Below are 113470 nucleotides of genomic sequence, written 5' to 3'. Positions count from 1 at the left end.
ATGAAGGCGTACGCCCCGCCGAGGCCGTAGAGGACGGCGCGCACCACCTGCTCGACCCGGCTGACCACGCCTTCGGCCGTGTCCAGCTGCCGCGCGAGCACGAGGGCGGCCCAGGTGACCAGCACGACCACGAGCCCGGCGACGGCGAGCGCGCGCCAGCCCGGCGGCCACCAGAGGATCAGGCTGACCACACCGGCCGCGAGCACGACGGTCGCCAGCGACGAGAGCAAGACGCTCCGCTCCGGGTAGGCGGCCTGCAGCAGCGCGACCAGTCCGAACACGCTCACCGAGATCGAGCTGAGCCGCGCCGTCCACTGGACCGGGCCGAGCCGGTGCAGCGGGGGCCCGGCGAGCAGGAACGCGACCCCCGAGACGGCCAGCAGCACGCGGAAGACCGGCGGGCCGGTCAGCAGCGCCTCGACCGGGTCGTGCACCGGGGAGACGCCCGTCGGGAGGAAGAACTCCAGGAGCCATCCCGAATACGCGAGGACGGCCAGTCCCATGAGGAGGGCCGAGGCGATCCGAGCCGTGCGCACGTGGCACACATTAAGCGACCCCGGCCACCTCGGCCGCACCACAGTGATCAGATCGATCGAAGCGTTATGCCTGCGGACGGACGAAGGGGAACAGGACCGTCTGGCGGATCGAGGCCCCGGTGAGCATCATCAGCAGCCGGTCGACGCCCAGGCCGAGCCCGCCGGTGGGTGGCATGCCGTGCTCCAGGGCCAGCAAAAAGTCGTCGTCCAGCTCCATCGCTTCGACGTCGCCGCTCGCCGCGCGCAGCGACTGCGCCTCCAGCCGCCGCCGCTGCTCGATCGGGTCGGTGAGCTCGGTGTAGGCGGTGCCGACCTCGGAGCCGAACGCGATGAGGTCCCAGCGCTCGGCCAGCCGCGGGTCCTCGCGGTGCTGGCGGGTGAGCGGCGAGACGTCGGTCGGGTAGTCCGTGTAGAAGGTCGGCAGCACAGTCGCGCCCTCGACGAGGTGCTCGAACGCCTTGAGCACGAGGTCGCCGTGGCTCGGGTCCTCCCCCACCGGCACGCCCGCGGCGAGGCACAGCCGGCGCAGGTCGGCGACGGACGTGCCCGCGTCGATCCGCTCCCCGAAGGCCGCCGAAACGGCGTCGTGCACGGTGATCACCGGCCAGTCGCCGGAGATGTCGTGCTCGACGACCTTGCCGTCCGCGCCGGGCCGGCGCACGACCTGGGCGCCGTACGCCGCTTCGGCCGCGTGCTGGACCAGCTCGCGCGTCAGGGTCCGCATCGTGTCGTAGTCCGCGTACGCCTGGTACGCCTCGAGCATCGTGAACTCGGGGTTGTGCGTCGCGTCGACGCCTTCGTTGCGGAAGTTCCGGTTCAGCTCGAAGACGCGCTCGACGCCGGCGACGCACAGCCGCTTCAGGTACAGCTCGGGCGCGATCCGCAGGTACATCCGCATGTCGTAGGCGTTGATGTGCGTGACGAACGGGCGGGCGTTGGCGCCGCCGTGGACCGTCTGCAGCATCGGCGTCTCGACTTCGAGGTAGTCGGCGTGGTGCAGCCGCTCGCGGACCGCGCGGACCACTGTGGACCGCAGGCGCAGCATGTTCGTCGAGTCCGGGTTGACCGCGAGGTCGAGGTAGCGCTGCCGCACCCGCGTCTCCGGGTCGGTCAGGCCCTTCCGCTTGTCCGGCAACGGGTGCAGGCACTTCGCGGTGACCGTCCACTCGTCGACGAGCACCGAGAGCTCGCCCCGCTTCGACGTCACGACCTGGCCGCTGACCCCGACGTGGTCGCCGAGGTCGACGCCGGTCCGCCAGCCCGTGAGGTCGAGCCCGCCGGCCTCCAGCATCAGCTGGATCTCGCCGCTGAAGTCCTTGACGCGCGCGAAGCACAGCCCGCCGAGCGTGCGCATCGCCAGCACGCGCCCGGCGATCCGGACGCGGTGGCCGGTGGCGCTGTCCGGCCGCAGGTCGCCGAACTTCCCGACGACGTCGCCGATGCGGTCGTCCCGGCGGAACCCGACCGGGTACGGGTCGATGCCGGCCTCGCGCAGCTTGGCGAGCTTGGCCATGCGGACGCGGACCTGCTCGGGCCGCCGCGCCGGCTTCGCCGCCGGGACCGCCGCGGACTCCTCGATCTCCCGGACGCGCGCGACGAACTCGTCGCCGACCGTCTCCAGCCGCAGCGCCCGCGACCGTCCGGTCGGGACGAACCCTTCGAGCGCGCCCGCGACGATGCCGACCCGCGGGAGCCGCCGCGCCGAGGAGTAGCAGAGGAACCGCGGCTCCCAGTCCGGCCCGTACTTGGCGTTGGACCGGTACAGCGACTCCAGCTGGAAGAACCGCGACGCGACGCTGAGGACGCCGCGCCACGCCCGCAGCACCGGACCGGCGCCGATCCGCTCGCCCTCGGAGAAGACCGCGCGGAACATCGCGAAGTTGAGCGAGATCCGCTGCGCGCCCAGGTGCTGCCCGGCCGCGACGACCTCGGCGATCATGTACTCGTTGAGGCCGTTCTCGGCGTCGCGGTCGCGGCGCATCAGGTCCAGCGAAAGCCCGCGCCGTCCCCACGGGACGAACGACAGCAGGCCGCGCAGGTCGCCGCGGGCGTCGTAGGCCTCGACCATGACGCTGCGGCCGTCGCTCGGGTCGCCGAGCCTGCCCAGCGCCATCGAGAACCCGCGTTCGGTCTCCGCGCCGCGCCAAGCCTGGGCGCGGGCGAGCAGCTCGGACATTTCGTCGTCGGGGATCTCGCCGTGCCGGCGGACGCGCGAGGTGTAGCCGGCGCGCTCGATGCGCTTCACGGCCTGGCGCACCGAGCGCCGCTCGGGCCCGGCGAGGCTGAACTCGCGGATGTCGAGCACGGCTTCGTCGCCGATTTCCAGGGCACGCAGGCCGGCGTCGGTGTACACCTTCGCGCCGCGCTCGCTCGCCCCGAGCACGCCCGGCGTCCAGCCGTAGGTGCGCGTCTCGTCGAGCCACGCGCGGACGGCGTCCGGCCACGCCTCGGGGTCGCCGACCGGGTCGGCGCTGGCGACGCTGGTGCCGCCGAGCACGCGGTAGGTCACCGCCGCGCGGCCGTTCGGCGCGAAGACGACGCTCTTGTCGCGCCGGGTGGCGAAGTAGCCGAGGGAGTCGTCTTCGCCGTGCTGGGCGAGCAGCTTGCGCACGCGAAGCTCTTCTTCGTCCGTCCGCAGGCGACGGCTGCGGACGCCGCGGAAGAGCATGTACAGCGCGGCGGTGGCGACGGCGGTCGCGCTCAGGTCGATGAAGACGTCCAGCCAGGGCGGCCCCTCGCCGACGCCGATCCGGCGCAGCTGCAGGTTCTCACCCGTGGCGTGGTTGACGACCCAGGCGAAGCGCTCCCACGAGTCGCCGAGGTGGCCGGGGAACGCTTCCGCCAGTCCCCAGCCGACCAGGACGACCGCCGCCAGCCCGCCGAGGAGCATGGTCAGGCCGTCGCGCCAGGCGCTCGGCGCGAGCCGGGCGGGGAACGCCTTGCGCAGCGCGAGCAGGAAGAAGATCAGCGCCACCGACAGCACGTCGGCCGCGGTGAGGGCCCACAGCTGGACGGGGATGTGCCGGACCTGCTTCGACCCCAGCGAGAGCAGCTCGGGCGACCACAGCAGCGTCGCCTGCAGGGCCAGGGTCAGGACCAGCCCGACGACCTGGAACAGCACGAGCGTGTAGAGCGCGGCCTTCTTGCGGCGGCGCAGCGCGGACCCCAGCACCACCAGCAGCAGCACCATCACGAGGCTCGCGCTGGTCGGCACGCTCAGGCTCGAGAACGCCATGTCGATGCCGTTGAGCAGGCGCCCGTGCGGGCCGTTGGTGAACAGGAGGAGCACCGAGAAGACCGCGGCCAGCTGGACCACGGTCGCGACGATGCCGCCCGCTTTCGCCTTCCAGGCGGGGAGGCGCGGGCGTGTGCTCGCGAGGGTTCCCATCGTTGCTTTCGTCGCCTTTCGCGGCCGATCGGTCGTCATGCCCTCTTCTTGACGTAAGTGAACCCGGGTTGGTTGTCCACGGACATCAACCTGAAGGCTGACGGCGAGTGGTCCCCGAGGGTGTGAAGCTTGTCGCACGCGGTTGGGAGGCGTCCGGGAGCGTGTCACGCTTTGGGACACCTCTGCTCCACGACCCGGGGACCTCACCGAGGCCTCGAGGGAAGGACGGTCGACGACGATGTCTGCTGCCACCGCGAACGGGCCCGAAGAACCGGCCCCCTACGGCACCGGATCCGCACCCAAGCCGGCTCCGGGCCGGAAGGTCCGCGTCCACCACCTGCGGGAACTCAAGGAACGCGGCGAGCCGTGGCCCATGCTCACCGCGTACGACATGTACACCGCCGCGCTGTTCGACGAGGCCGGGATCCCCGTGCTGCTCGTCGGCGACTCCGCGGCCAACAACGTCTTCGGCTACGACACGTCGCTGCCGGTGACGGTCGACGAGCTGCTGCCGCTGGTGCGGGCCGTCGCCGGCGCGGTCAAGAAGGCCCTCGTGGTCGCCGACCTGCCGTTCGGCTCCTACCAGCTCTCGCCGGAGCAAGCGCTTGCGACGTCCGTGCGGTTCATGAAGGAGGGCCGCGCGCACGCCGTGAAGCTCGAAGGCGGCCGGCGGTTCGCCGCGCACGTCGAGGCGCTGACGTCGGCCGGCGTGCCGGTGATGGGCCACATCGGGTTCACCCCGCAGAGTGAGCACAACCTCGGCGGCTACCGGGTGCAGGGGCGCGGCGAAGCGGCGGACGTGCTGCTCGCCGACGCGCTGGCGCTGCAGGAGGCCGGGGCGTTCGCGGTGGTGATGGAGATGGTGCCCGCCGAAGCCGCCAAGCGCGTCACGGCGGAGCTGAAGATCCCGACGGTCGGCATCGGCGCCGGCCCGGACTGCGACGCGCAGGTGCTCGTCTGGCAGGACATGGCCGGGCTGCGGCGCGGGAAGGCACCGCGGTTCGTCAAGCGCTACGCCGACGTCGCGACGGTGCTGCAGAACGCGGCGACGGCGTTCGCGGAGGACGTCCGCCGCGGCGAGTTCCCGGCACCGGAACACGCTTTCCACGACTAACCCCGCTCCCTGAACCGCTCGGCGAGCGCCGGGTCGTTCTCCCACCAGAGTCCCGATGTCGATGCGGCGCCCGAAGCGGCTTCTTCGTCCAGCTGGACGTCGATCTGCTTCGCGCGCCGCTCGTCGTCACGGGCCCAGCGGACGAACAGCGCCACCACGAACGGCAGGCCGGCGACGTCGCCGCCGATCCACAGCACGCCCGCGCCGATGATCTGGTCCGTGCGCGGGTCCGGCCCCCGGCCGGGGTGCGCGGCCGCGTAGTGCGCCGGCGCCAGCAGCGGGCCGAGCCACAGCACCAGGCCGAGCGCGCCGTCGAAGATCACCTCGGTGAACGCGATCCACACCGAGACCAGGTGCGGGTCGTTCCGCGGCGTCGGGTCGAGCCCGAGGCGCGTCCAGAAGTACGTGAACCCCGCGAGCACCAGCGCGAGCCGGACCAGGCCGTCGGCGACCGGGGAACGCAGGGTGAGGTCGTAGAGCGGGGTCAGGTAGAGCACCAGCACCGGCACGACCAGGGCGAGCGTGACGACCGGCGGGAACGTCAGCGCCCGCGCCACCTTGCCGCGGCCGTGCTGGCGCAGCCACCGCGCTCCGACGGTGTCGAGCAGCAGCCGGATCGGCGAGCCCAGCGCGAGCAGCAGGGGCGTGACCATGAGCAGCGTGGTGGTCTGGACCGCGCGGACCCAGAAGAACGTCGTGTCGTAGACGGCCAGCGGCGAGCAGGTGACGAGCACGATCGTCACTAGTCCGGCGAGGAACGCCACCGTGCGGCCGGGCGGCCAGTCACGGCGGCGGGCGGCACGCACGTAGAGCGTGCCGAGGACGAGCACGGCGAGGACCGCCGGGGCGTCGAACGTCAGCGGCACGTCACACCGCGAAGAAAATCAGGCTGCCGATTCCGGCGACCACGCAGTAAATGGCGAACGGGGTCAGCGTGCGCGTTTCGAAGTATCCGGTGAGGAACCGGACAGAAATGTACGAAGCGACCCCGGCGACGACACTGCCGACGAGCGCCGGCCCGAGCGAAGCGTGGTTCTCCGGGGCGAACAGCGTCGGCATCTTCAGCACGCCGGCGGCGAGGATCACCGGCGTGGCAAGGAGGAACGCGAAGCGGGCGGCGTCTTCGTGGCCGAGCCCGCGGCGCAGCCCGGCGACCATCGTGATGCCCGAGCGGCTGATGCCCGGCAGCAGCGCGAAGATCTGCGCGGCACCGATCAGGACCGCCTCGCCGACCCGCAGCTTCGCCAGCCGGACGTCGGTCCGCTCGTCGACCGAGACCGCCCGCATGACCAGGGTCTCCTCGGTGGAGAAGTCCACAGTGTCCGCTTCTTCCGGGGGCTTCTTGCGGGAGAACTTCTCGGCGGCGTAAAGGACTCCGCCGTTGAGCGCGAGGAAGATCGCCGACGGCACCGGCTTGCCGAGGAAGTCGCGCAGCAGGCCTTCGAGCAGCAGGCCGGCCAGCCCGACCGGGATCGTGGCGAGCACGAGCAGCCACGCGAGGCGCTGGTCGGGCGTGCGGACCTCGCGGTGGCGCAGCGACGTCCACAGCCCGCCGATGATCCGCACCCAGTCCTTCCGGAAGAACAGCACGAGCGCCAGCGCGGTGGCTACGTGCATCGCGACGAGCACCGCGAGGTACGGCGAATCCTTGCCGATGCTCAGGTCCTGCTGCCACTGCCCGCCGAGCCAGGCGGGCAGCAGGATGCTGTGGCCGAGACTGGACACCGGAAACAATTCCGACACCCCCTGCAAGGCGCCGACGACAATCGCCTCGAGATAGGTCACCGCGGACATTCCGAGCCTTTCCGTACCACTTTTCGAAACCTCGACACCGGAACGTACCGGCCCGTTCGTTAACCACCGGCAAGGGGCACGGCCGCGCTCAGCGTCCTCTCAGCGGGTGTTCACGTACATGAACTTCAATCATGTCCTTGACTGACGTTCGGACCTTGGCTTAGCGTTTAGCCCGTCGCCGCCACGACGAAGCTTCGAACCTCGACGAGGAGGACGGATATGCGTGTGCGGACCACCGGCCGTTGTGACCACACCGACGGCGTCGCCCCTCCTCGTCCGGACGTCAGCCCCGGCTGACCCGCGGACTGGGAGCCCGCTCAGCCCGGCGGCGGGGGCGGGCTCCCACCTTTCTTGGCCGTCGTCCCGGCCCCTGGCGGCGGGGTGTTGGGACGACGGCCAGGACCCTCCGGCACAGTGAGTGCCATGGACGAGCTCTACCCGCCGATTCCCCCGCGTGCCGAAGGGTTCCTGGACGTCGGCGACGGCCACCGGATCCGGTGCCAGGAGGCGGGCAACCCGGCCGGGAAGCCGGTCGTGGTGCTGCACGGCGGGCCCGGCAGCGGGATCGCGCCGATGGCGCGGCGGCACTTCGACCCCGCGGCCTACCGGATCGTCCTGTTCGACCAGCGCGGCTCCGGGCAGTCGACGCCGGGCGCCGACGACCTGCGCGCGAACACCCTGTGGCACCTGGTTTCCGACATGGAGAAGCTGCGCGAGCGGCTCGGCATCGAGCGCTGGCAGCTCTTCGGCGGTTCGTGGGGCGCGACCCTCGCGCTCGCCTACGCCCAGACGCACCCTTCGCGCGTCAGCGAAATCATCCTGCGCGGCGTCTTCACCGTGCGGCGGAGCGAACTGGACTGGATCTACCGGGGCGGGGCCGCGAACCTGTACCCGCGCGAATGGGAGGCCTTTCTGGCGCCCATCCCGGCTTCACTGCGGGACGACCCCCTCGCCGCGTACGCCACGCTGCTCGAAGATCCGGCCGAGGAGGTCCGGCACCGCGCGGCGGTCGCGTGGAGCACCTGGGAGGGCGCGACGGTTTCCGTGCAGCCGCAGGAGTCCTTCGTCCGCCAGTACGCGGAACCGGCGTTCGCGCTGACGTTCGCGCGGCTCGCCGTCCACTACTTCCGCCACGGCGCGTGGCTCGAGGACGGGCAGCTGATCCGCGACGCGGGCAAGCTCGCCGGCATCCCCGGCGTGATCGTGCAGGGGCGGTACGACACGGTGTGCCCGCCGACGACGGCGTACGAGCTGCACCAGGCGTGGCCGGGTTCGGAGCTGAAGCTGCTCGAAGGCGCCGGGCACGCCGTGACGGACCCGGGCGTGCTGGCCGCCCTGCGCGCGGCGACGGACTCATTCCGCCAGTAGCACCGCGAACACCTTCTCGAGCTTCCTCGCGAGGACAGCTTCGTCGGCGCGGTTCAGTTCGGTGCTGCCGATGAGCGTGCGCATCACCCAGAACCCGGCGATCACCGCGAGCACCAGCGCCGGACCCTCGGTGTTGGTCTTCACCGGGAGAACGTCGGTCAGGTGCTTCTCGACGTGCCGTTCGATGCCCGCGCGCAGGATCTCGGCGGCCCGCGGGTTGGGGGCCGACCGCAGCATCAGGAGGAACGGGTCGAGCTGCCCGGCGCCGGGGGCGGTGCGGCGCACGAGCGCGGCCGCGATGTCCGCGGCGAGCGTCGCGGGGTCGTCGGTGAGCACCGTCCGCTCGGCCATCGCCGCCTCGACGACCTCGGCGAAGAGGCCTTCCTTCGAGCCGAAGTAGCGGTTGACGAGCATCGCGGTGACCCCGGCGGCCTCGGCGATCTCGCGCACGCCGACGGCGTCGTACCCGGCCCGGGTGAAGGCTTCGAGCGCCGAGTTCAGGATCGCTTCCCGGGTCGCGGCGGCGTTGCGGGGTCTCATGTATACGAGTGTAGACTTGAGCTAAGTCTACAGGTGTATACCTCTTGGGAAGGTGCTTCATGGATCTCGAAATCGCTGGTAAACGCGCTCTTGTCACTGGCTCCAGCGCCGGTCTCGGTGCCGCGATCGCCCGGTTGCTGGCGGCGGAAGGCGCTTCGGTGGTGGTGCACGGCCGGGACGCCGCCCGTGCTTCGCGGGTCGCGTCGTCGATCGGCGCGGCCGGGGTGGCGATCGGCGACTTGTCGACCGACGCGGGCGCGGACACCGTGGCGTCGGCGGCCGGGGACGTCGACATCCTGGTGAACAACGCCGGCTCGTACGACCACCTGGGGTGGACGGACGCGACGCCGGCGGTCTGGGCGTCGACGTACGAGGCCAACGTCGTGTCGGCGGTCCGGATGATCCACCGGTGCGTCCCGGGCATGCGGGAGCGCGGCTGGGGCCGGGTGATCCAGATCGGCGGCGGGCTGGCGATCCAGCCGATGGCGATGCAACCGCACTACACGGCGACGCTGGCGGCGCGGCACAACCTGGCGGTGTCCCTGGCGCGGGAGCTGGCGGGGACGGGCGTGACGTCGAACGTGGTGTCCCCGGGGGCGATCCTGGTGGACTCGGTGCGCGAGCTGCTGACGTCGATCGCGCCGTCGCAGGGGTGGGGCACGTCGTGGGAGGAGATCGAACGCGGGGCGGCCGAGGAACTGGTCCCGAACGACGTGGGCAGGCTGGGCCGCCCGGAGGAGATCGCAGCGGCGGTGGGGTATTTGGCGAGCCCGGCGGCGGCTTACGTGAGCGGCGCGACGATCCGGGTGGACGGTGGCACGATCCGGTCAGTGGCCTAGAGCCGGCCGCCCGATGCCGTGTCGCCGGACAGGCGCTGGGCCAAGTACACCGGGACCGTCGACACCACGATCAGCACCGCCGCCACCACGTTCACGATCGGGGCCTGGTTCGGGCGGAACAGGTTGTTGTAGATCCAGATCGGCAGCGTCTCCATGCCCGTGCCCAGGGTGAACGTCGTCACGATGATCTCGTCGAACGACAGCGCGAACGCCAGCAGCCCGCCCGCCAGCAACGCCGACCGCAGCATCGGGAACGTCACCAGGCGGAACGTCGTGAAGCCCGTCGCGCCGAGGTCCATCGATGCTTCCTCCAGGCTGCCGCCCATCCGCCTCAGCCGCGCGACGACGTTGTTGAACACCACCACGATGCAGAACGTCGCGTGCGCGATGATCGCCGTCAGCAGGCCGAGGTTGATGCCCAAAATGGTTCTGAACGCGTTGTTCAGCGCGATGCCCGTCACGATCCCCGGGAGTGCGATCGGCAAGATGATCAGCAGCGACACCGGGTTCCGGCCGAAGAACCGGTAGCGCTGCAACGCGAACGCCGCCATCGTGCCCAGCACCAGCGCGATCGCCGTCGCCGCCAGACCCGCCTCGACGCTCGTCCACAGCGCGTTCAACGCACCCTCGTTCGACGTCGCCCGGCTCCACCACTCCAGCGTGAACCGGGTCGGCGGGAAACCGAACGTCGTATCCGCGTTGAACGAGTTGAGCAGCACCACCAGCAGCGGGAAGTAGATCACCGCCAAGCCGAGCCCCAGCGCCGTCCACAGCACCACCCGGGAGGTCCGCATGCCAGGCTCCTAGAGGTTGTCGAGCGCACCGGTGCGGCGCACCGCGGCCAAGTACACGAGCATGATCACGACCGGCACCGTCGCCACCGTCGCCGCGAACGGCAGGTTGTTCGCCGCGCCGATGTTGTCGTAGACGACGTTGCCGAGCATCTGCGACGTGCCGCCGACGATCTTCACCGCGATGTAGTCGCCCAGCGACAACGAAAACGTGAAGATCGAGCCCGCGACGATCGCCGGGAACGTCAGCGGCAGGATCACCGAGCGGAACGTCCGGAAGGAGCGAGCGCCCAGGTCACCCGACGCGTCCACCAGGGAGTCCGGCAGCCGGTCGAGACCCGCGTAGATCGGCAGGATCATGTACGGCAGCCACAGGTAGGACAGCGTGATGATCGTGGCGGTGACGCCGTAACCGGGCGAAAGCCAGCTCAGCGCGCCGTTGCCGGACAGCATCGACCGCCACGCGTACGCCTTCACCAGGTAGCTGGCCCACAACGGCGTCATCACCGCGATCACCAGGATCCGCTGCGCCCGCGGGGAAGCCAGCTTGGCCATCGCGAACGCCATCGGGAACGCGATGACCGCGTCGATCACCGTCACCAGCGCCGCGATCCCGACCGTGCGGAAGGTGATCGTGCGGTAGACCGCGTCGCTGAACAACGTCGTGAAGTTGTCCAGCGACCACTCGATGACGACCTGGCCGGTGAACGCGTCGGTGTGCCAGAACGCCGTGACGAACAACGCGGCCAGCGCGCCCAGGTAGGCCAGGCCCAGCCAGAGCAGCGGGGCCGAGAGCAGGAAACCCAGGCGCAGCCGCGGTTTCCGGTAGAAGAACGCCGAGAGCGCGGTCATGTCAGCCCTTGATCTCGGTCCAGGCCTTCGTCCACTCGCCGTAGTCCTTGCACTTGACGTCCGTGCGGCCGTCGAGGCACTGCGGGATCGGCGTGGTCCAGTAAGCGATCTTCGACGCGTACGCCGCATCGCTGGCGTGGTAGGTGTCGCAGAGGGTCTTGTCGGTCATCTCCGCGCACGCCTTCGTGTTCGCCGGCGCCTCGCCGAAGTACTCGGCGACCTGGGCGTTGACCTTCGGGCTGATGATGTAGTCGAGCCACTTGTACGCGCACGTCTTGTGCGCCGACTTCGCCGCCACCATCCAGGTGTCCGACCACCCGGTCGCGCCTTCGCTCGGCACGGCCGACTCCAGCGGCGCGCCCTCGCCCTTGGTCAGGTTGACCGTGACCTGCCAGGCGGTGCCGACGACGGCGTCGGCGTTCTTCAGCGCCTGCGACTCCTTGAGGTAGTCGGACCAGTACTCGCTCACCAGCGGACGCTGCTGCTTGAGCAGGTTGACCGCGGCGGTGAACTGCTTGTCGTCGAGGGCGTACGGGTTCTTGATGCCCAGGTCCGGCTGGTGCGTCATCAGGTACAGCGCGGCGTCGGCGATGTAGATCGGCGAGTCGTACGCGATCACCTTGCCCTTGTAGGGCGAGTTCGCGTCGAACATCACCGACCACGACGTCGGCGCCGGCGTCACCTTGTCGGTGCGCCAGGTCAGCAGGTTCGCGCCCCAGCCGTGCGGGATGCCGTAGGAGACGCCGCCGACGCTGTTCCACGACTTGTCCTTGAGGAACGGCTGGACGTCGGCGTAGTTCGGCACCAGCGCGGTGTTCACCGGCTCGGCGTCCCCGGAGGCGACCAGCCGCAGCGACGCGTCACCGGAGGCGGACACGACGTCGTACTGCCCGGTCTTCATCAGCGTCACGGCCTCGTCGGAGGTCCCGAACGGCTTGACGTTCACCTTGCAGCCGGTCTGCTGCTCGAACGGCGTGACCCAGTTGACCTTCGGGTCGTTCGAGCCGTTCTCCGCGTACCCCGGCCAGGCCAGCACGTTCAGCTGTCCTTCCGGCTGCCCGAGCGCCTTCAGCGCCTCGAGCTTCGGCGGGGTGAACCCCTGCGCGCCGGGCGGCGCGGCGGAGTTCGAACCCGACGTGCCACATGCAGCCAACAGCAGGCTAGCGCCGAGGAGCCCGGCAAGCCGCGTCTTCCTGTTCTTCATGGCAAACCCTTCACTGACCCGGAACCTGGAAACTGTGTTCTTGGCGCCAGCTGAGCCGGACGCGGCCGTCCGCCAAAGCGCCGTCCGTGTTCTGCCGGACGACCGAAAGCTGTCCCCCGGCGTCGAGCGCGACGGCGTACCGCACGGTCGCGCCCGCGTAGACGACGTCGGTGATCGTGCCGGTCGCGCTGGTGTCCCCCACGGCGGCGGGCTCGGACAGCTCGCCGTCGATGCGGATCTTCTCCGGCCGGATGCTGAACAGCCCCGGCCGGCCGATCACGGACTCGGCGCCGCGCCCGCCCAGCAGGTTGGACGTGCCGACGAATCCGGCGACGAACGCGCTGGCCGGCCGCTCGTAGACCTCTTCCGGCGGCCCGACCTGCTCGATCTTGCCGTCGTTGAACACGGCGATGCGGTCGCTCATGGTGAGCGCTTCGTCCTGGTCGTGAGTGACGAAGACGAACGTGATGCCGACGTCGCGCTGGATCTGCTTGAGCTCCAGCTGCATGGCCTGCCGCAGCTTGAGGTCCAGCGCGCCGAGCGGTTCGTCGAGCAGCAGCACCTTGGGCCGGTTGACCAGGGCGCGGGCGAGCGCGACGCGCTGGCGCTGACCGCCGGAGAGCTGCGACGGCTTGCGGGAGCCGTAGTCGTCCAGCCGCACGGTCTTCAGCGCTTCGATCGCGCGCTCCCGGCGTTGCTGCTTCGGGACGCGCTTCACGCGCAGGCCGTACTCGACGTTCTGCTGCACGGTCATGTGCGGGAACAGCGCGTAGTCCTGGAACACCGTGTTGACGTCGCGTTCGAACGGCGCCAGGGCGCTGACGTCGCGGCCGTCGAGCTCGATCGTGCCCTCGGTGGGCAGCTCGAAGCCGGCGATCATGCGCAGCACGGTCGTCTTGCCGGAGCCGGACGGGCCGAGCATCGAGAAGAACTCGCCGGGCGGGATGTCGAGGTCGACGCCGTCGACCGCGTGGACGTCACCGAAGTGCTTGCGCAGCCCGGAAAGCCGGATCGCGGGTCCGGCGGTTTCGTTCGGCGGCGCGGGGTCCTCCCGCGTCTCGGCAGGTGCTTGGTTCGGCATCGCCAGCCTCACAGAGCGCTCATGACGTGCTTGACGCGGGTGTAGTCCTCGAGCCCGTACAGCGAGAGGTCCTTGCCGTAGCCGGACTTCTTGAACCCGCCGTGCGGCATCTCGGCGACCAGCGGGATGTGGGCGTTGATCCAGACGCAGCCGAAGTCGAGCTTCGCAGCGAGACGCATCGCGCGCTGGTGGTCGCGGGTCCAGACCGAGGACGCGAGGGCGTACTGGACGCCGTTCGCCGACTTCAGTGCTTCAGCTTCGTCGGTGAACCGCTGGACGGTGATGACCGGGCCGAAGATCTCGTTCTGGCTCATCTCGTCGTCCTGCTTGAGCCCGGAGACGACGGTGGCCTCGTAGAAGTAACCCTCGTCGCCGGCGCGATGTCCTCCACAGTGGACGGTCGCGTGCTCCGGCAGCCGGTCGATGAACCCGGACACCTTGTCCAGCTGGGCCGCGTTGTTGAGCGGGCCGTACGCGACGTCTTCGTCGTCCGGCTTGCCGGTCTTGGTGGCCTCGGCCTGCCGGGTGAGCGCGGCGACGAAGGTGTCGTGCACCTCGTCGGCGACCAGCACGCGGGTGGCGGCCGTGCAGTCCTGGCCGGCGTTGAAGTAGCCCGCGACGGCGATGGCCTCGGCGGCCGCTTCGAGATCGGCGTCGGCGAAGACGATGACCGGCGCCTTTCCGCCCAGCTCCAGGTGCACGCGCTTGACGTCGTTGGCCGCGGACTTCGCGACCTCGATACCGGCCCGGACCGAGCCGGTGATCGACACCATCGCCGGGATGTCGTGCTCGACCAGCGCGCGGCCGGTGTCGCGGTCACCGCAGACGACGTTGAACACGCCCGGCGGCAGGAACTCGCCGGCGATCTCGGCCAGCAGCAGCGTCGACGCCGGGGTCGTGTCGGACGGCTTCAGCACGATCGTGTTGCCGGCGGCGAGCGCGGGCGCGATCTTCCAGATGGCCATCAGCAGCGGGTAGTTCCACGGCGTGACCTGCGCGCAGACGCCGACGGGCTCGCGGCGGACGAACGACGTGTGGCCTTCCATGTACTCGCCGGCCGAACGGCCTTCGAGCACGCGCGCGGCCCCGGCGAAGAAGCGGACCTGGTCCAGGACCATCGGCATTTCTTCGGCCAGGGTCAGCGCGATCGGCTTGCCGGTGTTCGCCGACTCGACGCGGACGACCTCGTCGGCGCGGGCTTCGAGCGCGTCGGCGATCTTCAGCAGCGCGAGCTGACGCTGGGCCGGCGTCGTCGCGCGCCAGGTCTCGAACGCGGTCGCGGCGACCTGCAGCGCATTGTCGACGTCCTCGGGCCCGGCGATCGGCGCGGTGCAGTAGGCGCGCCCGGTGACCGGGTCGATGATCTCCGCCGTCCGGCCCGACTTGGACTCGACGTACGCGCCGCCGACGTAGTGCTTCAGCTCCTGCACGGTGGACTCCTCCAGGTGACGGAGGCTAAAACATATAAGTCCATATGTAATAGGACAAGAGGATCAGGCAAGATTGGTGCGAACGGGTACTCGGGCGGCTGAAGGGGCACGATGCGCAAGGGCATGTCGCACAGCGCGCGGTCCGCCATGTTCGCGCCGCTCGGCCAGGTCGGCCGGGCGGAAGCGGTGGCGGCGCGGCTGGTCGACGCCATCACGCTCGGCCTGCTCGCCGACGAGGAGCAGCTGCCCAGCGAAGCCGACCTGGCCGCGCAGTTCGGCGTCTCGACCGTGACGGTCCGGGAAGCGCTCGTGGCGTTGCGGCAGCAGGGGCTCGTCGAGACGCGGCGGGGGCGCAGCGGCGGCAGCTTCGTCCGCGCGCCGACCAACCCGCCGCCGGACGAGTGGCGCTCGCGGCTGCGCGAAGTGTCGCTGTCCGACCTGCGCGACGTCGGCGACCACTACCTGGCGATCGCCGGGGCCGCCGCCAAGCTCGCTGCCGAACGCAGCTCACCCGAGGACGTCGCCCGGCTGCGACTGGCGACCGACGACCTCCGTACGGCACACGGCATCGACTTCACGCGGGCGGAGCGGCAGTTCCACCTGGAGGTCGCGGCGGCCGCGCAGTCGCCGCGGCTGACGCACGAGGAGCTCCAGCTGCAGAGCGAGCGCGGCGGGCTGCTGTGGCTGCCGCTCGGGGCGCACCCGCACGAGGAGCACGCGGCGATCACCGCGGCGATCGCGTCCGCGGACGGCGAGCTGGCCCGCAAGCTCACCGAGGAACACATCCTCGGGGCGCTCGACCGGCTCGCGGACGTGCACCTCGACCTGCTTGGCCCGTAAACTTCGCCCCACTCCGCGTATCGAGGTGAGCACTGTGAACGACACCCGCACGCTGACCGGCGACGAGGTCGTCGAGCAGGTCTCGGCGTTGGTGGAAGGGGTCTTCGAACGGCTGAAGCCCCTGCTGGCGGCGGCCGAGTCGGTGCTGGCGGACACGCCGTCCGCGGTGGCGTTGCACCGGATCCGGCCGCAGGTCACCGAGGCACTGGGCGGCCTGGTCGTCGGCGCGGGCTTCGTCAGCGCACCCCACGTGCTGTCGGACTCGGAGTTCGGCTTCGAGTGGTGGACCGAGGGTTCCCCGCCCGCGCAGCTGTTCATCAGCTTGGACCCGGGCGCCGAGAACTTCTTGGACTACACGCGCCAGTCGTGGTTCACGGTCCCCCGCGACACCGGGCGGCGCCACATCAACGGCCCGTACGTGGATTACCTGTGCACCGACGAGTACACGCTGACGTTCACGATTCCGGTGTTCTTGGGCGGCGCCTTCGCGGGAGTGGTGGGAGCGGACGTGTACGTGCGCGAGTTCGAGCGTGCGGTCCGTCCCCGACTGAGGTCCTTGGGGCGCGGGGCGGCATTGCTGAACGCACAGGGTCGGGTGATCGTGTCCAACAGCGTCCGCCAGCCGACGGGGTCTTTGGTGCGCGAGGCGGACGTCCCAGCGTGGTGGTCGGCTGGCGCGGAGCCGAGCCCGGTACTGCGCCGCTGCGGCGACTCACCGATCGTGCTGGTCACCGGCGGCTAAGCCTGCAACGCGACCCACAACTCCGCCCGCACCCCGGGTGAGTCGAGGTCCCGCCCCAGCAGCTCCTCGACCTTCCTGATCCGGTTCCGCAGCGTGTGCCGGTGGACGCCCAACCGCGCGGCCGCGACGTCCCAATGACCGTGGTGCTCCAGCCAGCACCTCAGCGACGTCTCCAAATCCCCCCGGCCCGTCGCATCGTGGTCGCGCACCGGTGCCAGCAACCCGCGCGCAAACGCTTGCGCCACCGTCGGCTCGATCAGGGACAACAACCCACGGCCCGTGTGTTCCGCCGCCGACACCAGGGCCTTGTCCTCCGCCAATGCCGCCTGGGCGGCCAGCTCCGCCTGCTCCAAGCCCGCCGCGAAGTCCGTTGTGGACACCGGACCCGCCAGGCCGCCGTGCAGGCCGCCGATCCGGGCCGCCGCCTCCGCCGCCGGGTCGGCCGGGCCGATCGCGACCACCGATGACCCGCGTCGCGCCGCGAAGACCGCTTCGCCCTCCAGCGCGTCGAGGAGCTTGCGGCGGGCGGCGGGCGCGCCGGCGAACGCCACCACCGACCACGGTGCGCGCGGTGGCTCGCCGCCGGTCTCGGCCAGCACCCGCAGCGCCAGCTCGGCCTGGCCGCCCACCAGCAGCTCCAGCAACCCGGACCGCAGCGCCTGCCGCGCCGCCGCCTGGGCGCGATCCTGCTCCAGCGCCAGGGAAAGCACCGAGACCGCGGTGTTCACGATGTGCCGCCCCGCCGAGTCGAGCGACGCGCCGACCGCGAGCACCCGGCGCGCGCCCGTGTCCAGGGTCTGCAGCACGACTTCCTGGCCGTCGAGCGCCACCACGCGCGTACCCGTGCGAAGGCGCTCCAGCTCTTCGCGCAGCGAAGCGCCGTACGCACGCGCGCTCGCCGGAGCCGCTTCGGTGACGGTGGTGCGGTCGAAGAGCAGCACCCAGCCGTCCACCAGCTTCGCCAGCTTCCGCAGCACCCCCGCCGGCCCGCCCTTGCCGACCGCCGTCCGGGTCAGTTCCTGCTGCGCGCGACCGATCCGGACCGTCGTCGCGTACTCGTCGGCCGCCACCGCCCGCGAAACCGCGCGGGTGATCGCGATGAACGGCGTCTCGCGCGGCACCTCCAGCACCGGCAGCCCCACCGAAGCCGCGGTCGACACGAGCGCGTGCGGGACGAAGTCGTGGCTCAGCCCGACGCCGAAGCCGAGCCCCGCCACCCCGGCCTCGACCAGCCGGCGCACGTAGGCCGGCGACGTCTCTTCGTCCAGGGCCAGCCCGGTCGTCAGCAGCAGCTCGCCACCTTCGAGGAACGCCTGCGGGTCGGTCAGCTCCGTCGGGTGGACCCAGCCGATCGGGCGGTCGAGCGCCGCGCCGCCGGTCAGCACCCGCAGCCCGAGCGGGCGGTCTGCGGCCAGTCCGGCCAGCGTGAGTGCCATAACGGCCAATTCTACGCGCCTTCTTGTACGGAAAGGCGAGCTGACGGCCGCCGCACGCGGACTCATCCTGAGGACGTCCCCCGCCCCGCGTCCGCAGGAGCACGCCGTGACCGCAACCACCACCGCCGAGCCGCAGGCCCCGGCGCCCCGGCAGCGCAGGCTGCGCACCGAGATCCCCGGCCCCGCCTCGCGCGAGCTGCAGGAACGCCGCGCGAACGCCGTCGCCGCCGGGGTCAGCTCGGTGCTGCCCGTCTACGTCACCTCCGCCAGCGGCGGCCTGCTCACCGACGCCGACGGCAATGTCCTGATCGACTTCGGCTCCGGCATCGCGGTGACCAACGTCGGGCACTCCGCGCCCGCGGTCGTCGACCGGGTCCGCAAGCAGGCGTGCTGGTTCACCCACACCTGTTTCATGGTCACGCCGTACGAGGGGTACGTCGAGGTCTGCGAGGCGCTGGCCGAGCTGACGCCGGGCGACCACGCGAAGAAGTCGGTGCTGTTCAACTCCGGCGCCGAAGCCGTCGAGAACGCCGTGAAGATCGCGCGCGTCGCGACCGGGCGCCAGGCCGTCGTCGTCTTCGACCACGCCTACCACGGCCGCACCAACCTCACCATGGGCATGACCGCGAAGTCGGTGCCCTACAAGCACGGCTTCGGGCCGTTCGCCCCCGAGGTCTACCGCGTGCCCGGCTCGTACCCGTACCGCGACGGCCTGTCCGGGCCGGAGGCGGCGGCCCTGGCCATCGACCGGATCGAGAAGCAGATCGGCGGCGACCAGGTCGCGGCGGTCGTCCTCGAGCCCATCCAGGGCGAAGGCGGGTTCATCGAGCCCGCCCGCGGCTTCCTGCCCGCGATTTCCGCGTGGTGCCGGGAAAACGGCGTCGTGTTCGTCGCCGACGAGGTCCAGACGGGCTTCTGCCGCACCGGATCCTGGTTCGCGTCCACCGACGAGGACGTCGTCCCGGACCTGATCGCGACGGCCAAGGGCATCGCGGGCGGCCTGCCGCTGTCCGCCGTCACCGGCCGCGCCGAGCTGCTCGACGCCGTCGGCCCGGGTGGCCTCGGCGGCACCTACGGCGGCAACCCGATCGCCTGCGCGGCCGCGCTCGGCTCGATCGAAACCATGCGCACCGAAGACCTCGCTTCGTCGGCGAAACGCATCGAAGGCGTTGTCCTGCCGCGGTTGCGGGCGCTGGCCGACGAGACCGGCGTGATCGGCGACGTCCGCGGACGCGGCGCGATGCTGGCCGCGGAGTTCGTGAAGCTCGGGACCACCGAGCCGGACGCCGACCTGACCAAGCGCGTCGCGGCGGCCTGCCACCGGGCCGGCGTGGTCGTGCTGACCTGCGGCACCTACGGCAACGTCGTCCGGCTGCTGCCGCCCCTGTCCCTGTCCAACGAGCTGCTCGACGAGGGTCTTTCGGTCCTCGAGCACGCTGTCCGCACGGAGGCTCGCGCATGACTTTCCCCTTCTGGGTCGCCGGAAAGCCGGTGACCGGCGGTTCGACGGCCGTCGTCCGCCACTCCTACGACGGTTCGGAGGCGGGATCGCACTTCGTACCGTCCACTTCGGACGTCGAGGCCGCGGTGCAGGCGGCGCACGACGTCGCCGACGAGTTCGCGACGCTGCCCGCGCACGTCCGCGCCGGGGCGTTGGACCACGTGTCCCGAGCCTTGGGTGAGCGGTCCGAGGAGATCGCCCAGCTGATCACGGCCGAGTCGGGCAAGCCGCTCAAGTGGGCGCGCGGCGAGGTCGGGCGCGCGGTGTCGACGTTCCGCTGGGCCGCCGAGGAAGCGCGGCGCTTCTCGGGCGAGCTGCAGCGGCTCGACACCGACCCGGGCGGCACCGGCCGGCTGGCGCTGGTCCGGCGGGTCCCGAAAGGCCCGGTGCTGGGCATCACGCCGTTCAACTTCCCGCTGAACCTGGTGGCGCACAAGGTGGCCCCGGCGATCGCCGTCGGCGCGCCGATCGTGCTCAAGCCCGCGCCGGCGACGCCGCTGACGGCGTTGCTGCTCGGCGAAATCCTGGCCGAGACCGACCTCCCGGCGGGGTCGTGGTCGATCCTGCCGGTGGACAACGAGACGTCGTCGCGCCTGGTCGAGGACCCGCGGCTGCCGGTGGTGTCGTTCACCGGCTCGGTGCCGGTCGGCTGGGCCATCCGCGACCGCGTGCCGCGCAAGCACGTCGCGTTGGAGCTGGGTGGCAACGGCGCGGTGCTCGTCTGTCCCGATTGGACGGACCTGGACTTCGCGGCGCAGCGGATCGCGACGTTCGCGATGTACCAGGCGGGGCAGTCGTGCATTTCGGTGCAGCGGGTGTACGTCCACACCGACGTTTACGACGCTTTGGCCGAGAAGGTCCTTGCGCAGGTCCAGGCTCTGCGCACGGGCGACCCGCGTGCCGACGGCGTCGATGTCGGCCCGCTGATCAACGTCGACGCGGCAGCGCGCGTTTCGTCGTGGGTGTCGGACGCGGTCTCGGCCGGCGCACGGCTGCTGACCGGCGGCGGGCGTTCGGGAGCTTCCGTCGAACCGACGGTGCTGGCGGACGTCCCGGAGGACGCGTCGGTGATGGCCGAGGAGGTGTTCGGCCCGGTGGTTTCGCTGGTCCGGGTGGCTTCGGTGGCGGAGGGCGTCGAGCGGATCAACGCGTCGCGCTTCGGCTTGCAGGCGGGGGTCTTCACGCGCGACCTGCCGACGGCGTTCGAGGTATCGGCGGCGCTGAAGGTCGGCGGGGTGCTGGTGGGCGACGTCCCGAGCTTCCGCGCGGACCAGATGCCTTACGGCGGGGTGAAGGACTCCGGCGTGGGCCGAGAGGGCCCGGCATCGGCGATGGCGGACTTCACCGAGGAGCGCGTCACGGTCCTGACGGGATTGACGCTCTGAAACCGTTCGCTCTCCTGCCCGGAACCGGCGTAGGTTCAGGGCCGGGCAGGAGGGCTCATGACGCTCGCACACAAGGGATCGCGCCGCATCACCGTCGACGGCACGGACTACCGCTGGACGATCCGCCCCAAGCCGACCTACTCGCAGGGGCTCGGCGCGACGATGACCTTCGCCGTCGAACTCGCCGAGCGGCCGGGCGCCACGCTGGTCGTCGACACCGGACGGGCGCGGCCGGACAACTGGCTCCACCTCGCGACGGAACCGGTCCTCCCGGCCGAAGTCGCCGAAGGGATCCGCGCCGCGCTGGCCCGCGGCTTCGACTTCACAGCCCGGCCAAAGCCTCCGTCAACGCCGCGTGGGCCTCGACCAGCGAAGGCCCGTACCACGTGAGGTGGCGGCCCGAGACCAGGACGTACCGCGCGTCCGGGAAGTGGTCCGGGCCGTCCTCCTCCGTGAACAAGTACGGCTCGTCCGGCAGCACCAGCAAATCCGCGTCCGCCGCGAAGTGCGCCCTCAGCTCCTCGACGTCCGGTCGCGGATAGCGTTCCGAAGATCCCGCGTAGACGTTCGCCACGCCCACCCGGCGCAGGACGTCGCCGCCGAACGTGTCGCGGCCCAGGACGATCCACGGCTTGCGCCACACCGGGACCACCGCGTGGAACCGCGCCGGCCGGACCTCGCGCCAGACCTCCTCCGCCGACACCAGCCATTCGGGTTCCGAAAGCTCGTACGCCTGCGTGAGGATCCGGCGCAGCGAACCCAACGCGGCCGGGACGGTCGCCGCAGCAGCCATCACCCACACCGGGATCCCGTTGGCGCGCAGGCGTTCCACGTCTTCCGGGCGGTTTTCCTCCGAGTTGGCCAGCACCAGGTCCGGCGCCAGGTCCAGCACGTCGTCGATCTTCGGGTACTTCGACCCGCCGACCCGCGGGACGTCCAGACCAGCCGGATGCGTGCAGTAGTCGGTCGCGCCGGCGAGCCGTCCGGGCGCGCTCACCTCGACGGCTTCGGTCAGCGACGGCACCAACGAGACCACGCGCGATGCCGGGCCGCTCACCGGCACCGGCTCCCCGAGATCGTCGACGAGGTTCATGCGCGTTCGAACGACACCTTCCGCTTCTCGACGTCGACCGCGGTCAGCCGGACCCCGATCCGCTCCCCCGCGGTCAGCTTCTCCCCCGCGCACTTCGCCATCACCGTCGGGTCCTCGACCAGGATCTCCGCCTTGTTCTCGTCCGCGCGCAGCACCACCGCGCTGAACTCGCCGCCGATGTGCTCGGCCAGCACCCACGCTTCGACCTGATCGATGCACGCCCGCTCGACCTTCGCGGCCAGCGTGTCCGACGCCGTCATGCGCTCCGGGACGTCCGCGAGCGCCGCGCGCACCCACTCCGGCACCTCGCGCCCGGCCGACACCGCCAGGCAGATCTCCGTCGCGAACCGGTCGACCAGCCGCCGGATCGGCGCCGTGACGTGCGCGTACGCGCCGCCGATGCCCGCGTGCGTCGTCAACGCCGGCAGCTCGCCGTCGAACGCCGTGTAGCCCGCGCCGCGCAGCAGGCGCGTCGTGTCGGCGTAGAGCGCCATCGACGCCGGCTGCCCAGGGTCCAACCGGGACAGGAACTCCGAAACGGTCGTCTCCCGCGCCCAGGTGATGCCCAGCGCTTCGGCCGAGCGGCGCAGCCAGTCGACGGCCTCGGGCTCCGGGTCGGGCAGCGTGCGCAGGACGCCGACCCGCGCGTCGATCATGATCCGGGCCGCGGCCATGCCGGTGAGCAGCGAGATCTCGGCGTTCCAGGCGTCGACGGCGGTGCGCGGACGGCGGGCGAGCACCCAGCCGCCGTCCGGGTCACCGCTGATCTCCTGCTCGGGCAGCTGCAGCTCGACAGCGCCGCGCCGGACGGCCAGCTCGCGCCGTCGCCGGCCGAGCTCGGGCAGCGCGGCCACCGACGGGTGCGGGTTCCCGGCGTCGAGGGCGGCCTGCACCGTCTCGTAGTCGAACTGCTCGGTGGACCGGACCAGTGCGCGGCGCACCCGCGTCGTGGTCGGCTCACCCGCCTCGTCGGTCTCGATGGTCCAGAGCACCGCGGGCCGGATCTCGCCGGGCAGCAGGCTCGCCGCGCCTTCGGACAGGACCGGCGGGTGCAGCGGGACGTTGCCGTCGGGCAGGTAGAGCGTCTGCCCGCGGGAGCGCGACTCGCGGTCGAGCGCGCCGCCGGGCGGGACGAACGCGGCCAGGTCGGCGATCGCGTAGTGCACGCGGAAGCCGTGCGCGGTCCGCTCGACGACCATCGCCTGGTCGAGGTCCTTGGATCCGGGCGGGTCGATGGTGACGAACGGCAGGTCCGTCGCGTCCTCGCGCGGGCCGGCGCTCGCCAGGGGGTCGAGCACCGCGGCTTCCGCTTCGGCCAGTACCTCGGGGCCGAACGACTCCGGCAGCGAAAACTCGGCACGCAGGGGGCCGAAGTCCCCGCCCGCCGAGTGTGTCCTGATCACGAGGGGAGGCACCCCCCAACCCTAACCCTCGAAGGGCGTTGTGATCGCCCGATCGGGCATGGGCCGGTCGGGTGTACGTTGGCTCCGCAATAATGAAAACCGTCTTCATTTCCAGAAGGGGTCCCGACCGTGAAGATCGCGTTCGTCGGCAAGGGCGGCAGCGGGAAGACCACGCTGTCGTCGCTGTTCGTGGCGTACCTCGCCGACGCCGGCCTGCCGGTGCTGGCCATCGACGCCGACATCAACCAGCACCTCGCGGTGGCGCTCGGCGCACCCGAGGAGGAAGCGCTCGCCTGGCCGACGCTCGGCGACAACATGGTCCTGATCAAGGACTACCTGCGCGGCGACAACCCGCGGATCCCGGACGCGGCGTCGATGATCAAGACGACGCCGCCGGGGCGCGGTTCACGGCTGGTCCGGCCGTTCGAGGACAACCCGGTGTTTTCGGCCTGTTTCCGGCAGCTGGGCGGCGTTCGGCTCGGCGTCACCGGGCAGTTCGACGAGGACGACCTGGGCGTCAAGTGCTACCACTCGAAGGTCGGCGCGGCGGAGCTGCTGCTGAACCACATGGTCGACGTCGAGGGCGAGTACGTCGTCATGGACATGACGGCGGGGGCGGACGCGTTCGCGTCGGGGCTGTTCACGCGGTTCGACGTGACGTTCCTGGTGTGCGAGCCGACGGTACGCAGCGTGGGCGTGTACCGGCAGTACGCGGACTACGCGCGTGATTTCGGCGTGCGGCTCGTGGTGGTGGGCAACAAGGTCACCGACGCCGAGGACGTCGAGTTCCTGCAGGAGCAGGTCGGCGATGCGCTGCTGGGGTGGATGTCGGCGTCACGCCACGTCCGGGCGGCGGAGCGCGGCACGGCCCGGCCGATCACCGAGCTCGAGCCGCGCAACCTCTCGACGCTGCGCGCGATGCACGCGGCGGTGGACGCGGAGCAGCGCGACTGGGCGCGCTACCAGCGTCAAGCCGTCGAGTTCCACCTGCGCAACGCGGCGGCGTGGGCGGGCGACAGCCTCGTTTCGCAGGTGGACCCGGAGTTCGTGCTGGGGCCGGGACTGTCGGTCTAGTCGTCGTTCCAGGCGGCGTCGGCGGCATCGGCCTGCTTGGTGCGTTCCTTGGCGATGTCGAGCGCCCGACGGGCGGTGGCCTCGTCCGGGTACGGGCCGAGCAGGTCGATGCCGCGGCCGCGTTCGAGGTGCTCGACCTGGTTGGTGCGGGTGTTGTAGTACCACCCCTGGTCCGGGTTCGGGTCGTTGGACATGGTCCTAGGTTCGCACCAGCGAGCCGGGTTGTCAGCGCTTGTACCGATAGGGGATCTCGGTCGGCTGCCCGGTGGGGCCGAAGTCCTGGTTGTCGTCGGGTTCGGCGGGCTGGTCGGTGAACTCGTCGAACCAGCCACGGGGGGTGCCCCGGGGCGGGGTCGGGGGTTCTTGGCGCGAGGGTTGCGGGAGGGCGGTGTCCCGCCCGGGGAAGACGGGCGGCGTCGAGTTCCCCGGGGTCGGCGGGACCGGGGGCGTGGTGCCGGGGCCGGGGAAGACGGGGCGGGCCGGGGCGGCGTGGCGGGCCGGGAAGGGCTGGGGGGTCGACTCCGGGCCCGGGAAGACCGGCTTGGAGCGGGTCGGTGGGGTGGGGGTCGGGGCCCAGGGGGGTTGCGGCGGGGTGGGTTGGTGGGCCGCGGGCGTTTGGTGCTGGACCGGCTGCTGCGGAGTCGGCTGCTGTACTGCCGGCGGCTGCTGATGCGCTGCGGGCGGCTGGGCCGACTGCGGTTGCGCCGCGGGCGACTGTTGCGGAGTCTTCTGCTGCGCTGCGGGCTGCTGGGCCGGCTGCGGCTGCGCTGCGGGCTGCGGGGCCGGCTGCGGCTGCTCTGCGGGCGGCTGCGGGGTCGCTGACCACGGCTGCTGCGCGGCAGGCGTCTGCTGCGGGGCCGGTGCCTGCGAGCTGGCGGGTTGCTGCGCACCCAGTGGCTGCGCACCTGCAGTGGGCTGCTGCGGGGCCGGGGCCTGTGAACCAGAAGGTTGCTGCTCGCCCAGCGGCGGCAGCGGGGCCGGTGCCTTCGAACCGGCGGGTTGCTGCTGGCCCAGTGGCAGCGGAGCCAGCGATTGCGCCCCGGAGGGCGGTTGCTGGTGAACCGGCGCCTGTTGCTGCGAGGCCGGCACCTGCTGCGGCCCCGGCGCCTGCGAACCACCGGGCGGCTGCACGACGGGCGATTGCGGCGCCGACATCGGTGAACCGGCAGGCGACTGCACGGCAGGCGATGGCTGCTGAGCGGGCGCCTGCTGCACGTCAGGCAGCGGCTGCGAGGCCTTCGAACCGGCAGGTTCCTGGCCCGCCGGCTGCGGAGCGGCAGTGGGCTGCTGCTCTGCCTGCGGCTGCGGGGCTGACGGCAATTGCTGCTGTTCGGGCAACTCCGGCCGCTCAGGCTGGCCAGGCGACTCCTGCCCAGCTGACTGGGGCTGGCCAGGCGCCTGGACACCGGCAGTCGGGTCTTGTTGAGCAGCGGCTGGCTGTTGCGTCGGCAATCCTGCTGGCTGCGGCTCTGCCGCAGTCAGCGGGTGCGGCAAGGCCTGCGGCTGTTGCTGGACCGTCGGTGTGCCAGGCGCCTGCGCGGCGGCAGACGGCGCAGCAGGCTGATCGTCGGCGGCGGGCGATTGCGGCTGCGGCACAGCGGACGATTCCGGCTGCCCAGCGGCAGGCACCTGCTGCCCTGAAGTCGACTGCGGCGGCGAGACCGCAGGCACGCCACCGGACTGGGGTTCCACCGGCTGCTCAGACGCTTGAGCAGCGGACACCGCCGCAGCCTCGGACTCCGCGATATCCCCCAGCTCAAGCTCCGACGACGGCGCACCTGCCTCCGGCTGAGCTACATCCCGCTCCGCAGGCTCAGCGGATGCAGGCGCAGCAGCTCCAGGCTGGACCACATCCCGGTGTCCGTGTTCGACCGGCGCGGGTTCGGCCGATTCGGCCTGGGCCACATCCAGCGACAGGGGCTCAGCCGACGTAGGAGCGGCCGCATCAGGCTGAACCTCATCACGCGGCTCGTGTTCGGCCCGCGCGGGTTCGGTCGCTTCAGCCTGAACCGCATCACGCGGCTCGACCTCAGCCCGCGCCGGTTCGGTCGCTTCGGTCTGGGGCTCATCCAGTGGCAGGGGCTCAGCCGATGCAGGCCCCGCCGCACCAGGCCGAATCGCATCACGCCGCTCGTGTTCGACCGGTGCGGGTTCAGTCGCTTCAGCCTGAACCGCATCACGCTCGACCTCAGCCAGCGCCGATTCAGCCGCTTCAGGCTGAACCGCGCCCCGCGGCCCGTCTTCGACTGTTGCGGGCGCTGCCGCCTTCGGCTGGACCGCTTCCCGCGGCTCCGCTTCCACCGTCGCCGCAGGCTGGGCGGCGTCCGCCGGCGCCGGCGCCTCGGCTCCATCCCGCGGCTCCGGTTCCTCCGGCACCGCGGCCTCGTCCGGCTCGATCCGTTCCGCTGAATACGACGGCTCGACCGCGTTCCCAGGCTCCGTCGGAGCCGGTTCCGCCTCAAGTGCCGGCTCCTGGGTGAACGCCTCCTCAGCCGGACGCATCTCCACCGCCCGAGCCGCCGACGGCTCGGGTTCCGCCGGCCGGGCAGCCGACGGCTCAGGTCGCTGCCAACCGGTCTCGACAGCCGCGTGCGCGCCCCCGACCTCCGAAGCCCCGGAAGGAGTCCCGGCAGAAGTCCCGGAAGGCGCCTCCGGAGCCGCGTGCCGGGCCGGCTTCGCTGGGCCCGGCAAGTCCGGCTCCGACCACTCGCGGTCCTCCCCCTGCGGACGCCCTCGGCTCCACGTCGGGCTCACGCCCTGCGCCGGCCTGCCCGGCGGTGGCTGGGGCACCGTCCGCCACACCGGCGCCGGGCCGATGTTCATCGGTGCCGGTGCCTGCCCTGGCGGCCGGACCCCCGGCGGTGGCGGCGACGGGCGGGCCGCCGGCCGGGGGATCGGGTCCAGCGACGACACCAAGACCGACGTGTTCTCCGGGTCCTCGACCTTCCGGCCACTCCGCTCGCGGTAGACCATCTCGCCGTCCGCGTCCATCTCCACCAGGTAGCCCGCCTCCGCGAGCTGCTCCTCGTCGAGGTCCGCCAGCTTCTCGTAGCGCGATGGCACCACGCGGTAGATCGGCCACGCCAGCGCCGCGTGCTCCGCGTGGAACTGGGCCAGCAACGCCGCCATCTGCTGCTGCCACGGCAGCGACATCCCCTCGGCCAGCGACCGGGGCAGCACCACGTACCCCGCGTCGACACCCGGGTAGCCCTGGCTCAGCTGGTCGGACAGCGGCGTGCTGGACGCGGGGCGAGCCGACTGCCGGGGCGGCTGGGGCGCGCCGAACAGCGCCGCCGGGTCCTGGGGCTCGCCCGCGCCGGGCTTGCCTCGCTTGCCGAATTTGCGTCCCACGTGCTCATCCTCTGCCAGTACGCGGCCACCTGCTCGTGGAAAGCGCCGCGACGTCGGGTGAATCGGCCGATTCGTGTCAAGGCCCTCGAGACCCATGCTAAACGCCGGGGCGGACCGCCTGCGGCACCACTTCGGCCTCGTCGAACGAGAACGGCCGCGTGTGCACCGGGACACCGGTCTGCTGCGCCTCGACGATCTTGCCGTCGCCCAGGTACATCATCACGTGGTGGATCGTGTCCGGGTTCGACGGGTCGTTGGCGAGGAACAGCAGGTCACCGGGCTGCGCGTCGCGCACCGGCAGCAGCGCGCCCGCGTGGTACTGGTCGCGCGAAACCCGCGGCAGGATGATCCCGGCCGACTCGTACGCGCGCAACATCAGACCGGAACAATCGTACGAATTCGGGCCCGTGGCGCCCCACACGTACGGCTTGCCCTGCTCGCCCAGCGCGAAGCTGATCGCCTTGCCGGCGGCCTGGCTCGGCGGCAGCAGCTGCCCCATGCCGGTGCCGCAGGCGACGACGTCGACGACCTGGCCGACGTTCTGCACCAGCGTCGCCGCCATCGGCTCCCACTTGTGGTAGCGATCCGGGAAGCCCGAGCGCTCGACGGCCTGCGCGGCCTCGCCCGGGCGCCGGTTTTCCCAGTCCGGGACCGCGAGCAGCACGTCGTAGAACTTGTTGACCTCGTACGTCGGGTCGGTGACCTGCGCCACCGTGCCCCAGCCCATCGACGGGCGCATCTGGAAGATGCCGAGGGAGTCGCGGTCACCGTAGGTGAGGTTGTGCAGCCCGGACTCGGTCATCCCGGCCTGGATCGCGACCTGCCACGCGCGCGGCGCCAGCGACCGCTGCTTGCCGATCGTGATGATCAGCGCGACGGTCCCCTTCTGCTCGTCGTCCAGCTTCGACGCGTCGACCGTGCCGCGGTCGCCCTCGCCCGGCTGGGTCGGCCCGACCGAGGCGTCGCAGCTCATCAGCGAAACGCCTCGGGCCTGCGCCTGCTGGTTGTCGATGACGACCTTGGCGGCGACGGCGGTGACGACCAGGGCACCGATCGCGACGAACACGACCAGCCCCAGCCACAACCCCAGCCGCCGCACGGTCAGCTCGCCTGGTCGTAGTCGGCGACGCGCCAGCCCGCGTTGGTGTTGACGACCGTGATGGCCAGCTTGGGCCCGTCGGTCGGGATCGTCAGCTGCACCGAGCTGGTGTAGGACGTGCCGACGACCGGCTCACCGGTGACCTTCGTCGCCGGGACGTTCGCCGGGTCGACCGACGCCATCACCGGCAGGTACTCCTCGGTGGTGAAGGGTTTCAGCTTGGCCAGCCACTGTTCGGAGGTGATCCCGGCCGGGTGGTCGACCCAGGCCGCGGCCCACTCCTTGGCGACGCGGACGGCGTCCCCGTTGGGCGCCGCCGTCGTCGGGGTGGCCAGCGGCGCGGACAGCCGCGTCGGCAGGTTCGACGTCGGGACCGGCGCCGCGACACCCGGCGGGGTCGCGGTGACGGACGTGGTCGTCCCGGCCGGGGGTGACGCCTTGGCCTGCGGTTTGCCGACCACCTTCGGCAGCACGATGCCGAGCGCGGTGACGAGGATCGCCAGGAAGATCAGCGTCCCCATCAGGTGGCGGGGCGAGCGCAGCGGCCAGCCCCACAGGCGCCGGTAGACCGCGGTGCGGCCGCGGTTGGTGCGGATCGGCATCGGTCACCGCCCCATGACTTGGTCGGTGTCCCGCGGTTCTTCGCGCACTTCGATGCCCCGCGACGGCCGGTACAGCACGAAGACCGGCTTGCCGGCGACGACTTCGGGGTCGACGCGCCGCGGCTGCGCCCGCACGCCCGGCGTCCGCGGCACGTCCTGCGGCGTGTAGTCGCTGAAGCCGGACTCGGGCGTGCGCAGGTCGGACGGCACGACGACGGGCTCGGGCTCGTCGGTCCAGCGGCGATCGGCGACCGGCGAGGTGTCGACACGCCGGCTTTCCTCACGCCGGAGCGTCGGACGGCCGCCCGCGCCGACGACGACGTAGTCGCCGGGGTCACCGCCGGCCGGGTTGTACTGGCCGTACACCGGGGAGCCGGGACGTCCGCCCGCGGGCAGCGCGCCCGCCGGACCCCCGTTGATGGCCCCCGGCCAGGCGCCGGACCAGGCGGCGGCCGGGCGGCCCGCACCCGAGGTGTTGTCGAGCCGCTGGGCGTTGGCGAAGATCGTGGCTTCCGGCCGGAACCGGCCACCACCGTGGGTCGCCCCGAGCGGACCGCGCTGCTCGCCGTCGACGACGTCGTCGGTGTCGCGCACGTTCTGCCAGAACTCGTCCTGCGGTGTCGGGCCGGTGCGGTTGCGCTTGAAGCGGGAGAAGATCCCGCCCCCGGGCGACGGCACGGCGGCGCCGACCATGCTGACCGACATCTCGACCATCTGCCACAGCCGCCGGACCGGGCGGCCGACCATGAACAGCAGCACGGTGATGAGCCCGGCGAGGACCATCTGCGTGAGCATGTTCAGCGAGTTCCCGGCGTCGAAGATGGCCTGCAGCAGCAGCGCGTGCACCCCGGCGAGCACCGAGAGCACGACGAGGTTGAAGGCCACCCCGCCGGCGACCTTGAGCACGCGGCGCAGGATCTCCGGGTGCAGCAGGGCGACGAGCCCGATCAGCGGCGCGGTGAGCGCGAAGAGGCGGATCAGGACCTGGGCGAGCAGGACACTCGCCTTGGCGAGGAGCTGGAAGAGCGAGTAGACGAGGGCTTGGCCGAGCGAGAGGAAGCCGGCGCCGGTGCGGCCGCCGGCCTCGCCGGTGAAGTAGCCGGTCGCGGGGCCGAGCTTGGTGGAGATGTCCTTGTAGGCGTTCTTCTTGCCGTCGATGACGGACTGGTTGCCGTCGTCGCCGTTCACCAGCTGGTTGCGGGTGAACGCCTGGGCGTCGAGCAGTGGCTTGCCGTACTGCTCGGCCTGCGGTGCCGTGGGCGTGCCGAACTCCCCGCGCAGCCAGTTGTTGTAGACGATCTGCGTGTGGAGCTGGGTGGGCAGGATGTCGCGGACGATCCGGTCGCCGCTCTCGTCGACGAAGCCCGCCTGGATGTTCGTGGTGGTCTGGACGATCGCTTTGTCGATCGGGTCGAAGTACCGCAGCATCGCCAGCGACGACGCGGCCAGCCAGATCCCGGCCAGCGCGTAGAGCGCCCGTTTGCTGACCGCGGCCAGGTCACCTCGCCAGATGTTGCGGAACATCATGATCGACAGGATCAGCGCGACCAGCCCGAACAACTGGGCGTAGATGTTGTTGTAGACCTTCTCGGCACCCGACTTCACCGCGGCGTAGATCGGGTTCAGCAGACCGCCCTCGAGCACCGTGTAGTGCAGCGAGTTGGTGGCACCGACGATGTTCTTGCCCAGGTTGAACAGCTGGTTGCCGCCCCAGCTGTCCAAAGTGGACCCCGCCGGGGTGAGGTTGATCCCCGAGCAGTCGGTCTCGAAGGTGTTCCAGACCATGCCCGCGTAGCCGTAGTCGATGTAGGCGCTGTTCGGTTCGCCGTGGCCCTCCGGCGGATCGATCGCGCCGACCATGCCCGCGCCCGGACGCTCCGGGTTCGGCGCCTCACCGCAGGCCGCCGCGCTCGCCGCGGGAGCCGTGGCGATGGCCTGCAGGCCGAGCACCAGCATGACGGCGAACATCGTCGCCTTGCGGCTCGGGACGCGGCGTGCCTTCGGGCCTTCCTTGATGCGGCGCTTCAGCGCGTGCCATGCGGCGGCCAGCGTCAGCAGCACCGCCAACGTCAGCAGGGTGTTCATGCGGCACCCTCCGCGGTCGCCCGCGTGGATGCGACCGTCCGCGGGGGACGGCAGGCCCGCCCCTCGCAGCCGGGGGCGGTGCGGCTACTTCGGGTCCGGGCGGCGCTCATGCGGCGTCCCGGCCGGTGCCGCCCTTTCCGCCCGTGCGAGCGTGCTGCTGCCCGCCGTTGCCGTTCGGGGAGACGCCGCCCTCCACCTCGCCCGTTTCGGACGCCAACGGGTCCGGGGCTCCGAGGAGGTTCTCGTCGGCCAACCCGACCTCCAGCTCCGCCGCCAGCTCGAAGTCCTGCTCCAGCTCGATGTCGTCCTCCGGCGGGGATGCCACGAACGGCTTCTTCTCCTCCGTGTGCGGGAGGGCCAGCTCGTTGCCCGGGCGGCGGGGCGGGGATGCCGCGTCCTTCGAGCCCGGTGTCGTGTCCATGACCGCGCGCAGGTGGTCCAAGTGCGGGCCCGAGAAGTCGACGCGGATGCGCTCGACCCCGCCCGCGCCGTCGCCGAAGATGAATTGGCGGGGCTCCACGTCGCGCTCCAGGCCGCGCTGCTGCGCGCCCGGGCGGCGGCCCAGTGCGGCCACCACCTGCTCGTACCCGACCCCGACCGGCACCTTCAACAGCCGCAGCGCGTCCGCCTGGGCGTCGTCGTCGTCGAGACGGCCGACGAACACCGAGTCCAGCAGGGCCACGAAACCCTGGATCTTCAGGAAGTCCGCCGGGATCTGGGACGACAGCAGCACGCGGACGTTCCACTTGCGCGAGTCACGCGCGAAGCGGTTCATCAGCACGCGCCCCGTCGGGACCTCGGACAGGAAGAACGCCTCGTCGATCCAGACGCCCTTGCGCATCTCCTTGGGCTTCTCGTACACCGACCGCTGGGTCAGCCACGCCGCCAGGTTCAGCATCTCGACGCCGAGGGACTCCGCGTCCGTCCAGTACTCGCGGGGGACGCCGTCCTTCGGCAGGGTCAGGCCGGCCATCGTCAGCACCGTCAGGCGGTCGTCGCGGGTCTCCGAATACGGGTCCGCGTCCGACTCCGGGATGAGCAGCGCCATCCGCTCGCGCATCTCGTCGAGGAAGTCGGCGACGACGCCCGCGTGCTCGTGGTGCTCGCTCGAATCGCGCCGGAGCGCATCGATTACCTGGCCGGGGTCCGCGTCGAACCGGCCGCCGACCGTGCGGACCGCACGCAGCAGCACGATCCGGGTCTGCGCCATGCGCGAGACCTCGTACGGCAGGACACCCGTGAGGACGTCCAGGACCAGCCGGCGCCGGGTCGCGCCCGCCAGGGCCTTCTCGCGGCGCCAGGAGCGCTCCGGGTCGTCCTCGTCCATGAAGTGCTCGATCAGCGGCTCGGCGACCACCCGGTACGGGTTCAGGATCCCGGGCTGGGCGTTGAGCAGGTTGATCGGGCGCGCGTACGGGCGCAGCTCCGGCAGGTCGCACAGCCGCGACAGCGGGCCGGACGGGTCGAGGATCGTCCAGTTCGCCCCCGCGCGCAGCGTCTTGTAGACGATGCCGCCGCCGAGGAACGACTTGCCGCCACCCAGGCCGGCGACCATCGCGGTCAGGCCCGAGCCGTCACGGATCTCCTGGGCCATCCACGGGTCCCACGCCACCGGGCGCCGGGTCGCCGTGCACGTCTCGCCGAGCAGGATGCCGCGGCGGTCGCCGACCTCCGCGGTCGCCGTCGGGACCGCCGAGGACGCCCAGACCACCGACCCGCGGCGCATGTACGCCGCCGAGGCCAGCGGCTCGCCCGGGATGAACTCCCGGGCCATCGCGTACTGGGCCTCGGGGTGCTCGATGGCGATCTTCGGCTTGTAGAGGTCGAGCAGCTGCTGGGCCAGGCGCAGCGCGTCGCGCTCGGTCGGGCCGGACACCGCCAGCCGCCACCACGAGCGCACGCGGGTGGCGAGCGCGGTGAAGCCCGACGTCATCTCGTCGTCGATCTCCAGCACGCGCCCGGCCTGCCGGTTGAGCGACTGCGGCGGCTCCAGCTCGTGCTCGTCGGTGTAGTGCTTGACCTGCGAGCGCACCTTGTTCATCTGCCGCTGCAGCTCGCCCGCGACTTCCTCGGGGCGCCGGACGTAGATGCGCGCGGACACCTCGACGGCGGCGGGCAGCCGGTCGGCGTGCTGGATCCACGGGTCGTCGACCTCGGGGATCTGCAGGCCGTGCATCTGCCCCACCGTCAAGATCGCCAGGTGCCGCGAGACGCCGGCGTTGGAGCCGGTGCGGCCGCGGACGGTCACGGTCGGGGCGTACGGGTCGGCGTAGTAGTCGGCGGCGTCGGTGAAGCTGGCCAGGTCCTCGGGCTCCCAGGCCGCGCCCGGCACGGCGGGCATGTTCCGCGGCGCGGGCAGGCCCAGCGAGCAGGAGCGGTGCATCAGCCAGGACATCTCCTCGGCGTGCACCGGACGGCCTTCCAGCCCGGCGCTGCCGATGACCTGGTCGAGGTGCTCGACCTCGGAGTCCAGCGCGGTCAGCTCGGCGTCGACGGCCTCGGGCAGGATCTTGCGCAGCACCGGCGCGGCGCGTTCGACCGCGCGGTCGACCATCCGCCGGGTCTGCACCTGGACGCCGAGGTAGACCTCTTTTTCGGCCATCGAGCGGCCCATGAGCTGCTGCTGCTCGCCGATCAGGTAGTCGTCGAACGACAGGGCGCCCGGGACGTCGCCGGGGCGGCCGTGGGCGTTGTAGACGTGCGCCTCGGCCCACATCCGGATCGGGTACGGCCGGTTGGTCACGCGCAGGTGCAGCCAGCGGCCCTGCAGCTCGGCGTACTGGCCGGCGATGGCCGCGACGAGGTCGCGCCGCTGCGAGTCCGAGCGGAACGACCAGCGCTGCGGCGCCAGCCGGTACCAGGCGTAGACCTCGACGCCCGTGCGGACCAGGTGCCCGTCGATGCTTCTCACCGCGATCGACGGGGTGTACGCGGGGATCGCCTGCTCGCCGGTCAGGCGACGGCCGTTGCCACCGCCCGAGCCGTTCCGCGCCGCGCGGACCTGCTCGGGCGGCTGCCACGCGCCCGAGTGTGCGTCCCGTCCCCGTTTTCCTCGGCTACCGCCGCGACCGAACAACGACTACCTCCCGGCCCGAGCCGCGTTGCCGCGGCTCCGGCGCGCTCGTGGGGTTCCTCTGACAGACACCGCGGCGCGTAGCGCTTCCGTTGAGGCGGCGGTGGGGGCATGGGTGGCCGCAGCACCCGGCGGCCCGCCGTGGTGCTGGTACTGCCGCTTCCGGCGATGCTTCGGCAGCGGGCGCTCGGCCCGTACCCGGACGCGGCTGGCGCTGACGGCGCCGCCGGTGCCCGTGGTCACCTCGCGGGGGGTGTTGAGCTCGCGCCCGGCCATCGAGACCACGGCACCCAGCGGGCGCTCGTGGCTGATCTTGGCCGTGAGCAGCCGGGTGATCACGATGGTGGCGATGAACGCCCACGCCGTCGAGAAGAACCCGAAACTCCACCCCGCCCAGCGTTCGACGCCCAGGACGACGAAGAACGCCGGGATGCCGATGAGCCACGCGACGTAGCGGGCTCTCCAGGGAAAAGTCGCTTTCGGCGGGCCGAGCCACACGGCGTCGACCCGGTAGACCTCGTCATCTGTCCTGATGCGCACGCGGGCCCGCCCCTCAGCCGGTGAACAGGCCGGCGATCCACTGGCCCACGTTCACGCCCGCGCCGCTGACCGCGAGACCGATGATGGCGAGCGCGATGACCACGCCGGCGAGCCGCCGCATGACACCGGCGTTGTCGCCCTTGCCGCCGCCCAGCCACAGAAGCAGGAGGGCAACGGCCAGCAGCACCAGGGGGATGACGTTGTCGAGCAGCCACTGGCGCACGTTTCCCGTGCCCAGCTCGCCGGCGGCCAGCGTGTCGAGGGTGGTCAAGGTCATCATCGCGATACTCCCGGTGCGCGGTGGGGGCCGCGCGGTTCTGGCTCAGGCGGTGCTTCGAACAACATCATGGCGGCTACGAGGGGTAGTGGTCAAAGCGCGCTGCGTAGATGACGGCTGGCTTGTCAACCGGTGTGGCGCGCACGGCACACGAAAACTCCACGCCCACCATCATCGCGGCAAGGGCCCTCGGGTTAAAGCCCGGGCACCCATACTTCTCAGTGTGCTGACGAACTCACCCCATTGCCCGGGATTTGCTCACTGTGGGTACTTGCACCGTGGCCGTTGTGCGGCCTGAGACAGTGTGACATGACCCGAACGGCCCCGTCTCGCGAGTCCGCTCTGTAACGGTGCTCCGGCCGGTCGGCGCACATGTCGATCTTGACCGTCCGCGCGGTCCGTCACACGGCGCTCAGAACCTCACACGATTTTCACTACATAGCGTGATCTTGGTCCTCAGGCGCGGCTCTGGGCGAAAACGCCCTTCGGGAACGCACCGGCGGCAACCACCCGGCGCGTGAGGTCCCGGCCGAGCTCTTCCAGCCGGGCCAGCTTCTCCGGCCCGAGGTGGTTCCACGGCGCCTGCGCGGCGGCTTCGGTGGCCGTCTCGACGCGGTCACGCACAGCGACGCCTTCGCCGGTGAGCGCGCCTTCGCCGTCGAGGATCCCGCGGTCGCGCAGGCCCCGCTCGGCGGCGGTCCACTGCTCGTCGCTCCAGCCGCGGGTCAGCTTGGCCGCGTCGACGGTGAACCCGTGGCCGGTGGCCACGTGGGTGACGAGGGCTTCGACGCCGCTCAGGCCGTTGAGGACGAGGGCGGCGATGTGGCCGTCGCCGCGGTGCTCGCGCAGCAGCGTGATGGCGTGCCAGAGCGCGAGGTGCGGCGGCTCGGGCCAGGCCAGCCCGGCGTGCGCGGCGTAGAGGGGACGGCCTTCGGCGGTGCACCCGGCGGTGGCCTCGCGGGCGAGTTCGGCGGCCTCGACGACTTGGTCGCTCTTGAGCTCGCCTTCGCCGAGGAGCCGGGTCAGGGCCTTGTCGACGCCGGCGAGCCGGGCTTCGAGGACCTGCTCCGGCGTCGCGAGGGTCCAGGCGCGCGGAATCACGCGGGCGACGACCTCGGCGTTGAAGTTGTAGAAGGTGGCGGCGACGACCTCGGGCCCGACCGCGCCCATCGCGGCCGAGCGGCCGGCGAAGTAGGGCATCCGCCCCGGTCGCAGCCCGATGCCGGTCAGAGCTTCGTCCACTTCGGGCGCGAAGTACGCCAGAGCGTGAAGGGAATCGAAGGCCGACTTGAACCGCTTCTCGTCACCCGCCATAGCGGCACCCTACTACCGAGTAACCACCGGCGGAACCGCCTTCGACGTACCTGGAGGGTCGGCTCGCGTACCTGGGGAGTCGGCTCGCGTACCTGGGGAGTCGGCTCGCGTACCTGGAGGGTCGGCTCGTGAACCGACTGTCCGGGTACGCGACCCGACCGGCTGAGTACGCGAGCCGACCCTCTGGGTACGCGGGCTGGAGGCGGACGAGCCGGCATGTAAGCCGGATCCTGTTCCCGGGTCGCCTTGCGGCTCGCCGGGCGGCGGCCATCCATCTCGGCCTGCCGTCGCCGGCAGGCTCCAGCGGCCTACCCGCAGGCTCGGACGGGCCGTCCTCGAACGCCTGCGCAGGAGCTCGCGCTCCCTCTTGGCCTTGCTCCGGGTGGGGTTTACCCAGCCGTCCCGGTCACCCGGGACGCTGGTGGTCTCTTACACCACCGTTTCACCCTTACCCCGGCCCTCGCGAGCCGTGGCGGTCTGTTTTCTGTGGCACTTTCCCGCGGGTCACCCCGGGTTGCCGTTAGCAACCACCCTGCCCTGTGGAGTCCGGACTTTCCTCGGACCGGGTCGCCCCGGCCCGCGACCGCCCTGCCAGCTCGTCCGCGGAGCAGATCGTAGCTCAGTACCCGGCCACCGCCCGGCTGTGGTGGCGGGGGCGCTCGGGTTCCGGCGGCCGCTGGGGCGGCACGATCGACGGCGCCGGGCGCTGGCGGGCCAGCTCGGCCGTCCAGTGCAGCACCGCGGCCGGGCTGTCGAGGCCGATGAGCCCGACAAGCCTGCCGTCGCGCACGGAGCCCGTGATCGGCCGGGTCCCGGCCACCGGCGACTCCAGCAGGACCGTGTCGGTCCCGAGCATGGGCCGGCCTGCCACCTGGATCCGGACGCCGTGCTGCTCGGACCAGTACCGCGGCACCGGCGTGTACGCCGGGGAGCCGGCCGGCCCGGCCAGCAGGTTCTCCGCCGCCGCCCGGCTCATCTCGACCGCGTTGAGCCAGTGCTCGTCGCGCCGCGGGGTGCCGTCGTAGCGCAGGTTGGGCCAGCGGGCGACGTCGCCGGCCGCGACGATCGTGTCCGAGCCCACGACGTGGCAGGTCGGCCCGCAGACGACACCGTCGTCGAGGGGCAGCTTCGCGCCGCGCAGCCACGACACCGCGGGCACGCTCCCGACGGCGACCACGACGCAGGCGACGTCGACGGCCCGGCCGTCGGCGAACTCCAGCCCGACCGACGTGGTCCCCGGGTGCCACCGCCGGATGGTGGTCCCCAGCTCCAGCCGGACGCCGCGGGCCGCGTGCAGTGCCGTGAGCCAGTCGCCGATGTCGGGGCCGAGGACGTCGGCCAGCAAGGCTCGCGACCGTCCGATGAGGATGACGTCGCGGTCCATCTCGCGCAGGCTCGAAGCGACTTCGCAGCCGATGAAGCCGTCACCGATGACGGCGACCGGGCCGGAGTCGGTGGCGAGCGCGCGCTGCAGCGCCGTGGTGTCGGACAGGGTCCGGACGACGACGACCCGCGGGTGGCCGTGCGGCGCGCCGGGCATCCGGCGGGGTTCGACGCCGGTGGCGATGATCAGGCCGTCGTAGCGGAGCTCTTCGCCGTCGAGGTGGACGACCTGCCGGTTCGGGGACAGCGCGGTGACCGGGGTGTCGAAGTACCACTCGGCGTCGACCTCGAGGGGATCGGCGAGCAGGGTCTGGGCCCGGCTGACCGCGCCGGTCAGCAGGCTCTTCGACAGCGCCGGGCGGTGGTAGGCGATGTCGGGCTCGGCGCCGAGGACGACGACCTCGCCGTCGAACCCGAGCTCGCGCAGCCGTTCGGCGGCCCGCAGGCCGGCGAGACCGGCTCCGGCGATGACGATGCGTTCGCTCACGAAGTGGCTCCCAACAGGTGGATGGCTCGCATGGGACAGGCGCGCGCGGCCGCGCGGACGTTCGGCGTTTCCCCGGCTCCGGGACGTGCCTCGTACTCCAGCTGCCCGTCGTGGCCGAGCTGGAAGACCCCGGGCGCCTCGGACTGGCAGACGCCGTAGGAGTGGCAGCGGTGGCTGTCGACGTCGACGCGCAGCGAGGTGACGTCGGGTTCGTCGGGCGGGGGTTCGATCAGCCCGGCGCGGACGAGGGCCGACACCGGCAGCACCCGCAGGGTCGCGAGGATCACCGGCGGCACGAGCAGCGTGATCCCGGCGAGCCAGACGACCGCCAGGTGCCCGCTCGAGACGGCGCCGAGCCAGGCGTGCACGGCAAGCAGCCCGATGGCGAGGTAGCCGAGCTGGTGGAAGCGCAGCCACCGGCCTTCGCGCGCGCCGCGGCGCAGGCCCGCAGTGACCGACACGGCGATGACGAGCTCGAGGCCCGCGATGCCGAGCGCGTGGCGCGGGGTGCCGTCGTAGAACGGGAGCAGCAGGTCGGCGGCGCCGAACGGGTCGTCCTCGAGGAAGAGGAACGTCAGGCCGTGCACGGTGCCGGTGGCGAGGGTGAACGCGGCGAGCAGGACGTGGCCGGTGCGCAGCGCGTCCTGGCCGCTGAACCGGCGGACCCAGCCGGTGGCGGCCAGCACGCCCCAGCACAGCGTCAGGCACATGCAGAGGTAGGTGAGGCGGCCGGAGAGCGCGGCGGCCTCGGCGATCCCGGTGTCGTGCGGGGACACCGGGAGCAGCGCGGCGGACGGGGACATGGGCGGGCTTACCTCCGGGTGCGCGGCTGGGTCCTGCCGGGGGTTCCGAGCAGGCGGAGCAGGCCGAACGTGGCGACGGCGGCGAACGCCACGAAAACGGCCCCGAGGGCGAGGTCCCCGCCGCCGAGGGTGTCGTCCTCGGTGGCGGAGACGAGCAGCGACGTGGTCTCGGCGAGCCCGGTGCTCTCGAGGAGCGTCAGGTGGCCGAGCGAGGTGTCGACGGCGGTCTGGGCGAACGCGCGGACGTCGTCGTCGCGGGTGCCGGCGCGGACGTCGGAGGCGAGGGCGAAGAGGGAGCCGTACTCGGCGCGCAGGCGGTTGACGTAGGTGCGGTCGAACGCGTCCCCGGACTCCTTGGACGACTCGGTGATCTCCGCCGCCCACCCGCGCTCCTGCTCGGTGGGTGCGGTGGGGAGGGTGACGGCGAGCCGGTCGGCGACCGCGCGCAGGGCGACGTCGAGGCGGGCCTGGTCGTCGGCGATGCGGACGGCGACCGCGCCCACGCGCCGGTTGGTGGCGCGGTCGGCGGCGAGCCGGCTCGCCGGGGTGGCCCACAGCGTGTGCTGCTTCAGGCGCGCCAGCAAGGTGCGGTCGGTCTGCTGCAGTTCGCCGGCGGAAGCGGGCAGGGCACAGCCGAGCACGAGCGCGGTCGTGGCGGCGAACAAGGCCACGAATCGGAACGGCATCCCCGTTGTCCCTTCGCGAAGTACGTCTCATCAGGGGTTACGGAAGAACGGCGTTCACCGGTTCTCTCCGTCACCTTTTAGTGACTGTGACGTACATCACAAGACACAATTTGAACCGGCCAGTTCGTGCGTCGCGGCTAATGGGGCACGAAAACTAATGCATATGGCCTATTAAGTGATTTTGCGCTACGCTCCGATGGCCCCACGGTCCGCCAGTCAGGTGAGGTTGCGAGCTTTATGGAAGCACTGGGCAGAGAATGTCACGGCCCCGTCGGCCACGGCTCGTCCGCCACGGCGGTGCAAGCGCGCCCCGACACGGCGGACGACCTCGTCCCACTGCTGTACAAGAACTTCCGCGCCACCCTGTTTTCGCAGGTCCTGGCCCTGACGAACCATGACCGGCAGTGGACCGAAGACGTCGTGCAGGAGACCATGATCCGCGCGTGGCAGCACTCCGGGACACTCGAACGCGAGCCCGGGATGCTGCGCGGCTGGCTGCTCACGGTGGCTCGCCGGATCGTCATCGACGGCTGGCGAAACCGCAAGGTACGGCCGCAGGAGGTCGCTCTGGAGATTCCGGAAAACGCCGAGTCCACCGATCGCGCGGACAGTTCGTTAGCCGCACTAACGATTAGCCGGGCTTTGTCGGAACTGGACGAGAAATATCAGTCCGTCATCACCGAGACATACCTCGCCGGAAACACCGTCCGGCAGGCGGCGACAATTCTGGGAATTCCCGAGGGAACCGTCAAATCGCGGTTGTACACGGCGATGCGGCAATTGCGGAAGGCACTCGGCGAAATGGCGGTGCGATGAGGTCGGAGCACCGCGATGCCGCGGCCTACGAACTCGGCGTCCTCGACGATGCGGAAGAGTTCGAAACGCACCTGGCCGGCTGTCCCCGGTGCCGGGACCTGCTCACCGGGTTCCACCCGGTGTCCGAGGCCTTGGCAGAGGCGGCCCGGCTCGGCTACCTCCCGGTCGGCGGTTCTCCTGGCGGTGATCCGCCGATCTCCGGCGAGTCTCCGGGCCCCGGTAGCTCGGCCGGTTCCCCGGCCTCCGGTGGCTCCGACCGCGATTCGCTAGCCGTCCGCGGCTCGGCCGCCGGTGACTCCGCCGACCACGGTTCGCTCACCTTCCGCGGCTCCGCCGGTGCCGGCTCCCCGCCCCTCGGCGGTTCTCCCGCTGCCGACGACCCGGCACCCGGTGGCTCCGCCCGGCAGCGGTCCGGCGCCGCCGGCCCGGGCTACCCGCCGCCCAGCGATGGGGCGGCCCGGCGCCGGAAGCCCTGCGTGTTCTCGCGCCGGCGGGGGATGGCCGTCGGCGCGCTCCTGCTGGGCGTGGCGCTCGTCCACTCGGCCCGGCCGGCCGTCGCGAGGACCTGGTTCGCATCCGCTGCGTCCATCGTCTCCCCTGCTCAGGTTGTGGCCGGTACCGGCCGTGACCTGCGGGATCTCCCGTGGTCAGCCGGTTTCCAGTAGTCTGCCCCAACCCAACATGAAAGTCCTTACGGTGGATACCGAAGTAAATTCCGAGCATCCCGTCAGCGGGGCTTCGGTACCGAAGCGCCCCGCCCCGCGGCTCCCCGGCCGCGAGCCCGAGCTCAGCCGCCTGACCAGCCTGTTCCCCGTCGCGCTGGACGGCACGGCCGCGAGCGCGGTGCTGGTCGGCGAGTTCGGCATGGGCAAGAGCGCCACGCTCCACACCGCCGCCGCGCTCGCCGCGGACGCCGGCTTCACCGTCGCGGTCGCCACCGGGTCGCGGCTGGAGAGCCACCTGCCCGGCGGGCTCGCCCGCCAGCTGGCCGACGCGCTCGACGAGCCGGGCGCTCCCCGCCCGAGCTTCGCCGAGCAGTGCGGCCCGGCCGGCGAGAGCGAAGCGCTCGAGCACTTCTTCCGCCTCGTCCGCGACGCGACCGAGCGGGGCCCGCTGTTCCTCGGCATCGACAACGTGCACCTCGCCGACGCCTGGTCGATGCGGTGCCTCGCCTACATCCGGCACCGCGTGCTCGACCTGCCGGTGTTGATCATACTCACCTCCCTGACCGGCCATCCGCCGCACCGCGAGGTGGCGTTGCTGGAGATGGCGGGCTGCACGCCCGCGACGATCACCCTCAACGGCCTCGGCGACGCCGCCGCGGCGGAGATCCTGGGCCTCGCCCCGGGCGAGCTCGCCACCGCCTGCCGCGAGGCAACCGGCGGCAACCCGTACCTGCTGAACGCGCTGCGGCCGCGGCTGCTGCCCGGCGCGGACCCGCACGAGCTCGGCTCGTCGCTGATCGGCCAGGTGCTCCACACGCGGATGCAGGAGTTCCCGGACGCGCCGGCGATCCTGCACGCGGCCGCGATCCTCGGCGAGGACGCGGGCTTCGACCTGCTGGCCCAGCTCGCCGGGGTGGACGAGCTCGACGCGCTGCAGGCGATCGACACGATGGTCCGGCTGCACCTGCTGCACAACAGCAGCCGCCCGACGCTGACCCTGCCCTTCGTCCGCAACTCCGTGCTCAAGGACATGCCGCAGACCACGCGGGCGGTCAACCACGCGCGGGCGGCGAAGCTGCTGTCCGAGACCGGCGCGGCGGCCGAGCGCGTTGCCGCGCACCTGCTCGAAGCGACGTCGATCCGGATCCCGTGGGGCGTGGACGTCCTGCGGCTGAGCGCGCGCAACGCCGTGTTCTCCGGCCGTCCCGACCTGGGCGCGCGCTACCTGCGGCGGGCCTTGGAGGAGCGGCTGACGTCGGGGCGCCGGGTGGCCGTGCTGCTGCAGCTGGCCCACGCGGAGTTCCAGCTCGACCCGCCCGCCGCGGCGCAGCGGGTGCGCGAGGCCGTCGACACCGTCGGCAACCGCGACACGGCCGCGTTCATCGCGTCGGCGATGCTGCTGTCGCTCTGCGGCGGCCAGGACGCGCGGCTCGCGATCAGCGCGGCCGGCCAGATCGCGGCGCGGCTCGACGCGGGCGGCCCGGACGCCGTGTGGCCGCTGCTGTGCATGACCTACCTGGCCGAGGCCGGCAGCCGGCTCGGCCCGCCGCCGGAGTTCCGCGACTTCGAGGAGCAGTGGGCGCCGCTGACCGACCCGGCGGCGCAGCGCAGCCGGTCGGCGCTGCTGGCGCTCGACGCGGTCCGCAGCGGTGCGTCCTCACCGGACGCGGTCGCGCACTTCGCCGACGCGATGACCGGCGACGACGGCGAGCTGTTCGAGCAGCACTACTTCTTCACCCTGGCCACCGCGGTGCTGGCGGACGAGCCGGCGCACGTCGACCGGCTGTGCCGCGTCCTCGACGTCGAGCGCGAGCCGTGGGACGTGCACGTACCGCACGGCGCGCTGCCGACGCTGGCCCGCGGGATCGCGCTGCAGGCCAGTGGTGACCTGCAGCGGGCGAGCGTCCACTTCGAGTCGCTGCTGCGCCGCTTCGACGAGCGCGGTGGGACGACGACGTGCCCGGTCGGCGTGCTGTGCGCGGCGAAGCTCGTCGAATGCTGGGTGGACCTGGGCCGGTTCGAGGCGGCGACGTCGTTGCTGGACCGGATGGACTTCGTCGCCAGCCAGGGCCTGTTCACCCACACCTACCTCCTGTACGCGCGCGGCCGCCTGCGCGTCGCCACCGGGTACACCCGCTTCGGGTTCGAGGACCTGCTCAGCTGCGGGCGCCGGCTCGCGCACCACGGCATGCGGTTCCCGGGGTTCGTGCCGTGGCGCGCGCACGCGGCGCGGGCCGCGCTGGCGCTGGGCCAGGCCGACGACGCGGCCCGCCTGGCCGAAGAGGACATGACCGCCTCGACGCGCTGGGGCGCGGCGCGGCCGCTGGGCACGGCGCTGACGACGCTCGGGCTCGTCCGCGAGGACGACGAAGCCGAGCGGGCGCTGAACAAGGCGATCACGACGCTGCGCTCGTCCCCCGCCCGCCTGCAGCTGGCGACGGCGCTGACCGAGCTCGGCACGCTGCAGGCGCGGCACGGTCAGTCCGAGAAGGCCATCGAGACGCTGCGGCAGGCGGTGGAGCTGAGCGAGCACTGCGGTGCGCGTCCGCTCGCCCGGCGCGCGGCGGAGGAGCTGCGTTCGGCGCGGCGGGCGCTGACGCCGGCCAAGGACAACGAACACGGCTTGACGCGGCAGGAAAACCGGATCGCCGTCATGGCCGCGCAGGGCCTGACGAACCGCGAGATCGCGACCGCGCTGCACCTCACGCGGCGGACGGTGGAACTGCACCTGTCCGGCGCGTACCGCAAGCTCGGCATCCCCGGCCGCGCGGAACTCGGTGGCGCACTGGCGAAGTCCCAGCGCGGCGGGTGAGTTCCCACCGCGTGGACGCGCGTTGACCGGCTCCGGCGTCGTTGCTCTACTCGGGCCATGTCGCTCGAAGAGCCGTTGAAATTCGCCTACTGGGTCCCGAACGTGAGCGGTGGTCTCGTCACGTCCGACATCGAACAGCGGACGGACTGGGGCTACGAGTACAACCGGGACCTCGCCGTCCTGGCCGAGAACAGCGGGTTCGAGTACGCACTTTCGCAAGTGCGCTACACGGCCAGCTACGGCGCCTCGTACCAGCACGAGTCCACCGGGTTCAGCCTGGCGCTGCTGCTCGCGACGCAGCGCCTCAAGGTGATCGCGGCCGTCCACCCCGGACTGTGGCACCCCGGCGTGCTGGCGAAGTTCATCGCCAGCGCCGACGTGATTTCCGGCGGGCGCGCGGCCGTCAACGTGGTGAGCGGGTGGTTCAAGGGCGAGTTCACCGGCCTCGGCGAGCCGTGGCTGGAGCACGACGAGCGGTACCGCCGGTCCGAGGAGTTCATCCGCGTGCTGCGCGAGCTGTGGACGAACGACCACGCCGAGTTCCGCGGCGACTTCTACCGCATCCACGACTTCGACATCAAGCCGAAGCCGGTGGCGGCCCCGCACCCGGAGATCTTCCAGGGCGGCAACTCGACGGCGGCGCGCAAGCTCGCGGGCCGGGTGTCGGACTGGTACTTCAGCAACGGCAAGGACTTCGACGGCTTCAGCGAGCAGGTTTCGGAGGTTCGCGGCTACGCTTCGGAAAACGCGCGGACCGTCCGATTCGGACTGAACGGGTTCGTCATCGCCCGCGAGTCGGAGAGCGAGGCCCGCGCGGTCTTGCAGGAGATCGTCGCGAAGGCGAACGTCGAGGCGGTGGAGGGGTTCCGCTCGGCCGTGGCGCAGGCCGGTAAGTCCACTTCGGACGCGAGGGGCATGTGGGCCGACTCGGAGTTCGAGGATCTGGTGCAGTACAACGACGGCTTCCGCACGAAGCTGATCGGCACGCCGGAGCAGATCGCCGACCGGGCGATCGAGTACAAGAAGCGCGGGGCTTCGCTGTTGCTGCTCGGGTTCCTGCACTACCTGGAGGACGTCGAGCACTTCGGCAAGCACGTGCTGCCGGTGATCCGGGCGAAGGAGCAGGACCTGGCGCGGGGTGCCGCCACCCCGGAGCCGCTCGGAGTCTGACCCCCGGGCCCGCGGGGGCGCCCCCCCCCCCCGTTTTCCACGCTACCCGAGGGCACCGACAAAACCGGTGGGCCCGGCGTCGATTAGCGTGAGGCGGTGAACTTCTGGGCCGGGGCGGGAAGCCTCGCACTGCTGGCCGCCGTGCTGGTCTTCGCGATCGTGCGGCCGCGGGGCTGGCCCGAAGCGGTCGCCGCGGTGCCGGCGGCCGGCGTCGCGCTCCTGCTGGGGCTCGTGCGGCCGGGAGCGGCCGCTGACCGGGCCGTCGAGATCCTGCCGACTTTGGGCTTTCTGGCCGCGATCCTCCTGGTGTCCTTTTTGGCCAGTGTGGACGGCGTCTTCACCTGGCTCGGCAACCGCCTGGCGGAGGCCTGTCACGGCAAGCCGCGGCGGCTGCTGGTGCTCACCTTCGCCGCGGCGGCCGGGGTGACCGCGGTCCTCAGCCTGGACGCGACGGTCGTCCTGCTCACCCCGGTGGTCCTGGCGACGGCGACCAGCCTGCGCCTGCCGGCCCGGCCGCACGTCTACGCGTGCGCGCACCTGGCGAACTCGGCGTCGACGCTGCTGCCGGTGTCGAACCTGACGAACCTGCTGGCGTTCGGCGCGTCGGGGCTGACGTTCGCCGGGTTCACGGCGGCGATGGCGTTGCCGTGGCTGGTCACCATCGCCATCGAGCTGCTGGTGTTCCTGCGGTTCTTCGCCGCCGACCTGCGCCCGCGCTCGACGGCCGAACCGGACCGGCACCTGGAGACGCCGACGTTCGCGCTGGTCGTCCTGGGCCTGACGCTGGCCGGGTTCGCGCTGGGCCCGCTCGGCCACGTCGAGCCGGTGTGGATCGCGGCGCTGGCCGCCCTGATCCTCGGCACCCGGGCGCTGGCTTCGGGCAAGATCCGGCCGTGGCAGCTGGTGACGGAGGCGGCGCCGCAGCTGTGCCTGTTCGTGCTGGGCCTGGCGGTGGTGGTCGAGGCGGTCTCGGAGCACCTGCTCGGCGGCGTGCTCCGCTCGGTGTTGCCGTCTTCGACGGGCCTGGTGGACCTGCTGCTGGCGGCGGGGGTGGCGGCCCTGCTGGCCAACCTGGTGAACAACCTCCCGGCGACGCTGATCCTGCTGTCGGTCCTGGGCCCCCACCCGGCACCGGGGGTGTTGCTGGCGGTGCTGCTGGGGGTCAACATCGGCCCGAACGCGAGCTACCTGGGTTCACTGGCGACGCTGCTGTGGCGCCGGACGCTGCCGGAGCACCCGTCGGCGAAGACGTTCCATCTGCTCGGGGCGATCACAACGCCCCTGTGCCTGGTGGCGGCGACCGGGGCGTTGTGGCTGAGCCTGGGCTTGGTGACGTGAGCCGTGATCGATCCGTCGATGAGCCTCGACCAGCTCGAGGGTCGCCCCTGGGGCGCGCCGCCGACTGACGCGACCCGGCTGATCGAGACGGCTCACCACCTGCGGCGCAAGCCGATCGGCGACCTGGACGTCGAAGACCTCCGGCTCCTGCTGCTCCAGCGAGTGGGCATCGAACTGCTCGTCCCACTGACGCTCAGCCGGCTCGAGCGAGAGCCGCTCGCCGAGGGCGACTACTACCCGGGTGACCTGCTGGTCGCCCTGCTGAAGATCCCGCCGGAGCACTGGCGCCGGCACCCCGACCGGCTTCGCCGGGCAACGAGCGTGGCGGCTGCTGCCGAACGGCTCGGCTCCCACGGGCCCGTTGCGCGGCAGATCGCCGCCTTCCGTGCCGGCACTGCCTGAACCCGCTGCCCGAGTCGAGCGGGCAAACGACCTGCCTCAGTTCGGCATCGTGAGTGTCTGGCCCGGCTTCATCGTCGCGCCGCAGTCGTCCAGGGGGCCGCCGAAACGGTCCGCTGCCACTGCCGGGATCGTCTTCGCCGCGTAGTCCTGGGCCGCCTTCAGCTTGGCCGGGTCCGTCACCGCGTCCTTGCGGACCCAGTCGCCGTTGCGCAGGCCCTCGATCGGTGAGCTGTAGATCAGCACGTAGTCGCGGTCCAGGCGCGGGTCCAGCGCGATCCCGTTGCCCGCGGCCCACGGGCCCCACGAGTGGATGAACGTCGGCTTCACCGTGTCGAACACGTAGTTGCGCAGGCCCGCCAGGTCGTTGTCGTGGACCAGGTCGGCGATCGGCTTGTTGACCAGGCCCGCCATGTCCACCAGCTCGAGCCGGCTCGTCATCGACGAACCGCCGAGGTCCGGCAGCAGCAGCGACGCCTTCTGGATGCCCAGGATGTCCGCGTACGTGTTGAACCCGCGGCCGAAGCGGTCCGCGACCAGGCACGCCGTGATGTTCGGGTTCTTCGCGAACTTGTCCGCGGCCTGCGCGAACCCGATCGCCGACGGGACGAACGCCCCCACCAGCACCACGACGATGCCGATCCGCAGCAGCGCGCGGCGGTGCTTGAGCAGCTCGCCCGCCGACAGCGTGCCCGCGATGACCGCCAGCGGCCAGATCGGGCTGGCGAACCGGTGCTGGTACATCCAGTCGGCGACCATCACGCCGTACGCGACGATCCCCAGCCCCAGCGGCACCAGCAGCGCGATCAGCGGCCGCCGCCACGGCGCCTTGACCAGCGCGAACGCGATCACCAGCGCCAGCAGGACGACACCCGCCCAGCCCGCGTAGCCGGCCAGCTCGAACGGCCGCTTCAAGGCGTCGAAACCGGGGAGACCCTGCTGCTTGGCCACCGACGGGTTGGCCAGCAGGCGCCCGAACTCCGAGTGCCGCCACACGACGTACGCGCCGAACGGCACCGCGAACGCCGCCACCGACAGCAGCGCCAGGCGGAAGCTCTTCCAGAACAGGCCGCCGCGCAGCAGGAACAGCGCCGCCAGCGGGTACGCGCCCGCGTAAATGAGCCCTTCCGGGCGGGTCAGCGCGGCGAACGCGACCATGACGCCCGCCCAGAGCGCGACCTTCGGCGTCAGCAGCTTGTCGCGCTTGACCGAGACGAACAGCGTGACTGCCAGCGTGACGACCACGAACGCGAACAGCGAGTTCTCCAGGCCGGACACGACCCAGATGACGAACGACGGGATCGTCGCCAGCGTCAGGCCGGCGACCAACGTGACCAGCCAGGCGAAGCGCGTGAAGATCTGCTTCGCGGCGATGTAGCACGCCGTCAGGATGCCGCCGGTGAACAGCAGGCCCAGCAGCTTCGGGAAGAGCACGTAGTCGGGCAGGCCGAAGAGCTGGCCGTGGTCGAAGAGGCCGACGAGCTTGCCGACGCCGAGCAGCACCATCCACGTCGGGTCGGAGAAGCCCTCGACCGGAGGGGCGCCCGGCTGCAGCACCGGGCCGAGGCCGTCGGCGAAGCTGCGGGCGTAGGAGAACGTGATGGCGGCGTCGTCGACGATCCAGTGGCCGTAGCGCAGGGCGTGGACGCCGACCGCCGCGACGCCGGCGAGCACGGCCAGCACCGGCGCCAGCCGAGCGCCCCAGCCCCGCGTGGTCGTCGCGGTCGTGGGCTCCTCGGGCAGGTCGCTGGGCGATGTCTCGGTGAGTGCGCTAGCCGTCATTTCCTCGTCACTGTTCCGCCCGCAGGCCTCTGCCGGTGGGATACGCACGAGCTGGCGCCCCATGAAGCGCGCCCGAGGCCGGGCCCGCCACCGCGGCGTCGCGGTCGAGACACTGTAGCCAATACCCCATCGGGGGTCGGCCACGCGTCGGCATTGAGCGTGATCCACCCCACATTTCGGTCGTCAGGCCAGGTGCGAGGTGTCGTTGACCAGCCGGACCGAAGCGTTGCCGTCCGGGTAGAACTCGACGATCGACAGCGACGCCAGATCGAGGTGCAGCCGGAACAGCAGCTGCGGGCCCGCGTCGAGGCCCATCCGGAGCAGCGTCTTGATCGGCGTCACGTGGCTGACCAGCAGCAACGTCTTCCCGCCGTGCTCGGCGATCAGCTCGTCGCGGGCCTTGCGGACGCGCCGGTGGACGACGTCGAAGCTCTCCCCGCCGGGCGGCGGCACCGCGCTGTCGCCCAGCCACGAGCTGTGCAGTTCGGGGTCGCGCTCGGCCGCTTCGGCGAACGTCAGGCCCTCCCAGTCGCCGAAGTCGGTCTCGATGAGGCCGGGGTGGGTCTCGACGCGGCCGCCGAGCGCGTCGGCGACGGCCTGCGCGGTCTGCTTCGTGCGCGTGAGCGGCGAGGAGATGATCGGGACGGCCTCGCCGTCGACGACCAAGCCCTCCATCGCGGCGAGCCGCTTCGCCGCCGCGGCGGCCTGTGCCCGGCCCAGCTCGGTCAGCGGGACGTCGCCGCGGCCGGAGTAGCGGCGCAGCGCCGACATCTCCGTCTGGCCGTGGCGCAGCAGGAGCAGCCGGGTCGGCGTGCCGCGGGCGCCGGTCCAGGCCACGGTCGCGCGGTCGGGCCGCCGGGTCGGGAGTTTCGGCGCGGGTTTCCCGGCGGCGGGCTTGCCGGTGGCCTCGTCCATCGCCTCGTTGGCGAGCCGGTCGGCGTGGGAGTTCTCCGCGCGCGGGATCCACGCGTACTCGACGCGGGAGAAGCCGGCGGCCAGCTCCTTGGCGCGCTCAGCGAGCGGCTGCATGTCCGGGTGCTTGATCTTCCAGCGCCCGGACATCTGCTCCACGACGAGCTTCGAGTCCATCCGGACGTCCACAGTGGACGCTCCGAGCTCGGCCGCGGCGGTCAGCCCGGCGATCAGGCCGTTGTACTCGGCGACGTTGTTGGTGACGACGCCCAGGCTTTCCTTGCGCTCCGCCAGGACCTCGTCGGTGCCGGCGTCCTTGACGACCGCGCCGTACCCGGCCGGCCCCGGGTTGCCCCGGGACCCGCCGTCCGCTTCGACGACGACGTGCTCCGTCACAGACCCGACTCCATGGTCCGGACCAGCACCGCGCCGCAGTTCTCGCACTGGATGACGTCGTCCTCCGGCGCGGCCTTGATCTCGGCGATCGTGTTGCGGTCCATCTCCAGCTGGCACGCGCCGCAGCGGCGGGCGCGCAGCAGCGCGGCGCCGATGCCCTTGTGCTCGCGGACGCGCTCGTACAGCTTGAGCAGCGGCTCCGGGAAGCGCGGCAGCAGCTTCGCGCGGTCTTCGTCGCGGCGGGCGCGCGTGGTGTCGAGGTCCTTGAACGCCTCGTCGCGGCGGGCGATCGCGGCGGCGACCTCGGCCTCGGCCTTGTCGACCTCGGCGCCGGTGCGCTGCGCGTCCAGGCCGAGGGCTTCGCGCTGCTCCATCAGCTCCAGCAGGTCGTCCTCCAGCGCGCTCTGCCGGCGCTGCAGGGTCTGCAGCTCGTGCTCGATGTCGGTCATCTGCTTCGAGTTGACCGACCCGGACGCGAGGAGCTTGCGGTCGCGGTCCTCGCGGGCGCGCACCGACTCGATCTCCTTCTCCTGCCGGGCGATCTCGCGGTCGAGGTCGGAGGCGGCGGTCTCCACGGACACGAGGGCGTCGCGGCGGTCGCGGGCGGTCTTCTCCCCGGCGTCGATCTCGGCCAGTTCGGGCAGGGTGCGGCGGCGGTGCGCGGTGCGCGAGAGCTCGGCGTCCACCTTGGCGAGCTCGAGCAACTGGCGCTGCACGGCGGGTTCGGCCTTCACGGTGCTCCTCTAAATAGATGTGCGCTCGGCGCGGACGTTCCACGGGTCGGTGCACCGCGTGGAGACGCAAGTGTCGACGTTACCCGCAAAGGCGCCGGCGACGACCGCCGAGGCTTGCCCGCACCACGGCCATTCGCTGGCCCAGTGGGTCAAGCCGACCAGCGCGGGCACGGCGCCGGGGTTCGCGAGGTGCTCGCCGGCGGGGTGATGACGCAGGTCGGCGGTGACGTAGGCGTCGACCCCGGCCGCGGTGGCCTGCTTCAGGTAGGAGTCCCCGGCGCCGCCGGACACCGCGACGGTGCGGATCGGGCGGTCGGTGTCGCCCGCGCCGAGCACGCCGGGCACGGTCTCCGGGAGGGCGTCGGCGACGCGCTGGACGAACGTCGCGAACGCCTCGGCTTCGGGCAGTTCGCCGATGCGGCCGATGCCGGTGACGCCGTCTTCGTTGGGCGCCAGCGGGCCGGTGACGCGCAGCCCGATCGCCTGCGCGAGGGCGTCCGAGACGCCGGGGTCGGCGGAGTCGGCGTTGGTGTGCGCGCAGTAGAGGGCGGTGCCGGTGCGGATCATCCGGTGCACCAGCGAGCCCTTGGCGGTGTCGGCGGGCACGCCGTGCACGCCGCGCAGCAGCAGCGGGTGGTGCGCGACGATCAACTGGGCGCCGAGGTCGGCGGCTTCGTCGACGGTCTCCTCGACCGGGTCGACGCAGAACAGCACGCGCGTGACGGACTCGGCCGGGTCGCCGCAGACGAGGCCGACGGCGTCCCACGACTCGGCGAGCGCGGGCGGGTAGGCCTGCTCCAGGACGGTGATGATTTCGGAAAGCGCGGGCACCCGGGGATCTTCGCATGTACGGTCGCGGGCCATGCGAGTACTGGCTGTGCTGTTCGCGGTGGTGTCCGGGCTGGTCTTGGCTTCGATCCCGGCGTCGGCCTCGGGTTCGTCGTTGTGGCAGCTGACGGACCTGGCGGCCCAGCGCGTGGCGATCGCCGACAAGGTGGCGGCGGCGAAGTACGGCACGCCGTCCCCGATCGACGACCCGGTGCGCGAGCAGCAGATCTACGACTCGGTGGCGGCGCGGGCGCCGGAGCTGGGTCTCGACCCGGCGGACGCGGTGCGGTTCTTCCACGCCCAGATCGAGGCGAACAAGGTGGTGCAGCGCGGGCTGTACGCGCGCTGGGACGCGCACCCTTCCGAGGCGCCGACGACGAAGCCGGACCTGGGCGAGATCCGCCCGGTGATCGACCGGCTGAACACGGGCCTGCTGACCGAACTGAGCACTTCGCTCGCCGTGCGGAAGGCCCGTTCGTGCCCGAAGCGCCAGCTGGTGACGGCGGGGGTGGCGGACGTGGTCCACCGCTTCGACCTGCTGCACGCACGGGCCCTGAGTGAGGCGACGTCGGCGACGTGCATCACCCGTTAGGGGCGCCCCGGCGGCGGGTCGACCACCGCCGCCGCGAGCGCCGGGTGGAGCGTCAGTTGCAGTTGCCGCAGCAGCCGCAGCCCTGACCGGTGCACTTCGAGCAGCATCCGTGCATGATCGCTCTCCTTCCGGTTCGCGTCCTCGCGAGATCGACGCTAAGTGGCCGCGCGGGTGAGCGGGTACCGCCGAGCGAGCGGGTGACCGGGTGAACCAGCCGGTTACGCTCGCGGCCCGATCCCGCACGGCCGGCCATGCACCGAGCGAGCAGCCGCCCGCGTGAACCGGCCGGTTACGCTCGCGGAATGACGCATCTCGTCTTCGTCTGCTCCGGCAACATCTGCCGCTCCCCGATGGCCGAACTCGTCTTCCGGGCCCGCCTTGACGACGCCGGGCTGACCGATGCCGTCCGCGTGTCCAGTGCCGGGACCGGGCCGTGGCACGCCGGGGAACGTGCCGACAAGCGAGCCCGCGCGACGCTCAAGGCGCACGGCTATCCCACCGACCACGTCGCCTCCGAGGTTTCCGACGAAGACCTCGGTGCCGACCTGCTGCTCGCCGCCGATGAGGGGCACGCGGAGTTCCTGCGCTCGCGCGTCGGCGATCCCGGGAAGGTGCGGCTGCTGCGGTCGTTCGACCCGTCGGCCCCCGAGGGTGCCGAAGTCCCCGACCCCTACTACGGCGGTGACGACGGCTTCGAAGACGTCCTCGGCATGATCGAACGGTCGGTGCCCGGTTTGCTGGATTGGGTGCGTTCGCGCGGGTAGACGTCACAGCGGGTGGAGGTCGGCGGGCGGCCCGGGCGGGGCACGGCCTACCGTGGTGGGGTGCGGTTGCGGTTCCTGCTCAAGCCCGGGTGGCTGGCGCTGACGGTGGTGGTGTTCACCTTCGCCATCTGCTGCTTCACGCTGCTTTCACCGTGGCAGTTCAGCCGCAACGCCGAACGCGAGCAGCAGAACTCCGCGCTGGAGGCGTCGTTCACCGCGCCGCCCCTGCCGCTGGCGCAGCTGCTGCCGCCGGGCACCGAGCCCGGGCAGCGCACCGAGTGGCACCTCGTCTCGATCACCGGCCAGTACCTCGCGGACAAGGAAGTCGTCGCGCGGCTGCGGACGGTCCAGGGCGAAGGCGCCTTCGAGGTGCTGACGCCGATGCGGACCACCGACGGCACGGTCGTCCTGGTCGACCGCGGGTACGTCCGGCTCGACAGCAAGTCCGGCGTGCTGCCGTACGCGCCGCCGCCGGCCGGGATCGTGCAGGTCACCGCGCGGGCGCGCGCCGACGAGACCGACCCGAAGAACCGGGACGCGTTCGCCGACGCGTCGACCGGCGGGCAGCTGCAGAGCTACGTCGTCGACTCGCGGGTGGTCGCGCGGGCCGGGAAGCTCGACATCCGGCCCGGGTACTTCCAGCTCGACACCGGGCAGCCCGGGGTGCTGGGCGCGCTGCCGCTGCCGCAGACCGATTCGGGCCCGTTCCTGTCGTACGCCCTGCAGTGGATCGCGTTCGGCGCGATGGCGCTGCTGGGCTGGCTGTACTTCACCGTGCGTGAGCTGAAGCCGGGCGGCGCGCTGGTCACGTCGTCGGAGGCGCCGGCTTCCGGGACGCGCCGGAAGTCCGTCGCGGAGATCCTCGCCGAGGACGAGCTGGCCGAAAGTGGCCATCAGAAATAGCTCGTTATTGGCCCTTCTTCCGGGCCACTTGGACCCGTGAGACTGGGGCCATGCTGATCCACCCGTGGGACGCCGCCGACGACGCCGAATGGCGCGAGTGGCTCTCCGGCCACGACTTCGGCCAGCTGATCGCCGGCGGCGCGGGCCGCGACCTGCCGGTGGTGACCCCGGCCCACTTCGCGTTCGACGGCGACCGCACGGTGGTGACCCACCTGGCGCGCCCGAACCCGATCTGGCCGCTGCTGGAGGAGCACCCGCGAGCGCTGCTGACGGTGGTCGACGACTACACGTACATCCGCGCGGACTGGAACACGGCCGCGGACCCGGCGTACGGGGTCCCGACGTCGTACTACGCGACGGTCCAGCTCGAGGGAGACGTGCGGCTGGTCGACGATCCGGCTTTGAAGGCCGCACTGCTGGAGAAGCAGTTGCGCCATTTCGAGACGGACGGCGCGCGGGCGGCCGTGAGTGCGGCTTCGGAGTCGCCGGACCGGCGGTTGCTGCCGGGGATCCGCGGGATCGAGTTCACGATCACGGGAGTGCGGGCGAAGTTCAAGTTCGGCGGGAACAAGACGGCCGAGGACCGGGAGCGGATCGGCTCCCGGCTGGCCGAACGAAGCGGTCGGCTCGACGCGGAAGCCTTGACGCAGCTGCACCGTCGCGGCTGAGGGCCCCCAGCCGCGACGCGCGGGGCAGCGTCAGCCGCCGCAGGCCGGGACCGGGAGCACGTCGAGGAAACCGTGGATGGTCTCGCCCGTGGCGTGGTTCACCGCGTCCGCGGTCATGTGCTGGGTGACGCCCGGCTGGTTGGCGGTCGGGTGCTGTTCCCGGATGCCTGCGGTCGTCGAAACGTCGTCGCCGGTGAAGAAGACCCGGCCGTTGTCGGCGAAGGTGATGGTCCAGGTCTGGCCGGCGACGTTCGTGTGGATCTCGAACTCTTCCCCGACCACGAACGACCCGCCGGGGCCGTCGTCGTCGTGCTTGGACTTCAGCGTGAACGGCGTGCCGAGGCTACCGGCGCTGTCCTGCTCGTAAGTGGGACCACAGCGCCGGCCCTTGGCCTCGGCGGTGCCGGTCATGGCGAGCGCCACCAGGCTCGCGGTGACCACGCCCACCGCAATGTGCTTGTACCGCACGGGTTCCTCCCAGTATCTGCGAAGCGTTGCTTACGCTCGTCGATACGCGGAGGAGTTACAGCGCTCAGCGCGTGCGGCGCCGGAAACCGGCCACCACGGCCAACACCACCGACGTCACCGCCGCCAGCCACCCCACCACCCGGGACAGCTCCACCGCCCGCGTCACGTGCCCCGCATCCGGGTTGCGCCCCACCCCGAGGACCGGCAGCTCCGCCACCCCGTGCGGGTAAACCGTCCGCCCGCCGACGCGGACCTCCAGTGCTCCCGCGAAGGCCGCCTCGACCCGGCCCGCGTTGGGGCTCGGGTGGGCGATCGTGTCGCGGCGCCAGGCCCGCCAGGCCCCGCCCGCCGAACCGCCGACCACCGGGGCCGCCACCACCGTCAGGCCCGCCGCCACGCGGGTCGGGACCAGGTGGACCAGCTCGTCGAGCCGGTCGATCGCCCAGTGCCCGTGCCGCCCCACGCGCGCGCGGCGCAGCAGGCTCACCGCCCGCGCGCCGAGCAGGCCCGGGACCCCCGCCAGCGCGCCCCAGACCAGGGGCGCCACCACCGCGTCCGACGTGTTCTCCGCCAGCGTCTCCACCGACGCGCGGGACAGCCCCACCAGCTCCAGGCCGTCGGCCACGCGCGGGTCCAGTTCGGACAGGGTCGCGCGCGCCGGGTCGAAGCGGGACTCCTCGAGGTCGCGGGCCAGCTCCGTGCCCTGCACGGCCAGGCCGGCCGCGCCGAGCACCGCCCACGTCGTCACCGCCGTCGCCGACGCCTGCACCAGCGGCCGGCCGCGGCCGGCGCGCTCGAGCAGCAGACCGGCGGCCACCGCGGCGCCGGCGACCGCGGCCCCCTTGCCCGGCGCGAGCCGGCGGAACGCCGTCACCGGAGGACGGCGGCGCGGGTCGCCGAGGGCGCCGTCGGCCGCCACGCCCAACACCAGTCCGATCGCGCGCGCCGCGCTCACCCGTGCCCCCCGGCAGAAGAAAGTCCAGTTCCCGAGGGAGGCTACTCGCCCCCGCGGCACCGTCTTACTCGACCAGCGCCGCGATCTCTTCACGCGCCTGGACGACGATGTCGCGCATCGCCCGCTCCGCCCGGTCCGCGTCCCCGGCCGCGACCGCCGCGGCGACCTCCAGGTGCAGCGCCACGGCTTCGGGCTGCGGCTCCGGCGGCATCAGGCCGTGCCCGGTCCGCCCGGTGAGCACCTCCGCGACGACCTCGGACAGCTGCGCGAACATCGGGTTCCCGGACGCGCCGAGCAGCAGGTCGTGGAACGCGATGTCGAACTCGAGGAACGTCGTGAGGTCGCGGGCCCGGGCCGTCCGCGCCAGCCGCTCCCCCAGCGCGCCGAGCCGGCCGCGCTCCTCCGGCGTCGCGCGCAGGGCCGCGTACCGCGCCGCGCACGGCTCGATCGCCGACCGCAGTTCGTTCAGCGTCGCGAGCGCCGCCGGGCGCGCGGGGCCGTCGAGCTGCCAGCGGATCAGCCGCGGGTCGTAGTGGTTCCAGTCCGCCGGCTCCCGGACGGTCACCCCGACCCGGCGCTTGCTGCTGGTCAGCCGCATCGTCTCCAGCACCCGGACGACTTCGCGCGCCACCGTCCGCGAAGCGCCGAAACGCTCTTGAAGCTCGTCGGAGCGCAAAACGGTGCCCGGAGCCAGCGCTCCGTTCGCGATCGACGCGCCGAGGGCGTCCAATACCTGCTCGTGCCTCACCGGGCCAACCTAGCCGTCTGATTCGATTAAGTAGTACTTCATCTTGAATAAGTAGTACTTTTGAGTTTGACTCACCTGGGCACAACGACGTGGGAGGTGCGGATGACCGTCATCGTGGTGATGGGGGTGTCAGGCTCCGGCAAGACGACGATCGGCACGGCGCTCGCGAACGCGCTGGACGTCGAGTACGCCGAGGCGGACACGTTCCACCCGCAGGCCAACATCGACAAGATGACCGCGGGGCACCCGCTGACCGACGAGGACCGCGCCCCCTGGCTCGAAGCCATCGCCGGCTGGATCCGCGAGCACCAGGCCACCGGCGGCGTCGTGACGTCGTCCGCGCTCAAGCGCCGCTACCGCGACGTCCTGAGAACGGGCGGGAACGTCTGGTTCGCCCACCTGCACGGCGACCGCGAGATCCTCGCCGAGCGCATGCAGTCGCGCTCGGGCCACTTCATGCCGGTGTCGCTGCTGGACTCCCAGCTCGCCGACCTGGAACCCCTCGAGCCGGACGAGCCCGGCGCGATCTTCGACATCCGCGAAACCCCCGCGGAGCTCACCGACGCCGCCCTCACCGCCTTCCGGGAGCGCTCATGACCACCGTCCTCGCGGCCGCCTGGACCGGCCACGACACCCGTCTCATCAGCGCGACCGTCGTCGCGATCGCCGTCATCGTCGTGCTGATCACGAAGGTGAAGCTGCACCCGTTCCTGGCGCTGGTGCTCGGTTCGCTCGTGCTCGGCCTGACCGCCGGGATGCCGGTCGACAAGCTGCTGAAGAGCTTCAGCGGCGGCGTCGGCAGCACGGTCGCGTCCGTCGGCATCCTGATCGCCCTCGGCGCGATGCTCGGCAAGCTGCTGGCCGACTCCGGTGGTGCCGACCAGATCGTCGACACCGTGCTCGGCAAGGCCCGCGGCGCCGCGCTGCCGTGGGCAATGGCGCTGGTCGCGGCGCTGATCGGGCTGCCGATGTTCTTCGAGATCGGGCTCGTCATGCTCATCCCGGTCGTGCTGCTCGCGGCCAAGCGCACCGGGAAGCCGTTGATGCTGCTGGGAATTCCGGCGGTCGCCGGCCTTTCGGTGCTGCACGGCCTGGTCCCGCCGCACCCGGGCCCGCTCGCCGCGGCGGGCGCGCTGAACGCGAACGTCGGGATCACGCTGGCGTTCGGCCTGCTCGTCGGCATCCCGACGCTGGTCATCGCGGGCCCGCTGTTCGGCAAGGTGGCCGCCCGGCTGGTGCCGGACGCGGCGCCGCCCGAGCGCCTGATCCCGGAGCGCGCGGACCCGGACAAGCCGCGGCCGAGCTTCGCCGCGACGCTCACGACAGTGCTGCTGCCGGTCGTGCTCATGCTGGCGAAAGCGCTCTCGGACATCCTGCTGGCCAAGGAAAGCCAGGCGCGCAAGATCCTGGACTTCGTCGGCGACCCGCTGATCGCGTTGCTCGTGGCCGTGCTGGTGGGCATGGTCCTGCTCGGCCGCCCGGCCGGCCTCGACCGCTCGCGGCTGTCCACTGTGGTCGGTGACTCGCTGGGCCCGATCGCGGGGATCATCCTGATCGTCGGCGCGGGCGGCGGGTTCAAGCAGACGCTGGTCGACGCGGGCGTCGGCGACGTGATCACGGGCCTGGCCAAGGACGCGAACCTGTCCCCGTTGCTGCTCGGCTGGCTGGTGGCGGTGGCGATCCGCCTGGCGACGGGCTCGGCGACGGTGGCGACGGTCTCGGCGGCGGGCATCGTGGCCCCACTGGCGGCGGGGATGAGCCCGTCGCAGAGCGCGCTGCTGGTGCTCGCGATCGGCGCCGGGTCGCTGTTCTTCTCGCACGTGAACGACGCCGGGTTCTGGCTGGTCAAGGAGTACTTCGGGCTGTCGGTCGGGCAGACGCTGAAGAGCTGGTCGGTGATGGAGACGCTGATCTCGGTGGTGGCGATCGCGCTGATCCTGCCGCTGTCGCTGCTCGTTTAGGCGCGACGCGAAGGCCGTCACCCGCTCCGGGGTGGCGGCCTTCTTCGTGTCGTCCCCTCAATCACGCGTGTCGACCCTCCAGACACACGTGTCGACCTCTCCGTCACGCGGTGATGCCGGGCGCCCCCGCAGCCGAGCCATCCGGACCGTGCATGAAGGGTCGACACCCGTGATCGGGGAGTCGACACGCGTGTTTGGAGGGTCGACACGGCGACCGTTGACATGTGACCTTTTGGTCACCTATTCTTCCGAGGTGCCCGACGACGACCTGGTGTTCAAGGCGCTGGCGGATCCGACCCGCCGGTTCCTGCTCGACCTGCTCTTCGAGCGCGACGGCCGCACGCTCACCGAGCTGGAGACCCAGGTCGACATGACCCGCTTCGGCGTCATGAAGCACCTGAAGCTCCTGGAAGAGGCCGGGCTCGTCGTCGCGCGGAAGGAAGGCCGGGAAAAGCGGCACTTCCTGAACCCCGTGCCCATCCGGCAGATCCACGACCGGTGGATCGACAAGTACACCGAACGCCACGTCACCGCCCTGCTCGACCTCAAGAACGAACTGGAAGGCGAAGAACCATGACGACCACCGTGCAGGTCCACCGCGTCTACATCAAGGCCACCCCGGAGCGCATCTGGGAAGCCATCACCAAGCCCGAGTGGACGCAGAAGTACGGCTACACCGGCCTCGCCGACTTCGACCTCAAGGTCGGCGGCAAGCACCGCACCCGCGCGACGCAGGAGTTCATCGACGCCGGGATCACCGGTGATCTCGTCGACGGCGAGGTCCTCGAGGTCGATCCGCCGCGCAAGCTCGTCATCACCTGGAAGCTGCTGATGGGTCCCGAAGAGATGTCCGCCGAGCCGTACACCACGCTCACCTACGACATCGAGGCGACGAAGACCGCCGGCACCAGACTGACCATCACCCACGACGTCACCGGCGCGCCGCTGACCGCCGACATGGTGGCCGGGGTGCACGAGGACGTCAACGCCGGGCCGGGCGAGAACGCCGGTGGCGGCTGGGCGTGGGTGCTCTCGGACCTCAAGTCCCTGCTGGAGACCGGGGAAATCCTCGTCCCCGCGCCGTGAAAAAGGGTCTGGTGGCCTGCCTCGCGCCGCTTCGAGGCAGGCCACCAGGTCTATGCGCGCTGGGTCGCCGCCTTCAGCGCCGCCTTCGCGGCGTCCGACGCGCCCAGCGTGTCCAGTCCGAACAAAGCCGCGCCCACCACGGGGTTCACGTCGACGACGCGGACCACCGCGCGCGGCGCCACCTTCAGGCACCGCCGCTCGATCTCCGCGATCACCGGCGCGCCGATCCCGGTCAGCACCCCGCCGCCGAGGACGATCTCCGGTGCTTCCTCGGTCAGCTCCAGGTTCCGCAGGATCACCGCCGCGAACACGCTGACCTCTTCGACGAACCGGGTGACGATGTCCGACGCGACCTCGTCGCCGGCCGCCGCGACCTCGAACAGCAGCGGGCACAGGCCGTGGATCGACGCCGCGTCGATCTCCTCGAAGTGCAGGCCCTGCACGACGTCCAGCAGCGTCGGCTTGCCGAAGTAGGCCGCCACCGCCGGCATCAACGCGGTCCGCGGACCGCGGCCGTCCTCGGCGCGCACCGCCCACCACAGGGCTTCTTCGCCGAGCCGGTAGCCGCCGCCCCAGTCGCCGGAGATCTTGCCCAGCGCGGGAAAGCGGTGCACGCGGCCGTCCGGGCCGACGCCCGCGCCGTTGATCCCGGCGCCGCAGACCACCGCGACCCCCACCCCCGCACTGCCCGCCCGGAGCAGCGCGAGGGTGTCGTTGCCGACGGTCAAGGTGTCGCTCCACCCGCGCGCGGACAGCGCCGCGTGCAGTGTCTCCTCCTCGCGCGGGAAGTCCAGCCCGGCGAGGTAGGCCGACGTGTGGACCGCGAACGGCTTCTCCCCGAAGTCCGGGAAGGCTTCCAGCACCAGGCCTTCCAGCGCCGTGACGCAGGCCGCGACGCCGATGTTCTGCGGCGACGCGCCGGGCCCGCGTGACTTGCCCAGCACGACGCCGTCCTCCGAGATCACCAGAACCTCGGTCTTGCTGTTGCCGCCGTCGATCGCGATGACAGCGGGCCTCATCCGCGCGCCCAGGGCAGGTACTCGCGGTTGATCTGGACCAGTGAGTCGGCCAGCGTGTCGGCCTTGGTGTACTGGCCGACCAGCGGGTGCGCCAGCAGCGCGTCGGCCACGCGGTCGCGACCGCCCTTGACCGCCGCCTCCAGCGCCAGGAACTCGTACGCCGTCGTCGCCGCGATGAGGCCGGAGAACTGCGGCTCCACCGGCGGCTGCGGAATCGGCGTGGCGCCGGAAGAGTCCACAGTGGACCGTGACTCGATGACGGCGTCGTCCGGCAGGAAGCCGAATGTGCCGTCGTTGCGGACGTTCACCACGTGCTCCTCGGCCGGGCCACCCGCGGTCAGCGCGTGCACCAGCTGCACCGCGGCCTCGGAGTAGTACGCCCCGCCGCGCTTCTCCAGCGACTCCGGCTTCGTGTTCTGCTCTGGGTCGAGGTAGATCTTCAGGAGCTCTTCCTCGACGTCCGATACGACGTCGGCGCGCGGGCGTTCGGTGCGCTGCTTGGTGACCTGCTCGTCGTGCGCGTAGAAGTACTTCAGGTAGTACGACGGTACGACGTTCATCCGCCGCAGCCACTTCTCCGGCACGCTGACCTCGTTGGACAGGTAGTCCAGGTGCTGGTCCAGCAGCTCGGGCAGCCGGTCGACGCCGTCGACGAGCGCGCCACGCTCCCAGCTCAGGTGGTTGAGCCCGGTGTGGACGAGCTTGACGTCGTCCGCGCCGACGCCGAGCAGCTTCCCGAACTGCCGCTGCAGGTTGATCGCGACGTTGCACAGCCCGACCGCGCGGTGCCCCTCGTTGAGCAGCGCGCGGGTGACGATGCCGACCGGGTTGGTGAAGTTGACGATCCACGTGTCGTCCCCGGCGATCTTGCGGACGCGGTCGGCGATGTCGAGCACCACCGGCACCGTGCGCAACGCCTTCGCGAGCCCGCCCGCGCCGGTCGTCTCCTGCCCCACGCAGCCGCAGACGTGCGGGAACGTCTCGTCGGACCGCCGCGCGCGCTGCCCGCCGACGCGCAGCTGGATCAGCACCGCGGAAGCGCCGTCGACGCCCTCTTCGAGCGACTGCGTCGTCCGCACCCGCGCGGGGTGGCCGGCGTGGTCGAGGATGCGCTGGCTGAACCCGCCGACGGCCTCGACGCGGTAGGCGTCCGGGTCGACCAGCACGATCTCGTCGACGTCCAAAGTGGACCGGCGACCGGCGATCCCGTCGATCAGCTCCGGCGTGTAGGTGGACCCGCCACCGACGACTGCCAGCTTCATCCCTTGACTCCCGTGAATGTGATGCCCTTGACGAACGACTTCTGGGCGAAGATGAACAGCACGATGACCGGCGCCATGATGAGGGCCGTCGCGGCCATCGTCAGGTTCCACTCGACGTGGTGCATGCCGCGGAAGGACGCGATCGCCAGCGACAGCGGCCAGTGGTCCTGGTTCTCGCCGGTGTAGAGCAGCGGCCCGAAGTAGTCGTTCCAGGTGAACAGGAAGCAGAACATCGCGGTGGCCGCGATCCCCGGCTTGGCCATCGGGATCAGCACCCGGACCATCGCCTGGAACTCGTTGCAGCCGTCGATCTTCGCCGCCTCGATGTAGTCCTTCGGAATCGTCAGGAAGAACTGGCGGAGCAGGAAGATCGAGAACGCGTCGAAGAAGAAGTACGGCACGATCAGCGGAACCAGCGTGCCGGTGAGGCCCATCCGGACCCACAGGTCGTACAGCGGCACGATGGTGACCTGCGGCGGCAGCAGCATCGCCGCCACGGTCAGCATGAAGAACAGGTTCTGCCCGCGCCACCGCAGCTTCGCCAGGCCGTACGCGGCCGGGATCGCCGAGAGCAGCGCGCCCGCCGTCGCCAGCGCCGAGTACAGCAGGCTGTTGCCGAAGTACTCCAGCAGCGGCGCCTTCTTGAACACCTCGACGAAGTTCTCGAAGTGCCATTCGGCCGGCCACAGGCTCGCCGTCATCGCCTGGTCGCTCTTCATCACCGCGGTGAGGAACACGAACAGCAGCGGCAGCACGAAGATCACGCCGAGGGCGATCCCGGTCGCGTGCAGCGCAATCCAGGACAGCCGTTTGTCCCAGGTGCGCTTGAACCGCACCCTCGGCGGCACACCCGCCGGTTTCTGCGGCGCTTCGGCCAGTGCGGTCATGCCCCCTCCTCCTGGTGCTGGGACTTCCGGAGCTGCCGCACGAGAATCCACGTGAAGCCGGCGCTGACGATGAACAGCAGCACGGCCATCGCCGCCGCGTAGCCCATGTTGAAGTAGCGGAAGCCCTGGACGTACAGCCAGATCGGGTACGTCAGCGTCGAGTTCTGCGGCGCACCGATGAGTTTCGAGTTGCCGGCGACGTCGGCGGTGCCCGCGGACGCGGAGGCCGCCACGATCGCCTGCGTGAAGAACTGCAGCGCGTAGATGATCGAGTTGACCACGCCGAACAGCAGCACCGGCGAGATCGACGGCAGCGTGACGTGCCAGAACCGCCGGATCGGGCCGGCCCCGTCGAGCTCGGCGGCCTCGTATTGCTCGGTCGGGACGTCGAGCAGCGCGGCCAGGATGATGATCATCAGCTCGCCGGAGCCCCACAGCGCCAGCAGCGTCAGCGCGGGCTTCGACATCGCCGGGCTGTTGAACCAGAGCCCGCCGTCGATGCCGATGAGCCGCAGGAACCGGTTGACCGGGCCGAACTCCGGGTTGAACACGAAGACGAACGCCAGCGTCGCCGCCGCAGGCGGGGCGAGCGTCGGCAGGTAGCAGAGCGTCCGGACCAGGCCGACACCCGACTTGAGCCGCGAGATCACCGACGCGATGCCGAGCGAGAACAGCACCCGGCACGTCGTCAGGATGACCACCAGCCACAACGTGTTGTACGCGGCCGTGCCGACCAGCGGCTCGGTGGTGAACATCCGGACGTAGTTGTCGAAGCCGACGAACACCGGCGGGTTGATCAGGTCGTACCGCGTGAAGGAGTAGTAGACCGTGGCGATCAGCGGGTAGCCGAAGAAGATCAGGAACCCGAGGAACGCCGGGGCCATGAAGAGGAAGACGGTCCGGCGGCGCTTGGCCCGGCGGGCCCCCGCCCGCACCTTTTCAGGTGCGGACGGGGAAGCCTTTTCCGGGAGGGTGCGGGGCGAGGCACTCTTCACCGCCGAGACCCCATCAGGCGGAGTCATCCGCCCGCGCCCTTCTGCTTCAGTTCGTCGTTGATCTGCGCATCCACCTTCTTCAGGCCTTCGGTCAGATCGGGGATCGAGCCGGCCTGCCACTTCTCGGCGAAGTCGTTGACCGCCTTGAGGTGCGCGTCACCGATCGGCGTGGTCTGGTTCGACACGAGCTTGCCGCTGTCGTACATGTCGAGGAACGTCTTGAACTGCGGCTGCAGGTCGAGGCGCGGCGACGTCAGCGAGGCCTTCGTGCTGGGCACGTTCTTCAGGCCGTTGGCCATGTCCACCAGGGTGTCGGTGTCCAGGGAGACCTGCTTGATCAGCTCCCACGCGGCGCCGGGGTTCTTGGCACCCTTGGGGATCGCGATGATCGTGCCGGTGGTGAAGGCACTGCCGTACTTGTCCGCCATGCTGGTGAGCACCGGGGCGGGCGCGGTGGCGTAGTTCAGGGTCGGCGCCTGGTCCTTGATGAACGCGGTGCGGAACTCACCGTCGTAGATCATCGCCAGCTTGCCCTTCTGGAAGCCGTTGTCGGCGGAGTACTCGTCACCGAGACCGGCCTTGAACTTCTCGACCTTGTCGTGGCCGCCGAGTGCGTCGATCAGCTTCTGCTGGAACTCGAACATCGCCTTCCAGCCGGGGTTGGTGGCGAGGTCCGACTTGCCGTCCGGGCCGATGAACGGCGCGCCGAAGTTCGGCGCCCAGTACTGGGCCTGGTTGGCGTAGAACGGCATCGACGGCAGGAAGCCGGCGACCTTGATCGAGCCGTCCGCGTTGTACTCGGTCAGCTTCTTGGCGTCCTCGAGCAGCTCGTCCGTGGTCTTCGGCGGCGAGGTGACGCCCTTCGCCGCGAACATGTCCTTGTTGTAGTAGAAGCCGTAAACGTCGGCGAGCATCGGCATCGCGCACCGCTTGCCCTGGTACTCGGTGTAGCTGCGGACCGCGTCGGGGATCTGGCTGAGGTCGATCTTGTCGCGGTCGATGTAGGGCTTCAGGTCCTGGAAGCTGCCGGTGGAGCACCAGGCGCCCAGGTTGTCGGTGTAGAAGGAGATCGCGACGTCGGGCGGGTTGCCGCCGCGGATCGACTGCGTGAGCTTGTCGTCGTCCTGGTTGCCCTCGTGCTTGATCTCGATGTTCGGGAACTTCGCCTTGAGCTTGTTCAGGCCCGCGGTGACCACGCCGTACTCGCGGTCGGTGAACTTGGAGTACACGGTGATCGTGATCTTGTCGTCCTTGCCGGGCGCGGCGGCCGCGTCACCGCCGCTCGGGGCGGCGGCGCCGGAGCAGGCGCTCGTCAGCAGGACGGACGCCGCGGCGGCGGCCGCTAACAGGGCGCCTCGGCGGGTCCGGGTGGTAGGGGGCATGGCCCTCCTCCTCATCGGTTTGGGGCTACTCGGTTGGGGACGGGGCGGAACGGGTGTTCGGGAGGGCCTCCGGGGTCTTGCCGAGTGGCTCTCCGACCGCGGGCCTGCGCGACCCGAGGAGCGTGGGGGTGACGACGCCGAAGACGTCCTCACGGGCGGTGGCCAGCGCGGACTGCAGCGCGCCGGCGCGAACGGCGTTGCCCTGCACCGAAGCGCAGCCGACCGGCGTGCGCGGCAGGACCAGCGCGTGCAGCTTTTCCTGCACCAGCGCGGCGAAGCTCTCGCCGCCGGCGCGGCTGGTGTCACCGCAGAGGAGCACGAGCTGCGGGTCGGCGACCGCGACGAGGTTGGCGACGCCGCCGGCGACACGCCGGGCGAGGTCGTGCAGGAAGGGGTGCTGCTCGCCGGCTTTTTCGACGGCGTCCCAGGCGGTTTCCGCCTGGATCCCGTGCGCGGCGGCCAAGCGGACGATCGCGGGCGAGTCGACCAGGTTGCCGAAGCGGGCGCCGGCCTCGGGCCAGACGTCGCCGGTGTCCACGGTGGCCGGGTCGGGCACGCGCATCCAGTCGATCTCGCCGCCGCCGCCGGTGGCGCCGCGCAGCAGCCGCCGTCCGATGACGACCGCGCCGCCGACGCCTTCGGACAGCCACACCATGACGAAGTCGTCGACGTCCTGGGCCTGCCCGACGCTCATCTCCTCGACGGCGACGAGGTTGACGTCGTTCTCGATGAGGACGTCGACGCCGAGGTCGTCGCTGAGCTTCTGCGGGACGTCGAAGCCGAGCCAGCCGGGGATGTGCGGGGCGGAGGAGAGCAGGCCGGTCCGCGGATCGAACGCGCCCTGCGCGCCGATCACGACGTGGGCCAGCCGGTCCCGGGTGATCCCGGCTTCCCCGGCGACCTTCTGCAGGGCCTCGCCGAAGGTCCCGACGACGTCGGCGCCTTCGTGGACGGGCAGCGGAGTCCGGTACTCGGCGAGCACGATCCCGGCGACGTCGGCGACGACGAAGTCCGCGATGTGCGGGGTGAGGTCCACGGCGGCGACGAAGGCGAGGGCGCCGTTGGCCGCCCAGAGCTGGGCGCGGGGACCCCGCCCACCGCCGCGGACGCCGGCCTTGACGACGAGGTTGTCCTGTTCGAGCCGCGTGATGAGCTGCGCGGTGGCGGGCTTGGAGAGCCCGATGGCGAGCTCGAGCTCGGCGCGCGTGAGCGGGCCCTCCCGCAGGAGGACCTCGATGGCGGCGCGATCGTTGATCTCGCGCAGCATCCGCGGGCTACCGGCTCGCACTCGTCCCTCCGGACTTAATTAGGATACTTTACAGACGGTTTCGCAGGACTGTAGTGAGCCGGAGCACAGCCGTCAACGGACTTCGGAAACGGCCAGGTAACGCTTGGGGCGGCACTGGGCCACGTGGCGGAAACACGGGCGGGGCCTCGGTCAGCCGATTTCCGCTTGCGGCGGCGGGGATGCTGGAGGCATGGACGTCGTGGCGCAGAGGGTGCGGACCACCTGGACCAAGCGGTCCCGCGGCGGCCCGGCGGCTGCGGTGCGCAACCGCGTACCAGTCGCGTTTCCCCTGCCGGACGGTGCCCTGCTCCACGAGGTGAACGTCGACGAGTCGACCGGCTTCGAGCCGCGGTTCACGGTGCCGGACGCGCTGGACGGCGTCCGGCTTCGTGAGGTCGACGGTTCGCTGGCGGTCCGATTGGAACTGGCGCCGATGAGCCGGCCACGGCGGGACTGGCGCCCGGCGCCGGTCCGGCTGCGGCCGGGCGAATGGCTGCGCTGGCAGATCAACTACCGCTTCGGATCGATGTGCTCGTGCGGCGCCGAGTGGCGGTACCGGCTGGAGACGCTGAACCTGGCCTACGGCACCGTCGCCGACTTCGCCGGCGAGCCGACCCGCACGGTGATCGAACGAGGTGACCTGCGATGAACCCGGTTCCGCCGGCCGATGTGCTGGGCTGCCCGGTCCCGATCGCGCGGTTCGTCGCGCGGACGGACCTCGCCGTCGTCGCGCTTCAGCACCTCGTCGCCTATCCCGGCGGGTGTGCCTTCACCGTGCACCTGAGCGTCCGGCGGGGGTCGCTGGACCAGGCCACCTGGGACGACATCGACGAAAGTCACGCCGGCGGGTTCCGCGGCGCCTCCGACGACAGCCTGCAGTTCCGGGTCAGCCAGGGCTGCTTGACCGAAATCGGCGGCGGAGCGAGCTACGACGACCGGCACTACCGGGGCGACCGGCAGCTCTGGCTGTCGCCGCTGCCGGCCGGGCCCTTCGAGTTCTCCGTCGAGTGGCGGCGGGCCGGGCTCGGCCGCGCCGCCACGACGATCGACGGCCGGGCGATCGCCGAAGCCGCGGCGAACGCCCAGCCGTACTGGCCCTGACCCCGCTACTTCAGGTGCCGGGCTAAGAACCGGCTCCCGTCGTCGCCCTCGAACCGCGGGATGCCGGTGTGGCCGCCCATGTTGGCGTGCAACGTCTTCTCCGGGGAACCGAGCGCGTCGAACACGTCCAGGGCCAGCTGACGGTCGTTGCCTTCGTCGTCCCACTGCAGCAGGACCAGCAGCGGGATGGTGACCTGCCGAGCCTCGTCGAACATGCTGCGGGGCACGAAACTCCCGGCGAACAGGACGGCGGCCGCAATGCGCGGCTCGACGACCGCGAGCCGGATGGCGATGGCGAGCACCCCGCCCGAGAACCCGACCGGGCCGCCGATCCCGGGTAGGGCGAGGAGGGCGTCCAGAGTGGCCCGCCACTCCGGGACCGCCTGGTCGACCAGCGGGAGGACGAGCCGCTCGACGACCTCGTCGCCGACCGGCTCACCGGCCTGGATCGCCCGGCGGAGGTCGGCGCGGGCCTCGTCGACGGCGGGGAGACGGGGCCGGTCACCGCCCCCGGGGAGCTCGATGGTGGCCGCGGCGTAGCCCTCCGCCGCGGCCGCCTGGGCCCGGGCCGCCAGCCGGGGGTACATCTTGGCCAGTCCGCCGGGGTGGCCCATCAGGACCAGCGGAGCCGGCGCGGACGTGGCGGGCGTCCACAGGATGCCGGGGATCTCGCCGAGGGTGAACTCGCGCTCGAGGACGCCGTCGTCGAGGCGTTGTTCGGTGGTGAAGTGCATGGTCGTGCCTTTCGGGAGTGCGCTTGAGCGGCGCTCCCGGACGACCTATCGCCCGGCCGTGACCCCGGAGGGGAGCACCCACGTCGAAACGTTCACGGGTACCACCTCCTCGGTCTCTCGCACGGCCGTCGGGAGGGTAACAGCGGCGGCCGGGCGAGAGCCAACGGGTTTACTCCTCCGCGTCCGCCCAGGCTTTGAGCATCACGCGGGCGATGGACGAGTTGCCCGGCAGGATGATCTCCGCCGCACCCCCGGCGATCGGCGTCGGGCGGGCGCCCTCGTTGCGCGACTGGCTGTTCTCGAACGCCTCGCGCACCTCCTCGCGCGACACCCACAGCGCCTCTTCGATCTCGCCGTCCGCCGGGACCAGCGGCAGCGCGCGATCCGCCCGGGCCGTGAAGCCCAGCATGATCGACCGCGGGAACGGCCACGGCTGGCTCCCGAGGTAGCGGACATCGGACACCGACGCCCCCACCTCCTCGCGGATCTCGCGCAGGACGCACGCCTCCAGCGACTCCCCCGCCTCCACGAACCCGGCCAGCACCGAGTACCGCCCGGCCGGCCAGATCGGCTGGCGGGCCAGCAGCACGTGGGATCCGTTGACCCCCTCCAGCGAGTGGACCAGGCAGATCACCGCCGGGTCCGTGCGCGGGTACTCCTCGCGGCCGTCGTTCGTGCACTTGCTCGCCCAGCCGAACTGGATCAGCTCCGTCGGGTGGCCGCAGCGCGTGCAGAACCTGGCCTGGCGACGCCAGTTCCGCAGCGCCTGTGCCGTCGTGAACAGCCCCGCCGACGTGTCGTCCAGCAGGTCTCCGTACCCGCGCAGCTCGACCCAGATCTCGCCGTCTGCGCTCGGGACCTCCTCGACGAAGCCCCAGCTGCCCGCCATCTTCACCGTGCCGGCGTCCCCCGACGGGCCGCCCGGCAGCGACCAGTAGTCGACGTCCTGCCACTCGCCGAGGAACACCGCGTCGGCCGGCGGCTCGGCGCCGAAGTCGATCGCCTTGCGGAACGCCAAGACGGACGAGCCCTCGACGACCGGGGTGCGCCCGGTGTCGTCCAGCAGGACGACCCGAGCGTCGGCCCAGCGCGACACCAGCCGCGAAGGGTTGGTGCGCAAGCCTTCCTGACGGTCCACAGTGGATCGCGACAGGGTGGGCAGGGCACCGAGGGAGAACGGGACGGACATCAGGCCGGCTCGCCCACGACGACGTCTCCGAGGGACACGAGCTTGCGTTCCAGCACCGCCGCATCCCCGACGACCACGCCGGTGAACCGCTTGGGAGCGAAGAACTTCAGCGCCGCTTCGGCCACCTCGTCGGCGGTCACCGCCGCCACCCGCGCCGGGTGCTCGGTGAGCCACTCCAGGCTCAGCCCGGTCGAGGCCAGCGCCAGCACCTGGCCGGCCAGCCCGGACTGCGACGACGTCGACGTCAGCAGCGAGCCGATCGCGTACTGCCGCACCGACTCCAGCTCGTCGCCGGCCGGCGGGACCTGGCCGAGGCGGCCCAGCTCGTAGCGGGTCTCCAGCAGTGCCGGCGCGGTCGCCTCGGTGGCGGTGTCCGCGTCGACGTTGACCACCGCGGTGCCGTCGGTGAACTCGAACCCGGAGTGCGCGGAGTAGGTGTACCCCTTGTTCTCGCGGATGTTCTCCACCAGCCGCGACGAGAAGTACCCGCCGTAGGCCAGGTTCGCCAGCTGCAGCGCCGCGTAACCCGGGTCGGTGCGCGGCACGGTCTGCGCCGAAAGCCGGATCTGCGACTGCACGGCCCCGGCGCGCGGCACCAGCAGCACGTTCGGGCCGGTCAGCTCCGGCAGCGGCGGCAGCCGCACGGCGGAGCGGTCCGACGCCCAGCCGCCGAGCACCTTCTCCAGGTCGCCGACGACGGCCTGCGGGTCGATGTCGCCGACCAGCACCAGGACCGCGCCGCGCGGCAGCACCGACGCCTGGTGCAGCGCCCGGACCTGCTCGGGCGTCACGACGGCGACGTCTTCGGCCTTCGGGACCTCGCGCGTGGCGGGGTGGTCGCCGTAGCGGTGCTTCTGCAGTGCCTCCCGCGCGATCGTGCGCGGCTGCGTGCGCGACACGGCGATCCGCTCGACCAGCCGTTCCTTCTCGCGCGCGATCTCCTCGTCGGCGTAGGTCGCCCCGGTGAGGACGTCGCCGAGCACGTCGAGGAACGTCGGCAGCTTGTCGGCGAGCGCGGATCCGGTCAGCACCAGGCGTTCCGGGTCGACGCCGGCGCCGATGTCGCCGCCGATCAGCGCCAGCTCGGCGTCGATCTCGATGCGGTTGCGGCGCGCGGTGCCGGTCAGGATCGTCTCGGCGAGCACCTCGGACGTCGCCGGGTGCAGCGCGTCGTCCCCCGCGAACGGGATCCACAGCCGCGCCTCGACCATCGGCACGGTCGCCTTGCGCACGGCCAGCACGCGCAGGCCGTTCGAGAGCTCGGTGTCCACATGGGACAGATCGCCGGCGGCACGCTGCTCGCCGAGCGGCGGCAGCGGGCGCGGCCCCCGCGCGGTGCGGCCGATCTCCTCCGCGCTGCGGTGCGTTGCTGAAGTCACTGCTCGTTGGTCCCTTCCGAAGCGGGCTTGACCACCAGGACGGCGCGCGCGTCGGGGCGCAGCGCCTTCGCCGCCGCCGAAACGGCTTCCGAGGTGACGGCGGACATCCGGTCCGCGAGCCGGTACACCAGCGACGCGTCGCCGTAGAGCAGTTCGAACGAGCCGAGCGCCAGCGTCCGGGAGACCAGGCGGTCGTGCTCGGAGTGCAGGCTCGCCGCCCAGCGGGCGGTGACCTTCCGCAGCTCCTGGGAGTCCGGCGGGTTCTCGGCGATCTTCTCCAGCTCGTCGTCCAGCGCGGCGAGCACGCGCTCGCGCGGCACCTCGTGCGGGTGGATCAGCGTGATGGTGAACGTGTCCGGGTCGCGGGCCTCGAACGGGCCGAACAGCCCGGCGCCGGCGCCGATGTCGACGACCAGCGGTTCCTTGTGCACCAGCCGCTGCTGCAGGCGGGAGCCGTCGCCGTCGGTCAGGACCCCGGCGAGCACCAGGTAGGCCAGGTAGCCGTCGACGTCGTTGATCGGGTCCGGCATCCGGTAGCCGATGCCGAGCGCGGGCAGCGGGGCGTGCGGGTCTTCGACCTCGCCGCGCAGCTCGGTGGTCGGCAGCGGTTCGGCGAAGGACGGCCGCTGCGGTGCGGGCCGGTGCGGGACGTCGCCGAAGTGCTGCTCGATCAGCTTCTTGGCGTTGTCGACCTCGAAGTCACCGGCCACCGTGAGCACGGCGTTCGCCGGCGAGTAGTAGGTGTCGAAGAACGCCGCGCAGTCTTCGACCGTGGCGCTCTCGAGGTCCTCGAAGCCGCCGTAACCGTTGTGCGCGTTCGGGAACGTCGAGTACAGGACCGGCGGCAGGGTGATCCACGGGAACCCGCCGTAGGGCCGGTTCAGCACGTTGAGCCGGATCTCCTCCTTGACGACGTCGATCTGGTTCGCCAGGTTCTCCGCGGTCAGCTTCGGCGCGCGCATCCGGTCGGCTTCGAGGAAGAGCGCGCGCTCCAGCGCGGCGCTCGGCAGCACCTCGAAGTAGTCGGTGTAGTCCGGGTGGGTGGACCCGTTGAAGGTGCCGCCGCTGGACTGCACGTGCCGGAAGTGGGCGAGTTTCTCCAGGCTCTCGGAGCCCTGGAACATCAGGTGCTCGAAGAGGTGCGCGAACCCGGTGCGCCCCTCCGGCTCGGAGCGGAAACCCACGTCGTAGTGCACGCTGACGCCGACCACCGGCGCGGTCGCGTCGGGTGCGAGGACCACGCGCAGACCGTTGTCTAGGGAGTATCGGACGAGCTCGGGATCGGCCATGGCCCCACCCTACGACGGCTCGGCGCCTCCTGGCTTCCCGGCTGGCGGGTGAGAACCGGTGTCCACTCCGACGGCGGCGAGCAGGCGGCCGCGGTGGGCGCCGGCGAACGTGCCCGCGAGCGCCGTCGCGAAGGATCCGGCCTGGTCAGGCGTGATATCGCCGTCGTGCCAGTACACCGGTGGCGGGTGGTCGAGGCCGTCGAACGCGGCCACCCAGGGACCTAGTTCGCCCAGAGCTGACGCGTACGGCAGGCCGCGGGAGAACACCAGCTCGCGCTGCGGCTTGTCGAAGTCCTTCGCCCGCGTCGCCGCGAGCTGCCCGGCCACACCGCGAAGCCGGCGCGCGACCTCCGCGCCCGCGTGCCGGCGGGCGGGCAGCGCGGCCGAGACGGCGACGGCGGCGGCCCCGGCCAGCGCGAGGATGACGCCGAGCTGGGCGTACCCGGCGGTCAGCGCGAGCAGGATCGTCAGGAACACGCCGTAGCAGACGACCCGGATTCCGGCCCGCCCGAGCCGCCCGGTCGCGAGCCAGCCGCGGCCGGCGAGGTCGGCGTGCAGCGCCACCCGTGGGATCTCGACGTGCCGCTGCCGCAGTTCGGCGAGGGTCACCGATTCGCCAGGGAGGACGGCCTCGAAGACGGCACGTTCGAAGGACGTCAGGTGCTCGTCGGGCGGGTTGCGGCGGGTCAGCGTCGGGCCGTCGCTCACCCAGACGTAGTTGCGGACGGCCAGGTCGAGCACGGTCGCGGCCAGGTCGGCGGGCCCGGCGCTGCCGTGCAGCAGCAAGCCGATGTGCCCGGGCAGCACGCCCTCCGGGGACGCGAACTCGCCGTTCTTCGCGATCAGCCCGGCCTGGGGCGGGTCGCCGGTGGCACGGCGGCGGGCGAAACCGACGAACGCGGCCGCGGCCAGCAGGAGCGCGGCGAAGCCCGCCCAGGCCCAGGCGACCGGCGTCGTGAGGACGAACGCACCCGCGATCGTCTTGGCCGGGACGAGGACTTCGTTCGCCGGGACGGTGTGCTCGGGCACCTCGATCGTCGCCGTCATCCGGTCGCCCGCCGCGAGGTTCTGCTGGCTGAACCGCGTCAGCCCGGCGTGGTCGATCTGCGCGGCGGCGCACGGGAAGCCGCCGATCGCGCAGTCGACGGCGACCGGGATCTTCGGCGCCGCGAAGGAGGCCCGGATGAACTTGAGGTCGGTGCTCCAGCCACCGGCCAGCTCCCAGGTGACCTGGTTCCCGGCGACCGCACCGTCCACTGTGTACCGGACGATCGACGTGCCCGCGGTGAGGTGGACGGTGAACGCGTCCGCGTCCACCTGGGCGTTCCCGCTGCCTTCGAGGACGACTTCGCGGACGCCGTAGACGCGGTCGCGGTGGTGCGGCGCGGCGACCCGCAGCGGGACGCGGCGGTCCATCGTGACGCCGTCGGGTACGGAGATCGCTTCGGCGACCGAGAGCGAGCCGTCGCGCTCGACCTTGAGCTGGATCTCGGCGCTCTGCGGGACGGTGGGCAGCGGCGGGTCGTCTCCCGGCGCGGCGGCCAGGAAGAGCGCGAGGACCACTCCGGCGAGCACGGTCAGCGGGACGCGCGGGCGGACGCGGTGAGCAGCCCGTCGAGCGCCGTCAGGAACGACGGGAAGTGCGTGCCGAAGCGGCGCAGGTCCTGGTCGGACTCCATGCCGCCGTACCAGTAGAGCCCGGCCGAGCCGTCCGACGCGGGGTTGAGCGCGGCGAAGGTGCCGAGCCAGCGTTCGGTGTCGCCCAGGACGACCGCGTACGGCAGCGAGCGCGAGAACACCATCTCGCGGTCGGCCGGCGGGATGTCCTCGGCCTTGGCGGTGTGGAGGTAGTCGAGCAGGCCGCGGACCTGGCCGACGAGCACCCGGCCGCGTGCGGTGCGCGAGGGCAGCAGCGCGGCCGCCGCGGCGACGGCGAGCCCGGCCAGCGCGACCGCGACGCCGAGCAGCGCGTCGCCGACCGTGAAGGTGAGGACCGCGGTGGCGGCCGCGCCGAGCGCGAAGATGCCGGCGCCGAGCCAGGTCAGGCGGCCGCGGGCGGTGTCGGGGCGGCGGGAGAACCAGCGCTTGGTGACGACGTCGGCGTACATCGCGTCGCTGATCTTGCGCAGGTCGAGCCGGCCGCGGGCGCGCAGCTGCGACACCAGGACGGCGTCGGTGCCGGCCGGCAGGAGCGTCTCGTAGACGGCGCGTTCGAAGTCGTGCAGGTGCTCGTCCGGCGGGTTGCGGCGGGCGATTTGCCAGTCTTGGTCCGGTACTTCGGCGAGCCAGAGGTAGTTGCGCACGGCGAGGTCGACGACGGTGGCGCTGATGTCGACGACGTCGACGGTCTCGTCGACGACGGTGCCGACCTGGCCGGGCAGGACGCCGTCGGGGCTGGCGAAGAAGACGCGTTCGCCGTCGCGGAGCAGGACCTCGACCGGGCCGGTGGCGGTGGTGAGCGCGCCGGCGTCTTCCTTGCGACGGCGCGCGACGAAGATGCCGCCGGCGATCAGGAAGACGAGCAGGAGGGCGAAGACGACGCCGGTCAGCGGGGTGAAGGCGAAGGCGGTGGCGAAGAGACCGACGTCGGCGAACTTCGCGTTGGCCGGGACGGTGCCGGCGGGGAGCCCGACGAGCAGGTCGACGCGGTCGCCCGGCTGGACGTCGTTCTGTTCGAGCCGGACGACGCCGGTGTGGTCGAGCTCGGCGAGGGTGCAGCGCTGGCTGGAACCGATCGGGCCGGCGAAGCAGTCCACTGGGGACAGCCGCGGGGAAGGCGCGAGGAAGGAGGCGGTGAGCTTCGCGAGCGGGGTGTCGAAGCCGCTGGCGACCTGCCAGCGGGCTTGCTGGCGGCCGCTTTGGTCGGCGATGGCGCCGTCGACGGTGTAGGTGACGGTGGACGTGCCGCCCGTGAAGGTGAGGACGAGCTGGTCGCCGGTCAGCTGGCTGGTGGCGGCGCCCTCGGTCTTGATGTCTTTCGCTTCGAAGACGCGGTCCTGGTCGTCGCCGGCCGAGACTTTCAGGGGGACGCGCGAGGTGAGCTGCTTCCCGCCGGGGACGGTGACCTTCTCGGTGACCTGGAGGGAGCCGTCGCGGAGGACCTTGAGGGCGACGTCGGCGGTGGCGCCTTCGGGCGGCTGGACGTTTTCGCCGTTCAGCTGCTGGGGCTTCTTCGCCTGCTCGGAGGGAGCGTTCGGCAGGACGGGCCCGGCGGACGGCCCTTGCGCGGCGGCGGGCCCGGCGGTCAGCACGGCCATCGCGGCGACCGCGGCCGCTGTCCCCCATTTGCTCAACACAGCACCACACCCTAGAGCACCCGCTCTATGCTGACGCCCGGAACGGCGAGATCTCCGCAGGTACGCCGCTTCCGACGGGGAAATCGCACGGGGGGTTCCGCTTTCATGACGCAAGGCCCACAGGGTCCGGGTGCCCAAGACCCGCGGCGGCCGGTGCCGCCACCGGGACGGGGACCGCTGCCGCCGCCCGGGGTTCGGCCGCTGCCGCAGGGGCGGCCGGGTCAGGGGCCGGGCGGGCAGGCGGGGCAGGCGGGGCAGGCGGGGCAGGCGCCGCGCGGTCCCGGCCAGGGCTCGGGCGGGCAAGCGCCGCAGGGTCCCAGCCAAGGCCCCGGCGGGCAAGCGCCGCACAGTCCCAGCCAAAGCCCCGGCGGGCAAGCGCCGCACGGCGCGCCCGGCGGGCCGGGACAAAGCGGTGCGCCGCAAACCGGACCGTTCCCGACACCCGGTGGTGCTCCGCAGCAAGGCCGAGGTCCCGGCGGACAGCCCGGCCAGCCACCTCGCGGCCCGGCCGGTGCCCCTGGCCAAGGCCCGCAAGGACCCGCCGGCGCGCCCGGGTGGCCGCAAGGCGCGCAGTTCCCCGGACAGCCGCCCCGGGGTCCACAAGGCACCCAAGGCTTTCCCACGCACGGCCCGCCGTCCGGCGCCTACCCTCGTCCCGGCTTCGGCGCGCCGCTCCCGCCGCCGGCCGCGGCCGCTCCACCCACCTACCCCGGCCCGCCTCCCGGTGCTCCCTTCGGCCCTCGCTTCGCGCCCGGCTATCGGCCCTACGTCGCGAAGAAGTCGAACACCGGGGTCATCGTTGCCGTCGCGATCATCGGGATCGTCGCCGTCGTCGGGGGGCTCGTCGCGGCCGTCGCGCTGATCGGGGGCAACACCCGGCACGTCGCCGACGCCGGCTACTCCAGCACCTACCCCTCCGACACCTCCGAAACCACCTCCGCCGACGAGACCACCGCGACCACGTCGTCCACCGAAGAGACGACCACCAGCGAAACCACCGAACGCACGACCCGCACGTCCGAGACGCCGAGCGGCCCCCGCTCGGTCGTCGCCACCGGCAACAACCCCCTGTTCGCCAGCGCCGACTACGGACTGCAGAACGTCTCCTGCTCGCTGAGCCGCTGGGCGACCGACCAGAACAGCGCCACCCGCTTCTTCCAGTCCGGGATCGCCTGCCTCGACGCGATGTGGTCGCGGATGCTCGGCGCCGTGAACCTGCCGTTCCGGTCGCCGAACCTGTCGGTGCCGCGGTCGCTGTCGGAGTCGTCGACGCCGTGCGGCAGCGGGGGCACGACCACCGGCGTCACGCCGTTCTACTGCCCCTCGAACGACACGATCTACATGCCGATGGACCGCATCGAGATCGACGTCTGGGGCAACCACCCCGGCCCGTACCTGTCGATCCTGGCCCACGAATACGGCCACCACGTGCAGAACCTGGCCGGCATCACCGAGGCCTACGGCGACCAGCGCTACGACGCCGGCGCCGACTCGGCGGTCGGCCTGGAGCTGTCCCGGCGGATGGAGCTCGAGGCGCAGTGCTTCTCGGGCATGTTCCTCGGCTCGGCGTCGGTTTCCGGCGGCTCGGTCGACAAGAACATCTACAACGAGGCCTGGAACGCCCAGGACCGCGGCGACGACTACGCCCGCAACGGCAAGCGCGACCACGGCAGCGCCAAGCACAACATCTCCTGGTGGCAGCACGGCGCGACCAAGAACCGCAACCAGCAGTGCAACACGTGGCTGTCCGCGTCGGGAGACGTGTCCTAGCCGGGCGGGGTGAAGGGGTTTTCGGCGGGAACCGCTGGGGTCCCGGACGGCGGAGTCGGCGGATCCGCCTCGGCGGCAGCCGAGCCGGTCGTGGCCGACCAGGGCGAGCTGGTCGCGGCCAAGCCGGGCCCGGCTGAGCCAGTCCCAGCCGAGTCGGGCGAGCCAAGCCCGGCCGAGCCGGTCGCAGCCCAACTCGTCGCGGTCGAGCCGGTCGAGCCGGACCAGGGCGAGGGCTGGGCCTGCGCCGCCGCAACCGGCTGCCCGCCCGTCGCCATCGCCCCGACCTGGGCACTCGCCGAATACCCCGGCCCCGGCGCCGGAAGGTGCCCTCGCGCCGCCGCCACCTGGGCCACGTACGCCTGGACCGCCCGGGCGTGGTCGCGGTTGCGCCGTTCCGCCAGCACCGCCGCCAGGAACGCCCATGGCGGCACCCCGGGCGGCACCGGCGTCCCCAGCGCGTTGCCCACCTGCTGCGCCAGTTTCCAGCCCAGCGCGTGCGCCGCTTCCGGTGCCAGCTGGCCGAACCGCGCCAGGAACTGGCGGCTCGCCAGCGCGAGGTCGTCCGGGAGCCGCGTCAGGTCGAGCTGGGCCGCCCAGCCCTCGAGGCCCGGGGGCATGCCGATCGCCGGGTACGCCACGCCTTCCGGCGCGCGGTCGCGGACCACCAGCGTCCCGGCGAGGAAGTCACCGACGCGGCGGCCGTCCGACGAACACAGCGACACGATCACCGCCACCGCCCCGAACACGCCGAGCGCCCAGAAGTCGATGACGAACCCGGCGAGCCCGCGCGTGAGGGCGTGGCGGAAGCGGATCGGCCCGCCGTCGACGCGCACCACGCGCAGCCCCACCGCCATCTTGCCCAGCGAACGGCCGCGCGAGAGCGTCTCGAACAGCACCGGGTAGCCGACCATGATCAGCACCACGAACACCAGGATGAGGGTCAGCGCGAGCGATTCGTCCTCGCCCGGCACGGTGAGCGTGAGCACGAAGAACGCGCCGATGAACAGCGCGAACTGCACGAGGACGTCGAGCACCATCGCCAGCGCGCGGCTCGCGAGCTTGGCGACGCGCAGGTCCAGGACGACGGCTTCGCCGGTGACCAGCTCGGATTCCTCGTGCACACGGCCCAGCGTAGCGACGGATAGGGTGGTCGGCGTGGATGTGGACGTCTTCGTCGCGACGCACTCGGCGGAGTGGAACCGGCTCGGCGAGCTGACCCACCGCGGCGGCAAGCTGACGGGGGCGGAGGCCGACGAGCTGGTGACGCTCTACCAGCGGACCGCGACGCACCTGTCGATCGTCCGCTCGGTCGCGCCCGACCCGGCCCTGGTGAGCCGGCTGTCCGGGCTGGTCGCCCGCGGGCGGAGCGCGATCTCCGGGTCGCACAACCCCGCGTGGCGCGAGGTCGCGCTGTTCTTCACGCGCCGCTTCCCGGCCGCGGTGTACCTCTCGCGGCGCTGGTGGATCCCGGCGGCGGTGGTGTCGATCGCGGTGATGGCGGTGATCGCCGTCTGGGTGGCAGGCGACCCGCACGTCCGCGCGTCGATCGGGAGCGCGGACGAGCTCAACCAGCTGACCAAGCCCGGCGGCGAGGCCGAGAACTACTACTCGACGGGCCCGGCGACGTCGTTCGCGGCGCGCGTGTGGACGAACAACGCCTGGGTGGCGGCGACGTGCCTGTTCCTCGGCGTCGCGCTGGGCCTGCCGGTGATCGGCGCGCTGTGGATGAACTCCCTCAACGCGGGCCTGATCATCGGCGCGATGAGCGCGGCCGGCCGCGGCGACGTGATGATCGGGCTCCTGCTCCCCCACGGGTTGCTGGAGCTGACGGCGGTGTTCATCGCGGCGGGCACCGGGCTGAAGCTCGGCTGGACGGTGGTCGACCCGGGCCGCCGCTCCCGGACGGCCGCGCTGGCCGAGCAGGGCCGGTCGGTGGTGGTGATGGCGCTGGGGCTGGCGTGCGTGCTGTTCGTGTCCGGGCTGATCGAGGCGTTCGTGACGCCGTCCGGCTGGCCGACGTGGGTCCGGGTGGGCATCGGCGTCTTCGTCGAGGTGGCGTTCCTGGTGTACGTCTTCACGTTGGGACGCCGCGCGGCGAAGGAAGGCGAAGTCGGCGACCTGAACGCGCGTGACGCCGGGGACGCCCTGCCCGAATCAGCATAGGCACGAGCCCTCGAAGGCGATCGACGATCCGTCCTCCAGGCTCGCCGTTCCCACGAACCGCGCCTCGAACTCCCCCACCTCCGTCAACACCAGCTTCGGGCTCGACGCCGTCCCGTCCGCGCCCGTCTTGACCGTCACCGTCTCGCCGCCGCCTTCGAAAACCAGGGAGTTCTTCGGGCGCGCCGCCCGGACGAAGAACGTCACCGGCACGTCGGCCGCCGGCTGGCCGTTCTCGCCGATCACCCGGACCACGAACGGCGCTCCCGGGTCCTTCGACGCCAACCGCTGGCCGTTGCCCGACAGGATCGCCAACGTCCGGCCGCCCGCCGCCCATGTGTTCGCGATTCCCGTCAGGGAACAGACTTCCTGGTACAGCCGGGCGCCCACGGCCGCGTCCTCCGCGGTCAAGCACCGTGCCGTGGCGACGTTCGCGATCTCCACCAGGCCCGGCAGTCCCGCCACGCGCCGCCAAGTCTGGTGTTTGTCCTTGTCGTCGCAGGCGGCCATTTTCACCGCCACGCCGTCGACCGGGCTCGCCGCCGTCAAGCACTGTCCACTCTGGACGTTCGTGAACCGCTGCGCGGCGTACGTCCACTTCGCACCCGCGTCCCCCGCGCCGGCCAGCACCGGCTTGCCGTCGGCCACCGCGAGCGACAGCTTGCCGCCGCCGTCGGCCAGGTACACCGGTGCACCGTCCGCCAGCGGGGCCGAAGAGATCGCCAGCGCCACGGCCATGAGCTTCCACATGCTTCGGGCTTAACAGGGTCGCGCAGCCCGCACCACCGCAGCCACCCGTTAGAGCCGCCCGGCCGCCTTCAACGCCAGGTACCGGTCCGCCAGCGCCGGCGGCAGCTCCTCCGGCACGGCGTCCACGACGCTGACCCCGTGCCGCGCCAGGCGTTCGGTCACCCGCTGCCGCTCCGCCGTCGTCCGCGACGCCGCCGCCGCGTCGTACACGGCTTCCGCGTCACCCCGGCCGGTGAGCATCTCCGCCACCCGCGGGTCCGCCACCGACGCCACGATCAGCTCGTGCCGCGCGGTCAGCGAGCTCAGCACCGGGAACAGCCCCTCCTCCAGCGGCGCCGCGTCGAGGCCGGTCAGCAGCACCACCAGCGACCGGCGCCGGGTGCGCTGGAGCACCTCCGCGACCATCCCGCGCGCGTCCGTCTCGACGAGCGACGGCTCGATCGGCGCCATAGCGTTCACCAGCGACGTCAGCAGAGAAGCCCCCGACGAACCCTGCACCGCGGCCCGCAGCCGGCGGTCGTACGCCAGCAGGTCGACGCGGTCGCCGGCCCGGGAAGCCAGCACCGCCAGCAGCAACGCCGCGTCCATCGCCGCGTCCAGGCGCGGGGCGTCGCCGACCCGGCCCGCCGACACGCGGCCGGTGTCCAGCACCAGCACCACGTGCCGGTCGCGCTCCGGGCGCCACGTCCGGACCATCACGTCCGCCGCCCGCGCCGTCGCGCGCCAGTCGATCGAGCGGACGTCGTCGCCGATCACGTACTCGCGCAGCGAGTCGAACTCGGTGCCCTGCCCGCGGATCAGCACCGCGCTGCGGCCGTCGAGCTGCTGCAGCCGCGCCAGCCGCGACGGCAGGTGCTTGCGGCTGTGGAACGGCGGCAGCACGCGGACCGTCCACGACACCTCGTGCGAACCCTGCCGCGCGGCCAAACCCAAGGGCCCCACCGACCGGACCGTCACGCGCGCCGCCGTCCGGTCGCCGCGCCGCGACGGCCGCAGCGACGTCACCAGCGCCTGCCGCTCCCCCGCCGGTACGCGCAGGGCATGCCGGTCCGAGGCACCCGCCGAAGGCGGCCAAGCGTCCCGCAGTTGCCCACGCACCGCCCGGCCACCGGGGTTCGCGACGACCAGCGTCACCTCGCACGGCTCGCCGAGCCGCACCGACGTGTCCCCCGACCGCCGGAAAGCCAGCGCGCGAACGCTTCCGGCCAGCACGAGATCGACGACCACGAGCAGCACGAGCACGCCACCGACGGCCAGGATCCCGGTCGTCGACGGCAGGAGCAGCCCGACCACCAGCGCGCCGAACAGCGCCAGCAGCCCGAGCCTTCCGGTGACGGCCATGTCAGCGCGGCACGGGCACGGACGCGAGCACGCGGTCGAGCACGCCGTCCGCGGTGACGCCCTCCAGCTCGGCTTCCGGCCGCACGTCCAGGCGGTGCCGCAGCGCGGGCCGCGCCAGCGCCTTGACGTCGTCGGGCGTCGCGTAGTCGCGCCCGGCCAGCCACGCCCAGGCCCGGGTCACCGCGAGCAACGCCGTGGCACCACGGGGAGAAACGCCGATCCGCACCGACGGCAACGACCGCGTCGCGCGGCACAGGTCGACGACGTACCCGATCACCTCGGGCCCGATCGTCACCTTCGCCACCGCTTCGCGCGCGGCCGCCAGCTCGGGAGCGCCGGCGACGGACTTGAGGCCCGCCGCCGCAAGGTTGCGCGGGTCGAAGCCCTGCGCGTGCCGCCAGAGGATGCCGATCTCGTCCTCGCGCGACGGCGTCGGCATGGTCAGCTTCAGCAGGAACCGGTCCAGCTGCGCCTCGGGCAGCGGGTAGGTGCCCTCGTACTCCACCGGGTTCTGGGTGGCGATCACGATGAACGGGTCGGGCAGCGGCCGCGTCTTGCCGTCGAGCGAGACCTGCCGCTCCTCCATCGCCTCCAGCAGCGACGACTGCGTCTTCGGCGGCGTCCGGTTGATCTCGTCGGCGAGCAGCAGGTTCGTGAACACCGGCCCTTCGCGGAAGGAGAACTCGCCGCTGTGCGCGTCGTAGACGATCGAGCCGGTGACGTCGCCGGGCATCAGGTCCGGCGTGAACTGCACGCGCGTGGTCTCCAGGTCCAGCGCCGCCGCCAGCGCCCGCACGAGCAGCGTCTTCGCCACGCCCGGGACGCCTTCGAGCAGCACGTGCCCCCGGCAGAGCAGCGCCAGGATCAGGCCGGTGACCGCGGCGTCGTTGCCGACGACGGCCTTGCCGACCTCGGCGCGCAACGCGATCAGCGCGTCCCGGGCCCCAGTCGCGTTCTCGCTGGTCAAGATCGCCCCACCTCTCGTTCCACCTTGTCCAGTTCGCCGGCCAGCCGGACCAGCGCGGGGTCGTCCGGCGCCGGCGGGCCGTAGAGCACCGCGCCGACGTCGTTGGCCGGCCGCCCGGTGCGCGTGCTCACCGCGGTCACCAGTGCCGCCGCGTCGGCGTCGCGCGGCAGGCCCAGCGTGGTCCGCAGCCGGCTGCGCGCCGCCTCCCGCAGCGTCTCGCCCGCGTGTCCCGCGGCCTTCGCCCGGCGGTACAGCCGGGCACGTCCTTCGGCGGTCTCGGCCGCGCGCACGACGATCGGCAGCGGCTCGGTGACCACCGGGCCGAGCCGGCGCGCCCGCCACAGCGCCAGCAGCGCCACGGCGATGAACGCCTGTGCGGCACCGTAGTACCAGCCGTCGGGAATCAGGTCGAAGATCGACTTGCGGGTGTCGTCCAGCGCCGGGTCCGTCGTGGACGGCAGGTACCAGACGAGCTTCGGGTGCTGCCCGAGCAGGTGCAGCCCCAGCGCCGCGTTGCCCTCGTCGGCGAGCCGCGCGTTGGTCAGCGGTGCCGACGAGCCGAGCAGCGTCGTCAGGCCGCCCGCGTCGGCGAGCTGCAGCAGCGTGCCGCCGCCGTCTTCGCCGGGGTAGCACGAACGCGCGCCGGACGAGGCGTACCCGATGCCGCCGAGGGTGACGTCGCCCGCCGCGACCGCCGCGGCGACCGTGCACTGCGGGCTCAGGGTGCCGACGTCGCTCTGGCCGACCGGGCGCACCAGCGGCAGCGAGTCGTGCAGCGTCGGCGCTCCCGGCGTCACGAGGACGATGTCCGCGGCGTGCTGCCGCAGCGCGTCGAAGCGCTTCGCCGGAACGAGGTCCGGCTGGGTGACCAGCAGCGTCGCGTCTTCGGTGATCGCGTCGTCGGCTTCGTCGGCGGTGTGCGCCGTCCGGACGTCGACACCCTGGTCGCGCAGCAGCTGCGCGAGCGCGTGGGCGCCACCGGGTTCGTACGAGCCGGGTTCGAGCGCGCCGTGGGCCTGCTCGCCGCGGCCGAGCAGGAGCAGGGCGCCGGCGGCGAAGATCAGGGCGACGAGGGCCAGCGGGATGCGGGCACCGCGCCAGATCCGGCGCACATCCGGCGAAACGGAGGTGCTCACGAGCCCGCCAAGGCGACCGGGCGTTCACGGCGGCAGCGTTCGTCCAGCTCGGTGAGGGCGAGGTAGGCCGCTTCGGTGCCTTCGCGGCCGCCGTAGTGGACATCGTCGAAGAGCCGCGCGCCTTCCCGCAGTTCCGCGGCGACGTTCGGCAGCAGGACCCCGGCTTCGGCGGCGGCTTCGTCGGCAGTGCGGCCCGAGCGGGCGTCGAGCAGCGCGCGTTCCTCCAGGGCCCGCACGACGGCCCGGAAGCGGTCGCGGACGGCGTCGCCGTACCGCCCGGCCGCGGCGGCTTCGGCCGCCGAGCGGCGGTAGTCGTCGGCGCTCTGGCGCTTCCCGCCGAACACCGTCCCGCCGGCCCGGGACGCGCGGGCGACCTTGCCGGTGCGCAGCCGGACCACGACGACGAGCACGATCAGCAGCACGAGGACGAGCAGCACGCCCCAGATCCCGCCCGGGACCACCGAGGACACGCCGTTGAGCAGCTTCTCGAGCTGCTCGCCGAGCCACTGGCCGATCTGCTGGAGGAAGTTCGGCTTGGCGTCCCGGTACTTCGGGTCGGTCAGCTCCTCCGCCGCCGCGCGCCGGGCAGCGTCCCGGTCGATGTCGACCGGGACGTCGATGAGGACCAGCGTCACCATGCCTGCGGCGGCTGCACCCCGGCCGCGCGAGCCAGCTCGATGTCCATGCCTTCGCGGCGCATCCGCTGGTCGAGGTAGACGATCACGGTGACCAGCGTGACGAACGGGATCGCGATCGTGCCGGACACGATCTGCCCGGCCGACTGCAGCAGCAGGTCACCCGTGCTCGGCAGGGTCACCTTGCCCGGGTTCAGCACCTGGTCGAAGACGCCGGTGCCGAGGGCGAACGGCAGCTGGATGATGTTCTCGAAGAGCGACTGGATGACCCGCGCCAGCAGCAGGATGCCCAGCACCCGCCAGAACGCGCCGCCGACCAGCTTGATCGACCGGGCGAACGCGTCGCGGAACGTCCCGCGCTCGAGCACGAGCGCCGGCACGGCCAGCGCCCAGAACACCCAGGCCAGCACGCCCGGGATGATGCAGAACATCAGGCCGATCGTCGTGACCAGCGCGTAGCCGAACGCCACGCCGAGCAGCGGCAGCAGCCGCGGCTGCACTTCGCGCCACGCGATGCCGAAGGTGACCTCGCGGCCCAGCGCGGCCCGGCCCATCACCGAGGCCATCAGGCCGGTGGTGACCGCCAGCAGCAGGGTCGAGATCAGCAGCGTCGGGATCAGCACGAGGAAGAGGTCGCCGAACGTGCCGAACACGGCGTCGCGCAGCTCCTCCTCGGTCGCGCCCGGGCCGAGGGTCGCCGTCGTGGCGAGGTTCTCGAAGTCGGCGAGGATGTACTTCTGCACGAGGAACGTGATCCCGGCGGTGAGCACCGCCATCACCGCGCCGATGCCGAGGATCAGCAGCGGGTGCCGGCGGATCGCGGTGATCGCGCCGTCGAGGATGTCGCCGATGTTGAGCGGCCGCAGCGCGATCACGCCGGGCTTGCCGAGCCCGTGCGGGCTCCAGCCCCGCGGCTGCTGGTACTGGTACTGCTGCTGCCCGGTGAACGGCGGCAGCGCCTCCGGCCGGTAACCGGGCGGCCGCTCCCAGCCCGGCGGCGTCGCCGGTCCGGGGGCCGCCTGGGCGTCCGGCGGCTGCCACCCGCGTGGCGGCGTCGCCGGTGACGCGGAGTGGTCTTCGGCCGGCTTCGAATCACCCGATCCGGGGGAGGGAATCTGCGGGATGCCCTGGCTGGGTGTCGGCGTGTCGTCGCCCTGGCCGCCGGGCGCGCCACCGGTCTCTGTCATCGAAGCCCCTCGCCTGCAGTACCTGCTTGCCGACACTCTTTCAGAGCCGGTCGCACCCGGCCAGACCTGGGGTGACGTCCGTGCGCGGTGACACCGTGCGCACGGACGGGTGCGAAAGGCCCCGTTCCCCCGATATGCTGAATGGCGGGATCGGGTACCCCCGGTCCGTACCGAGACCCTTCGGGACTGCCTAGTGACGCAACCGCCCCACGGCCGGGTACCGCCTCGCGGAACCGTCCAGCCGCCGCCGGTGCCGGATGCGCAACCGGATCTTCCCTGGCTGGGCCGCCCGCACACCGTGTCCGCGCCGAAGCGTCGTTCGCCGGCGGCCGTCATCGGGGTGAGCCTCGGGGCGGTGGCCGTGCTGGTGCTCGGGCTCGTCGCGATCGTCGTGCTCAACCGCGGCGAGACGCCGCTCGCCAACCCGAACTTCCGGGACTCCCCGTCGTCGCAGGACGTCCCCTCGCAGCTGCAGCCCGGCGGCGCGGGCGCCCCGGCGTCGGTGTCGAGCCCGCCGTCCCAGACCTCGGCGCCCAGCGCGACCGGGCCGCAGAAGATCCTCAAGCTCGCCGACCACCCGATCCTGCAGGACCCGAACGCCGGCCTGCAGAACCGCGTCTGCACGCTGCCGGCGTGGCAGAGCACGCAGGCGGGCGCGGAAGCGTTCTTCACCGCGGCCAGCAAGTGCCTGGACGCCGCCTGGGGCCCGTTCCTCACCGCCTACGGCCTGCCGTTCACGCCGCCGGCGCTGCACTTCCCGACCGGCGCGAGCTTCGAGACCGAGTGCGGCACCATCCAGGTCGGCATCGCGACCGCCGCGTACTACTGCGAAAACAACCTGTACGTCCCGTTCCGCGGGCTGCAGACCGACCAGTACGGCAACAACCCCGGCGTCTACCTGGCCCTGTTCGCCCACGAGTACGGCCACCACGTCCAGGAGGTCGCCGGGCTGATGGACGCGGCCTGGCAGAAGATCTACGAGGCCGGCCAGAACAGCCCGGCCGGGCTCGAGATGTCCCGGCGCAAGGAGCTGCAGGCCCAGTGCTTCTCGGGCATGTTCCTCGGCGCGCACGTCGACCAGGGCGGCACGATCAGCCGCGACATGTACAACAAGGCCTGGAACGACCAGGAGACCCGCGGCGACAACACGTCCCGCAGCCACGACCACGGGACCAACGCGCACTACGCGTCCTGGTGGCGGGCGGGGGCGACGAGCAACCGGATCGCCGACTGCAACACCTTCGCGGCGCCGTCGTCCGAGGTCAGCTGACCTTCGCCGCCGGCTTCGGCCGCAGCGGGATGCGCAGCCAGAGGTAGACGAACATCCCGCCGGAGAAGCACGCGAACACCAGCAGGGCCATGCCGATCGGGCGCCGCGCGTCCGAGGCGCCGGCCGAGGTGTCCGCGGCGCGGACGGTGACCGTGCCCTGGTCCGGCAGTTCTTCCGGGACGCCGACGTCGATGCGCTCGCCCTGGCCGTGCCCGCAGCCGTTGAGCGTGCCCTCGTGGGTCTTCCCGGCGACGGCGAACTTCACGGTCTCGACCGCGTCCGGGCGGTCGCACGGCGCGGGCTTGGTGACCTCGGCCGTCACCGGGGCGCCGAGGTCGTCGTTGGAGATGCCCAGCAGCCCCGGCCCGGCGAGCCAGGCGAGCAGCACGACGAGCACGCCCGCCGCGGCGGGGATCGCCACCGTGGGCCACTTGAGATCGAGTGATCGCGGGGGCACTTCGCCATGGTTCCAGATCCCGCGGGCAAAACCCAGGCGCCCCGGTTACGACCCGGATGGGCCTTATCGCTGCTCGATCTTCTCCGCCTGCGTCACCTTCTTGACGTAGAGCAGCTTGTCGCCCGGCTCGATGGCGTCGGCCTGCGGAGCGTCCACGCGGTACAGGACGCCGTCGCGGACCAGGCCGAGGACGAGGTCGGACAGGTGCCGCGGCGACCCGCCTTCCTCGGACGGCTCGACCGGCCGCTCGGCGATCGCCAGGCCGGATTCGGGCGTGAGCAGGTCCTCCATGATGTCCACGACCAGCGGCGTCGACGTCGCCATCCCGAGCAGCCGCCCGGCCGTCTCGCTGGAGACGACGACCTGGTTGGCGCCCGACTGCTTGAGCAGGTGGACGTTCTCCGCCTCCCGCACCGACACCACGATGTGCGCCTTGGGCGCCAGCTCGCGGGCGGTGAGCGTGACGAGCACCGCCGTGTCGTCGCGGTTCGGGGCGACGACGACCGCGCGCGCGTGCTGCACCGCGGCGACGCGCAGGACGTCGGAGCGGGTGGCCGAGCCGTGCACGGCGACGAGGCCGAGCGCGCTCGCCGCGTCGAGGGCCTGCTGGTCGGTGTCGACGACGACGATGTGCCCCGGGGCGATGTTCTCGTCGCCGAGCAGCGCGTTGACGGCGGACCGGCCCTTGGTGCCGAATCCGACGACGACCGTGTGGTCGCGCACCTTCGTCCTCCACTTCTGGATCTTGAACGCCTGCCGGGAGCGCTCGGTGAGCACCTCCAGGGTGGTCCCGACCAGGACGATGAGGAAGAGCACCCGCAGCGGGGTGATCACCAGCACGTTCACCAGGCGGGCGGACGAGGTGGCCGGCGCGATGTCGCCGTAGCCGGTCGTCGAGAGCGAGACGGTGGCGTAGTACAGGCTGTCGAGCAGGGACAGGCCGTCGCCGTTGGCGTCGCGGTAGCCGTCGCGGTCGACGTAGACGATGATCACCGTCAGCAACAGGGCCAGGGTCGCGCCGATGACCCGCTTCAGGATGGAGCGGAGGGGGCTGACCGTCAGCTCGGGCATCCGCAGGACGCCGACGAGCTCGTGGTCCGGCCGATCGGTGAGACTGCCCAGCGGCAACCGCCTCAAGGCCTTCATGCACCGGCTCCCCGCGGCAGGTGTCGAGCGTCACTCACGCCCGGAGGATAGCCGAACGGAGTACCCGGCCGCCGCGTGGAACGATCCGCTCATGGCAACTTCACAACGGCCCGCGCACCTCCTGGCCGGCGTGCTGAGCACGATGGGCGTGCTGCACTTCGCCGTGCCGAAGCCGTTCGACGGGCTGATCCCTTCGTCGCTCCCGGGGTCCCGGCGGGCGTGGACGTACGGCTCGGGCGCGGCTGAGCTGGCGGTGGGGGTCGCGGTGGCGGTACCCCGCACCCGGCGTCTCGGGGGCCTGGCCGCGGCCCTGCTGTTCCTGGGCGTCTTCCCGGGCAACGTGAAGATGGCGGTGGACGCGTCGTCGGCCCCGGCTCCGCAACGCGCGATGGCCTGGGCCCGCCTCCCCCTGCAGTGGCCCCTGATCACCTGGGCCCTCAAGGTCCGCGACCGCGCGTAACCGGCGTGATCAGGCGGTCGACACGCGTGATTGAGGAGTCGACACGCGTGATTGGAGCGACGACACGGCGGGCTTTCCCGGGCCGGCGCCGTGTCGACCCTTCAATCACGCGAGTCGACCCTTCAATCACGCGTGTCGACCCTCGGATCACGCCTCGGGGATGTCGCGGAGGAGGCGGCGGAGGCCTTCCGGGTCCAGGAGGTCCGCCGGGCGGATCGTGCGGTTCGCGCGGACGTAGTGGAACGCCGCGCGGACCTGCTCCACCGGGACGTTCTTCAGCGCCGCCCACGCCATCCGGTACGCCGCCAGCTGGACCGCCAGCACCGGCTGCCGGGACTCCGGCGGGACCGCGCCCGTCTTCCAGTCCACCACCTCCCAGTACCCGTCGGGGTGCCGGAAAACCGCGTCCATGCGGCCGCGCAGGGTGATGCCCTCGACGTCCGCCGAAAACGAGATCTCCACCGCGTGCGGCACGCGGGAAGCCCACTCGCTCTTCTCGAACTCCGTCCGCAGCTCCTCGAAGTCCGCGTCGGGCGCTTCGCCGAAGTCGGCCGCGCCCGGGAGGTCGTCGATCTCGATGAGCTGGTCGCCGGAGAACCGGCGCTCCAGCCAGCCGTGGAACTCCGTGCCGCGGCGGGCGAAGCTGTTGGGTTCCATCGGAAGCGGACGGCTCAGGTCCGCCGCGAGCCGGCCGGCGTCGTCGGCCAGCGCGACGAGCTGGCTCACCGAAAGCCGTGACGGCAACGGGACCCGCCTGACCCGGTCGTCCTTGCGGGCCCACTCTTCGAGCAGGACGTCGGTGTCGGTCAGCCAGCCGTCCGGATCGTCCTCTTCGGACTCCTCCGGCGAGTCCACAGCGGACAGTGCCTCGGACACCAGCTCCACCCCGGTCTGCACGCCGGTGCGGCGGTCGGCCAGCGGATCGACGGGCCAGCGCGCCGTCCGCGTGTCCGACACCAGCGGGTTCTCGTCGTCCGCGGACGGCTCAGGCGCCCACTCGGCGAGCTGCCCGACGCCGGTCTCGCGCAGGACGTCGCCGATCTCCGTCAGGAACTCCGACGGCCCCTTGAACCGGCTGCTGCTCTCGTTCCACCAGTGCCCGGACACGATCAGCGCGTGCTCGGACCGCGTCAGCGCGACGTAGCAGAGCCGCCGTTCCTCCGACTGCTCCCGCTCGACGAACCCGGCCTCGTGCAGTTCCAGTCCTTCTTGGACTTCTTTGCGGTCGTAGCCGTCGGCGATCCGCAGCTCCGGCAGGTCCTGGGCGTCACCGCGCAACGCGGCGGGCAGCGACGTCGCGGTCCGCAGCCACGACGACGACCGCCGCCGGCCCGGGAAGACGTCCTGCACCAGGTGCGGGACGGCGACGACCTCCCACTCGAGCCCCTTCGCCGAGTGCACGGTGAGCACCTGCACGCGGTCCGGCACGACCTCGACCTCGCCGGGGGTGAGCCCGTCCTCGGCGTGCGCGGCCGTGTTCAGGTAGTCCACAAAGGACAAAAGAGTCGCCGTCGGCGCCGTCTCGGCGTAGTCGGTGACGACCTCGGCGAACGCGTCGAGGTGCGCGCGCCCGGCGGATCCCGGGCGGGCCAACGATTCCACGTCCAGGAGCATCGTGCGTTCGACGTCGGCGACCAGCTCCGGCAGCGACTGGTCGAGCCGCCGCCGCAACGCCGCCAGCTCCCAGCCGACGCGGCGGATGCGCTTGTAGCCCTCTTCGGAATACCGCTCCGGCGTGCCGGGCTCGTCGATGGCGTCGATCAGCCCGGCCTGCTCGACGCGCTCGACGACCAGCTCCGGAGTGTCCGGCTTCTCGGGGCTCGACAGCTCTCCGGCGCGCCGCCACAGCGCGGCGACGTCGGCGGCCGCGAGCCGCCAGCGCGCGCCGGTCAGCAGCCGGGCCGCCGCGCTGCCCGACAGCGGGTCGGCGAGCACCTTGAGCGTCGAGACGAGGTCCGCGACCTCGGGCTCGTCCAGGAGCCCGCCGAGCCCGACGACCTCGACGGGCAGCCCGCGGGCCCGCAGTTCGGCGGCGATCGGGGCCATGTCGGCGCGGCGCCGCACGAGCACGGCGGCGGTCGGCGGCTTGCCGGTCTGCTCCTGGGTGGCGTGCCAGCGCCGGGCGAGGGCGTCGGCCACCCAGTCGCGTTCGGCGCGGATGTCCGGCAGCAGCGCGCACGCGATGTCCGCGGGCCCGGCGCCTTCGCGCGCCCGGAGCCGTTCGACGCCGAGGCCGCGTGCCCGCAGCGGTTCGGCGATGGCGTTGGCGAGGTCGAGGATCTCCGGCGGGTTGCGGAAGCTGGTCAGCAGGCCGAAATCGTGCGCCGGGACGAGCCGTTCGCCGTCGTGGCGCGGGAAGTCCGTGGTGAAGCGGGGCAGGTTGGCCGCGCTGGCGCCGCGCCAGCCGTAGATGGCCTGGGCCGGGTCGCCGACGGCGGTGACCGGCATCGGCTGGTTCTCGACGCCGCCGAACAGCGCCCGCAGCAGGACGCGCTGGGCGTGTCCGGTGTCCTGGTACTCGTCGAGCAGCACGGCGCCGAAGCGCTCACGCTCGCCGCGCACGACCGACGGGTAGTTGCTCGCCAGCTGGGCGGCGAGCGACATCTGGTCGGCGAAGTCGAGCGCGCCTTCGTTGCGCTTGCGGCGGTGGTACTCCTCGACGAGCGGCAGCAGCGCGAGCCGGAAGTGTTGCGCGGCCATGATTTCCGTGAGCTTCTGCGGCAGCGCGGCCCGCTGTCCCTTGGCCCGCGGGGCGTTCTCGATGACGCGGCACATCCACGTCGTGTATTCGGCGAGCTCCTCGACCGAGATGAGGTGCTCACCCAGCTCACCGGCGAGCTGGAGCACGTCGGCGGTGACGGTCGGCGGGACGCGGTCGGTGTCGAGCTCGTTGTCCCAAGTGGACACGACGCGGTGCGCGATCTGCCACGACGACGTTTCGGAGAGCAGCCGCACGCCGGGCTGGACGGGCAGGCGCAGGCCGTGTTCGGAGAGCAGGCGCCCGGCGTAGGCGTGGTAGGTGAGGACGGTCGGCTCGCCGGCGACCACAGTGGACCGCAGGCCGCCGGACGGGTCGAGCCGGTCGAGCAGCCCGGACCCGGCCAGCCGCCGCAGCCGCGCGCGCACGCGTTCGCCGAGCTGCCGCGCGGCCTTGCGGGTGAAGGTGAGGCCGAGGACGCGGTCGGGGCTGACGATCCCGTTGGCGACGAGCCAGACGACCCGCGCGGCCATGGTTTCGGTCTTCCCGGCCCCGGCCCCGGCGACGACGAGCGAAGGTTCGACCGGCGCGGCGATGACGGTGGCCTGCTCGGGCGTGGGCCGGTGCAGGCCAAGGGCATCGGCGAGTTCGGCAGGCTCGACGGGGTTGGCGATAACGAGCGGACTCACGCACGCACCTCGCGGAAGCTAGGTGCGACGACCGCGGCGGTCGGCAGGCGCGCACCGAAAACCGCAGCGTCCCCCCGGCGCGCGCCGGGCCGGGCGCCGGCGGCGGCGCCCGGCGCGGCCGCGGCGCCCAGCGCGGCCGCGGCGCCCGGCGCGGGGGCGGCCGCCGCGGTGGTCAACTCGGTCACGGGCCCGGCACCTGCCTGCCCTCGGGCCGCAGCGGGCAGCAGCCGCGCGCGGGACAGCGGTCGCAGTCCGGGTTCTCCTGGGCCTGGTAGTCCGGTCCCGCCGCCGAGGCCGCCGCGTCGCGGACCAGCTCCAGCCACTGCTTGCCGCCCACCTCGTCGAGCGGGGGCTGGGACCGCTCCGTCGAGCCTGTCTGCTTGTTCGCCTTCGCCACGTACACCAGCCGCGCGCCGCCGGGCTCGTTGCTGCCCTTGATCGCGCCCAGCAGCACCGCCAGCTGGTACGCCGCCAACTGCGGGTGCTCCTCGGCGTCCTTCCCCGACACCGGGACCTTGCCCGTCTTGATGTCGACGATCACCGGGCGCCCCTCGGCGTCCAGCTCGACCCGGTCGACGCGCCCGCGCAGCAGCACCCGGACCTCGTCGGCGCCGCCCGCCGGCAGCTCGACTTCGATGTCCTGCTCGACGCCCGCCGCCTTCAGCTCGGCCCGGCTGCGCTCCAGCCACGTCACGAAGTTCTGCAGCATCTGCTCGACCCGCCGCCGCTCGCGCCGCGAAAACCACGGCGCCCCCGCGTCGACGCGCACCCAGGCCTCGTCCAGCGCGGCCTGCAGCTCCGCGTCGGTCTTGCCGGACGCGACGGACTCCGCCAGCCCGTGCACCAAAGTGCCGGTCACCGCGGCCAGCTGCGCCGGGTCGCTGCCGCCGTGCCGCTCGATCATCCAGCGCAGCGGGCACTTCGTCAGGATTTCCACTGTGGACGGTGAGATCCGGATCAGGTCACCCGGCCGGTGCACCGGCTCGTCGGTGGACGCCGGAAGCAGGCCGTACCAAGTCGACGGGTGCGCGCCCGGCACCTTCGCCTCGGCCAGCCGCGCGAGCTGCTTGGCCGCCCGGCGCCGGCGCGCCGGCTCGGCCTTGTCGTCGCAGACGACCTCGCGCAGCTCCCCCACCAGCTCGGCCAGCACGAGCGACCTGCCCGGCGGCTTCATCCGCGAATCGAGCCCACCGTCGTCCGCGCCGTTTTCCTCGAGGTCGTCGAGGAACCGCGACGGCTGTTCGTCCTCTCCGGACACCGCGGTGACCAGCAGCGTCTGCTTCGCCCGGCTCATCGCGAGGTAGAACAGCCGCCGTTCCTCGGCGAGGATCGGCGCGGTCTGGGAGACGGCGTCATCGTCCACACCGGACATCAGGTCCTTCAGCCGTTCCACGCCCAGCACGGATCCGCGCAGCCGCAGGTCCGGCCACGCGCCTTCCTGGACGCCGGCGACGGCCACGACCGTCCACTCGCGACCGGCGGCGGCGTGCGCGGTGAGCAGCGAAACACCGTCGGACGGGACCGCGGCCGGCGCGAGCGTGTCCCCGGCGATCTGTTGCGCACCAAGATAGTCCGCGAAGGACGCGACGCTCGAGCGCGGCAACCGGTCGACGTACCGGCCGGCCGCGTCGAACAGCGCGACCACCGCGTCGAGGTCACGGTCGGCCTGCGCGCCCAGCGATCCACCGCGTTCGACCTGCTTCAGCAGCTTCTCCTGCAGGCCGCTCTCCTGCCACAGCTGCCAGACGACCTGCTCGACACCGTCGCCGCGGGCCACGGCCTGGTGCGTGACGCGCAGCAGCCCGCCGACGCGGCGTACCGGTTCGGCTTCGGCGTCGGCGAGCCCGACCAGGATGTCCCCGCCACGCAACGCTTCCACGAGCAGTTCGTCACTCGATCGCTGCCCGCCGCCGGCCAGTTCGAGCCGGCGCAGACCGCGGCGCAACCGCCGCAGCGCCAGCGGATCCGCGCCGCCGAGCGACGACGACAGCAGCATCTCGGCGAGGTCGATGTCGAGCAGCTCCGGCGACGGCGCGAGCTTCAGCACGGCCAGCAGCGGCCGCACCGCGGGCTGGCGGGCCAGCGGCAGCTCCTCGGTCGCCGACCCGATCGGGACGCCGGCCGCGCGCAACGCGCGTTGCAGCACCAGGAACGTCCGCGCGGGCGACCGAACGAGCACCGCGATCTCCGACCACGGCACGCCGTCGACGAGGTGCGCGCGGCGGAGCTGGTCGGCGATCCAGCTGGCCTCGGCGGCCGGCGTCGGCATCACGCGGACCCGCACGTTCCCCCCGGAAGCACCCGCGGGCGGGACGATCTTGCGGTGCGGCGAAGCGCCGGGCAGCGTCGCGCCGATCTTCGCCACCGCCAGGCGGACCGCCGGGGCCAGCCGGTGCGACGTCGTGAGCGTGACGGTCCGGCTGCCGTCCGGGTCGGCATCGGCGAACAGGCTCGCGTCGGCGCCGCGGAAGGAGAACACGTTCTGGTCGGGGTCCCCGGCGACGACGAACTCGGCCGCGGTGTGCCCGATCATCCGGACCAGGCCGGTCTGCAGCGGGTCGAGGTGGTGGGCGTCGTCGACGAAGAGGTGCCGCACGCGGGTGCGCTCGCGTTCGCGCAGCTCGTCGTCGTCCTCCAGGGCGAGCAGCGCGGAGGTGACCAGCTCGGCGGCGTCCAGCGCGGGTGCGCTCGCCACGCCGAGCGCGTTGCCGCCCGCGCCCTGCAGCTGCGTGACTTCCTCGTACTGCGCCCAGAACTGCCCGGCGGCGATCCACTCCTCGCGGCCGCGGCGGCGGCCCAGCTCGGCGAGGTCCTCCGGGCCGAGCCCGCGCTCGGCGGCGCGCATCAGCAGGTCGCGCAGCTCCTCGGCGAACCCGGGCACCATCAGCGCCGGCCGCAGCTGCTCGGGCCAGTACCCGGCTTCCTCGTCGAGGTCGCCGGCCAGCAGTTCGCGGACGACGACGTCCTGCTCGGCGCCGGCGAGCAGGCGCGGCGCCGGGAGCTCCTCGGCCATCGCTTCCAGCCGCAGCAGCGAGTAGGCGTACGAGTGGACCGTGCGGACGAGGGGTTCGCGGACGGTCCGCGGCAGCGGCCGGGCTTGGTCGGGGTCGAAGGTGAGGCGGCGCGTGATGTCGGCGCGCAGCGCGTCGGCGGCCTTGCGCGACGTCGTGAGCACCAGCACGCTCTCGGGGTCGGCACCCTCGGCGATGCGGCGGGTGGCGGCCGACGCGAGCAGCGCCGTCTTGCCGGTGCCGGGACCGCCGAGCACGCGGCGGAAACCCCCGGGTGCGGAGAGCACCCGCCGGGCGCCTTCGTCCCAGGTGAACGTGGGTGCGTCGGCGATCGGCGGGCGGACCAGCCGCGCGTCCGCCTGCGCCGTTCGCCTCGCGTTCACCCAGCGATGGAACCACGTCCGGAGTAAGGGGTGCGGCACCGGCACGCCTTAACGGCGCTGCGGTCGGCAAAGGTGCCGGAGCGTGCGATGGGTGGCTACCAAAAGTGTCGTACCCGTGCGGCAGAGTGTCGGCATGGACGACGTTCTGCACGAGCGCGTGCGGGAAATCATCGAGTCGGTGCCGGCCGGCACGGTCGCGACGTACGGCGACATCGCGGCGCTCGCCGGCGCGCCCTCGCCGCGGATGGTCGGCGCCATCCTGGCCGAGGACGGGCACGACCTGCCGTGGCACCGGATCCTGCGCGCGAACGGGACGCCGGCGCCGCACCTGGTGCACGACCAGCTGGAGCGCCTGCGCGCGGAGGGCGTGCTGGCCGACGGCCAGCGCGTCGACCTGCGGAAGTACCGCTGGAAGCCGGACGGTGACGAAGATCCCGGCGAGGAGGGACTGTTCTGACCGCTGATTTTTAGGTTAGCCTCGCCTAATGACGACGCAGGTGGAGCGACCCGCCCTGACGTACCACCGGGCCCGGGTGACCGTGGTCCGGCCGGTGACGCCGCACATGGTGCGCGTGACGTTCGAGGCGGCCAGCTTCCGCGAAGTCGCGGCTGGGGCACCCGACCAGTACGTCAAGGTCTTCTTCCCACAGCCCGGCCAGGAAGCACCCGAGCTGCCGGAGACCGGCTCCGACGTCCTGTCGTGGTACCGCACGTACCTCGCGATGCCCGACGACGTCCGGCCGCCGATGCGCACGTACACGGTGCGGGCGCATCGGCCGGCGTCGGCGGAGATCGACGTCGACTTCGTGCTGCACGGCGACACCGGCCCGGCCTCGGCGTGGGCTTCGCGCGTGACACCGGGCGACCGCGTGGCGTTCCTCGGCCCGCACGGCCTGTACGACGTGCCCGCCGCCACCGACTGGCAGCTGCTGGTCGGCGACGAAACGGCGTTGCCCGCGATCGGCGCCATCATCGAGGGACTGCCGGCAGGCGCGCGTGCTTCGGCGTACATCGAGGTCTCGGAGCGCGAAGAGCGCCAGACGTTCGAGACGCGCGGAGCGGTCGAAGTCCACTGGCTGCTTCGCGGGTCGCGCCCATTGGGAGAGGCATTGCTGGACGCGGTGCGCACGGCGACGTTCCCCGGCGGGGCGCCGTACGCGTGGGTGTCGGGCGAAGCGGGTGTCGTGAAGCTCGTGCGGCGACACCTCGTGCGGGAGCGTGAAGTCGACAAGCGGCGGATCTGCTTCACCGGCTACTGGCGTACAGGAATCAGCGAGGAAGCGGCGAGCAGGGAGGCGGTCCGCGCGGCCGAAGCGGGCGAAGTCCCGGCCGACGAAGACTGAAGTGCAACCCTGAGGTTGCATTCAACGCCCTCATGTGCAACTCTGGTGTTGCACATGAGAGGAGCTCGACCATGATCATCGAACGCGAGCTGCTGATCGCCGCGGCACCGGAGAAGGTCTGGCCCCTGGTGGCCGAACCCGGCTTCTGGGCGACGGACGACGAGACCGTCCAAGGCACGCTGGCCGAAGAAGGCCAGACCCTGGTGGTCACGCACTCGGAACACGGCGACTTCCCGATGCGCGTCGAGAAGGTCGATCCGCCGACCTACCTGGCGTACCGGTGGGTGAGCGCGTTCCCCGGCGAGGAGCTGCGCGAAGACAATTCGACGCTCGTCGAGTTCACCCTGACCCCCGAGGGCGACGGCACCCGGTTGCGCGTCGTCGAGAGCGGCTTCGACCGGCTGCCGACCTCCGACGAGAACCGCGCCAACGTCGTGAAGGACCACACCGCGGGCTGGGAGCAGTGCCTCCCCGCGCTGGCCACCCGCGCCGGCTGATGACGAACGACGTCGTCGACGGCGTCCTGGCCGCCCTGGCCGATCCGACCCGCCGTCACTTGCTCGACCTGCTCGCCGCCCACGGCCAGGCCACCGCGACGACCCTCGCCGGCGGCCTCCCGGTCTCGCGGCAGGCGATCGTCAAACACCTCACTGTCCTCGGCTCGGCCGGACTGGTCGACAGCGTGAAGGTCGGCCGCGAGGTCCGGTACGCCGTGCGCCCGGAAGCCCTGGACACGACGGCCCGCTGGATGACCTCGCTCGCCGCCGACTGGGACCGCCGCCTGGCCAAGATCAAACGCATCGCCGAGCAGGACTGACTCCCTTCCGGAGGACCCCATGACTCTCGTTGCGCTACCCCCTGCCCGTTTCACGCCGAGGCAGCGTGCCGCCCTGGCCGTGCTGCTCGGCGCCGGATTCCTCCTGTCGATCGACTTCTCGATCCTGAACGTCGCGTTGCCGCAGGTCGGCACCGGTGTCGGGCTCGACGTCGGCGAGCTGCCGTGGGTCAGCACGGCGTTCGTGCTGCCGGCCGCCGGCTTCACGCTGGTGTGCGGCCGCCTCGCGGACCTGGCCGGCCGCCGGCGGGTGTTCCGGACCGGCATGGCCCTGCTGGCCGCGGCGTCGCTGCTGGGCGGCGTCGCCACGAACCCCGAGCTGCTGCTGACGGCCCGCGCGCTGCAGGGCTTCGCCACCGCGATGACGCTGCCCGCGGCACTGTCGCTGCTGACCACGACCTTCGCCGAAGGTGCCGGGCGCGACCGCGTCCTCGGCCTCAACGGCGCGCTGCTGTCGGGCGGTTTCACGGTCGGCGCCCTGGCCGGCGGCACGCTCGTCGACCTGCTGAGCTGGCGGGCGGCGTTCTTCGTCAACGTCCCGGTGGCCGTCGCGATCTTGCTCGCTTCGCGAGTCGTGGCGGAGTCGACGCGGCCCGACCGGACGCGGCCGGACCTGCCGGGCGCGGTGGCGGTCAGCGGTGGCCTGCTGGCGCTCGTCTACGCGGTCATCGCGTCGAGCCTCGTGGCCGCGGCCGTCGCGGTCGTGCTGCTGGTCGCGTTCGCGGTGGTCGAGCGGCGCTCGCCCGCGCCGCTGGTCCCGCCGCGGATCCTGGGCCGCCGCACGGTGAAGTGGGGCAACTTCGGCGGCCTGGTCCTGTTCGCCGTGGAGCCCGCGGTGATCTACCTGACCACGCTCTACCTGCAGCGGGTCCTGGGCCTGTCGCCGCTGGTCACCGGTCTCGTCTTCGGGGTGCCGGGCCTGGCCTCGGTGGCCGCGGGCGTGCTCGCCGGGCGGGCCATCGGCCGCTTCGGCAGCCGGGTCCTCCTGGCCGCCGGGCTCGTCGTGCAGGGGCTGGCCACGCTGCCCCTGGCGTTCCTCGGCCCGGACCGCACGGCGCTGCTGATCCTGGTCCCGGCCCTGTTCGCCGGGTTCTTCGGGCACGTGTCCGCGATCGTGGCGTTCACCGTGACGGCGACGTCCGGGCTGCCCGACGAAGAACAAGGCCTGGCCACCGGGCTGACGTCGATGACCCAGCAGGTCGGGATCACCGTCGGCATCCCGGTCCTGGGCGCGGTCGCCGTGCTCGGTGGCACTCCCCTCGCGCTCGGTGTCGCCGTGGCCGTGACGCTCGCGAGCGCCGTCCTGATCACCGTCAAGCTGAAGGAGCAGTGATGGACATCGTCGACCGACTCACCTTCCAAACCGAGCTGGATCGCTTGCGCACCAGGGAAAAGGCCCACACCCGCGAAGGCGACGCGATCGCCGCGGCCCGGCGCCGCCTGCCGGTGGTCGAGGTGGACGCGACGCTCGAGCTGCTCGGCCCGGACGGGCCGGTCACCCTGCTCGACGCGTTCGAAGGCCGCCGTCAGCTCATCGCGTACTACTTCATGTGGAACCCCGGCCGTCCCGCGGCCGAACAGTGCGAAGGCTGCACGTTCTACGCCAACCAGGTCGCCGAGCTCGCCAACCTGCACTCGCGGGACATCACGTACGCGGTGTTCTCGCAGGGCCGCAACGTCTCCGTCGAGCCGGCCGACGCGCGGACGTCGTACGCGGAAAGCCTGCGCTACCGGGCGTTCATGGACTGGCGGATGCCCTGGTACTCGGCGCAGCCGTCCTTGGACACGCTCCTGGTCGGGCGCGAGATCGGCCTGTTCCACCTGGTCTGCTACCTGCGCGACGGCGACCGCGTCTTCGAGACGTACTGGACGAAACGCCGTGGCGTGGAAGCGATGGACTACAGCTACGCGCTGATGGACCTGACGGCGTTCGGCCGCCAGGAGTCCTGGGAGGACTCACCGGGCGGCACACCGCAGGCGTGCACGAACGTCCGGACCGAGGCGGGCGGGCCCGAGTGGCCGCCGCTCGCGGAGTGGCCGGGTGGCCGGCCCATCGCGCAGTGGCCGCGCCTCGCCGACGGCCGCGACGACGACCTCGGCCCTACGACCGGCTCCGCGCCGCCCCACCGGTGCCACTGAGCGTCGTGACCAGCAGTTTCACCAGGGCGCCGAGACGCTGGCGGTCCGGCTGGAGGGTCGTCACCCCGGCTTCCTCCAGCGGTGCCGCCGTCACCGGGCCGACGCACGCGCACACCAGCGGGCCGCGCAACGTCGTCAGCAGCTCGTCGTACCGGCCGTAGTCGCGGGCCAGGGTCAGGAAGTTCGTCGCGGCCGGGGCGCTCGTGAACGCCAGCGCACCCAGCTCGCCGGCCACGGCCGCGTCGATCAGGTCGTGCACCGGCGTCACGTCCGGCGGGGAGTACCAGCGGTACGGCTGGACCTCGACCAGCTCCGCCCCGGCCGCGACCAGCGGCGACGTGTGCTCCGGCAATGGAGTGCCGTGCAGCTGGACCGCCACCCGCACGCCGTCGATCCCGGCCCGCGCCACGGAGTCGAAGAGTTCGGCGTTGGACTCCGAAGCGGCGGAAAACGACTCGCGCAGCCCGGCGCCGCGAACCGCGCCCACGGCCTTCGGGCCGCGTGCGTGGATCCGGGACTCCCCCAGCGCCGTGACGAGCCGGTCGCGCAGGCCCCAGTCCTCGGCCGCGGCGAGCCACCCGCGGAAGCCCGCCCCCGTCGTGACCACGGTGAACCCGACCGGCTCCGCCAGCACCGCCTCGGTGCCCGCGCGCAGCTCGGGATCGGCGTCGAGGGGCACGATGGTGATCGTGGGCGCGTGCCGGACGTCGGCGCCGTGGCGTTCGAGGGCGCCGATGAACTCCTCGGCCCGGCGTTCGGCCGTGACGCCGACGGCGACCCCGCTCAGCTCACCCATAGATCGCACCCATCCGCTCGATCGCTTCGGCCAGCTCCGCCCGCAGATCCGCGGGCTCGAGGACCTCCAGGTGCGGCCCGAACCGCAGCAGCTCGCCGATGGCCGGTTCGCCCGGCTCCACCGGCAGCTCCACGGTGAGCCAGCCGTCCGCGTCGGGCTCGTTCCGGCACTCCCGCATCGCGCGGGCGCCGACGGAACCTGCGTAGAACGGTACGAGAGCCTGCGCCCGCGGCGACAGCCGCACCACGGCGACGCGCGGGAACATCCGGCGTTCGAACTGCTCGGACCACTCCTGCCAGTACGTCGCGAGGTCGAACCCGGCGGGCCGCTCGAACTCCTCACCGAGGTCCGTCAGCTCCTGCACGCGCGAAATCCGGTAGGTGCGATCGGTGCCCTCGCAGCGGCCGGCGAGGTACCAGTTGCCGGCCTTGAGGATCAGGCCCAGCGGCTCGACGTCGCGTTCGACGACGCGCTGGCCCCAGCGCTCGTAGCGGATCCGGATCCGGTGCGACGACCACACGGCGTCGGCGACCGCCGACAGCACCGGCAGGCTTTCGATGCCCCGGTGCCAGCCGGGAACATCCAGGTAGAACCGCTCGGCGACACGCCCGGCGCGGTCGCGCAGCTCCTGCGGCAACGCCGCGTACAGCTTGAGCTGGGCGGCGGCGAGGACGGTGCCGAGGCCCAGCTCGGCCGCGGCCACCGGCAGCCCGGCCAGCGACAGCGACTGCGCCTCCTCCTCGGTCATCCCGGTGAGGCGGGTGCGGTAGCCGTCGACCAGGCGATACCCGCCGGTCCGGCCGCGGTCGGCGTACACCGGGACGCCGGACGCCGACAGCGCGTCGATGTCCCGGTAGACCGTCCGTACCGAGACCTCGAGCTCCTCGGCCAGCTCTTCGGCCGTCATCCGGCCGCGGTTCTGCAGCAGGAGGAGGACGGACAGGAGGCGGCTGGCGCGCATCTCCCCATACTCGCAGAAATACCTGACACAAGCTGACAGGTATGCCCGGCAGAGTGGTCCGCATGAACGCATTCACCATGAAGAACTGGGAAGAGAACATCGTCAGCGGCACCGAAGGGGGTCCGCGGGTCGCCTACGCGCACGCCTCGATGGCCTACGACGGCGTCATCGAGGGTGAATCGATCTGCGATCTCCTGCTGTACTACGCGGGCGAAGGCTACGACAGCGGTAAGACGACGTCGCCGAGCTTCGAGCGCTTCGCGGGCAAGGTCGACGGTCGCGAAGGGACGTTCATCGTGAAGCACGAGTTCACGTTCGACGCCCAGGGCATCGCGTCGACGTTCAGCGTCGTGCCGGGCTCGGGTACCGGCGAGCTGGCGGGACTCACCGGGAGCGGCACCGTCGGTGGCGCGATGGGTGAGGAGAAGATGGGGTACACCTTCGAGTACACGCTCTAGGAGTCGCACGTGGACCGTCGCCAGGTACTCGCCTACCGCATCGCCGAGCACGGGCTGCACCGGTCGGCGAAGGACGTCGCCGACCTCGCCGTCGTCCGGGCCGGGCTGCAGGACAGCATGCGCGACACCGCGCTGCTCGCCCTCGTGGCCCGGCTCGACGAGCCCGTGTCGCCGGCGGACGACCCGCGGCTCGTGCTCGCGTGGACGTTGCGCGGTGCCCCGCACTACCACCTCGACCTCGCCGAGGTGACGCGCGCGCTGGTGCCGTTGGACGACGCGGACGCGCTGGCCCGGATGCTGTGGCAGCGCAAGGACCTGGCCGCGACCGGGCTCGCGGCGGCCGAGGTGGTGTTCACGGCGGCGAAGGCGCTCCGCGAGGTCGTCACGAAGGAGATGACCAAGGGCGCGGTCAGCACGGCGGTGACGAAGAAGCTGCCGCCGGAGTTCTCCCGCTGGTGCCGCGGCTGCAACGCCACGCACATCCAGGAGCAGCTGATGCGCATCGCGGCCCCGCACGCGGGCGTCCGCCTGGTCGCCGGCGCGACCCCGGCGACGCTGGCGCCCCTCGAGGGCCGCGGCCGGATGCGGCGCACCCCGGACGTCGAGGCGGCGACGTCGGTGGTCGAGTCGTACCTGCGGCTCAACGGGCCGGCCTCGCCGGGCGAAGCGGCGGAGTTCGTCGGAACGGCCCGGGCCGTCGTGGACAAGACGTGGCCGGACGACCTCGTTCCGGTGGACGTCGAGGGCAAGAAGCGGTACCTGCCCGCGGACCGGCTGTCGGCGTTGGAGAACCCGCCCGAGCCGGACGTCGTGCGGTTGCTGCCGCCGTGGGACCCGTTCATCCAGGCGCGGGACAAGGCGCTGCTGGTCCCGGACGCGGCGCGGCGCAAGGAAGTCTGGAAGATGCTGGGCAACCCCGGGGTCCTGGTGGCGGACGGCGACATCGCGGGCACGTGGCGCACGAAGGGCAGCGGCGCGAAGCTGACGTTCACGGTGACGGCGTTCGCCCCGCTGAGGCCGGGGATCCGCAAGGAGGCCGAGACGGAAGCGGCGCGGGTGGCAGCGGCGCGGGGGTTCGGGAAGCACGCGGTCACCTGGACGGAGTCGTGATCGAATGCGCCCATGGCACGAAGTCACCACAAGGCGGCTGAAACCGTCGACGATGATCCGACCGCGATCGACCTGGAACCTCGTATCGAGCACCCCGCTCCGAGGCCGTTCATGCCCGCGTATCCGACCTTCGACGTGAACTTGCTCAGGATACTGTTCGAGAACCTGGATGAACCCTGGCACGACGAGCAGCAGCGGTTCATGCTGCAGCGATATCGCGGAATGCGGCGATTCTGGATCTCCATGGAGGCTCTTTTCACTTCAGCGATCGTCGTGCTCTCGACAGCAGGAATCTTCTCGGTGTTCCTGCTGGCCACAGGCGGATTCACGCTCTCGACCGCCGTGGTGGTGATCATCGTCTTCCTCGTCGCGAGCTTGCTCGTTCTGACCTACGTCGCTTTCTGGTGGCCGATCTCCGGGGCTCGGCCCCGGTACTTCAGAGCAAGCGGGATCACCGGCCGGGCTCTCCTCTGGAACGCCAAGACCACGAAACTGCGATTCATCGACATCTCCTTGGCCTACCGAAATCTCGGCATGACCGCACGCGCGCTGTTCGCGACACTTCAGCGCAGCCGCTGGACGTGGGTGTCGCCACCAGCCGCCTCCACGCGTGTCCTGCGTTTGACGCGCTCGTTGCTGGACGTCGAACTCCGGGACGATTTCGGACTGCCTTCCCCTGCCAACCTGCGGGAGCAACGTGACCTCGGCCGGTTCGTGATCGACGTAGCCAGCGTGGTCGCCCTGGGCCGCGAGGATCTGATACCCCGCGTCAGGGCTCTGTACGTCGATTCACTGCCTGGTCGTGAGCCGTCTGAGACGGACGAAGAACGAGACGCGCTCTTCCTCGACCCGATGCGGACGCGCACCAGGTGGGAAGTAGTCAAGGACTTCGCCGTCCCGATGTCCGCCTTGACTGTTTCCCTATTGTCGCTCGTCGTGGCGCTGAGCCGCTGAACGCTCAGGCGTCCACCGCCAGCCGGTAACCGCGCTTCACCACCGTCTGGACGACCTTTCCGCCGCCCAGGGAAGTCCGCAGCCGGCCGATCGCCGTCTCCACCGCGTGCTCCTCCCCGCCACTCGGCAACGCCGAGATCAGCTCGCGCCGGGACACCACCCGGCCCGGCGAAGCCGCCAACGCCCGCAGCAACGCCATCGGCGCCGGGGCCACCTCACGCCACTCGCCGTCCACCACCGCCGACTGGCCGCGCAGCTCGATCGACAGCCCGCCCGCTGAAAACCTCGGCGAGCGCGCCAGCAGCGTCTCCGACACCGTGCGGGCCAGCGCCCCGATCCGGGCGCGGTGCGGCTGCACCGTCGGCACGCCCAGCGCCGCCAGCGGACCCGCCGTGATCGGCCCGACGCACGCCGCGACGCACGGACCCGACAACGCCGAGATCAACCCCGGCAGCCGCCCGGTCCGGCGGGCCAGCGCCACCAGCGACGCCACCGCCGGCGCGCTCGTGAACGGCAGCGCGTGGATCGACCCCTCCAGCACCCCGTCGAGCAGCCGGTCCACCGGGCCGGGATCCACCGGGCCGACCCAGCGGTACACCGAAATCTCGATGACCTCCGCCCCGGCCGCGCGCAGGGCGTCCACGAAGTACGGCAGCGGCTCGCCGTGCAGCTGGACCGCGATCCGCAGGCCCGAAACGTCCGAGGAAAGCAAGTGCTGCAACAACTCCGCGTTGCTCTCCGACGCCGGTGAATACGACTCCGAAAGCCCCGCTGCCCGGATCGCGCCCGTCACCTTCGGGCCGCGCGCCAGCAGTGAAGACGACGAAAGGCGCGACAGCAGCGCGTCGCCAAGGCCCCAGCCCTCGGCCGCCTCGAGCCAGCCGCGGAAGCCGATGCCGGTCGTCGCCACCACCGCGTCCACATGCGACTCCAGCAGCGCCGCCGTCGCCGCGCGCAGCTCCGTGTCGTCGGTCAGCGGCACGATCCGGATCGCCGGGCCGTAGCGGACGCTCGCCCCTTTGCGCACCAGTAGCGCGCCGAGCTCGTCCGCCCGGCGCGCCGCGGTGATGCCGACCACGAACCCGGTCAGCGGCAGGATCACGGGCCCTCCACTTCGACCACGCCCTCTCGCACGCGCACCTCGTACACCGGAACCGTCACACCCTCGGCGTCCAGGCACCGTCCACTGTCGAGCGCGAACCGTTCCTTGTAGACGGGCGAGGCGACGACCGGGACCCCGCCCGCGTCCCCGACGATGCCGCGCGAGAGCACCGCCGCGCCACTGCACGGGTCCCAGTTGGACAGTGCGTACCACCGGTCGCCCGGCAGCCGGAAGATCGCCACCTGCACGCCGCCGTCGAGCAGCGCGGCGACCCCCGCGTATTCCGGCACCGCCCCGGCGGAGCAGACCGCTGTCCAGGTCTTCTCGATGGACGTCGTCATCGGCGCACCTCCGGGACACCCAGCATGACCGGGACCTTCTGCTCCCGCTCCGAGCGGAACGAGATCGCCGGGTCGGGCGTGCCCGGCGCGTTGACGAAGGAGGTGAACCGGGCCAGCTTCTCCGGGTCCTCCAGGACGCCCTTCCACTCGTCGGCGTAGTTGTCGACGTGCTTGGCCATCGCCGCGTCGAGGTCCTCGCAGATGCCGAGCGAGTCGTCGACGATCACCGCGCGCAGGTGGTCGAGTCCGCCGTCCAGCTCCTCGATCCACGGTGCCGTCCGCTGCAGCCGGTCCGCGGTGCGCACGTAGAACATCAGGAACCGGTCGATCGTGCGAATCAGCGTGTGGCTGTCCACATCGGACACCAGCAGCTCGGCGTGCCGGGGCGTCGTGCCGCCGTTGCCGCCGACGTACAGGTTCCAGCCGTTCTCCGTGGCGATGATGCCGAAGTCCTTGCCGCGCGCCTCCGCGCATTCCCGCGCGCACCCCGACACGGCCGACTTGAGCTTGTGCGGCGACCGCAACCCGCGGTAGCGCAGCTCCAGCTCGATCGCCAGCCCGACGCTGTCCTGCACGCCGTAGCGGCACCACGTCGACCCGACGCACGACTTGACCGTGCGCAGTGCCTTGCCGTACGCGTGCCCGGACTCGAACCCGGCGTCCACGAGCCGCCGCCAGATCAGCGGCAGCTGGTCCACGGTGGCCCCGAACAGGTCGATCCGCTGGCCGCCGGTGATCTTGGTGTACAGCCCGAAGTCCTGGGCCACCTGGCCGATCACGATCAGCTTCTCCGGCGTGATCTCGCCGCCGGGGATCCGCGGGACGACCGAGTACGTGCCGTTGCGCTGCAGGTTCGCCAGGTACCGGTCGTTGGTGTCCTGCAACGTCATCTGCTCGCCGGCGAGCACGTGCCCGTTGCCGAGGGTGGCCAGGATGGACGCCACCGCCGGCTTGCAGACCGCGCAGCCGCTGCCCGAGCCGTAGCGGCCGATCAGCTCGCTGAACGTCGTGATGCGCGTGGCCTGGACGATCTCGAACAGCTCCGCGCGCGACTGCGGGAAGTGCTCGCACACCGCCTTGGACTGCTCGACGCCGCACGCCGTCAGCAGCTTGCCGAGCAGCGGGACGCACGAGCCGCACGCGGTACCGGCACGCGTGCACGCCTTGAGCTTCGGCACCGAGTCGCAGCCGTCTTCGTGGATCGCCCGGGTGATCGCGCCCTTCGAAACGGCGTTGCACGAGCAGATCTGCGCCGCGTCCGGCAGTGCGTCGACGCCGACCGCGGCACCGCCACCGGCCGGGGCGAGGATCGCGCCCGGCTCGGCCGGCAGCGGACGGCCGACCAGCGCGCGCAGGGTGTTGTACTCGGTCGCGTCGCCGACGAGCACGCCGCCGAGCAGCGTCTTGCCGTCGTCGGTGACCACGAGCTTCTTGTACGTGCCGGCGACCGCGTCGTTGACCGCGACTTCCAGCGCACCTTCAGTGGCCGCGTGCGCATCGCCGAAGGAAGCGACGTCGACGCCCATCAGCTTCAGCTTCGTGGACGTGTCCGGCTCCGGGAACTCCCCGGACCCGCCGGTGAGCTGCGCGGCGACGATCTCGGCCATCGCGTAGCCGGGCGCCACGATGCCGTACACGCGACCATCGACCGCCGCGCATTCACCGATCGCGTACACCGAAGGATCACTGGTGCGGCAGGACGCATCGGTGAGCACGCCGCCACGCGGGCCGACGTCCAAACCGGACTGGCGGGCGAGGTCGTCGCGTGGCCGGACGCCGGCGGAGAACACGACGAGGTCGACGTCCAGCTCCGTGCCGTTGCCGAGACGGGCCACCAACCGGGAGCCGTCGGCCTCGATGGCGTCGGTGGACGTTCCCGTGTGGACGGTCACGTCCAGCGAAGTGATGAGCCGACGCAGCAGCGACCCGCCACCCTCGTCGACCTGCAGCGGCATCAGCCGCGGCGCCATCTCGACGACGTGCGGGGAGAGTCCCATGTCCCGCAACGCCTTCGCGGCCTCCAGGCCGAGCAGGCCACCGCCGATGACGACGGCCGAGCGCCGCCCGCGTCCCGGCTTGTCGACGGCCGCCGCGCGGATCGCGTCGAGGTCCTCGATGGTCCGGTAGACGAAGCAGCCGGGCAGGTCGTGCCCGGGTACCGGCGGCACGAACGGCCGCGAGCCGGTGGCCAGGACCAGCGCGTCGTAAGAAACGGTTCCGGAAGCCGTGGTGACCGTCTTGGCCGCGCGGTCCACCGACGTCACCAGCTCGCCGAGCCGCAGGTCGACGTGCGGGTCGTCCGCGTAGTCCGCGCCCGGCAGGGCGAGCGACGCCGGGTCCCAGGTGTCCACATAGGACGTCAGCGCCACCCGGTCGTACGCCGGACGCGGCTCCTCGGCCAGCACGACGACGTGCCAAGTCCCTTGTGGATCTTCCGCGCGCACCGCCTCCACGAGCCGGTGGGCGACCATGCCGTGTCCGGCGACGACCAGGGTGGGCATCTCAGACCTCCGCTCCCGCGAGCGCCAGACCGCGCTCACTCGTGGGCTGTTCGGCGGGCTTGCGCAGGTAGACCGCCCAGGTGACGGCGAAGCACAGCCCGTAGAAGACCAGGAACCCGATGAAGGCGGGCACCCCGCTCTTCGCGTCGGCGAACGACTGCCGGAACGCGAGGTTGATGAACAGGCCGCCCTCGGCGCCGATCGCGCCGGCCAGGCCGATCAGCGCTCCGGACAGCCGCCGCGCCTTGAGCAGCTCGGCCGCCTCTTCGGCACCGTTCGCGATCGCCGTGCGAGCCTTCGCCCGGAAGATCGCCGGGATCATCTTGTACGTCGAGCCGTTGCCGACGCCGGCGAGCACGAACAGCACGATGAACGCGACCGTGAACAGCGCCAGCGACTTGGACGTCGACGCGAGGATCAGCACCACCGTCGCCAGCGCCATCCCGACGAAGGTGAAGAAGGTGATCTTGCCGCCGCCGATCCGGTCGGCCAGCCAGCCGCCCGCCGGCCGCGAGAGCGAGCCGAGCAGCGGGCCGAGGAACGTCACCGCGGCCGCCTGCAGCGGCGTGCGGCCGAACTGGTTCTGCAGGACCAGGCCGAACGCGAAGCTGTAGCCGATGAACGAGCCGAACGTGCCGACGTAGAGGAACGACATCACCCAGGTGTGCGGGTCCTTGACGACCTCGCGCATCGCCTTGGTGTCGCCCTTCACGGTGGCGAGGTTGTCCATGTAGAAGTACGCGCAGAGCGCCGCGACCACGATCAGCGGGATGTAGACGTAGAGCACGATCCGCGGCGCGGTGGCGCCCACCGTGCCGATCACCAGCAGCCCGACCAGCTGGATCGCCGCGACGCCGAGGTTGCCGCCGCCGGCGTTGAGGCCGAGCGCCCAGCCCTTGTGCTTCTCCGGGTAGAAGGTGTTGATGTTCGTCATCGACGACGCGAAGTTGCCGCCGCCGACCCCGCCGAGCGCCGCGACCAGCAGGAACGTGCCGAGTGACGTGCCGGGGTGCAGTACCACCGCGGCCAGGATCGTCGGGATCAGCAGCAGCACGGCGGACACGACCGTCCAGTTGCGACCGCCGAACTTCGCCACGGCGAAGGTGTAGGGCAGCCGCATCAGGCCGCCGATCAGCGTCGGCGTCGAGACGAGCAGGAACTTGTCGGCGGCGTCGAAGCCGTAGTCCTTGCCCATGAACAGGACGATGACCGACCACAGGGTCCAGACGGAGAAGCCGATGTGCTCGGCGAACACGGAGAACCAGAGGTTGCGGCGCGCGACCTTCTTGCCGGTCGCCTCCCAGAACTGCTCGTTCTCCGGTTCCCAGTGCTCGATCCAGTGCTTTCCTTGGTGTGTCACGAAGTTCTCCTTGCGACGGGTCGGGTCGGTCATTGCGCCGCGAGCCAGCCGGCGATGCCGCCGACGGTGTCGGAACACCCGCCGCAGCCCGTCGTCGCTCGCGTGGCCCGCGCCAGTGCGGGAGTGTCGGTGGCCCCGGCCTTCCAGGCCTCGACCAGCCGGCCCTTGGTGACGTTGTTGCAGCGGCAGATCACCGCGGTCGCGGGCAGGTCGGCGGGGCTGGCGGCGGGGGCACTGCCGGTGGGCAGCGCGCGGCCCAGCAGGACCGCGAGGCGGTCGTCGGGCAGCGGGGTGCCGCGGTCGTGGAACTGGGTGATGGTCGCGGCCGCGTCGGGCAGGCCGAGCAGGATCGCCCCGGTGACGCGGTTTTCGCGGACGACGAGCTTGCCGTAGCGCCCGCCGGTGGGGTCGTTGAAGGTCAGCACCTCGGCGTCCGGGGTTCCGGCGTCGAGCTGCGTTTCGCCGAGCGCGGCGAGGTCGATGCCGCGTGCCTTGAGCCGGGTGACGGCCGTGGTGCCGCGGTAGCGGGCGGCCGCGTTCGTGCCGGTCAGGACGTCGGCGAGAACCGACGCCTGGTCCCACGCCGGCTGGATCAACCCGGCGGGTGCACCCGGGTGGCGGGCGCAGTCGCCGAGAGCGTGGATGCGGCCGTCACTGGTGCGCAGGACGTCGTCCACCACGATGGCGCCGTCGACGTCCAGGCCGGCGGCCACGGCCAGGCTCGTCTCGGCGCGGACACCGGCGGCGACCACGACGAGGTCGGCCGGGACGAGCGTGCCGTCGTCGAGCTTGAGGCCGTCGCCGGGCAGGTAGCGGGCGGCGGTGGCGCCGAACCGGAACGTCACGCCCATCTCGGTGAGCTGCCGGGCCAGCACGTGCCCGGCGGCCGCGTCGAGCTGGCGTTCCATGACGTGCCCGAGCGGGTGCACGACGGTCACCTGGTTGCCCCGCCCGGCGAGGCCGCGGGCGGCTTCGAGGCCGAGCAGGCCCCCGCCGAGCACGGCCACCGGCGCGCCGAACCGGGCGGCGTCGAGGATCTTGGCGCAGTCGTCGAGGCTGCGGAAGGCGACCACCCCCGGCCCGGCTTCGAGGCCTTCGACGGGCGGGATCCACGGGTTGGCGCCGGTGGCCAGCACGAGTGCGTCGTAGTCCACGCATGCGCCGTCATCGAGTTCGACGCAGCGCTTCTCGCGGTCGATACGGGTGACGTCGACACCGAGCCGCAGGTCGATGTTGTGCCGCGACGCCCATTCGTCGTCGTGCAGGCGGACGCTCTCGGCACTCATCCCACCAGCGACGACAGCCGACAGCAGTACCCGGTTGTAGGCGGCGTGCTTCTCGGCGCCGAGCACGGTCAGGCGGACCCGTTCGGCGATCGGGTCGCGCCGGCGGATCTCGTCGGCCAGCCGGGCACCGGCCATGCCGTACCCGACGATCACGACTTCACGGGGGCTCATGCGGCACCATCCACAGTAGACAGGGACACGGCACACACCTTGAACTCAGGCATCCGGCTGACCGGGTCGAGCACCGGGTTGGTGAACAGGTTCGCCCGCTGCTCACCGGGGAAGTGGAACGGCACGAACACGAGGTCGGGCCTCAGCGACTGGACGAACCGCACCTTCGCGACGGTCTCGCCGCGCCGCGACCGGATCCGCGCGGAGTCACCTTCTTCGAGCCCGGCACGCTTGGCCGTGTCCGGGTGGACCTCGACGAACGCCTCGGGCACGACGTCGTTCAGCTCGCCGATGAGCCGTGTCTGCGCGCCGGACTGGTAGTGCTGCAGCACCCGGCCGGTGGTGGCCTGCAACGGGAACTCGTCGTCCGGCAGCTCGGCCGGGCCGGTGTGCTCGACCGGCACGAACCGCGCACGGCCGTCCGGGTGGGCGAAGGCGTCGAGGAACATCCGCGGCGTGCCGGGGTGGTCGTCGGCCGGGACCGGCCAGTGCAGGGCTTCGCCGGCACGCAGCCGGTCGTAGCTGACGCCGGAGTAGTCGGCGATGCCGCCCTTGGACGCGATCCGCAGCTCCTCGAACACCGTCTCGGCGTCGACGGGGAACCGTTCTTCCGGCTGCCCCAGGCGCTTCGCGAGTCCGTTGAGGACGTCCAGATCGGACCGGACGCCGACCGGCGGGTCGATGGCCTTGCGCCGCAGCAGGACCCGGCCTTCGAGGTTGGTGAGCGTGCCGTCCTCCTCGGCCCACTGGGTGACCGGCAGGACGACGTCGGCGAGCGCGGCGGTCTCCGACAGCACGAAGTCCGCGACGACCAGGAAGTCCAAGGACGACAGCCGATCTTGGACACGCTGCGAGCGCGGCGCCGAGACGACGACGTTGCTGCCGAACACCATCAGCGCTTTCGGCCCCTCGTCGGTGCCGAGCGCTTCGAGGAGCTCGCTGGCCGAGCGCCCGGGCCCGGGCAGGCTGTCCGGGTCGACACCCCAGACCCCGGCGACGTACTCGCGTGCGGCCGGGTCGTCGAGCTTGCGGTAACCGGGGAGCTGGTCGGCCTTCTGGCCGTGCTCGCGGCCGCCCTGGCCGTTGCCCTGGCCGGTGAGGCAGCCGTAACCGGAACCGTTCCGGCCCGGCAACCCCAGTGACAGTGCGAGGTTGATCCAGCCGCCGACGTTCGCGGTGCCGGTGGCGTGCTGCTCGGTGCCGCGCGCGGTGAGGATGTAGGCGTTGCGGGCACCGGCCAGCTTCGCGGCGGCGAGGCGCATGTCGGCGGCCGAGACGCCGGTTACGCGTTCGGCGCGTTCCGGCCACCAGCTCGCGGCGATCCGCCAGGCCGCTTCGAAGCCGCCGGTCCGATTGTCTACATAGGACTGGTCGAGGTGGCCGCCTTCGACGACGGCGTGCAGGATCCCGAGCGCCAGCGCGAGATCCGTGCCCGGCGCGGGAGTGAGGTGGAGACTCGCGAGCTCCGCGGTCGGGGTGCGCCGCGGGTCGACGACGATCAGGTCGGCGCCGCGCAGGTGCTGGGTGAACGGCGGCATGGTCTCGGCCGGGTTCGCCCCGGCGAGCAGCACGACATCGGCGTTCTTGAGATCCGTGACGGGGAACGGCATCCCGCGGTCCGCGCCGAACGCCTTGATCCCGGCCGCGGCGGCCGAGGACATGCAGAAGCGGCCGTTGTAGTCGATCTGCGAGGTGCCGAGCGCGACCCGGGCGAACTTGCCGAGCAGGTAGGCCTTCTCGTTGGTCAGCCCGCCGCCGCCGAAGACCGCGACGGCGTCGGGGCCGTGCTGCGCTTTCAGCCCGGCGAGTTTCCCCGCGACGAAGTCGAGGGCGAAGTCCCAGCTGACGGGCTCCAGCCCGCCGTCCACCCGGATCATCGGGGTGGTCAGCCGCCGCGGCGAGGTCAGCAGTGAGCCGGCGGTCCAGCCCTTCTGGCACAGGCCGCCGGCGTTCACGGGGAAGTCCCGCGGGGTGACGGTGACACCGTCGAGGCGCATCCCGCACTGCAGAGCGCAGTACGGGCAGTGGGTGTCGACCTGCGGCACGGGCACCTCCTCGGCGGTTCAGGATCGCCCTGACGCTAAGGAGGCCGTGTTAACCGGATTCGACCGAATGTTTCAGGCA

The 113470-nt window shown here is 71.9% G+C and carries 102 protein-coding genes and 1 other RNA gene (1 of these 103 only partly in view); 38 read left to right on the top strand and 65 right to left on the bottom strand.

Going from position 1 to position 113470, the window contains the following annotated elements; all coding sequences use genetic code 11:
* Window positions 1-536, bottom strand: partial view of a hypothetical protein gene (locus tag QSK39_RS38995; RefSeq protein WP_285482817.1) — the 5' portion only. It extends 37 nt beyond the left edge of the window; the window shows 536 of its 573 coding nt (coding positions 1-536); its start codon is at window positions 534-536; the stop codon falls past the left edge of the window.
* Between the two features lie 64 nt (window positions 537-600).
* Window positions 601-3924 (bottom strand): bifunctional lysylphosphatidylglycerol synthetase/lysine--tRNA ligase LysX, encoded by a 3324-nt coding sequence (lysX, locus tag QSK39_RS38990; RefSeq protein ID WP_285482866.1) that lies wholly within the window; start codon window positions 3922-3924, stop codon window positions 601-603.
* Window positions 3925-4162: 238 nt separating this feature from the next.
* On the opposite strand from lysX, the gene panB reads away from it, so the two are divergent.
* Window positions 4163-5038, top strand: coding sequence for a 3-methyl-2-oxobutanoate hydroxymethyltransferase (gene panB, locus QSK39_RS38985; protein WP_285482816.1), 876 nt, complete (start codon window positions 4163-4165; stop codon window positions 5036-5038).
* Here the strand turns inward: panB and QSK39_RS38980 are convergent.
* Complete coding sequence (locus QSK39_RS38980; protein WP_285482815.1) at window positions 5035-5904, bottom strand: cytochrome c oxidase assembly protein; 870 nt, start codon at window positions 5902-5904, stop codon at window positions 5035-5037. The genes panB and QSK39_RS38980 overlap by 4 nt on opposite strands.
* Window position 5905: 1 nt before the next feature.
* Complete coding sequence (locus QSK39_RS38975) at window positions 5906-6832, bottom strand: undecaprenyl-diphosphate phosphatase (protein ID WP_285482814.1); 927 nt, start codon at window positions 6830-6832, stop codon at window positions 5906-5908.
* A 423-nt stretch (window positions 6833-7255) separates the two neighbouring features.
* Between QSK39_RS38975 and pip the strand changes: the two genes are divergently transcribed.
* The gene (pip, locus tag QSK39_RS38970; protein ID WP_285482813.1) at window positions 7256-8200 is read left to right on the top strand and encodes a prolyl aminopeptidase; all 945 of its coding nucleotides are present in this window, start codon (window positions 7256-7258) and stop codon (window positions 8198-8200) included.
* Here the strand turns inward: pip and QSK39_RS38965 are convergent.
* Entirely contained in the window at window positions 8186-8740 is a 555-nt protein-coding gene (locus QSK39_RS38965; RefSeq protein WP_285482812.1) for a TetR/AcrR family transcriptional regulator, read from the bottom strand. The genes pip and QSK39_RS38965 overlap by 15 nt on opposite strands.
* Before the next feature lie 59 nt (window positions 8741-8799).
* Here QSK39_RS38965 and QSK39_RS38960 point away from each other — a divergent pair, with 59 nt between their 5' ends.
* The gene (locus QSK39_RS38960; RefSeq protein ID WP_285482811.1) at window positions 8800-9579 is read left to right on the top strand and encodes an SDR family NAD(P)-dependent oxidoreductase; all 780 of its coding nucleotides are present in this window, start codon (window positions 8800-8802) and stop codon (window positions 9577-9579) included.
* Here QSK39_RS38960 and QSK39_RS38955 read toward each other — a convergent pair.
* Genes QSK39_RS38955 through QSK39_RS38935 form a run of 5 tightly spaced genes read right to left on the bottom strand, consistent with a single transcriptional unit; the run spans window position 9576 to window position 14937 of the window.
* Window positions 9576-10373: an ABC transporter permease gene (locus QSK39_RS38955; protein WP_285482810.1), complete on the bottom strand. Its 798-nt coding sequence runs from the start codon at window positions 10371-10373 to the stop codon at window positions 9576-9578. The two genes, QSK39_RS38960 and QSK39_RS38955, sit on opposite strands and share 4 nt — an antisense overlap.
* 9 nt (window positions 10374-10382) lie before the next feature.
* Window positions 10383-11222: an ABC transporter permease gene (locus QSK39_RS38950; RefSeq protein WP_285482809.1), complete on the bottom strand. Its 840-nt coding sequence runs from the start codon at window positions 11220-11222 to the stop codon at window positions 10383-10385.
* Between the two features lies 1 nt (window position 11223).
* Window positions 11224-12426, bottom strand: coding sequence for an ABC transporter substrate-binding protein (locus tag QSK39_RS38945; protein ID WP_285482808.1), 1203 nt, complete (start codon window positions 12424-12426; stop codon window positions 11224-11226).
* Window positions 12427-12436: 10 nt separating this feature from the next.
* Window positions 12437-13507, bottom strand: a complete 1071-nt coding sequence (locus tag QSK39_RS38940; protein ID WP_285482807.1) for an ABC transporter ATP-binding protein — start codon at window positions 13505-13507, stop codon at window positions 12437-12439.
* Between the two features lie 8 nt (window positions 13508-13515).
* Window positions 13516-14937: a gamma-aminobutyraldehyde dehydrogenase gene (locus QSK39_RS38935; protein WP_285482806.1), complete on the bottom strand. Its 1422-nt coding sequence runs from the start codon at window positions 14935-14937 to the stop codon at window positions 13516-13518.
* A gap of 111 nt (window positions 14938-15048) precedes the next feature.
* On the opposite strand from QSK39_RS38935, the gene QSK39_RS38930 reads away from it, so the two are divergent.
* Window positions 15049-15777, top strand: coding sequence for a FadR/GntR family transcriptional regulator (locus tag QSK39_RS38930; protein ID WP_285482805.1), 729 nt, complete (start codon window positions 15049-15051; stop codon window positions 15775-15777).
* Between the two features lie 34 nt (window positions 15778-15811).
* Window positions 15812-16519: a cache domain-containing protein gene (locus QSK39_RS38925; RefSeq protein ID WP_285482804.1), complete on the top strand. Its 708-nt coding sequence runs from the start codon at window positions 15812-15814 to the stop codon at window positions 16517-16519.
* Here the strand turns inward: QSK39_RS38925 and QSK39_RS38920 are convergent.
* Entirely contained in the window at window positions 16516-17955 is a 1440-nt protein-coding gene (locus QSK39_RS38920; protein ID WP_285482803.1) for a PucR family transcriptional regulator, read from the bottom strand. The two genes, QSK39_RS38925 and QSK39_RS38920, sit on opposite strands and share 4 nt — an antisense overlap.
* A 106-nt stretch (window positions 17956-18061) precedes the next feature.
* On the opposite strand from QSK39_RS38920, the gene gabT reads away from it, so the two are divergent.
* From gabT to QSK39_RS38905, 3 genes are read left to right on the top strand one after another with little or no spacing between them, the layout of a single operon-like run.
* On the top strand, window positions 18062-19417 hold the full coding sequence (gene gabT, locus QSK39_RS38915; protein WP_285482802.1) for a 4-aminobutyrate--2-oxoglutarate transaminase: 1356 nt from the start codon (window positions 18062-18064) through the stop codon (window positions 19415-19417).
* The gene (locus QSK39_RS38910) at window positions 19414-20841 is read left to right on the top strand and encodes an aldehyde dehydrogenase family protein (protein WP_285482801.1); all 1428 of its coding nucleotides are present in this window, start codon (window positions 19414-19416) and stop codon (window positions 20839-20841) included. The genes gabT and QSK39_RS38910 overlap by 4 nt, the downstream gene beginning before the upstream one ends.
* Before the next feature lie 57 nt (window positions 20842-20898).
* Window positions 20899-21231, top strand: coding sequence for a hypothetical protein (locus QSK39_RS38905; protein ID WP_285482800.1), 333 nt, complete (start codon window positions 20899-20901; stop codon window positions 21229-21231).
* On the opposite strand, the gene QSK39_RS38900 is transcribed toward QSK39_RS38905, so the two are convergent.
* Both QSK39_RS38900 and QSK39_RS38895 read right to left on the bottom strand, forming a co-directional pair.
* Window positions 21164-21934 (bottom strand): helical backbone metal receptor, encoded by a 771-nt coding sequence (locus QSK39_RS38900; protein WP_285482799.1) that lies wholly within the window; start codon window positions 21932-21934, stop codon window positions 21164-21166. The genes QSK39_RS38905 and QSK39_RS38900 overlap by 68 nt on opposite strands.
* A complete protein-coding gene (locus QSK39_RS38895; RefSeq protein ID WP_285482798.1) occupies window positions 21931-23337 on the bottom strand; it encodes an RNB domain-containing ribonuclease in 1407 nt (468 codons plus the stop codon). The genes QSK39_RS38900 and QSK39_RS38895 overlap by 4 nt, the downstream gene beginning before the upstream one ends.
* A 129-nt stretch (window positions 23338-23466) precedes the next feature.
* Here QSK39_RS38895 and QSK39_RS38890 point away from each other — a divergent pair, with 129 nt between their 5' ends.
* Window positions 23467-24411, top strand: a complete 945-nt coding sequence (locus QSK39_RS38890) for an ATP-binding protein (protein ID WP_285482797.1) — start codon at window positions 23467-23469, stop codon at window positions 24409-24411.
* Here QSK39_RS38890 and QSK39_RS38885 read toward each other — a convergent pair.
* From QSK39_RS38885 to QSK39_RS38825, 13 genes are all read right to left on the bottom strand, one after another.
* Window positions 24408-24605 (bottom strand): hypothetical protein, encoded by a 198-nt coding sequence (locus QSK39_RS38885; RefSeq protein ID WP_285482796.1) that lies wholly within the window; start codon window positions 24603-24605, stop codon window positions 24408-24410. The genes QSK39_RS38890 and QSK39_RS38885 overlap by 4 nt on opposite strands.
* Before the next feature lie 31 nt (window positions 24606-24636).
* Complete coding sequence (locus QSK39_RS38880; protein WP_285482795.1) at window positions 24637-27762, bottom strand: hypothetical protein; 3126 nt, start codon at window positions 27760-27762, stop codon at window positions 24637-24639.
* 97 nt (window positions 27763-27859) lie between these two features.
* On the bottom strand, window positions 27860-28846 hold the full coding sequence (locus QSK39_RS38875; RefSeq protein ID WP_502873349.1) for a C40 family peptidase: 987 nt from the start codon (window positions 28844-28846) through the stop codon (window positions 27860-27862).
* Window positions 28847-28863: 17 nt separating this feature from the next.
* Window positions 28864-29463, bottom strand: coding sequence for a hypothetical protein (locus tag QSK39_RS38870; protein WP_285482793.1), 600 nt, complete (start codon window positions 29461-29463; stop codon window positions 28864-28866).
* Between the two features lie 3 nt (window positions 29464-29466).
* A complete protein-coding gene (locus QSK39_RS38865; RefSeq protein WP_285482792.1) occupies window positions 29467-31548 on the bottom strand; it encodes a magnesium transporter in 2082 nt (693 codons plus the stop codon).
* A 106-nt stretch (window positions 31549-31654) separates the two neighbouring features.
* Entirely contained in the window at window positions 31655-34624 is a 2970-nt protein-coding gene (locus QSK39_RS38860; protein WP_285482791.1) for an ATP-binding protein, read from the bottom strand.
* A 3-nt stretch (window positions 34625-34627) separates the two neighbouring features.
* The gene (locus QSK39_RS38855; RefSeq protein WP_285482790.1) at window positions 34628-35161 is read right to left on the bottom strand and encodes a hypothetical protein; all 534 of its coding nucleotides are present in this window, start codon (window positions 35159-35161) and stop codon (window positions 34628-34630) included.
* A 13-nt stretch (window positions 35162-35174) separates the two neighbouring features.
* Window positions 35175-35441 carry a hypothetical protein gene (locus QSK39_RS38850; protein ID WP_004562703.1) on the bottom strand — a complete coding sequence of 89 codons (267 nt, stop codon included), beginning with the start codon at window positions 35439-35441 and terminating at the stop codon, window positions 35175-35177.
* A 453-nt stretch (window positions 35442-35894) separates the two neighbouring features.
* Window positions 35895-36752 carry an SCO6745 family protein gene (locus QSK39_RS38845; protein ID WP_285482789.1) on the bottom strand — a complete coding sequence of 286 codons (858 nt, stop codon included), beginning with the start codon at window positions 36750-36752 and terminating at the stop codon, window positions 35895-35897.
* A gap of 203 nt (window positions 36753-36955) precedes the next feature.
* Window positions 36956-37351: RNase P RNA component class A (gene rnpB, locus QSK39_RS38840), an RNA gene on the bottom strand.
* A gap of 20 nt (window positions 37352-37371) precedes the next feature.
* Entirely contained in the window at window positions 37372-38622 is a 1251-nt protein-coding gene (locus QSK39_RS38835; protein ID WP_285482788.1) for an NAD(P)/FAD-dependent oxidoreductase, read from the bottom strand.
* Window positions 38619-39425, bottom strand: a complete 807-nt coding sequence (locus QSK39_RS38830) for a ferredoxin (protein ID WP_285482787.1) — start codon at window positions 39423-39425, stop codon at window positions 38619-38621. Before QSK39_RS38830 ends, QSK39_RS38835 begins: the two co-directional genes overlap by 4 nt.
* Before the next feature lie 8 nt (window positions 39426-39433).
* Window positions 39434-40111, bottom strand: a complete 678-nt coding sequence (locus tag QSK39_RS38825; RefSeq protein WP_285482786.1) for a DUF4142 domain-containing protein — start codon at window positions 40109-40111, stop codon at window positions 39434-39436.
* A gap of 237 nt (window positions 40112-40348) precedes the next feature.
* Here QSK39_RS38825 and QSK39_RS38820 point away from each other — a divergent pair, with 237 nt between their 5' ends.
* The 6 genes from QSK39_RS38820 to QSK39_RS38795 all read left to right on the top strand — a co-directional run bounded on the left by QSK39_RS38820 (window position 40349) and on the right by QSK39_RS38795 (window position 47314).
* The gene (locus tag QSK39_RS38820; protein ID WP_285482785.1) at window positions 40349-40927 is read left to right on the top strand and encodes a sigma-70 family RNA polymerase sigma factor; all 579 of its coding nucleotides are present in this window, start codon (window positions 40349-40351) and stop codon (window positions 40925-40927) included.
* Window positions 40924-41592, top strand: coding sequence for a zf-HC2 domain-containing protein (locus QSK39_RS38815; RefSeq protein ID WP_285482784.1), 669 nt, complete (start codon window positions 40924-40926; stop codon window positions 41590-41592). The genes QSK39_RS38820 and QSK39_RS38815 overlap by 4 nt, the downstream gene beginning before the upstream one ends.
* Window positions 41593-41623: 31 nt before the next feature.
* Complete coding sequence (locus tag QSK39_RS38810) at window positions 41624-44404, top strand: AAA family ATPase (protein ID WP_285482783.1); 2781 nt, start codon at window positions 41624-41626, stop codon at window positions 44402-44404.
* Between the two features lie 57 nt (window positions 44405-44461).
* Window positions 44462-45574, top strand: coding sequence for a dimethylsulfone monooxygenase SfnG (sfnG, locus tag QSK39_RS38805; protein ID WP_285482782.1), 1113 nt, complete (start codon window positions 44462-44464; stop codon window positions 45572-45574).
* A 96-nt stretch (window positions 45575-45670) separates the two neighbouring features.
* Complete coding sequence (locus QSK39_RS38800; RefSeq protein ID WP_285482781.1) at window positions 45671-46912, top strand: SLC13 family permease; 1242 nt, start codon at window positions 45671-45673, stop codon at window positions 46910-46912.
* Between the two features lie 18 nt (window positions 46913-46930).
* The gene (locus tag QSK39_RS38795) at window positions 46931-47314 is read left to right on the top strand and encodes a contact-dependent growth inhibition system immunity protein (protein WP_285482780.1); all 384 of its coding nucleotides are present in this window, start codon (window positions 46931-46933) and stop codon (window positions 47312-47314) included.
* Between the two features lie 36 nt (window positions 47315-47350).
* Here QSK39_RS38795 and QSK39_RS38790 read toward each other — a convergent pair whose 3' ends face one another.
* The 4 genes from QSK39_RS38790 to QSK39_RS38775 form a co-directional block, all read right to left on the bottom strand.
* Window positions 47351-49093, bottom strand: coding sequence for a hypothetical protein (locus QSK39_RS38790; RefSeq protein WP_285482779.1), 1743 nt, complete (start codon window positions 49091-49093; stop codon window positions 47351-47353).
* 183 nt (window positions 49094-49276) lie between these two features.
* The gene (locus QSK39_RS38785) at window positions 49277-50401 is read right to left on the bottom strand and encodes a bifunctional RNase H/acid phosphatase (RefSeq protein ID WP_285482778.1); all 1125 of its coding nucleotides are present in this window, start codon (window positions 50399-50401) and stop codon (window positions 49277-49279) included.
* Complete coding sequence (locus QSK39_RS38780; protein WP_285482777.1) at window positions 50398-51135, bottom strand: zinc ribbon domain-containing protein; 738 nt, start codon at window positions 51133-51135, stop codon at window positions 50398-50400. Before QSK39_RS38780 ends, QSK39_RS38785 begins: the two co-directional genes overlap by 4 nt.
* 9 nt (window positions 51136-51144) lie before the next feature.
* The gene (locus tag QSK39_RS38775) at window positions 51145-51966 is read right to left on the bottom strand and encodes a Nif3-like dinuclear metal center hexameric protein (RefSeq protein WP_285482776.1); all 822 of its coding nucleotides are present in this window, start codon (window positions 51964-51966) and stop codon (window positions 51145-51147) included.
* Between the two features lie 31 nt (window positions 51967-51997).
* On the opposite strand from QSK39_RS38775, the gene QSK39_RS38770 reads away from it, so the two are divergent.
* The 4 genes from QSK39_RS38770 (at window position 51998) to QSK39_RS38755 (ending at window position 54890) form a co-directional block, all read left to right on the top strand.
* Window positions 51998-52555: a chorismate mutase gene (locus tag QSK39_RS38770; RefSeq protein WP_285482775.1), complete on the top strand. Its 558-nt coding sequence runs from the start codon at window positions 51998-52000 to the stop codon at window positions 52553-52555.
* A gap of 302 nt (window positions 52556-52857) precedes the next feature.
* Complete coding sequence (locus QSK39_RS38765) at window positions 52858-53319, top strand: low molecular weight protein-tyrosine-phosphatase (RefSeq protein WP_285482774.1); 462 nt, start codon at window positions 52858-52860, stop codon at window positions 53317-53319.
* Between the two features lie 60 nt (window positions 53320-53379).
* On the top strand, window positions 53380-54222 hold the full coding sequence (locus tag QSK39_RS38760; protein WP_285482773.1) for an SURF1 family cytochrome oxidase biogenesis protein: 843 nt from the start codon (window positions 53380-53382) through the stop codon (window positions 54220-54222).
* A 50-nt stretch (window positions 54223-54272) separates the two neighbouring features.
* A complete protein-coding gene (locus QSK39_RS38755) occupies window positions 54273-54890 on the top strand; it encodes an FMN-binding negative transcriptional regulator (protein ID WP_285482772.1) in 618 nt (205 codons plus the stop codon).
* 30 nt (window positions 54891-54920) lie between these two features.
* On the opposite strand, the gene QSK39_RS38750 is transcribed toward QSK39_RS38755, so the two are convergent.
* The 3 genes from QSK39_RS38750 to QSK39_RS38740 all read right to left on the bottom strand — a co-directional run bounded on the left by QSK39_RS38750 (window position 54921) and on the right by QSK39_RS38740 (window position 57061).
* A complete protein-coding gene (locus QSK39_RS38750; RefSeq protein WP_285482771.1) occupies window positions 54921-55358 on the bottom strand; it encodes a hypothetical protein in 438 nt (145 codons plus the stop codon).
* Between the two features lie 64 nt (window positions 55359-55422).
* Window positions 55423-56313 (bottom strand): cobalamin biosynthesis protein CobD/CbiB, encoded by an 891-nt coding sequence (locus QSK39_RS38745; protein WP_285482770.1) that lies wholly within the window; start codon window positions 56311-56313, stop codon window positions 55423-55425.
* 64 nt (window positions 56314-56377) lie between these two features.
* Window positions 56378-57061 (bottom strand): FadR/GntR family transcriptional regulator, encoded by a 684-nt coding sequence (locus tag QSK39_RS38740; protein ID WP_285482769.1) that lies wholly within the window; start codon window positions 57059-57061, stop codon window positions 56378-56380.
* Window positions 57062-57163: 102 nt separating this feature from the next.
* On the opposite strand from QSK39_RS38740, the gene QSK39_RS38735 reads away from it, so the two are divergent.
* The 4 genes from QSK39_RS38735 to QSK39_RS38720 all read left to right on the top strand — a co-directional run bounded on the left by QSK39_RS38735 (window position 57164) and on the right by QSK39_RS38720 (window position 60108).
* Window positions 57164-57658, top strand: coding sequence for a gluconokinase (locus QSK39_RS38735; RefSeq protein WP_285482768.1), 495 nt, complete (start codon window positions 57164-57166; stop codon window positions 57656-57658).
* On the top strand, window positions 57655-59022 hold the full coding sequence (locus QSK39_RS38730; RefSeq protein WP_285482767.1) for a GntT/GntP/DsdX family permease: 1368 nt from the start codon (window positions 57655-57657) through the stop codon (window positions 59020-59022). Before QSK39_RS38735 ends, QSK39_RS38730 begins: the two co-directional genes overlap by 4 nt.
* A gap of 253 nt (window positions 59023-59275) precedes the next feature.
* Window positions 59276-59599, top strand: a complete 324-nt coding sequence (locus tag QSK39_RS38725) for an ArsR/SmtB family transcription factor (RefSeq protein WP_285482766.1) — start codon at window positions 59276-59278, stop codon at window positions 59597-59599.
* Entirely contained in the window at window positions 59596-60108 is a 513-nt protein-coding gene (locus QSK39_RS38720; RefSeq protein WP_285482765.1) for an SRPBCC domain-containing protein, read from the top strand. The genes QSK39_RS38725 and QSK39_RS38720 overlap by 4 nt, the downstream gene beginning before the upstream one ends.
* 50 nt (window positions 60109-60158) lie before the next feature.
* Here the strand turns inward: QSK39_RS38720 and QSK39_RS38715 are convergent, their stop codons facing one another.
* The 6 genes from QSK39_RS38715 to QSK39_RS38690 all read right to left on the bottom strand — a co-directional run bounded on the left by QSK39_RS38715 (window position 60159) and on the right by QSK39_RS38690 (window position 66920).
* Window positions 60159-61127, bottom strand: a complete 969-nt coding sequence (locus tag QSK39_RS38715; RefSeq protein ID WP_285482764.1) for an N-acetylglucosamine kinase — start codon at window positions 61125-61127, stop codon at window positions 60159-60161.
* Window positions 61124-62389, bottom strand: a complete 1266-nt coding sequence (locus tag QSK39_RS38710) for a 6-phospho-beta-glucosidase (RefSeq protein ID WP_285482763.1) — start codon at window positions 62387-62389, stop codon at window positions 61124-61126. Before QSK39_RS38710 ends, QSK39_RS38715 begins: the two co-directional genes overlap by 4 nt.
* A complete protein-coding gene (locus QSK39_RS38705; protein WP_285482762.1) occupies window positions 62386-63276 on the bottom strand; it encodes a carbohydrate ABC transporter permease in 891 nt (296 codons plus the stop codon). The genes QSK39_RS38710 and QSK39_RS38705 overlap by 4 nt, the downstream gene beginning before the upstream one ends.
* Complete coding sequence (locus QSK39_RS38700; RefSeq protein ID WP_285482761.1) at window positions 63273-64211, bottom strand: carbohydrate ABC transporter permease; 939 nt, start codon at window positions 64209-64211, stop codon at window positions 63273-63275. Before QSK39_RS38700 ends, QSK39_RS38705 begins: the two co-directional genes overlap by 4 nt.
* Before the next feature lie 83 nt (window positions 64212-64294).
* Window positions 64295-65653, bottom strand: coding sequence for an extracellular solute-binding protein (locus QSK39_RS38695; protein ID WP_285482760.1), 1359 nt, complete (start codon window positions 65651-65653; stop codon window positions 64295-64297).
* Window positions 65654-65678: 25 nt separating this feature from the next.
* Window positions 65679-66920: an ROK family transcriptional regulator gene (locus tag QSK39_RS38690; protein WP_285482865.1), complete on the bottom strand. Its 1242-nt coding sequence runs from the start codon at window positions 66918-66920 to the stop codon at window positions 65679-65681.
* 211 nt (window positions 66921-67131) lie between these two features.
* Here QSK39_RS38690 and QSK39_RS38685 point away from each other — a divergent pair, with 211 nt between their 5' ends.
* Both QSK39_RS38685 and QSK39_RS38680 read left to right on the top strand, forming a co-directional pair.
* Window positions 67132-67590 (top strand): hypothetical protein, encoded by a 459-nt coding sequence (locus tag QSK39_RS38685; RefSeq protein ID WP_285482759.1) that lies wholly within the window; start codon window positions 67132-67134, stop codon window positions 67588-67590.
* On the top strand, window positions 67587-68042 hold the full coding sequence (locus QSK39_RS38680; protein WP_285482758.1) for a hypothetical protein: 456 nt from the start codon (window positions 67587-67589) through the stop codon (window positions 68040-68042). The genes QSK39_RS38685 and QSK39_RS38680 overlap by 4 nt, the downstream gene beginning before the upstream one ends.
* Window positions 68043-68047: 5 nt before the next feature.
* On the opposite strand, the gene QSK39_RS38675 is transcribed toward QSK39_RS38680, so the two are convergent.
* From QSK39_RS38675 to QSK39_RS38650, 6 genes are all read right to left on the bottom strand, one after another.
* Window positions 68048-68776: a dienelactone hydrolase family protein gene (locus tag QSK39_RS38675; protein ID WP_285482757.1), complete on the bottom strand. Its 729-nt coding sequence runs from the start codon at window positions 68774-68776 to the stop codon at window positions 68048-68050.
* Window positions 68777-68945: 169 nt separating this feature from the next.
* Entirely contained in the window at window positions 68946-69965 is a 1020-nt protein-coding gene (gene nudC / locus QSK39_RS38670; RefSeq protein ID WP_285482756.1) for an NAD(+) diphosphatase, read from the bottom strand.
* Window positions 69965-71344 carry a M16 family metallopeptidase gene (locus tag QSK39_RS38665; RefSeq protein ID WP_285482755.1) on the bottom strand — a complete coding sequence of 460 codons (1380 nt, stop codon included), beginning with the start codon at window positions 71342-71344 and terminating at the stop codon, window positions 69965-69967. Before QSK39_RS38665 ends, nudC begins: the two co-directional genes overlap by 1 nt.
* Window positions 71341-72633: a M16 family metallopeptidase gene (locus QSK39_RS38660; RefSeq protein ID WP_285482754.1), complete on the bottom strand. Its 1293-nt coding sequence runs from the start codon at window positions 72631-72633 to the stop codon at window positions 71341-71343. The genes QSK39_RS38665 and QSK39_RS38660 overlap by 4 nt, the downstream gene beginning before the upstream one ends.
* A 9-nt stretch (window positions 72634-72642) precedes the next feature.
* Window positions 72643-74196: a DUF2207 domain-containing protein gene (locus QSK39_RS38655; RefSeq protein WP_285482753.1), complete on the bottom strand. Its 1554-nt coding sequence runs from the start codon at window positions 74194-74196 to the stop codon at window positions 72643-72645.
* Between the two features lie 14 nt (window positions 74197-74210).
* Window positions 74211-75890: a DUF2207 domain-containing protein gene (locus tag QSK39_RS38650; RefSeq protein WP_502873348.1), complete on the bottom strand. Its 1680-nt coding sequence runs from the start codon at window positions 75888-75890 to the stop codon at window positions 74211-74213.
* Between the two features lie 144 nt (window positions 75891-76034).
* Here QSK39_RS38650 and QSK39_RS38645 point away from each other — a divergent pair, with 144 nt between their 5' ends.
* Complete coding sequence (locus tag QSK39_RS38645; RefSeq protein ID WP_285482751.1) at window positions 76035-77699, top strand: neutral zinc metallopeptidase; 1665 nt, start codon at window positions 76035-76037, stop codon at window positions 77697-77699.
* Here the strand turns inward: QSK39_RS38645 and QSK39_RS38640 are convergent.
* Window positions 77696-78820 carry an RDD family protein gene (locus QSK39_RS38640; protein ID WP_502873344.1) on the bottom strand — a complete coding sequence of 375 codons (1125 nt, stop codon included), beginning with the start codon at window positions 78818-78820 and terminating at the stop codon, window positions 77696-77698. The two genes, QSK39_RS38645 and QSK39_RS38640, sit on opposite strands and share 4 nt — an antisense overlap.
* Before the next feature lie 34 nt (window positions 78821-78854).
* On the opposite strand from QSK39_RS38640, the gene QSK39_RS38635 reads away from it, so the two are divergent.
* Window positions 78855-79862 carry a stage II sporulation protein M gene (locus tag QSK39_RS38635; protein ID WP_285482750.1) on the top strand — a complete coding sequence of 336 codons (1008 nt, stop codon included), beginning with the start codon at window positions 78855-78857 and terminating at the stop codon, window positions 79860-79862.
* Here QSK39_RS38635 and QSK39_RS38630 read toward each other — a convergent pair.
* From QSK39_RS38630 to QSK39_RS38605, 6 genes are read right to left on the bottom strand one after another with little or no spacing between them, the layout of a single operon-like run.
* Window positions 79854-80609 carry an RICIN domain-containing protein gene (locus QSK39_RS38630; RefSeq protein ID WP_285482749.1) on the bottom strand — a complete coding sequence of 252 codons (756 nt, stop codon included), beginning with the start codon at window positions 80607-80609 and terminating at the stop codon, window positions 79854-79856. The genes QSK39_RS38635 and QSK39_RS38630 overlap by 9 nt on opposite strands.
* 48 nt (window positions 80610-80657) lie before the next feature.
* Window positions 80658-81950 carry a DUF58 domain-containing protein gene (locus QSK39_RS38625; protein WP_285482748.1) on the bottom strand — a complete coding sequence of 431 codons (1293 nt, stop codon included), beginning with the start codon at window positions 81948-81950 and terminating at the stop codon, window positions 80658-80660.
* Window position 81951: 1 nt separating this feature from the next.
* Entirely contained in the window at window positions 81952-82917 is a 966-nt protein-coding gene (locus QSK39_RS38620; protein ID WP_285482747.1) for an AAA family ATPase, read from the bottom strand.
* Window positions 82914-84053 carry a DUF4350 domain-containing protein gene (locus QSK39_RS38615; RefSeq protein WP_285482746.1) on the bottom strand — a complete coding sequence of 380 codons (1140 nt, stop codon included), beginning with the start codon at window positions 84051-84053 and terminating at the stop codon, window positions 82914-82916. Before QSK39_RS38615 ends, QSK39_RS38620 begins: the two co-directional genes overlap by 4 nt.
* Complete coding sequence (locus QSK39_RS38610; protein ID WP_285482745.1) at window positions 84050-84691, bottom strand: DUF4129 domain-containing protein; 642 nt, start codon at window positions 84689-84691, stop codon at window positions 84050-84052. The genes QSK39_RS38615 and QSK39_RS38610 overlap by 4 nt, the downstream gene beginning before the upstream one ends.
* On the bottom strand, window positions 84685-85875 hold the full coding sequence (locus QSK39_RS38605) for a hypothetical protein (RefSeq protein ID WP_285482744.1): 1191 nt from the start codon (window positions 85873-85875) through the stop codon (window positions 84685-84687). Before QSK39_RS38605 ends, QSK39_RS38610 begins: the two co-directional genes overlap by 7 nt.
* 250 nt (window positions 85876-86125) lie before the next feature.
* Between QSK39_RS38605 and QSK39_RS38600 the strand changes: the two genes are divergently transcribed.
* Window positions 86126-87145 carry a neutral zinc metallopeptidase gene (locus QSK39_RS38600; protein ID WP_285482743.1) on the top strand — a complete coding sequence of 340 codons (1020 nt, stop codon included), beginning with the start codon at window positions 86126-86128 and terminating at the stop codon, window positions 87143-87145.
* Here QSK39_RS38600 and QSK39_RS38595 read toward each other — a convergent pair.
* Together QSK39_RS38595 and QSK39_RS38590 are read right to left on the bottom strand one after the other, a co-directional pair.
* A complete protein-coding gene (locus QSK39_RS38595; protein ID WP_285482864.1) occupies window positions 87138-87566 on the bottom strand; it encodes a hypothetical protein in 429 nt (142 codons plus the stop codon). The two genes, QSK39_RS38600 and QSK39_RS38595, sit on opposite strands and share 8 nt — an antisense overlap.
* A gap of 99 nt (window positions 87567-87665) precedes the next feature.
* Window positions 87666-88748, bottom strand: coding sequence for a potassium channel family protein (locus QSK39_RS38590; protein WP_285482742.1), 1083 nt, complete (start codon window positions 88746-88748; stop codon window positions 87666-87668).
* 91 nt (window positions 88749-88839) lie between these two features.
* Between QSK39_RS38590 and QSK39_RS38585 the strand changes: the two genes are divergently transcribed.
* Complete coding sequence (locus tag QSK39_RS38585) at window positions 88840-89208, top strand: DoxX family protein (RefSeq protein WP_285482741.1); 369 nt, start codon at window positions 88840-88842, stop codon at window positions 89206-89208.
* 147 nt (window positions 89209-89355) lie between these two features.
* Here the strand turns inward: QSK39_RS38585 and QSK39_RS38580 are convergent, their stop codons facing one another.
* The 3 genes from QSK39_RS38580 to QSK39_RS38570 are packed head-to-tail and all read right to left on the bottom strand — an operon-like array spanning window position 89356 to window position 95989.
* Complete coding sequence (locus QSK39_RS38580; protein ID WP_285482740.1) at window positions 89356-92595, bottom strand: ATP-dependent helicase; 3240 nt, start codon at window positions 92593-92595, stop codon at window positions 89356-89358.
* A complete protein-coding gene (locus QSK39_RS38575; protein ID WP_285482739.1) occupies window positions 92592-92780 on the bottom strand; it encodes a hypothetical protein in 189 nt (62 codons plus the stop codon). The genes QSK39_RS38580 and QSK39_RS38575 overlap by 4 nt, the downstream gene beginning before the upstream one ends.
* Window positions 92777-95989 (bottom strand): ATP-dependent helicase, encoded by a 3213-nt coding sequence (locus QSK39_RS38570; protein WP_285482738.1) that lies wholly within the window; start codon window positions 95987-95989, stop codon window positions 92777-92779. Before QSK39_RS38570 ends, QSK39_RS38575 begins: the two co-directional genes overlap by 4 nt.
* Window positions 95990-96122: 133 nt before the next feature.
* Between QSK39_RS38570 and QSK39_RS38565 the strand changes: the two genes are divergently transcribed.
* The 6 genes from QSK39_RS38565 to QSK39_RS38540 all read left to right on the top strand — a co-directional run bounded on the left by QSK39_RS38565 (window position 96123) and on the right by QSK39_RS38540 (window position 100306).
* Complete coding sequence (locus tag QSK39_RS38565; protein ID WP_257923117.1) at window positions 96123-96446, top strand: MGMT family protein; 324 nt, start codon at window positions 96123-96125, stop codon at window positions 96444-96446.
* 28 nt (window positions 96447-96474) lie between these two features.
* Window positions 96475-97332, top strand: a complete 858-nt coding sequence (locus QSK39_RS38560; RefSeq protein WP_285482737.1) for a siderophore-interacting protein — start codon at window positions 96475-96477, stop codon at window positions 97330-97332.
* A 71-nt stretch (window positions 97333-97403) separates the two neighbouring features.
* Window positions 97404-97829, top strand: a complete 426-nt coding sequence (locus QSK39_RS38555) for an SRPBCC domain-containing protein (protein ID WP_285482736.1) — start codon at window positions 97404-97406, stop codon at window positions 97827-97829.
* Window positions 97829-98149 carry an ArsR/SmtB family transcription factor gene (locus QSK39_RS38550; RefSeq protein WP_285482735.1) on the top strand — a complete coding sequence of 107 codons (321 nt, stop codon included), beginning with the start codon at window positions 97829-97831 and terminating at the stop codon, window positions 98147-98149. Before QSK39_RS38555 ends, QSK39_RS38550 begins: the two co-directional genes overlap by 1 nt.
* 19 nt (window positions 98150-98168) lie before the next feature.
* Window positions 98169-99500 (top strand): MFS transporter, encoded by a 1332-nt coding sequence (locus QSK39_RS38545; protein ID WP_285482734.1) that lies wholly within the window; start codon window positions 98169-98171, stop codon window positions 99498-99500.
* Window positions 99500-100306: a DUF899 family protein gene (locus QSK39_RS38540; RefSeq protein WP_285482733.1), complete on the top strand. Its 807-nt coding sequence runs from the start codon at window positions 99500-99502 to the stop codon at window positions 100304-100306. Before QSK39_RS38545 ends, QSK39_RS38540 begins: the two co-directional genes overlap by 1 nt.
* On the opposite strand, the gene QSK39_RS38535 is transcribed toward QSK39_RS38540, so the two are convergent.
* Together QSK39_RS38535 and QSK39_RS38530 are read right to left on the bottom strand one after the other, a co-directional pair.
* Complete coding sequence (locus tag QSK39_RS38535; protein ID WP_285482732.1) at window positions 100269-101102, bottom strand: uroporphyrinogen-III synthase; 834 nt, start codon at window positions 101100-101102, stop codon at window positions 100269-100271. The two genes, QSK39_RS38540 and QSK39_RS38535, sit on opposite strands and share 38 nt — an antisense overlap.
* On the bottom strand, window positions 101095-102063 hold the full coding sequence (locus tag QSK39_RS38530; RefSeq protein ID WP_285482731.1) for a helix-turn-helix transcriptional regulator: 969 nt from the start codon (window positions 102061-102063) through the stop codon (window positions 101095-101097). The genes QSK39_RS38535 and QSK39_RS38530 overlap by 8 nt, the downstream gene beginning before the upstream one ends.
* Window positions 102064-102125: 62 nt before the next feature.
* Between QSK39_RS38530 and QSK39_RS38525 the strand changes: the two genes are divergently transcribed.
* Genes QSK39_RS38525 through QSK39_RS38515 form a run of 3 tightly spaced genes read left to right on the top strand, consistent with a single transcriptional unit; the run spans window position 102126 to window position 104585 of the window.
* The gene (locus QSK39_RS38525; protein ID WP_285482730.1) at window positions 102126-102521 is read left to right on the top strand and encodes a DUF3224 domain-containing protein; all 396 of its coding nucleotides are present in this window, start codon (window positions 102126-102128) and stop codon (window positions 102519-102521) included.
* A gap of 9 nt (window positions 102522-102530) precedes the next feature.
* The gene (locus QSK39_RS38520; protein ID WP_285482729.1) at window positions 102531-103631 is read left to right on the top strand and encodes a DNA glycosylase AlkZ-like family protein; all 1101 of its coding nucleotides are present in this window, start codon (window positions 102531-102533) and stop codon (window positions 103629-103631) included.
* Window positions 103632-103643: 12 nt separating this feature from the next.
* Entirely contained in the window at window positions 103644-104585 is a 942-nt protein-coding gene (locus QSK39_RS38515; protein WP_285482728.1) for a hypothetical protein, read from the top strand.
* Window positions 104586-104589: 4 nt separating this feature from the next.
* Here QSK39_RS38515 and QSK39_RS38510 read toward each other — a convergent pair whose 3' ends face one another.
* From QSK39_RS38510 to QSK39_RS38485, 6 genes are read right to left on the bottom strand one after another with little or no spacing between them, the layout of a single operon-like run.
* Window positions 104590-105687: a uroporphyrinogen-III synthase gene (locus tag QSK39_RS38510; RefSeq protein WP_285482727.1), complete on the bottom strand. Its 1098-nt coding sequence runs from the start codon at window positions 105685-105687 to the stop codon at window positions 104590-104592.
* Window positions 105684-106028 carry a nitrite reductase small subunit NirD gene (gene nirD, locus QSK39_RS38505; protein ID WP_285482726.1) on the bottom strand — a complete coding sequence of 115 codons (345 nt, stop codon included), beginning with the start codon at window positions 106026-106028 and terminating at the stop codon, window positions 105684-105686. Before nirD ends, QSK39_RS38510 begins: the two co-directional genes overlap by 4 nt.
* On the bottom strand, window positions 106025-108529 hold the full coding sequence (gene nirB, locus QSK39_RS38500; RefSeq protein ID WP_285482725.1) for a nitrite reductase large subunit NirB: 2505 nt from the start codon (window positions 108527-108529) through the stop codon (window positions 106025-106027). The genes nirD and nirB overlap by 4 nt, the downstream gene beginning before the upstream one ends.
* A gap of 1 nt (window position 108530) precedes the next feature.
* Window positions 108531-109922: a nitrate/nitrite transporter gene (locus QSK39_RS38495; protein ID WP_285482724.1), complete on the bottom strand. Its 1392-nt coding sequence runs from the start codon at window positions 109920-109922 to the stop codon at window positions 108531-108533.
* Window positions 109919-111346: an FAD-dependent oxidoreductase gene (locus QSK39_RS38490; protein WP_285482723.1), complete on the bottom strand. Its 1428-nt coding sequence runs from the start codon at window positions 111344-111346 to the stop codon at window positions 109919-109921. The genes QSK39_RS38495 and QSK39_RS38490 overlap by 4 nt, the downstream gene beginning before the upstream one ends.
* Window positions 111343-113391 (bottom strand): molybdopterin oxidoreductase family protein, encoded by a 2049-nt coding sequence (locus QSK39_RS38485; RefSeq protein WP_285482722.1) that lies wholly within the window; start codon window positions 113389-113391, stop codon window positions 111343-111345. Before QSK39_RS38485 ends, QSK39_RS38490 begins: the two co-directional genes overlap by 4 nt.
* Between the last annotated feature and the right edge of the window lie 79 nt (window positions 113392-113470).

This window comes from Amycolatopsis sp. NBRC 101858 (assembly GCF_030269325.1).
Classification (GTDB): Bacteria; Actinomycetota; Actinomycetes; order Mycobacteriales; family Pseudonocardiaceae; genus Amycolatopsis; species Amycolatopsis ponsaeliensis.
This window is presented reverse-complemented; position numbering and strand designations above follow the sequence as displayed.

What these genes read in the sequence shown, in the direction of transcription:
- QSK39_RS38715 (WP_285482764.1), bottom strand. Translation starts at nt 61,127, where the DNA reads ATGAGGCCCGCTGTCATCGCGATCGACGGCGGCAACAGCAAGACCGAG.
- nirD (WP_285482726.1), bottom strand. Translation starts at nt 106,028, where the DNA reads ATGACGACGTCCATCGAGAAGACCTGGACAGCGGTCTGCTCCGCCGGG.
- QSK39_RS38680 (WP_285482758.1), top strand. Translation starts at nt 67,587, where the DNA reads ATGAACCCGGTTCCGCCGGCCGATGTGCTGGGCTGCCCGGTCCCGATC.
- QSK39_RS38845 (WP_285482789.1), bottom strand. Translation starts at nt 36,752, where the DNA reads ATGGCGGGTGACGAGAAGCGGTTCAAGTCGGCCTTCGATTCCCTTCAC.
- QSK39_RS38825 (WP_285482786.1), bottom strand. Translation starts at nt 40,111, where the DNA reads ATGCCGTTCCGATTCGTGGCCTTGTTCGCCGCCACGACCGCGCTCGTG.
- QSK39_RS38645 (WP_285482751.1), top strand. Translation starts at nt 76,035, where the DNA reads ATGACGCAAGGCCCACAGGGTCCGGGTGCCCAAGACCCGCGGCGGCCG.
- QSK39_RS38765 (WP_285482774.1), top strand. Translation starts at nt 52,858, where the DNA reads ATGACGCATCTCGTCTTCGTCTGCTCCGGCAACATCTGCCGCTCCCCG.
- QSK39_RS38955 (WP_285482810.1), bottom strand. Translation starts at nt 10,373, where the DNA reads ATGCGGACCTCCCGGGTGGTGCTGTGGACGGCGCTGGGGCTCGGCTTG.
- QSK39_RS38625 (WP_285482748.1), bottom strand. Translation starts at nt 81,950, where the DNA reads ATGGCCGTCACCGGAAGGCTCGGGCTGCTGGCGCTGTTCGGCGCGCTG.
- QSK39_RS38685 (WP_285482759.1), top strand. Translation starts at nt 67,132, where the DNA reads ATGGACGTCGTGGCGCAGAGGGTGCGGACCACCTGGACCAAGCGGTCC.
- QSK39_RS38540 (WP_285482733.1), top strand. Translation starts at nt 99,500, where the DNA reads ATGGACATCGTCGACCGACTCACCTTCCAAACCGAGCTGGATCGCTTG.
- QSK39_RS38975 (WP_285482814.1), bottom strand. Translation starts at nt 6,832, where the DNA reads ATGTCCGCGGTGACCTATCTCGAGGCGATTGTCGTCGGCGCCTTGCAG.
- QSK39_RS38865 (WP_285482792.1), bottom strand. Translation starts at nt 31,548, where the DNA reads ATGAACACCCTGCTGACGTTGGCGGTGCTGCTGACGCTGGCCGCCGCA.
- QSK39_RS38820 (WP_285482785.1), top strand. Translation starts at nt 40,349, where the DNA reads ATGGAAGCACTGGGCAGAGAATGTCACGGCCCCGTCGGCCACGGCTCG.
- QSK39_RS38940 (WP_285482807.1), bottom strand. Translation starts at nt 13,507, where the DNA reads ATGCCGAACCAAGCACCTGCCGAGACGCGGGAGGACCCCGCGCCGCCG.
- QSK39_RS38910 (WP_285482801.1), top strand. Translation starts at nt 19,414, where the DNA reads ATGACTTTCCCCTTCTGGGTCGCCGGAAAGCCGGTGACCGGCGGTTCG.
- QSK39_RS38960 (WP_285482811.1), top strand. Translation starts at nt 8,800, where the DNA reads ATGGATCTCGAAATCGCTGGTAAACGCGCTCTTGTCACTGGCTCCAGC.
- QSK39_RS38535 (WP_285482732.1), bottom strand. Translation starts at nt 101,102, where the DNA reads ATGGGTGAGCTGAGCGGGGTCGCCGTCGGCGTCACGGCCGAACGCCGG.
- QSK39_RS38560 (WP_285482737.1), top strand. Translation starts at nt 96,475, where the DNA reads ATGACGACGCAGGTGGAGCGACCCGCCCTGACGTACCACCGGGCCCGG.
- pip (WP_285482813.1), top strand. Translation starts at nt 7,256, where the DNA reads ATGGACGAGCTCTACCCGCCGATTCCCCCGCGTGCCGAAGGGTTCCTG.
- panB (WP_285482816.1), top strand. Translation starts at nt 4,163, where the DNA reads ATGTCTGCTGCCACCGCGAACGGGCCCGAAGAACCGGCCCCCTACGGC.
- QSK39_RS38735 (WP_285482768.1), top strand. Translation starts at nt 57,164, where the DNA reads ATGACCGTCATCGTGGTGATGGGGGTGTCAGGCTCCGGCAAGACGACG.
- QSK39_RS38550 (WP_285482735.1), top strand. Translation starts at nt 97,829, where the DNA reads ATGACGAACGACGTCGTCGACGGCGTCCTGGCCGCCCTGGCCGATCCG.
- QSK39_RS38630 (WP_285482749.1), bottom strand. Translation starts at nt 80,609, where the DNA reads ATGTGGAAGCTCATGGCCGTGGCGCTGGCGATCTCTTCGGCCCCGCTG.
- QSK39_RS38755 (WP_285482772.1), top strand. Translation starts at nt 54,273, where the DNA reads ATGCTGATCCACCCGTGGGACGCCGCCGACGACGCCGAATGGCGCGAG.
- QSK39_RS38605 (WP_285482744.1), bottom strand. Translation starts at nt 85,875, where the DNA reads ATGACAGAGACCGGTGGCGCGCCCGGCGGCCAGGGCGACGACACGCCG.
- QSK39_RS38870 (WP_285482793.1), bottom strand. Translation starts at nt 29,463, where the DNA reads ATGCCGATCCGCACCAACCGCGGCCGCACCGCGGTCTACCGGCGCCTG.
- QSK39_RS38850 (WP_004562703.1), bottom strand. Translation starts at nt 35,441, where the DNA reads ATGATGACCTTGACCACCCTCGACACGCTGGCCGCCGGCGAGCTGGGC.
- QSK39_RS38770 (WP_285482775.1), top strand. Translation starts at nt 51,998, where the DNA reads ATGCGAGTACTGGCTGTGCTGTTCGCGGTGGTGTCCGGGCTGGTCTTG.
- QSK39_RS38815 (WP_285482784.1), top strand. Translation starts at nt 40,924, where the DNA reads ATGAGGTCGGAGCACCGCGATGCCGCGGCCTACGAACTCGGCGTCCTC.
- QSK39_RS38795 (WP_285482780.1), top strand. Translation starts at nt 46,931, where the DNA reads ATGAGCCTCGACCAGCTCGAGGGTCGCCCCTGGGGCGCGCCGCCGACT.
- QSK39_RS38610 (WP_285482745.1), bottom strand. Translation starts at nt 84,691, where the DNA reads ATGGTGACGCTGGTCCTCATCGACGTCCCGGTCGACATCGACCGGGAC.
- QSK39_RS38930 (WP_285482805.1), top strand. Translation starts at nt 15,049, where the DNA reads ATGCGCAAGGGCATGTCGCACAGCGCGCGGTCCGCCATGTTCGCGCCG.
- QSK39_RS38495 (WP_285482724.1), bottom strand. Translation starts at nt 109,922, where the DNA reads ATGACCGACCCGACCCGTCGCAAGGAGAACTTCGTGACACACCAAGGA.
- QSK39_RS38530 (WP_285482731.1), bottom strand. Translation starts at nt 102,063, where the DNA reads ATGCGCGCCAGCCGCCTCCTGTCCGTCCTCCTCCTGCTGCAGAACCGC.
- QSK39_RS38695 (WP_285482760.1), bottom strand. Translation starts at nt 65,653, where the DNA reads ATGCCCCCTACCACCCGGACCCGCCGAGGCGCCCTGTTAGCGGCCGCC.
- QSK39_RS38885 (WP_285482796.1), bottom strand. Translation starts at nt 24,605, where the DNA reads ATGTCCAACGACCCGAACCCGGACCAGGGGTGGTACTACAACACCCGC.
- nudC (WP_285482756.1), bottom strand. Translation starts at nt 69,965, where the DNA reads ATGTCCGTCCCGTTCTCCCTCGGTGCCCTGCCCACCCTGTCGCGATCC.
- QSK39_RS38905 (WP_285482800.1), top strand. Translation starts at nt 20,899, where the DNA reads ATGACGCTCGCACACAAGGGATCGCGCCGCATCACCGTCGACGGCACG.
- QSK39_RS38565 (WP_257923117.1), top strand. Translation starts at nt 96,123, where the DNA reads ATGGACGACGTTCTGCACGAGCGCGTGCGGGAAATCATCGAGTCGGTG.
- QSK39_RS38555 (WP_285482736.1), top strand. Translation starts at nt 97,404, where the DNA reads ATGATCATCGAACGCGAGCTGCTGATCGCCGCGGCACCGGAGAAGGTC.
- QSK39_RS38585 (WP_285482741.1), top strand. Translation starts at nt 88,840, where the DNA reads ATGGCAACTTCACAACGGCCCGCGCACCTCCTGGCCGGCGTGCTGAGC.
- QSK39_RS38490 (WP_285482723.1), bottom strand. Translation starts at nt 111,346, where the DNA reads ATGAGCCCCCGTGAAGTCGTGATCGTCGGGTACGGCATGGCCGGTGCC.
- QSK39_RS38790 (WP_285482779.1), bottom strand. Translation starts at nt 49,093, where the DNA reads ATGACGGCTAGCGCACTCACCGAGACATCGCCCAGCGACCTGCCCGAG.
- QSK39_RS38675 (WP_285482757.1), bottom strand. Translation starts at nt 68,776, where the DNA reads ATGCACTTCACCACCGAACAACGCCTCGACGACGGCGTCCTCGAGCGC.
- QSK39_RS38710 (WP_285482763.1), bottom strand. Translation starts at nt 62,389, where the DNA reads ATGAAGCTGGCAGTCGTCGGTGGCGGGTCCACCTACACGCCGGAGCTG.
- nirB (WP_285482725.1), bottom strand. Translation starts at nt 108,529, where the DNA reads ATGCCCACCCTGGTCGTCGCCGGACACGGCATGGTCGCCCACCGGCTC.
- QSK39_RS38650 (WP_502873348.1), bottom strand. Translation starts at nt 75,890, where the DNA reads ATGGCCGTGCTGACCGCCGGGCCCGCCGCCGCGCAAGGGCCGTCCGCC.
- QSK39_RS38705 (WP_285482762.1), bottom strand. Translation starts at nt 63,276, where the DNA reads ATGACCGCACTGGCCGAAGCGCCGCAGAAACCGGCGGGTGTGCCGCCG.
- QSK39_RS38730 (WP_285482767.1), top strand. Translation starts at nt 57,655, where the DNA reads ATGACCACCGTCCTCGCGGCCGCCTGGACCGGCCACGACACCCGTCTC.
- QSK39_RS38720 (WP_285482765.1), top strand. Translation starts at nt 59,596, where the DNA reads ATGACGACCACCGTGCAGGTCCACCGCGTCTACATCAAGGCCACCCCG.
- QSK39_RS38830 (WP_285482787.1), bottom strand. Translation starts at nt 39,425, where the DNA reads ATGTCCCCGTCCGCCGCGCTGCTCCCGGTGTCCCCGCACGACACCGGG.
- QSK39_RS38660 (WP_285482754.1), bottom strand. Translation starts at nt 72,633, where the DNA reads ATGGCCGATCCCGAGCTCGTCCGATACTCCCTAGACAACGGTCTGCGC.
- QSK39_RS38945 (WP_285482808.1), bottom strand. Translation starts at nt 12,426, where the DNA reads ATGAAGAACAGGAAGACGCGGCTTGCCGGGCTCCTCGGCGCTAGCCTG.
- QSK39_RS38545 (WP_285482734.1), top strand. Translation starts at nt 98,169, where the DNA reads ATGACTCTCGTTGCGCTACCCCCTGCCCGTTTCACGCCGAGGCAGCGT.
- lysX (WP_285482866.1), bottom strand. Translation starts at nt 3,924, where the DNA reads ATGGGAACCCTCGCGAGCACACGCCCGCGCCTCCCCGCCTGGAAGGCG.
- QSK39_RS38965 (WP_285482812.1), bottom strand. Translation starts at nt 8,740, where the DNA reads ATGAGACCCCGCAACGCCGCCGCGACCCGGGAAGCGATCCTGAACTCG.
- QSK39_RS38900 (WP_285482799.1), bottom strand. Translation starts at nt 21,934, where the DNA reads ATGAACCTCGTCGACGATCTCGGGGAGCCGGTGCCGGTGAGCGGCCCG.
- QSK39_RS38690 (WP_285482865.1), bottom strand. Translation starts at nt 66,920, where the DNA reads ATGCTGCGCGAGATCAACGATCGCGCCGCCATCGAGGTCCTCCTGCGG.
- QSK39_RS38950 (WP_285482809.1), bottom strand. Translation starts at nt 11,222, where the DNA reads ATGACCGCGCTCTCGGCGTTCTTCTACCGGAAACCGCGGCTGCGCCTG.
- QSK39_RS38515 (WP_285482728.1), top strand. Translation starts at nt 103,644, where the DNA reads ATGGCACGAAGTCACCACAAGGCGGCTGAAACCGTCGACGATGATCCG.
- sfnG (WP_285482782.1), top strand. Translation starts at nt 44,462, where the DNA reads ATGTCGCTCGAAGAGCCGTTGAAATTCGCCTACTGGGTCCCGAACGTG.
- QSK39_RS38590 (WP_285482742.1), bottom strand. Translation starts at nt 88,748, where the DNA reads ATGAAGGCCTTGAGGCGGTTGCCGCTGGGCAGTCTCACCGATCGGCCG.
- QSK39_RS38525 (WP_285482730.1), top strand. Translation starts at nt 102,126, where the DNA reads ATGAACGCATTCACCATGAAGAACTGGGAAGAGAACATCGTCAGCGGC.
- QSK39_RS38920 (WP_285482803.1), bottom strand. Translation starts at nt 17,955, where the DNA reads ATGGCACTCACGCTGGCCGGACTGGCCGCAGACCGCCCGCTCGGGCTG.